At 71.5% G+C, this 115,343-nt stretch carries 105 protein-coding genes, 1 tRNA gene and 1 pseudogene (1 of these 107 running past the window's edge); 38 read left to right on the forward strand and 69 right to left on the reverse strand.

Annotated features, from left to right (window positions below):
- Positions 1–299: 299 nt before the first annotated feature.
- Positions 300–1,289, reverse strand: a complete 990-nt coding sequence (glpX, locus tag EDF51_RS17005) for a class II fructose-bisphosphatase (RefSeq protein ID WP_111084799.1) — start codon at positions 1,287–1,289, stop codon at positions 300–302.
- A gap of 159 nt (positions 1,290–1,448) precedes the next feature.
- On the opposite strand from glpX, the gene fbaA reads away from it, so the two are divergent.
- Together fbaA and EDF51_RS17015 are read left to right on the forward strand one after the other, a co-directional pair.
- Positions 1,449–2,477 (forward strand): class II fructose-bisphosphate aldolase, encoded by a 1,029-nt coding sequence (gene fbaA, locus EDF51_RS17010; protein ID WP_133936920.1) that lies wholly within the window; start codon positions 1,449–1,451, stop codon positions 2,475–2,477.
- A 93-nt stretch (positions 2,478–2,570) separates the two neighbouring features.
- Complete coding sequence (locus tag EDF51_RS17015) at positions 2,571–3,830, forward strand: M18 family aminopeptidase (RefSeq protein WP_134195734.1); 1,260 nt, start codon at positions 2,571–2,573, stop codon at positions 3,828–3,830.
- A 224-nt stretch (positions 3,831–4,054) separates the two neighbouring features.
- Here EDF51_RS17015 and EDF51_RS17020 read toward each other — a convergent pair whose 3' ends face one another.
- Both EDF51_RS17020 and EDF51_RS17025 read right to left on the reverse strand, forming a co-directional pair.
- Positions 4,055–4,819 carry a DUF6264 family protein gene (locus tag EDF51_RS17020; protein WP_123294163.1) on the reverse strand — a complete coding sequence of 255 codons (765 nt, stop codon included), beginning with the start codon at positions 4,817–4,819 and terminating at the stop codon, positions 4,055–4,057.
- Positions 4,816–5,874 carry a 4-hydroxy-3-methylbut-2-enyl diphosphate reductase gene (locus EDF51_RS17025; RefSeq protein ID WP_131845537.1) on the reverse strand — a complete coding sequence of 353 codons (1,059 nt, stop codon included), beginning with the start codon at positions 5,872–5,874 and terminating at the stop codon, positions 4,816–4,818. The genes EDF51_RS17020 and EDF51_RS17025 overlap by 4 nt, the downstream gene beginning before the upstream one ends.
- Before the next feature lie 131 nt (positions 5,875–6,005).
- On the opposite strand from EDF51_RS17025, the gene xseA reads away from it, so the two are divergent.
- Positions 6,006–7,283 (forward strand): exodeoxyribonuclease VII large subunit, encoded by a 1,278-nt coding sequence (gene xseA / locus EDF51_RS17030; protein ID WP_131878239.1) that lies wholly within the window; start codon positions 6,006–6,008, stop codon positions 7,281–7,283.
- Between the two features lie 25 nt (positions 7,284–7,308).
- Here the strand turns inward: xseA and EDF51_RS17035 are convergent, their stop codons facing one another.
- Positions 7,309–8,064, reverse strand: a complete 756-nt coding sequence (locus EDF51_RS17035; RefSeq protein ID WP_131878237.1) for an alpha/beta hydrolase — start codon at positions 8,062–8,064, stop codon at positions 7,309–7,311.
- An 81-nt stretch (positions 8,065–8,145) separates the two neighbouring features.
- Between EDF51_RS17035 and EDF51_RS17040 the strand changes: the two genes are divergently transcribed.
- From EDF51_RS17040 to EDF51_RS17055, 4 genes are all read left to right on the forward strand, one after another.
- The gene (locus tag EDF51_RS17040; RefSeq protein ID WP_111084805.1) at positions 8,146–8,391 is read left to right on the forward strand and encodes an exodeoxyribonuclease VII small subunit; all 246 of its coding nucleotides are present in this window, start codon (positions 8,146–8,148) and stop codon (positions 8,389–8,391) included.
- Entirely contained in the window at positions 8,388–9,023 is a 636-nt protein-coding gene (locus EDF51_RS17045) for a DUF4245 domain-containing protein (protein WP_123340653.1), read from the forward strand. The genes EDF51_RS17040 and EDF51_RS17045 overlap by 4 nt, the downstream gene beginning before the upstream one ends.
- 76 nt (positions 9,024–9,099) lie before the next feature.
- Positions 9,100–9,714: a carbonic anhydrase gene (locus EDF51_RS17050; protein WP_111084807.1), complete on the forward strand. Its 615-nt coding sequence runs from the start codon at positions 9,100–9,102 to the stop codon at positions 9,712–9,714.
- 161 nt (positions 9,715–9,875) lie between these two features.
- Positions 9,876–11,279 carry a class II fumarate hydratase gene (locus EDF51_RS17055; RefSeq protein WP_123294166.1) on the forward strand — a complete coding sequence of 468 codons (1,404 nt, stop codon included), beginning with the start codon at positions 9,876–9,878 and terminating at the stop codon, positions 11,277–11,279.
- Between the two features lie 107 nt (positions 11,280–11,386).
- Here the strand turns inward: EDF51_RS17055 and EDF51_RS17060 are convergent, their stop codons facing one another.
- The 3 genes from EDF51_RS17060 to EDF51_RS17070 all read right to left on the reverse strand — a co-directional run bounded on the left by EDF51_RS17060 (position 11,387) and on the right by EDF51_RS17070 (position 15,074).
- Positions 11,387–12,748: a PhoH family protein gene (locus tag EDF51_RS17060; RefSeq protein ID WP_185021053.1), complete on the reverse strand. Its 1,362-nt coding sequence runs from the start codon at positions 12,746–12,748 to the stop codon at positions 11,387–11,389.
- 335 nt (positions 12,749–13,083) lie between these two features.
- Positions 13,084–14,193, reverse strand: a complete 1,110-nt coding sequence (locus tag EDF51_RS17065; protein WP_111084809.1) for an aminotransferase class V-fold PLP-dependent enzyme — start codon at positions 14,191–14,193, stop codon at positions 13,084–13,086.
- Positions 14,194–14,288: 95 nt separating this feature from the next.
- On the reverse strand, positions 14,289–15,074 hold the full coding sequence (locus tag EDF51_RS17070) for an isoprenyl transferase (protein WP_173170760.1): 786 nt from the start codon (positions 15,072–15,074) through the stop codon (positions 14,289–14,291).
- Positions 15,075–15,169: 95 nt separating this feature from the next.
- Here EDF51_RS17070 and EDF51_RS17075 point away from each other — a divergent pair, with 95 nt between their 5' ends.
- Positions 15,170–15,877 carry a hemolysin III family protein gene (locus EDF51_RS17075; RefSeq protein ID WP_123294746.1) on the forward strand — a complete coding sequence of 236 codons (708 nt, stop codon included), beginning with the start codon at positions 15,170–15,172 and terminating at the stop codon, positions 15,875–15,877.
- 124 nt (positions 15,878–16,001) lie between these two features.
- On the opposite strand, the gene EDF51_RS17080 is transcribed toward EDF51_RS17075, so the two are convergent.
- Both EDF51_RS17080 and mca read right to left on the reverse strand, forming a co-directional pair.
- Positions 16,002–16,307, reverse strand: a complete 306-nt coding sequence (locus tag EDF51_RS17080) for a hypothetical protein (RefSeq protein WP_131878235.1) — start codon at positions 16,305–16,307, stop codon at positions 16,002–16,004.
- A complete protein-coding gene (mca, locus tag EDF51_RS17085; RefSeq protein ID WP_134195736.1) occupies positions 16,304–17,194 on the reverse strand; it encodes a mycothiol conjugate amidase Mca in 891 nt (296 codons plus the stop codon). Before mca ends, EDF51_RS17080 begins: the two co-directional genes overlap by 4 nt.
- Before the next feature lie 23 nt (positions 17,195–17,217).
- Here mca and EDF51_RS17090 point away from each other — a divergent pair, with 23 nt between their 5' ends.
- Together EDF51_RS17090 and greA are read left to right on the forward strand one after the other, a co-directional pair.
- Positions 17,218–17,718, forward strand: coding sequence for a DUF4307 domain-containing protein (locus EDF51_RS17090; RefSeq protein WP_165918729.1), 501 nt, complete (start codon positions 17,218–17,220; stop codon positions 17,716–17,718).
- A gap of 70 nt (positions 17,719–17,788) precedes the next feature.
- Entirely contained in the window at positions 17,789–18,277 is a 489-nt protein-coding gene (gene greA / locus EDF51_RS17095) for a transcription elongation factor GreA (RefSeq protein ID WP_111084815.1), read from the forward strand.
- A gap of 146 nt (positions 18,278–18,423) precedes the next feature.
- Here the strand turns inward: greA and ilvA are convergent, their stop codons facing one another.
- Positions 18,424–19,683, reverse strand: coding sequence for a threonine ammonia-lyase (gene ilvA, locus EDF51_RS17100; protein ID WP_123340649.1), 1,260 nt, complete (start codon positions 19,681–19,683; stop codon positions 18,424–18,426).
- A 62-nt stretch (positions 19,684–19,745) separates the two neighbouring features.
- Positions 19,746–20,996, reverse strand: a complete 1,251-nt coding sequence (locus EDF51_RS17105; protein WP_131878233.1) for an AI-2E family transporter — start codon at positions 20,994–20,996, stop codon at positions 19,746–19,748.
- A gap of 92 nt (positions 20,997–21,088) precedes the next feature.
- Here EDF51_RS17105 and EDF51_RS17110 point away from each other — a divergent pair, with 92 nt between their 5' ends.
- Positions 21,089–22,360, forward strand: a complete 1,272-nt coding sequence (locus tag EDF51_RS17110; protein WP_134195738.1) for a crosslink repair DNA glycosylase YcaQ family protein — start codon at positions 21,089–21,091, stop codon at positions 22,358–22,360.
- Positions 22,361–22,366: 6 nt separating this feature from the next.
- On the opposite strand, the gene EDF51_RS17115 is transcribed toward EDF51_RS17110, so the two are convergent.
- Together EDF51_RS17115 and EDF51_RS17120 are read right to left on the reverse strand one after the other, a co-directional pair.
- Positions 22,367–23,269, reverse strand: coding sequence for a M48 family metalloprotease (locus EDF51_RS17115; RefSeq protein ID WP_134195740.1), 903 nt, complete (start codon positions 23,267–23,269; stop codon positions 22,367–22,369).
- 19 nt (positions 23,270–23,288) lie between these two features.
- Positions 23,289–23,870: a LemA family protein gene (locus tag EDF51_RS17120; RefSeq protein WP_111084820.1), complete on the reverse strand. Its 582-nt coding sequence runs from the start codon at positions 23,868–23,870 to the stop codon at positions 23,289–23,291.
- 228 nt (positions 23,871–24,098) lie between these two features.
- Here EDF51_RS17120 and EDF51_RS17125 point away from each other — a divergent pair, with 228 nt between their 5' ends.
- Together EDF51_RS17125 and EDF51_RS17130 are read left to right on the forward strand one after the other, a co-directional pair.
- Positions 24,099–26,489 (forward strand): Ig-like domain-containing protein, encoded by a 2,391-nt coding sequence (locus tag EDF51_RS17125; RefSeq protein WP_134195741.1) that lies wholly within the window; start codon positions 24,099–24,101, stop codon positions 26,487–26,489.
- A 92-nt stretch (positions 26,490–26,581) separates the two neighbouring features.
- Positions 26,582–28,312, forward strand: a complete 1,731-nt coding sequence (locus tag EDF51_RS17130; RefSeq protein WP_134195743.1) for an AMP-binding protein — start codon at positions 26,582–26,584, stop codon at positions 28,310–28,312.
- 212 nt (positions 28,313–28,524) lie between these two features.
- Here EDF51_RS17130 and EDF51_RS17135 read toward each other — a convergent pair whose 3' ends face one another.
- The 11 genes and pseudogenes from EDF51_RS17135 to EDF51_RS20470 form a co-directional block, all read right to left on the reverse strand.
- Positions 28,525–29,850, reverse strand: coding sequence for a threonine/serine exporter family protein (locus EDF51_RS17135; RefSeq protein WP_134195745.1), 1,326 nt, complete (start codon positions 29,848–29,850; stop codon positions 28,525–28,527).
- A 10-nt stretch (positions 29,851–29,860) separates the two neighbouring features.
- Complete coding sequence (locus EDF51_RS17140; protein WP_134195747.1) at positions 29,861–30,520, reverse strand: class F sortase; 660 nt, start codon at positions 30,518–30,520, stop codon at positions 29,861–29,863.
- A gap of 112 nt (positions 30,521–30,632) precedes the next feature.
- Complete coding sequence (locus tag EDF51_RS17145; protein WP_134195749.1) at positions 30,633–32,201, reverse strand: hypothetical protein; 1,569 nt, start codon at positions 32,199–32,201, stop codon at positions 30,633–30,635.
- Between the two features lie 385 nt (positions 32,202–32,586).
- Positions 32,587–32,663, reverse strand: a tRNA-Leu gene (locus EDF51_RS17150).
- A 76-nt stretch (positions 32,664–32,739) separates the two neighbouring features.
- Entirely contained in the window at positions 32,740–34,215 is a 1,476-nt protein-coding gene (locus EDF51_RS17155) for an FAD-dependent oxidoreductase (RefSeq protein ID WP_123294735.1), read from the reverse strand.
- A gap of 38 nt (positions 34,216–34,253) precedes the next feature.
- Positions 34,254–34,802 carry a DUF501 domain-containing protein gene (locus tag EDF51_RS17160; protein WP_111084823.1) on the reverse strand — a complete coding sequence of 183 codons (549 nt, stop codon included), beginning with the start codon at positions 34,800–34,802 and terminating at the stop codon, positions 34,254–34,256.
- Positions 34,803–34,869: 67 nt separating this feature from the next.
- A complete protein-coding gene (locus EDF51_RS17165; protein WP_111084824.1) occupies positions 34,870–35,403 on the reverse strand; it encodes a septum formation initiator family protein in 534 nt (177 codons plus the stop codon).
- Between the two features lie 348 nt (positions 35,404–35,751).
- On the reverse strand, positions 35,752–37,035 hold the full coding sequence (gene eno, locus EDF51_RS17170; RefSeq protein WP_123294734.1) for a phosphopyruvate hydratase: 1,284 nt from the start codon (positions 37,033–37,035) through the stop codon (positions 35,752–35,754).
- 96 nt (positions 37,036–37,131) lie between these two features.
- The gene (hisS, locus tag EDF51_RS17175; RefSeq protein WP_133938495.1) at positions 37,132–38,376 is read right to left on the reverse strand and encodes a histidine--tRNA ligase; all 1,245 of its coding nucleotides are present in this window, start codon (positions 38,374–38,376) and stop codon (positions 37,132–37,134) included.
- Between the two features lie 250 nt (positions 38,377–38,626).
- Positions 38,627–39,277, reverse strand: a pseudogene (locus tag EDF51_RS17180) (MazG nucleotide pyrophosphohydrolase domain-containing protein); the annotation flags it as partial.
- Between the two features lie 12 nt (positions 39,278–39,289).
- Positions 39,290–39,412 (reverse strand): hypothetical protein, encoded by a 123-nt coding sequence (locus tag EDF51_RS20470; protein ID WP_279586158.1) that lies wholly within the window; start codon positions 39,410–39,412, stop codon positions 39,290–39,292.
- Between the two features lie 90 nt (positions 39,413–39,502).
- Between EDF51_RS20470 and nhaA the strand changes: the two genes are divergently transcribed.
- Positions 39,503–40,681 carry a Na+/H+ antiporter NhaA gene (gene nhaA, locus EDF51_RS17185; RefSeq protein WP_133938499.1) on the forward strand — a complete coding sequence of 393 codons (1,179 nt, stop codon included), beginning with the start codon at positions 39,503–39,505 and terminating at the stop codon, positions 40,679–40,681.
- A 181-nt stretch (positions 40,682–40,862) separates the two neighbouring features.
- On the opposite strand, the gene mfd is transcribed toward nhaA, so the two are convergent.
- The 13 genes from mfd to EDF51_RS17250 form a co-directional block, all read right to left on the reverse strand.
- Complete coding sequence (gene mfd, locus EDF51_RS17190; RefSeq protein WP_133938501.1) at positions 40,863–44,474, reverse strand: transcription-repair coupling factor; 3,612 nt, start codon at positions 44,472–44,474, stop codon at positions 40,863–40,865.
- Positions 44,475–44,554: 80 nt separating this feature from the next.
- A complete protein-coding gene (pth, locus tag EDF51_RS17195; RefSeq protein ID WP_133938503.1) occupies positions 44,555–45,139 on the reverse strand; it encodes an aminoacyl-tRNA hydrolase in 585 nt (194 codons plus the stop codon).
- Positions 45,140–45,168: 29 nt separating this feature from the next.
- A complete protein-coding gene (locus EDF51_RS17200; protein WP_133938505.1) occupies positions 45,169–45,801 on the reverse strand; it encodes a 50S ribosomal protein L25/general stress protein Ctc in 633 nt (210 codons plus the stop codon).
- Positions 45,802–46,000: 199 nt separating this feature from the next.
- The gene (locus tag EDF51_RS17205) at positions 46,001–47,368 is read right to left on the reverse strand and encodes an RbtT/DalT/CsbX family MFS transporter (protein ID WP_134195753.1); all 1,368 of its coding nucleotides are present in this window, start codon (positions 47,366–47,368) and stop codon (positions 46,001–46,003) included.
- A gap of 402 nt (positions 47,369–47,770) precedes the next feature.
- Positions 47,771–48,682: a hypothetical protein gene (locus EDF51_RS17210; RefSeq protein WP_133938509.1), complete on the reverse strand. Its 912-nt coding sequence runs from the start codon at positions 48,680–48,682 to the stop codon at positions 47,771–47,773.
- Positions 48,683–48,697: 15 nt separating this feature from the next.
- Positions 48,698–50,050, reverse strand: a complete 1,353-nt coding sequence (gene manD, locus EDF51_RS17215; protein WP_228504708.1) for a D-mannonate dehydratase ManD — start codon at positions 50,048–50,050, stop codon at positions 48,698–48,700.
- Positions 50,047–51,351: a mannitol dehydrogenase family protein gene (locus EDF51_RS17220; RefSeq protein WP_134195755.1), complete on the reverse strand. Its 1,305-nt coding sequence runs from the start codon at positions 51,349–51,351 to the stop codon at positions 50,047–50,049. The genes manD and EDF51_RS17220 overlap by 4 nt, the downstream gene beginning before the upstream one ends.
- On the reverse strand, positions 51,348–52,235 hold the full coding sequence (locus EDF51_RS17225) for a sugar phosphate isomerase/epimerase (RefSeq protein WP_134195756.1): 888 nt from the start codon (positions 52,233–52,235) through the stop codon (positions 51,348–51,350). Before EDF51_RS17225 ends, EDF51_RS17220 begins: the two co-directional genes overlap by 4 nt.
- A complete protein-coding gene (locus EDF51_RS17230; protein WP_134195758.1) occupies positions 52,232–53,449 on the reverse strand; it encodes a Gfo/Idh/MocA family oxidoreductase in 1,218 nt (405 codons plus the stop codon). The genes EDF51_RS17225 and EDF51_RS17230 overlap by 4 nt, the downstream gene beginning before the upstream one ends.
- Positions 53,446–54,285 carry a sugar phosphate isomerase/epimerase family protein gene (locus EDF51_RS17235; RefSeq protein ID WP_123294722.1) on the reverse strand — a complete coding sequence of 280 codons (840 nt, stop codon included), beginning with the start codon at positions 54,283–54,285 and terminating at the stop codon, positions 53,446–53,448. Before EDF51_RS17235 ends, EDF51_RS17230 begins: the two co-directional genes overlap by 4 nt.
- Positions 54,286–54,370: 85 nt before the next feature.
- A complete protein-coding gene (locus EDF51_RS17240) occupies positions 54,371–55,330 on the reverse strand; it encodes a carbohydrate ABC transporter permease (RefSeq protein ID WP_166673580.1) in 960 nt (319 codons plus the stop codon).
- Positions 55,327–56,343 carry a sugar ABC transporter permease gene (locus EDF51_RS17245; protein ID WP_123294721.1) on the reverse strand — a complete coding sequence of 339 codons (1,017 nt, stop codon included), beginning with the start codon at positions 56,341–56,343 and terminating at the stop codon, positions 55,327–55,329. Before EDF51_RS17245 ends, EDF51_RS17240 begins: the two co-directional genes overlap by 4 nt.
- Positions 56,343–57,698 (reverse strand): extracellular solute-binding protein, encoded by a 1,356-nt coding sequence (locus tag EDF51_RS17250; protein WP_131878202.1) that lies wholly within the window; start codon positions 57,696–57,698, stop codon positions 56,343–56,345. Before EDF51_RS17250 ends, EDF51_RS17245 begins: the two co-directional genes overlap by 1 nt.
- A gap of 230 nt (positions 57,699–57,928) precedes the next feature.
- On the opposite strand from EDF51_RS17250, the gene EDF51_RS17255 reads away from it, so the two are divergent.
- Both EDF51_RS17255 and uxaC read left to right on the forward strand, forming a co-directional pair.
- Complete coding sequence (locus EDF51_RS17255) at positions 57,929–58,927, forward strand: LacI family DNA-binding transcriptional regulator (protein ID WP_134195833.1); 999 nt, start codon at positions 57,929–57,931, stop codon at positions 58,925–58,927.
- A 74-nt stretch (positions 58,928–59,001) separates the two neighbouring features.
- Positions 59,002–60,441 carry a glucuronate isomerase gene (uxaC, locus tag EDF51_RS17260; RefSeq protein ID WP_134195760.1) on the forward strand — a complete coding sequence of 480 codons (1,440 nt, stop codon included), beginning with the start codon at positions 59,002–59,004 and terminating at the stop codon, positions 60,439–60,441.
- On the opposite strand, the gene EDF51_RS17265 is transcribed toward uxaC, so the two are convergent.
- Complete coding sequence (locus tag EDF51_RS17265; RefSeq protein WP_166673234.1) at positions 60,431–61,228, reverse strand: sugar phosphate isomerase/epimerase family protein; 798 nt, start codon at positions 61,226–61,228, stop codon at positions 60,431–60,433. The two genes, uxaC and EDF51_RS17265, sit on opposite strands and share 11 nt — an antisense overlap.
- 77 nt (positions 61,229–61,305) lie before the next feature.
- On the opposite strand from EDF51_RS17265, the gene EDF51_RS17270 reads away from it, so the two are divergent.
- Positions 61,306–61,902: a class I SAM-dependent methyltransferase gene (locus EDF51_RS17270; protein ID WP_131878196.1), complete on the forward strand. Its 597-nt coding sequence runs from the start codon at positions 61,306–61,308 to the stop codon at positions 61,900–61,902.
- Positions 61,903–61,941: 39 nt separating this feature from the next.
- On the opposite strand, the gene EDF51_RS17275 is transcribed toward EDF51_RS17270, so the two are convergent.
- From EDF51_RS17275 to EDF51_RS17285, 3 genes are all read right to left on the reverse strand, one after another.
- Positions 61,942–62,319, reverse strand: coding sequence for a type II toxin-antitoxin system death-on-curing family toxin (locus EDF51_RS17275; protein ID WP_123340626.1), 378 nt, complete (start codon positions 62,317–62,319; stop codon positions 61,942–61,944).
- A complete protein-coding gene (locus EDF51_RS17280) occupies positions 62,316–62,519 on the reverse strand; it encodes a ribbon-helix-helix protein, CopG family (RefSeq protein ID WP_185002705.1) in 204 nt (67 codons plus the stop codon). The genes EDF51_RS17275 and EDF51_RS17280 overlap by 4 nt, the downstream gene beginning before the upstream one ends.
- Positions 62,520–62,763: 244 nt before the next feature.
- A complete protein-coding gene (locus EDF51_RS17285; RefSeq protein ID WP_131878194.1) occupies positions 62,764–63,303 on the reverse strand; it encodes a gluconokinase in 540 nt (179 codons plus the stop codon).
- Between the two features lie 109 nt (positions 63,304–63,412).
- On the opposite strand from EDF51_RS17285, the gene gndA reads away from it, so the two are divergent.
- Entirely contained in the window at positions 63,413–64,870 is a 1,458-nt protein-coding gene (gene gndA, locus EDF51_RS17290; RefSeq protein ID WP_131878192.1) for an NADP-dependent phosphogluconate dehydrogenase, read from the forward strand.
- 96 nt (positions 64,871–64,966) lie between these two features.
- Here gndA and EDF51_RS17295 read toward each other — a convergent pair whose 3' ends face one another.
- Complete coding sequence (locus EDF51_RS17295) at positions 64,967–65,674, reverse strand: hypothetical protein (RefSeq protein WP_131878190.1); 708 nt, start codon at positions 65,672–65,674, stop codon at positions 64,967–64,969.
- A 107-nt stretch (positions 65,675–65,781) separates the two neighbouring features.
- On the opposite strand from EDF51_RS17295, the gene EDF51_RS17300 reads away from it, so the two are divergent.
- Positions 65,782–67,407 carry a molybdopterin-dependent oxidoreductase gene (locus tag EDF51_RS17300; protein ID WP_131878188.1) on the forward strand — a complete coding sequence of 542 codons (1,626 nt, stop codon included), beginning with the start codon at positions 65,782–65,784 and terminating at the stop codon, positions 67,405–67,407.
- A 254-nt stretch (positions 67,408–67,661) separates the two neighbouring features.
- Here the strand turns inward: EDF51_RS17300 and EDF51_RS17310 are convergent, their stop codons facing one another.
- The 10 genes from EDF51_RS17310 to EDF51_RS17355 form a co-directional block, all read right to left on the reverse strand.
- Positions 67,662–68,441: a putative protein N(5)-glutamine methyltransferase gene (locus EDF51_RS17310; protein ID WP_243698024.1), complete on the reverse strand. Its 780-nt coding sequence runs from the start codon at positions 68,439–68,441 to the stop codon at positions 67,662–67,664.
- A 74-nt stretch (positions 68,442–68,515) separates the two neighbouring features.
- The gene (locus tag EDF51_RS17315; RefSeq protein WP_123294708.1) at positions 68,516–69,493 is read right to left on the reverse strand and encodes a ribose-phosphate diphosphokinase; all 978 of its coding nucleotides are present in this window, start codon (positions 69,491–69,493) and stop codon (positions 68,516–68,518) included.
- A gap of 61 nt (positions 69,494–69,554) precedes the next feature.
- Positions 69,555–70,982: a bifunctional UDP-N-acetylglucosamine diphosphorylase/glucosamine-1-phosphate N-acetyltransferase GlmU gene (gene glmU, locus EDF51_RS17320; protein WP_134195761.1), complete on the reverse strand. Its 1,428-nt coding sequence runs from the start codon at positions 70,980–70,982 to the stop codon at positions 69,555–69,557.
- A gap of 183 nt (positions 70,983–71,165) precedes the next feature.
- Positions 71,166–72,548, reverse strand: a complete 1,383-nt coding sequence (locus EDF51_RS17325; protein ID WP_134195763.1) for an MFS transporter — start codon at positions 72,546–72,548, stop codon at positions 71,166–71,168.
- 145 nt (positions 72,549–72,693) lie between these two features.
- Positions 72,694–73,731 (reverse strand): NAD(P)-dependent alcohol dehydrogenase, encoded by a 1,038-nt coding sequence (locus tag EDF51_RS17330; RefSeq protein WP_123294705.1) that lies wholly within the window; start codon positions 73,729–73,731, stop codon positions 72,694–72,696.
- Positions 73,728–75,044 (reverse strand): ROK family transcriptional regulator, encoded by a 1,317-nt coding sequence (locus tag EDF51_RS17335; protein WP_134195765.1) that lies wholly within the window; start codon positions 75,042–75,044, stop codon positions 73,728–73,730. Before EDF51_RS17335 ends, EDF51_RS17330 begins: the two co-directional genes overlap by 4 nt.
- Positions 75,045–75,198: 154 nt before the next feature.
- Positions 75,199–76,248 carry a sugar phosphate isomerase/epimerase family protein gene (locus EDF51_RS17340; protein ID WP_134195766.1) on the reverse strand — a complete coding sequence of 350 codons (1,050 nt, stop codon included), beginning with the start codon at positions 76,246–76,248 and terminating at the stop codon, positions 75,199–75,201.
- A gap of 52 nt (positions 76,249–76,300) precedes the next feature.
- Entirely contained in the window at positions 76,301–77,401 is a 1,101-nt protein-coding gene (locus EDF51_RS17345; protein ID WP_134195768.1) for a Gfo/Idh/MocA family oxidoreductase, read from the reverse strand.
- Positions 77,398–78,105 (reverse strand): ThuA domain-containing protein, encoded by a 708-nt coding sequence (locus EDF51_RS17350; protein ID WP_134195770.1) that lies wholly within the window; start codon positions 78,103–78,105, stop codon positions 77,398–77,400. Before EDF51_RS17350 ends, EDF51_RS17345 begins: the two co-directional genes overlap by 4 nt.
- A complete protein-coding gene (locus EDF51_RS17355; RefSeq protein WP_243837153.1) occupies positions 78,102–79,298 on the reverse strand; it encodes a Gfo/Idh/MocA family oxidoreductase in 1,197 nt (398 codons plus the stop codon). Before EDF51_RS17355 ends, EDF51_RS17350 begins: the two co-directional genes overlap by 4 nt.
- A gap of 97 nt (positions 79,299–79,395) precedes the next feature.
- Here EDF51_RS17355 and xylA point away from each other — a divergent pair, with 97 nt between their 5' ends.
- Genes xylA through EDF51_RS17370 form a run of 3 tightly spaced genes read left to right on the forward strand, consistent with a single transcriptional unit; the run spans position 79,396 to position 83,085 of the window.
- Positions 79,396–80,586 (forward strand): xylose isomerase, encoded by a 1,191-nt coding sequence (gene xylA / locus EDF51_RS17360; RefSeq protein WP_111084913.1) that lies wholly within the window; start codon positions 79,396–79,398, stop codon positions 80,584–80,586.
- A gap of 12 nt (positions 80,587–80,598) precedes the next feature.
- Positions 80,599–82,068: an FGGY family carbohydrate kinase gene (locus tag EDF51_RS17365; RefSeq protein ID WP_134195771.1), complete on the forward strand. Its 1,470-nt coding sequence runs from the start codon at positions 80,599–80,601 to the stop codon at positions 82,066–82,068.
- A 12-nt stretch (positions 82,069–82,080) separates the two neighbouring features.
- Entirely contained in the window at positions 82,081–83,085 is a 1,005-nt protein-coding gene (locus EDF51_RS17370; protein WP_134195773.1) for an acetylxylan esterase, read from the forward strand.
- Between the two features lie 58 nt (positions 83,086–83,143).
- On the opposite strand, the gene EDF51_RS17375 is transcribed toward EDF51_RS17370, so the two are convergent.
- Positions 83,144–84,076: a phosphotransferase gene (locus EDF51_RS17375; RefSeq protein WP_134195775.1), complete on the reverse strand. Its 933-nt coding sequence runs from the start codon at positions 84,074–84,076 to the stop codon at positions 83,144–83,146.
- Between the two features lie 24 nt (positions 84,077–84,100).
- Positions 84,101–85,051 carry a helix-turn-helix domain-containing protein gene (locus EDF51_RS17380; RefSeq protein ID WP_134195777.1) on the reverse strand — a complete coding sequence of 317 codons (951 nt, stop codon included), beginning with the start codon at positions 85,049–85,051 and terminating at the stop codon, positions 84,101–84,103.
- A gap of 254 nt (positions 85,052–85,305) precedes the next feature.
- Between EDF51_RS17380 and EDF51_RS17385 the strand changes: the two genes are divergently transcribed.
- The 9 genes from EDF51_RS17385 (at position 85,306) to EDF51_RS17420 (ending at position 91,986) form a co-directional block, all read left to right on the forward strand.
- Positions 85,306–85,527 carry a hypothetical protein gene (locus tag EDF51_RS17385; protein ID WP_131845250.1) on the forward strand — a complete coding sequence of 74 codons (222 nt, stop codon included), beginning with the start codon at positions 85,306–85,308 and terminating at the stop codon, positions 85,525–85,527.
- 81 nt (positions 85,528–85,608) lie between these two features.
- The gene (locus EDF51_RS20030; RefSeq protein ID WP_165901319.1) at positions 85,609–85,770 is read left to right on the forward strand and encodes a hypothetical protein; all 162 of its coding nucleotides are present in this window, start codon (positions 85,609–85,611) and stop codon (positions 85,768–85,770) included.
- A gap of 19 nt (positions 85,771–85,789) precedes the next feature.
- A complete protein-coding gene (locus EDF51_RS17390) occupies positions 85,790–86,386 on the forward strand; it encodes a TetR family transcriptional regulator (protein ID WP_131845249.1) in 597 nt (198 codons plus the stop codon).
- 56 nt (positions 86,387–86,442) lie between these two features.
- Positions 86,443–88,083, forward strand: a complete 1,641-nt coding sequence (locus EDF51_RS17395) for a long-chain fatty acid--CoA ligase (protein ID WP_134195778.1) — start codon at positions 86,443–86,445, stop codon at positions 88,081–88,083.
- 12 nt (positions 88,084–88,095) lie between these two features.
- Positions 88,096–89,115, forward strand: coding sequence for a glycosyl hydrolase family 18 protein (locus EDF51_RS17400; RefSeq protein WP_134195780.1), 1,020 nt, complete (start codon positions 88,096–88,098; stop codon positions 89,113–89,115).
- Between the two features lie 136 nt (positions 89,116–89,251).
- Complete coding sequence (locus EDF51_RS17405) at positions 89,252–90,115, forward strand: alpha/beta hydrolase (protein ID WP_243837154.1); 864 nt, start codon at positions 89,252–89,254, stop codon at positions 90,113–90,115.
- The gene (locus EDF51_RS17410) at positions 90,108–90,716 is read left to right on the forward strand and encodes a TetR/AcrR family transcriptional regulator (protein ID WP_131878164.1); all 609 of its coding nucleotides are present in this window, start codon (positions 90,108–90,110) and stop codon (positions 90,714–90,716) included. Before EDF51_RS17405 ends, EDF51_RS17410 begins: the two co-directional genes overlap by 8 nt.
- A 38-nt stretch (positions 90,717–90,754) precedes the next feature.
- A complete protein-coding gene (locus EDF51_RS17415; protein ID WP_134195782.1) occupies positions 90,755–91,690 on the forward strand; it encodes a hypothetical protein in 936 nt (311 codons plus the stop codon).
- On the forward strand, positions 91,687–91,986 hold the full coding sequence (locus EDF51_RS17420; protein ID WP_123294686.1) for a Dabb family protein: 300 nt from the start codon (positions 91,687–91,689) through the stop codon (positions 91,984–91,986). Before EDF51_RS17415 ends, EDF51_RS17420 begins: the two co-directional genes overlap by 4 nt.
- Before the next feature lie 194 nt (positions 91,987–92,180).
- On the opposite strand, the gene EDF51_RS17425 is transcribed toward EDF51_RS17420, so the two are convergent.
- From EDF51_RS17425 to EDF51_RS17440, 4 genes are read right to left on the reverse strand one after another with little or no spacing between them, the layout of a single operon-like run.
- The gene (locus tag EDF51_RS17425; protein WP_132099517.1) at positions 92,181–93,194 is read right to left on the reverse strand and encodes a sugar phosphate isomerase/epimerase family protein; all 1,014 of its coding nucleotides are present in this window, start codon (positions 93,192–93,194) and stop codon (positions 92,181–92,183) included.
- Positions 93,191–94,381, reverse strand: coding sequence for a Gfo/Idh/MocA family oxidoreductase (locus tag EDF51_RS17430; protein ID WP_134195784.1), 1,191 nt, complete (start codon positions 94,379–94,381; stop codon positions 93,191–93,193). Before EDF51_RS17430 ends, EDF51_RS17425 begins: the two co-directional genes overlap by 4 nt.
- A complete protein-coding gene (locus EDF51_RS17435) occupies positions 94,378–94,842 on the reverse strand; it encodes a heme-degrading domain-containing protein (protein ID WP_123340601.1) in 465 nt (154 codons plus the stop codon). Before EDF51_RS17435 ends, EDF51_RS17430 begins: the two co-directional genes overlap by 4 nt.
- Positions 94,843–94,855: 13 nt before the next feature.
- Entirely contained in the window at positions 94,856–95,887 is a 1,032-nt protein-coding gene (locus tag EDF51_RS17440; RefSeq protein WP_134195785.1) for a Gfo/Idh/MocA family oxidoreductase, read from the reverse strand.
- Between the two features lie 164 nt (positions 95,888–96,051).
- On the opposite strand from EDF51_RS17440, the gene EDF51_RS17445 reads away from it, so the two are divergent.
- The gene (locus EDF51_RS17445; protein ID WP_134195787.1) at positions 96,052–97,314 is read left to right on the forward strand and encodes an MFS transporter; all 1,263 of its coding nucleotides are present in this window, start codon (positions 96,052–96,054) and stop codon (positions 97,312–97,314) included.
- 80 nt (positions 97,315–97,394) lie between these two features.
- Here EDF51_RS17445 and EDF51_RS17450 read toward each other — a convergent pair whose 3' ends face one another.
- Positions 97,395–98,435 (reverse strand): LacI family DNA-binding transcriptional regulator, encoded by a 1,041-nt coding sequence (locus tag EDF51_RS17450; RefSeq protein ID WP_207906634.1) that lies wholly within the window; start codon positions 98,433–98,435, stop codon positions 97,395–97,397.
- Positions 98,436–98,507: 72 nt separating this feature from the next.
- Here EDF51_RS17450 and EDF51_RS17455 point away from each other — a divergent pair, with 72 nt between their 5' ends.
- The gene (locus tag EDF51_RS17455; protein WP_131878154.1) at positions 98,508–99,539 is read left to right on the forward strand and encodes a Gfo/Idh/MocA family oxidoreductase; all 1,032 of its coding nucleotides are present in this window, start codon (positions 98,508–98,510) and stop codon (positions 99,537–99,539) included.
- A gap of 3 nt (positions 99,540–99,542) precedes the next feature.
- On the opposite strand, the gene EDF51_RS17460 is transcribed toward EDF51_RS17455, so the two are convergent.
- Both EDF51_RS17460 and EDF51_RS17465 read right to left on the reverse strand, forming a co-directional pair.
- Positions 99,543–100,088, reverse strand: a complete 546-nt coding sequence (locus EDF51_RS17460; RefSeq protein WP_243648959.1) for a flavodoxin — start codon at positions 100,086–100,088, stop codon at positions 99,543–99,545.
- Between the two features lie 137 nt (positions 100,089–100,225).
- Positions 100,226–101,083 carry an aldo/keto reductase gene (locus tag EDF51_RS17465; RefSeq protein ID WP_131878152.1) on the reverse strand — a complete coding sequence of 286 codons (858 nt, stop codon included), beginning with the start codon at positions 101,081–101,083 and terminating at the stop codon, positions 100,226–100,228.
- 102 nt (positions 101,084–101,185) lie between these two features.
- On the opposite strand from EDF51_RS17465, the gene EDF51_RS17470 reads away from it, so the two are divergent.
- Together EDF51_RS17470 and EDF51_RS17475 are read left to right on the forward strand one after the other, a co-directional pair.
- Complete coding sequence (locus EDF51_RS17470) at positions 101,186–102,040, forward strand: helix-turn-helix transcriptional regulator (protein ID WP_131878150.1); 855 nt, start codon at positions 101,186–101,188, stop codon at positions 102,038–102,040.
- Between the two features lie 19 nt (positions 102,041–102,059).
- A complete protein-coding gene (locus EDF51_RS17475) occupies positions 102,060–102,446 on the forward strand; it encodes a VOC family protein (protein WP_131878148.1) in 387 nt (128 codons plus the stop codon).
- Positions 102,447–102,473: 27 nt separating this feature from the next.
- Here EDF51_RS17475 and EDF51_RS17480 read toward each other — a convergent pair whose 3' ends face one another.
- Positions 102,474–102,965 (reverse strand): MarR family transcriptional regulator, encoded by a 492-nt coding sequence (locus EDF51_RS17480; RefSeq protein ID WP_131878146.1) that lies wholly within the window; start codon positions 102,963–102,965, stop codon positions 102,474–102,476.
- A gap of 38 nt (positions 102,966–103,003) precedes the next feature.
- Between EDF51_RS17480 and EDF51_RS17485 the strand changes: the two genes are divergently transcribed.
- On the forward strand, positions 103,004–104,218 hold the full coding sequence (locus EDF51_RS17485; RefSeq protein WP_123340593.1) for an FAD-dependent monooxygenase: 1,215 nt from the start codon (positions 103,004–103,006) through the stop codon (positions 104,216–104,218).
- 66 nt (positions 104,219–104,284) lie between these two features.
- On the opposite strand, the gene EDF51_RS17490 is transcribed toward EDF51_RS17485, so the two are convergent.
- The 4 genes from EDF51_RS17490 to EDF51_RS17505 form a co-directional block, all read right to left on the reverse strand.
- The gene (locus EDF51_RS17490; RefSeq protein ID WP_134195839.1) at positions 104,285–106,732 is read right to left on the reverse strand and encodes a glycoside hydrolase family 3 N-terminal domain-containing protein; all 2,448 of its coding nucleotides are present in this window, start codon (positions 106,730–106,732) and stop codon (positions 104,285–104,287) included.
- A gap of 107 nt (positions 106,733–106,839) precedes the next feature.
- The gene (locus EDF51_RS17495) at positions 106,840–107,721 is read right to left on the reverse strand and encodes a carbohydrate ABC transporter permease (protein WP_134195789.1); all 882 of its coding nucleotides are present in this window, start codon (positions 107,719–107,721) and stop codon (positions 106,840–106,842) included.
- Positions 107,721–108,743: a sugar ABC transporter permease gene (locus EDF51_RS17500; protein ID WP_111084878.1), complete on the reverse strand. Its 1,023-nt coding sequence runs from the start codon at positions 108,741–108,743 to the stop codon at positions 107,721–107,723. The genes EDF51_RS17495 and EDF51_RS17500 overlap by 1 nt, the downstream gene beginning before the upstream one ends.
- 2 nt (positions 108,744–108,745) lie before the next feature.
- Positions 108,746–110,044, reverse strand: coding sequence for an extracellular solute-binding protein (locus EDF51_RS17505; protein ID WP_134195791.1), 1,299 nt, complete (start codon positions 110,042–110,044; stop codon positions 108,746–108,748).
- 145 nt (positions 110,045–110,189) lie between these two features.
- Between EDF51_RS17505 and EDF51_RS17510 the strand changes: the two genes are divergently transcribed.
- A complete protein-coding gene (locus tag EDF51_RS17510) occupies positions 110,190–111,221 on the forward strand; it encodes a LacI family DNA-binding transcriptional regulator (protein ID WP_134195800.1) in 1,032 nt (343 codons plus the stop codon).
- A gap of 7 nt (positions 111,222–111,228) precedes the next feature.
- Here EDF51_RS17510 and EDF51_RS17515 read toward each other — a convergent pair whose 3' ends face one another.
- Positions 111,229–112,212, reverse strand: coding sequence for an AraC family transcriptional regulator (locus tag EDF51_RS17515; RefSeq protein WP_134195802.1), 984 nt, complete (start codon positions 112,210–112,212; stop codon positions 111,229–111,231).
- A 121-nt stretch (positions 112,213–112,333) separates the two neighbouring features.
- Here EDF51_RS17515 and EDF51_RS17520 point away from each other — a divergent pair, with 121 nt between their 5' ends.
- Positions 112,334–112,780, forward strand: a complete 447-nt coding sequence (locus tag EDF51_RS17520; RefSeq protein WP_123672938.1) for a MarR family transcriptional regulator — start codon at positions 112,334–112,336, stop codon at positions 112,778–112,780.
- 67 nt (positions 112,781–112,847) lie between these two features.
- On the opposite strand, the gene EDF51_RS17525 is transcribed toward EDF51_RS17520, so the two are convergent.
- Both EDF51_RS17525 and EDF51_RS17530 read right to left on the reverse strand, forming a co-directional pair.
- Positions 112,848–114,695 carry a choice-of-anchor G family protein gene (locus EDF51_RS17525; protein WP_134195804.1) on the reverse strand — a complete coding sequence of 616 codons (1,848 nt, stop codon included), beginning with the start codon at positions 114,693–114,695 and terminating at the stop codon, positions 112,848–112,850.
- On the reverse strand, positions 114,692–115,343 hold the 3' portion of the coding sequence (locus EDF51_RS17530) for a hypothetical protein (RefSeq protein WP_134195805.1). Its footprint extends 77 nt past the window's final position; 652 of the gene's 729 nt are visible here — the last part of the coding sequence; its start codon lies off the right edge, out of view; the stop codon is at positions 114,692–114,694. Before EDF51_RS17530 ends, EDF51_RS17525 begins: the two co-directional genes overlap by 4 nt.

Raw genomic sequence — 115,343 nt, forward strand, 5'->3', positions numbered from 1 at the left:
TGGTACTCCCGCGACATCATCCGCAACGTCGACGGATCCCCCTTGACCGGATCATCACCCTGATCGACGACATCCCACCCCGACGGCCGCCCCATCATTCCTCCCCAGGTCCGATCTCCGCACACTTCTTCACAGATGTGCGGTTGTGACCATATCAGGGGTCACAGATGCCGATGATTCGAATCATCGTGTGCTCTCGTCCCGTGCACGGGAAAACCCGTCCGCGCCACGCGACGACGTGGTGCGGACGGGTCTCAACGGTTCAGCGATGACTCGCGCCGATCAGGATCTCGCAGGGATCAGAACCACTTCTCCGCACGGTGGTCCGCCTGGATCCGGCGGATGGTGTTCGAGCGGGACCGCAGCACGAGCGAGTCGGTGTGGATGACGCCGCGCGAGCGACGGACACCGTCGACCAGGACACCGTCGGTGACGCCGGTGGCGACGAAGAACGTGTTGTCACCCGTGACCAGGTCGTCCTGGTCGAGGACCTTGTCCAGGTCGTGGCCGGCGGCGATGGCGCGCTCGCGCTCCTCGTCGTCCTTCGGCTGCAGCTTGCCGAGGATCACACCGCCGAGCGCCTTGATCGCGCACGCCGTGATGATGCCCTCGGGAGTGCCACCGACGCCGACGCACATGTCGATCGTCGAGCCCGGCAGCGCCGCGGCGATGCCACCGGCGACGTCACCGTCGAGCAGCAGACGCGTCCCGGCGCCCGTCGCACGGATCGCGCGGATCAACTCGTCGTGACGGGGACGGTCGAGCACGGCCACGACCATGTCCTCGAGGTCCTTGCCCTTGGCCTTCGCCAGCGCGCGGATGTTCTCACCGATCGGCTTCTCGAGGTCCAGGACCCCGCGGCCCTCGGGGCCGGCGGCGATCTTGTCCATGTAGAACACGGCGGAGGGGTCGTACATCGAACCGCGGTCCGAGACGGCCATGACGGAGATGGCGTTCTGACGGCCGGCTGCGGTGAGCGAGGTGCCGTCGATCGGGTCGACCGCGATGTCGCAGGCCGGGCCGTGGCCGTTGCCGACGTGCTCGCCGTTGTAGAGCATCGGGGCGTTGTCCTTCTCGCCCTCACCGATGACGACGACGCCGTCGAAGTTCACGGTGCCGAGGAACTTGCGCATCGCGTCGACCGCGGCGCCGTCGGCGAGGTTCTTCTCACCACGTCCGACCCACGGCTGCGCACGGATCGCGGCGGCCTCCGTCGCACGCACGAGCTCGAGGGCCAGGTTGCGGTCGGGCTGGAGGAACAGGGAGCCGGTTTCCGTAGAGGGAGTCACGACCCGAGCCTACCGACCGGCGGCCGACCGGCGGTCCGGACACCGGGCCCGTGCACGCATGTGCACGACGGACGTGGGTCGACCGCGTAACCCGCACCGTCCCTCCAGTCCGGCTGACTACGATCGGCGGGGACATCACCGAAGTCGAAGGAGATCCACGTGCCCATCGCAACGCCGGAACAGTACGCCGAGATGATCGAACGCGCGAAGGCGGGCAAGTTCGCGTACCCCGCGGTCAACGTGTCCTCGTCGCAGACCATCAACGCGGTCCTCCAGGGCCTGCAGGAGTCCGGCTCGGACGGCATCCTCCAGGTCACGACGGGCGGTGCCGACTACTTCGCCGGCCAGACGATCAAGAACCGCGCCGCCGGTGCCCTCGCGATGGCGAAGTTCGCCCACGAGGTCGCGAAGAACTACGACATCACGGTCGCGCTGCACACCGACCACTGCCCGAAGGACGCCCTCGACGGCTTCGTCCTGCCGCTCATCGCGGCGAGCGAGGAAGAGGTCCGTGCCGGCCGCAACCCGATCTTCCAGTCGCACATGTGGGATGGCTCGGCCGTGCCGCTCGACGAGAACATCGAGATCGCGAAGACGATGCTGTCGAAGACGCGGAACATCAACGCGATCCTCGAGGTCGAGATCGGCGTCGTCGGCGGCGAAGAGGACGGCGTCGAGCACGAGGGCACGAACGACGCCCTGTACACGACCCCGAACGACGTCGAGAAGGTCGTCGACGCACTCGGCCTGGGCGACAAGGGGCGCTGGATCGCCGCGCTCACCTTCGGCAACGTGCACGGCGTCTACAAGCCGGGCAACGTCAAGCTCCGCCCCGAGCTCCTCGGCGAGATCCAGGCCTCGGTCGCGGCCAAGCACGGCACGGGCGAGAACCCCCTTGACCTCGTCTTCCACGGCGGCTCCGGCTCGACCGACGACGAGATCCACGAGGCCGTCCGCAACGGCGTCATCAAGATGAACATCGACACGGACACGCAGTACGCGTTCACGCGCTCGATCGCCGACTCGATGTTCCGGAACTACGAGGGTGTCCTGAAGATCGACGGCGAGGTCGGCAACAAGAAGCAGTACGACCCCCGCGCCTGGGGCAAGGTCGCCGAGTCCGCCATGGCGGCTCGCGTGGGCGAGGCCGCGAAGGTGCTCGGCTCCGCCGGTCACACCAAGGGCTGACACCGGGAGCAACTGCCAGGAGGAACGGGGCGCGTCCGACGGACGTGCCCCGTTCTGCGTCCGGCCGCCTCCACCGCATGCCACGATGGGCAGGTGACCGTCGACGCCATCGCCTCCGAGTTCGCCCAGTTCGTCACCGAGTCGCCCACCGCGTTCCACGCGGCAGCGGCCGCCCGCGACCGCCTCGTCGCAGCCGGGTTCACCGAGCTGTCCGAGCTCGACGCCTGGCCGTCCGAACCCGGCGCGTACGTCGTGATCCGCGACGGTGCGGTCATCGCGTGGCGCCTGCCGGAGGGTGCAACGGCGACGACCCCGTTCCGGATCCTCGGCGCCCACACCGACTCCCCCGGGTTCCGGATCAAGCCGAACCCCGGAGTCCGCACCGGCGGGTGGGAGCAGCTGAACGTCGAGGTCTACGGCGGCGCGCTCCTGTCGACGTGGTTCGACCGCGACCTGCGCATCGCCGGCCGGGTCGTCGACGCCGACGGCAGCGTGCGGCTCGTCAGCACCGACGCGGTCGCCCGCATCCCGAACCTCGCGATCCACCTCGACCGCGGGGTGAACGACGGCAAGGAGATCGACCGCCAACGCCACACGCTGCCGATCGTCGGCGTGGACGGCGACGCCGGAGGGACCTCGGTCGTGGAGTGGCTGCGCGCTCGCCTCGGAGACGATGCAGTCTCGTGGGACCTCTTCCTCGCCGACACCCAGGCCCCCGCCCGCATCGGCATCGAGCGCGAGTTCCTGGCGTCGGGCCGGATGGACAACCTGACGAGCGTGCACGCCGGGCTCCGCGGCATCGTGGACGCCCCGGTCGACGGCGACCACATCCCCGTGTTCGCGGCGTTCGACCACGAAGAGATCGGTTCCTCGACCCCGTCCGGTGCCGGTGGCCCGTTCCTCGAGGACGTCCTCGGCCGCGTGCAGGAGGGTCTCGGCGCCACCCGCTCCGAGGCCGCTCGGGCGTTCCGCGCCTCGTGGCTGTTGTCGAGCGACGCCGGGCACCTGGTGCACCCGAACCAGCCGGAGAAGCACGACCCGACGAACCGTCCGCGCCCCGGTGCCGGTCCGCTGCTGAAGATCAGCGCGAACCAGCGCTACATGACCGAGGCCAAGGGCGAGGCCGTCTGGGCCGCCGCATGCGACACCGCCGGGGTGCCGTGGCAGCCGTTCGTCAACGTCAACACGATCCCCGGTGGCTCGACCATCGGCCCGATCGCGGCGACCCGGCTCGGGATCCCGACGATCGACATCGGCGTCGGGCTGCTGTCGATGCACTCGATCCGCGAGCTCGTGCACGTCGAGGACCTGGCGTCACTCCACGGCGCCGTCGCGGCGTTCCTGGCAGGCTGAGCCCTGGCCGGCTGGACCCGGCCGGCTGAGCCCCGCCCGGCGTCTGCGGGCCGGGGTGGTCGCGACTCCCCGCGCACGCAGGACCGAGTGGTCACGAACTGTCGGGGGCCCCGGCGCCGGACGACACTTCGTGACCGCTCGACGGCGGGCATGCGGCGTGTTGCGACCACTCGACGCGCGGATGCCAGCGCCGCGAGCAGCCTGGCGGTCAGGCGGTCCGAGGGTCAGGCGCCGGCCTGGCGCATCATGAACTCGACGAACTGCGGGTCCTGGAACACCACGACGACGAACGCGATGGTGCTCACGAAGGTGGCCACGACCGCGCCGACGATCGGCACCCAGAACGTGCGCTTGCGTGCCCGGAGCCGGCGGATCGACCACCACGCCACGAGCGCGAAGACCACGACGTTCGTGATCGCCCCGATGATCGCGGCACCGCTCAGTGCACTCGGGTCGTTCAGCGCCGTGTACTGCGTCTCGAGGGTCCGACGCACCGTCGACGCGACGTTGGTCACCGCGAGGGACTGCACCACGGAGATGAGTCCGAAGGCGAGCAGACCGACCGTCAGGACGAAGTCGGCGGGCGTGCGTCCGAACCGGCTCGTCGACGCGGACCGCTGCGACCCGCCCGTGGTCGGGTCGCCGGCTGCGCCGGGTCGTCCTGGAGGCACGGTGCCGGTCGGCGCACCGGCACCGGACCGGTACGCGGTCGCGCCGTCCTGCCCGGCCTGGCTCGCCGCCTGCTGGCGGCGGTCGCGCTCCTGCTGCTCGCGCTCCTGACGTTCCTGTTCGACCAGGACCGGGTTGACCCATCCCTCTGGCGCGTACTCGCCGTACGCGGGGGCGGGTCGGCCGTGGACCCGGCCGCTGACGGCACCGGCGGCCGTCGTCGGGGACGTGCCCCGGGCCTCCTGGCCGGCTGCCGCCGTGTCGTCGACGTGACCCGGCTCGCGCTGCGGCACCGAGCCCCAGCCGTCCGCGCCGCTCATGCCCGACGCCCGCCGAGCGCGCGCGTCGGGTTGCCCGACGCGTCGGTGCGGAGCTCCTTGGGGAGCGAGAACATCAGGTCTTCGTGTGCGGTCACGACTTCTTCCACGGCGCCGTACCCGGCGTCGGCGAGTTGTTCGAGGACTTCGGCGACGAGCTCTTCGGGGACGGACGCGCCGCTCGTGACGCCGACGGTGGCGACGCCGTCGAGCCACTCCTGGCGGATCTCCTCCGCGTAGTCGACACGGTGCGCGGCCTTCGCCCCGTGCTCCAGGGCGACCTCGACCAGACGGACGCTGTTCGACGAGTTCGCGGAGCCGACGACGATCACCAGGTCGGTGCCCGGGGCGACCTTCTTGATCGCGACCTGGCGGTTCTGGGTGGCGTAGCAGATGTCGTCGGACGGCGGATCCTGGATGGTCGGGTACTTCTCGCGCAGCAGGCGGACGGTCTCCATCGTCTCGTCGACGCTCAGCGTGGTCTGCGACAACCAGACGAGGTTGTCGGGATCGGGGACGTCGAGCGCGGCGACGTCGTCCGGGCCGTTGACCAGGATCGTGCGCTCGGGGGCGTGGCCCATCGTGCCCTCGACCTCTTCGTGGCCGGTGTGCCCGATCAGGATGATGGTCCGCTCGGCCTTGGCGAACCGGGTGGCCTCGCGGTGGACCTTGGTGACCAGGGGGCAGGTGGCGTCGATGGCGTGCAGGTCGCGGTCGGCGGCACCGGCCACGACGGCGGGTGAGACGCCGTGGGCGCTGAACACCACGTGCGAACCGCGCGGGACCTCGGCGACGTCGTCGACGAACACCGCACCGCGCTGCTCGAGGGTCGACACGACGTGGACGTTGTGGACGATCTGCTTGCGGACGTAGACGGGCTCGCCGTACTGCTCGAGCGCCTTCTCGACCGCCACCACCGCCCGGTCGACCCCGGCGCAGTAGCCGCGGGGTGCCGCGAGCAGCACCTTCTTCGGACCGGCGACCGGCTCGTCACGCAGTCGCCCACGCGCCGCGTGCACACGCGGAGGGGCGAGCGGGACCGTGTGGCCGTTGGTGATCGTCACGTCCCCGATGATAGGTGAGCGGGACGCACGCGACCTGGGCGCGGGGGCCGGCTGTGGAGAACCCGCCGCTCGCCCGCTGTCACCGGTGTCGGGCACGATGGACGTCCAGCACGAGAAGGAGCGACATGGCGATCGAACAGGGCCCGCCGACGGCCGACAACCCGTGGCCGGTCGCGCTCCTCGGCGCGAAGCTCCGCGACTGGATCGACCGGCTCGGCACCGCGTGGATCGAGGGCGAGATCACGCAGTGGAACGTCGCGGGCGGCAACGTCTACGGCAAGCTCAAGGACGTCGAGGTCGATGCGACGGTGTCGTTCTCGATCTGGTCGAGCGTGCGGTCCCGGGTGCCGGCGGACATCAAGCAGGGCGACCGGGTCGTCGCAGCGGTCAAGCCGAACTACTGGGTCAAGGGCGGCTCGCTGACCATGCAGGTCGTCGAGATGAAGCACGTCGGCCTCGGTGACCTGCTCGAACGACTCGAACGCCTGCGTCGGACCCTGGGCGAAGAGGGGCTGTTCGACCCCGCACGCAAGAAGCGTCTGCCGTTCCTGCCGCACCGGATCGGCCTGATCACCGGCAAGGACTCCGACGCCGAGAAGGACGTCAAGCGCAACGCGCAGCTCCGGTGGCCGCAGGTCGAGTTCCGCACCGTCCACACCGCCGTGCAGGGCGAGCGGACCGTGGGCGAGGTCACGGCGGCGATCCTCGAGCTCGACGCCGACCCGACGGTGGACGTCATCATCATCGCCCGTGGTGGCGGCGACTTCCAGAACCTGCTCGGCTTCAGCGACGAAGGACTCGTCCGCGCAGCAGCAGCGGCGAGCACACCGATCGTGTCGGCCATCGGGCACGAGGCCGACCGTCCCATCCTCGACGAGGTCGCGGACCTCCGCGCCTCGACCCCGACCGACGCCGCCAAGCGCGTCGTGCCCGACGTCGCGGAGGAGCTCGCGAACGTCCGGCAGGCCCGCGCCCGCATCGGCCTGCGGTTGTCGCAGACGCTCGCGGTCGAGGCCGACCGGATCGCCGCCCTCCGGTCACGCCCGGCGCTCGCGTCGACGGCGTGGCTCGTCGACACCCGTGCGGAGGAAGTGGCCCGTGACCTGTCCCGGTCGCGGGAGCTGCTCGACCGTCGGCTCGAGCGGGGCCACTCGGAGGTCGGGCACCTGACCGCCAGGCTCCGTGCGCTGTCGCCGCGCGACACCCTGCGCCGCGGCTACGCGATCGTGCAGCGGGCCGACGGCGGCGTGGTGCGGTCGTCCGACGACCTGACCGGGCAGACGCCGGTGCACGTCACGCTCGGCGCGGGGACGGCGACCGGAACGCTCGAGCCGGACGGGCCGGGTCCGGACGGGTCGGGTTCGGCCGGGCCGGGTCCGGACGGGTCGGGTCCGGCTGCCTGACGCGTCGGGGTCGCCGACGGCCTGGTCACCAGCCGCGGTCGCGCAGCCAGGTCGTCGCCAGCGTGCTCCACGCCTCGGCCGGCCCGAGGCCCTCGGCGAGCCCGATGCCGTGCACACCGCGCTCGAACACGTGCAGGTCGAACGGCACCCCGTGCCGCGCCAGCGCGTGTGCGTAGGACAGCGAGTGCGTCACCGGCACGTGCTCGTCCTCGGCCGTGTGCCACAGGAAGGTCGGCGGAGTCCGGTCGTCGACGAGCAGGTCCGCGTCCACCGCGGACCGCTCGCGGACGCTCGCGCCCGGTCCGAGCAGGTTGTCGGCGCTGCCGACGTGCGGGTGGTCCGTCATCGACGTCACCGGGTAGCAGAGCACCGTCAGGTCGGGCCGGTCGTCGACGTCCGACACGGCGCGCTCGGCCGGCGTCGGTGCGTTCGACACGAGGGCCGCCAGGTGCCCGCCTGCCGACGAACCGATCACGACGATCCGCGGATCGGACGGGAGGCCCGCCCAGCGTCCGGCACGCAGGTCACGGACGAGCGCTCGGGTCGCCACCACGGCGTCCGGGTGGCGGTGCGGGGCGAGCGGGTACGCGAACACGACCGCGTCGATGCCGATCCCGTTCAGCCAGCGGGCGTACCCCTCCCCCTCGTGCGGGGCGTGCATGCCGTACCCGCCGCCGGGCAGGACGACCGCGAGCGAGGGGCGGCCCGGCAGCCCGTCGCGCCCAGCGCTCGGTCCGTCCGGTGCCGGGTACCAGTCCACGCCCTCGGGGAGATCTGTCATGGCGCGACCCTACCGGCCGGTGTTCTCCCCAGGCGCAGCGGGCACGTCGGTCAGTCGGTGGACCCTCGGTAGGATCGAGTCGTGCCATCCCAGCAGGAACCCGAGCAGACCGACGTCCAGTCGCTGAGCTACGAAGCAGCCCGCGACGAACTCGTGCGTGTCGTGAGCGAGCTCGAACAGGGCTCCGCGACCCTCGAGCGCTCGCTGTCGCTCTGGGAGCGCGGCGAGGCCCTGGCCGCCCGCTGCGAAGAGTGGCTCGTCGGTGCTCGTGCCCGGCTCGACGCGGCCCGCGCGGCCAGCAGCGCCGAGGACGGCTCCGCCCGATGACCGACGCGAACGGTCGCCCGATCGTCGCCGAGCTCGGCCGACCCGAGACGGCAGAGGAGACCTGGGCCCGCAAGGACGCCGCACGGACCGCTCGCCGCCAGCACCAGACGGCCTTCAACCTCGTGATCGCGCTCATCGCGTCGCTCGGCATCGTGCTGTTCCTCGTCGCCGTGGTCGTGCGGCCGAACACCACGGTCGACCGCACCGTCGACTACCAGCAGATCGCGGCCGATGCCCACGTCGGCGACATCACCCTCGCCGCCCCCGACCTGCCGAGCGGCTTCACGTCGAACCGGGCCGACTTCTCCGACAAGACCTCGGACGACGTCGACGTCTGGACCGTCGGGTTCGTGACGCCGGACAAGCAGTACCTCAGCCTGCAGCAGGGCGTGGACGCGAACGGCTCGTGGGTCTCGAACCAGCTCGACCAGCGACCGTCGACCGGCACCCGCGTCATCGACGGCACCAAGTGGACCGTGTACGACCGACGGGCCGAGGGCTCGGATGCCGGCAACCACGCGTACTCGCTCGTGTCCACGTTCGGCACCAACACGATCGTGCTCTCCGGCACCGCCGACGACTCGTCGTACCGCACCGTGGCCACGGCCGTGACGAAGCAGTTCTCCCAGTAGCGACCGCCGGACGAATCCTGCCGGACACCCCGGCGCCCGACCACTCGACCTCATCCGACCCGATCCGAGGAGCCCCATGCCCGACCGCGCCGCCTCCACCCCGTCCGACGCCCTGCGCCTGCTCGTCGACGGCAACGCCCGCTTCGCCGCCGACAAGCGCCGCATGGGCCGCACGGACCCCGACCGCCGCACCGAGCTCCAGGGGTCGCAGGCGCCGTTCGCGACCGTCCTCGGCTGCTCCGACTCGCGCGTGCCGTTCGAGCACGTGTTCGACGCGGGCATCGGTGACCTCTTCGCCATCCGCAACGCCGGGCAGATCGTCGACGACGTCGTGCTCGGGTCGATCGAGTTCGCGGTCGTCGCGCTCGGCACCCCGCTCGTCGTCGTCCTGCGCCACACCCGGTGCGGTGCCGTCGCCGCGGCCCGCTCGGGTGAGCCGGTCCCCGCGCCGCACCTGCAGGCCCTGGTCGACGCCATCGCCCCGAGCGTCGAGAAGGTCCGTGCCACCGACGCCGAGCTCCCACAAGAAGCGATCGGCGCCGCCCACCTCGAGGCCACGCTCCGCCAGGTGCTCGAGCGCTCCGGTGCCGTCTCCGACGCGATCGCCGAGGGCCGGCTGGCCGTCGTCGGCGCGACCTACGACCTCGGCACGGGCGAGGTCACGATCGACACGGTGGTCGGCAACGCCTGACGGCCCCTCGGCGCCGCACCCGCACGTCCCACATCCGTCGCACCGGTACAGTCGAACGAGACGCCCGGCGCCGGTTCCGTGACCCACGGAGACCTCGTGCGCCGGCGCAGTCCCCCGACGCGACCGCGTCCGGCGAGCACCCCAGGAAGGACCACGACGACGTGACCGACACCACCGAGACCGAGTTCCGCATCGAGCACGACACCATGGGCGAGGTGCGGGTGCCGAAGTCGGCGTTGTACCGCGCCCAGACCCAGCGCGCGGTCGAGAACTTCCCCATCTCGGGCACCGGGCTCGAGTCGGCCCAGATCGTGGCGCTCGCCCGCATCAAGCGCGCTGCGGCCATCGTGAACGGCGAGCTCGGCATCGTCGAGCCCGCCGTCGCCGACGCCATCGCGGGCGCGGCGGACCTGATCATCGGTGGGCAGCACCACGACCAGTTCCCCGTCGACGTGTACCAGACCGGCAGCGGCACCTCGTCGAACATGAACATGAACGAGGTCCTGGCCACGCTGGCGTCGGACATCGGCGGCACCGCGGTGCACCCGAACGACCACGTCAACGCCTCGCAGTCGTCGAACGACGTGTTCCCGACCTCGGTGCACGTCGCCGTGACCGAAGCCCTGCTGCGCTCGCTCGTCCCGGCGCTCGAGCACCTCGCCGAGTCGCTCGAGGCCAAAGCCACGTTGTGGGCCGACGCCGTGAAGTCCGGCCGCACGCACCTGATGGACGCCACCCCGGTCACCCTCGGCCAGGAGTTCGGCGGCTACGCACGCCAGATCCGCCTGGGCATCGAGCGGGTCACCGCGACGCTCCCCCGCGTCGCCGAGGTCCCGCTCGGCGGCACCGCCGTCGGCACCGGCATCAACACCCCGAAGGGCTTCCCGCAGCGGGTGATCGCCCAGCTCGCGAGCGACACCGACCTGCCGATCACCGAGGCCGTCGACCACTTCGAGGCCCAGGGCGCGCGCGACGCCCTGGTCGAGGCCTCCGGGGCGCTCAAGGTGCTCGCGGTCAGCCTGACGAAGATCAACAACGACCTGCGCTGGATGGGGTCGGGCCCGAACACCGGGCTCGGCGAACTGCACATCCCCGACCTGCAGCCGGGCTCGTCGATCATGCCCGGCAAGGTCAACCCGGTGATCCCCGAGGCCACCCTGATGGTGGGCGCGCGGGTCATCGGCAACGACGCCACCATCGCCTGGGCGGGTGCGTCCGGTGCGTTCGAGCTCAACGTCGCGATCCCCGTGATGGGGACGGCGCTGCTCGAGTCGATCCGTCTGCTGGCGAACAGCTCGCGGGTGCTGGCCGACAAGACCATCGACGGGCTGCAGGCGAACCTCGAGCGGGCCCGGGCGTTCGCCGAGTCGTCGCCGTCGATCGTCACCCCGCTCAACCGGGTCATCGGCTACGAGGCCGCGGCGAAGGTCGCGAAGTACGCCGTCGCCGAGGGCATCACCGTCCGCCAGGCCGTCGTGGCGCTCGGCCACGTCGAGCGTGGCGAGGTCACCGAGGAGCAGCTCGACGCGGCACTGGACGTCCTGTCCATGACCCACCCGAACTGAGCTCCTGCCGCGCGACCCCTCCGCGCTGACCCCTCCGCCAAAGCGACAGATCTCCGCGAACTGTTCGCGGAGATCTGTCGCTTTCGTGTGTGGGGAACAGCCGGGCGCTACACCAGGTCGGGCGAGTCCAGCAGGTCCGTCACGAGGGCGGCGATCGCGGAGCGCTCCGACCGGGTCAGCGTGACGTGGGCGAACAGCGGGTGGCCCTTGAGCCGCTCGATGACGCTCGCGATGCCGTCGTGCCGTCCGACCCGCAGGTTGTCGCGCTGCGCGACGTCGTGGGTGAGCACCACGCGGGAGTTCTGCCCGATGCGGGAGAGCATGGTGAGCAGCACGTTCCGTTCGAGCGACTGCGCCTCGTCGACGATCACGAACGCGTCGTGCAGGGACCGACCGCGGATGTGCGTGAGCGGCAGGACCTCGATCAAGCCGCGCTCGATCACCTCGTCGAGGACGTTGTCGGACACCACCGACCCGAGGGTGTCGTAGACCGCCTGCGCCCACGGGTTCATCTTCTCGCCGGCGTCACCGGGCAGGAACCCGAGGTCCTGGCCACCCACGGCGTACAGCGGCCGGAACACCATGATCTTCTTGTGCTGCTGCCGCTCGAGCACTGCTTCGAGCCCGGCGCACAGGGCCAACGCTGACTTGCCCGTGCCGGCGCTGCCGCCCAGGGACACGATGCCGATCTCGGAGTCGAGCAGGGCGTCGATCGCGAGCCGCTGCTCGGCGGACCGGCCGCGCAGCCCGAAGACCTCGCGGTCGCCACGGACCAGGGCGACGGAACCGGCGGTGTGCACGCGACCGAGGGCCGAACCGCGCTCGGAGTGGATGACGACTCCGGTGTTGACCGGCACGCCGTCGAGCTGGACGGAGCGGATCTCCTCCTTCTCGTACAGGTCGGCCATCTGCTCGCCCGAGACCTGCAGGTCGGCGATGCCGGTGTAGCCGGAGTCGACCGCGAGCTCGGCGCGGTACTCCTCGGCCGCCATGCCGATCGACGACGCCTTGACGCGCAGGGGCAGGTCCTTCGACACGACGACCACGTCGAGCCCGTCGTTCTGCAGGTTCGAGGCGACGGCGAGGATGCGGGAGTCGTTGTCGCCGAGCTGCAGCCCGGACGGCAGGACGGACTGGTTGGAGTGGTTCAGCTCGACGCGGAAGGAACCGCCGTCACCGAGCGCGATCGGGAAGTCGAGCCGTTCGTGTTCGATGCGCATCTCGTCCAGCAGCCGCAGGGCCTGCCGCGCGAAGTACCCGATCTCCGGGTCGTTGCGCTTCGACTCGAGTTCGCTGACGACCACGACGGGCAGGACCACCGCGTGCTCGGCGAAGCGGAACAAGGCCCGCGGATCGCTGAGGAGCACCGATGTGTCGAGCACGTACGTGCGCTGGGCGACCGACGTGGACGAGTCCGCGGTGGGCTGGTGCTGGGTTCCGCGAGAGACGTTCTGAGAGGTCACGACCACTCCATCCCCGGGCCGCGAGCAGCCCGGTCCATGTCCTCGAACGCGGCCGTGGAGCGGGTCCCGAAGCACCGACTGTGGCCGCTTCGATCGGGCGCGGTGCCCGATGGGGACAACGTACGTCCGCCCTCCGACACCCCGCCAGCGACACGCGGTTTCCGGCGTTACGGTCACGTGAACAACGTGACACCGGCAGTCGACGTGGCCGTCCGCCGGACGGGAGGCCCGTGGCGGCGCCGCCCCGCGCCTCCCGTCCGCCCTTCCGCACGTCCAGATCCGCGAAAGCGACAGATCTCCGCGAACCGTTCCCGGAGATCTGTCGCTTTCGCGGAACCGCGCTACTGAAGCGTCGCGTACGAGACGCAGGCGTCGCGGAACATGTCGAGCGTCTCGTCCGTCGTCGAGGCGAACACCGACACCCGCGCGACGCCGAGCCGCGTCGTCGCGGTCACGCCGTGGTTGTGCAGCGCCGCGGACAGCGCGGTCAGGCGCCCCTCGGCCGGCCGCAGCACGACGATGCCGGCGCGCTCGCGCGGGTCGCGGCTGGACTCGACCTCGAGCCCGAACTCGTCCGCGATCGCGAACACGCGCTCGACGCGCTCGGTGACGCGCTCCTGCACGGCGGCGACACCGACGGCGGTCAGCCGGTCCAGCGACACCGCGAGGCGGGCCTGCGCGATGGGGTCGATGCGGGTCATCTGGTAGCCGGCGGCACCCGGGCGCACGGCGGGGACGTCCACGGGCCAGCCGGTGGTGCCGTGCGGGCCGGACAGCGCCGGACGCAGGCGGTTCAGGGCGCGGTCGCTGAAGGCGGTGAAGCCCGTGCCCCAGCCGGCGTGCAGCCACTTCTGGCCGCCGGTCGCGACGACGTCCGCGATCTCGTAGGGGGCGTCGACGACTCCGAAGCCCTGGATCGCGTCGAGGATCAGCAGGCGGTCGCCGATGACCTCGCGGATGCCGGCGAGGTCGGCCAGGTAGCCGGTGCGCCAGTCGACCAGCGACACCGCCACGGCCGTCACGTCGTCGGTCAGGCGCTCCTGGATGAGCGAGGGGGTCATCCACCCGGCACCGGACTCGATGACGACCGGCTGGACCCGGCCGCCGGTCGCCGAGGCGGCGCTCGCCAGCGCGAGCGGCAGCGAGGGGTACTCGTCGGCCGACACCAGCACGCCGCCGGTCAGGCCGAAGGCCGTGTGCAGCAGGCCGGGCGTCGTCGCGGTCTGCGAGACGACCTGGTCCTCGCGGCGACCGACCAAGCGGGCGGCGACCGTGCGGACGCGGGCGTCCTGCTCGTCGAGGGTCTCCATGGCGCCGAAGCGCATGTGCTCCTGGATCGTGCCGAGCACGCGCTGCTCTTCGAGCACGGCGGTCTGCACGGGGCCGAACGCAGCGTGGTCGAGGTAGCCGGGGTCCTCGGAGAAGCCCGCGGCGTACTCGTCGATGTTCACAGGGGTGCACCTTTCACAGTGTCGAACCCTGAGAGCCTACTGGGATCACTGAACGTCAGCGAACCCAGGCCGATCCGCGCAGTAGCGAGGAAGCGTCAGCCGCCGAAGCGTCGCGACCGCAGCCCGAAGTCGCGGACGGCGCGCAGGAAGTCGACCTCGCGCAGGTCGGGGTAGAGCGCCTCCACGAAGTAGAACTCGCTGTGCGCGCTCTGCCACAGCATGAAGTCGGACAGCCGCTGCTCACCCGAGGTCCGGATCACCAGGTCGGGGTCGGGCTGTCCCTGCGTGTACAGGTGGTCGCCGATGAGCTCCGGCGTAAGGACCTCGGCCAGGGTGTCGATCGTGCCGCCACCCGCGCCGTGCGACTCCACGATGCTGCGCATGGCGTCGGCGATCTCGCGGCGCCCGCCGTACCCGACGGCCAGGTTGATGTGGAGTCCGGTCCGGCCGGCGGTGCGCTCCTCGGCCTGCGCGAGCGCGGACACGAGCGAGTCGGGCAGGCCCTCGTTCGACCCGACGTGCTGCACGCGCCAGTCCGTGGTGTCGGCGAGCACCCCGGCCAGGTCGCCGATGATGCCGACGAGCTCGCTGAGTTCCGCTCCGGCACGTCCGGTCAGGTTGTCGGCGGAGAGCAGGTAGAGCGTCACGACCTCGATGCCGAGCTCGTCGCACCAGGTCAGGAACTCCGGGATCTTCGCGGCGCCGGCGCGGTGGCCGTGCGCGGCGGACTCGAGCCCGAGCTGCTTCGCCCACCGACGGTTGCCGTCGACGATCATGGCGACGTGCTTCGGCTTCGCGCTGCCCTCGATCTGGCGGCGGATGCGGCTCTGGTAGGCGCGGTAGAGGATCCCTCGTCCTGCCCATCCCACCCTGCCGGTCACGCACCGAGCGTAGTGCACCGTCGGTCGGAGCGTCCCGAGTGCGGCTCCCCCAGAACTCGTGGCATCCGTTCGGGCACGGGGCTTACAGTCGGCACATGCAGGACGAGCACGAGACCGCCACCCTCCCCCACGTCCCGTTCACCGAAGAGGCCGCGACGACCACGGAGGACACCCGCCCCGCCTGGCGCGGGTGGATCCACCTCGGCGCGTTCCCGTTCGCGATCGCGATGGGCATCGTCCTCATCGCCCTGGCCGACAGCACCGCGGCGAAGGTCGGCAGCGCGGTGTTCATGGCCACGTCGCTGGCCATGTTCGGGGTCTCCGCGACGTACCACCGGTTCCCGTGGGGGCCGACCGTCAAGGCGGTGCTCAAGCGCATCGACCACACGAACATCCTGCTGCTCATCGCCGGCACCTACACGCCGATCGCGATCTGCGCCCTGCCGCACACGCTGATGGTGGTCGTGCTCTGGGTGATGTGGTCCGGCGCCGCCCTCGGCATCGCCTTCCGGGTGCTGTGGATCAACGCGCCCCGGTGGCTGTACGTGCCGATCTACCTGGTGCTCGGCTGCGCGGCGCTCGGGCTGCTGCCGCAGTTCTTCGCGGCGAGCGTCCCGATGACCGTGCTCATCCTGTCCGGCGGTGTCGCCTACATCATCGGCGCGCTGGTCTACGGCTTCAAGCGGCCGAACCCGGTGCCCACCCAGTTCGGCTTCCACGAGGTGTTCCACGCCCTGACGGTCGTGGCCTTCGGCGCGCAGTGGGTCGGTGTGCTCATCGTCGCCCTGGACCCGGTGCGCTGACGGTCGCACGTTCCTTCCCGGAACGCGCGCGATGCCTGGTCGTTCCGGGCGTACTCACCCGGAACTTTCGACCAGGTACGCCCGATCCGCCCAGGTACGCCCGGTTCCGTCAGGCGCTAGCGCGTCAACCGCGCTCGGTGTCGTCCCCGACGTCGGCTCGGCCGTCCTCGGCCGCACGCCGCTCCGACTCGTCCGTCGCGGGACCGTCGAACGCGGTGCCGTTCGCTTCCGCCTCGAGACGCTCGCGGATCTCCGACCGGTAGCGCGTCCGGCGGATGCGCCGGGTCATGTCCACGACCAGGACGATCGTCGCGATCGCCACCAGCGCGATGGCGATGAACCCGACGACACCGGGGGTGACGTTCACGTCCGGCACGACGCTGGGGCTGGGACTGGGGGTGGCGGCGAGTGCCGCCGCGATGGAGCTCACGGGGTCGGTTCCTTGTCGGCAGGGATCCCGGCGAACAGATCGGTCTCCGGGAGCTCGGTCGGCACGCGGGCCTCCACGAGCTGGTAGTCCTCGGTCGGCCACACCGTGGCCAGGAGGTCGTTCGGCCAGTAGAAGAACGCACTGTCCGGCGCCACCTGGCTGGCGTGGGCACGGAGCGCGGCGTCGCGCTGGTCGAAGTACTCGTGCACGTCGACGTGCGTGGTCGCGAGGTCGGGCCGGTCGGCGAACCGCTCGACCCACTCGCGCAGCTGCTCGATCGCGGGGCTGTCCGGGTCGCGGTCCTGCAGCGCCTCGAAGATCGTCCGGAAGCGGCGCGGGTTCATCGTGCGCTCGTAGTAGAGCTTGGCGATCGACCACGGTTCGCCGGCCGCGGGGTACGCAGCGGGATCGGCCGCGGCTGCCCAGGCGGCGACGGACACCTCGTGCGTGCGGATGTGGTCGGGGTGCGGGTAGCCGCCGTTCTCGTCGTAGGTGACGAGCACGTGCGGACGGAACCGGCGGATCACCCGGACGAGCGCCTCGGTGCTGTACTCGAGCGGCACGGTCGAGAACGTGCCGGGTCGGACGGTCTCGCCCTTCGCGGCGTCGGGCAGTCCGGAGTCGTGGTAGCCGAGCCACAGGTGGTCGATGCCGAGGGCTGCCTGCGCGGCGGCCATCTCACCACGGCGGTACCCGGCCATGTCGCGGTGCGCGCGGCTCGTCGCGGGCTCGCCGAGCTGGTCGTTGAGGATGTCGCCGGCCTCGCCCCCGGTGCAGGAGACGACCAGTACCTCGTGCCCCTCGGCCACGTACTTCGCCGCGGTCGCCGCCCCCTTGCTCGACTCGTCGTCGGGGTGGGCGTGGACGGCCAGCAAGCGGTACGGCACGGGACTTCCTCACGGGGGTGAGCGTGGGCGAGCGGAGGACGAGCGGGGACGGGAAGTGCACAGCGACGCGTGAACTACCCTGGGATCAGGATAATCACCCCGGGAGCCCCGAACTGTCCGAACAGCACCACACCGCCACCCTCGACGACCGCTACGGCCGCACCCCGGCCCGAGCGCGCCGCAGCAAGGCCGTCGCGATCACCGCCGCCATCGCCGTGGTCGTGGTCTTCGCCGCCTGGGTGATCTGGGCGGGTCTCGACCAGTCCGACCGCGGCCTGACCGACGACGTCGTGGGGTACGAGGTCCTCTCCCAGCACAGCACGGTCGTGCACTCGCAGGTCTCCGTCGACCCGGGCGTCCGGGCGAAGTGCGCCGTCCAGGTCCTCGACAAGAGCTACTCGATCGTGGGCTGGAAGGAGATCACCCTCGCCCCGTCCGAGCAGCGCACCCGCAGTGTCAGCACCGAGGTGACGACCACGACCCGTGGCGTCACCGGCTTGATCCACGACTGCTGGATTCCCTAGACTGTCCTGATTCGCCTCTCGAGACCGACCACTCGGCCGGTCTCGTTTTTCATGGTCGAAGGGACAGAAGATGAGCAACGACACGCAGGTCACCTGGCTGACCCAGGAGGCGCACGACCGTCTCCAGGCGGAGCTCGACGAGCTGAGCGGCGAGGGCCGTGCCGAGATCGCGCGCCGCATCGAGGCCGCTCGCGAAGAGGGCGACCTCAAGGAGAACGGCGGCTACCACGCCGCCAAGGACGAGCAGGGCAAGATCGAGGCGCGCATCCGCGTCCTCACGAACCTCCTCAAGCACGCGACCGTCAGCGAAGCGGTCTTCGACGGCACGGTCGAGCCCGGCACCGTCGTCACCGCGGTCATCGCGGGCGACGAGTCGACGTTCCTGGTCGGCAGCCGCGAGATCGTCGCCGAGGGCTCCGACCTGACGGTCTACAGCCCGGTCAGCCCCGTCGGCGCGGCGATCGTCGGCCTCAAGGCCGGCGACAAGGCCACCTACACGGCGCCGAACGGCAAGGAGATCGCGGTCGAGGTCGTCAAGATCGAGCGCTACGAGCCGTAGGCAGCACCACAGACGGACAGGAGGCCCGGGGCGACACCGCCACGGGCCTCCCGTCTGTCCGCTGGTCGCGTCCACGGCCCCGCTCGCCGGGGCGCACCACGGATCCGACAGGACACGCGTCGAACGACTCGTGGATCGTCGCAGGACTAGTGCTCGAGGAGCTCCGGGCGGAAGCCGACCTCGTGCAGGCGCTGGATGACCTCCTGCGCGTGCTCGGGGCCGCGCGCCTCGATCGACAGGTCGAGGGCCACCTCGTTGATGACCAGGCCCTGTCCGTGGCGGGTGTGCAGGACCTCGACCACGTTCGCGCCGGCGTCCGAGATCACCTGGGCGACCCGGGCGAGCTGGCCCGGACGGTCCGGCAGCATGATGCGGATGCCGATGTAGCGCGACGCGGCGACGAGACCGCGGGTGATCACGCGCTCCATCATGAGCGGGTCGATGTTGCCGCCGCTCAACAGCACGACGGTGCGCCCGGTGTCGCGGACCGCGCCGGACATGATCGCGGCGACACCGACGGCTCCGGCGGCCTCGACCACGAGCTTCGCACGCTCGAGCAGCACGAGCAGGGCGCGGGCGGTGTCGTCGTCGGAGACCGTGACGATGTCGTCGACCAGGTCGCGGATGATCGGGAAGTTCAGGTCGCCGGGGCGGGCGACCGCGATGCCGTCGGCGATCGTCGGTGTCGTCGTGATGGTGACGGGCTCGCCGGCGCGGATCGACGACGGGTACGCAGCAGCGTTCTCGGCCTGCACCCCGATGACCTTGATCGGTCGTCCGAGCCGCTCGGCCATGCCCTTGACCGCGAGGGCGATGCCGGAGATGACCCCGCCGCCGCCGATCGGCACGACGACGGTGTCCACGTCGGGCACCTGGTCGATGATCTCGAGGCCGAGGGTTCCCTGGCCGGCGATGACGGCGGGGTGGTCGAACGGCGGGATGAAGACCGCGCCGGTGTGCGCGGCGAAGTCCTTGGCGGCGCTCAGGGCTTCCTCCACCGAGTGGCCGCGCAGCACGACCTCGGCGCCGTAGTGGCGGGTGGCCTGCAGCTTCGGCAGCGCGACACCGACCGGGGTGAAGATCGTCGCCGGGATGCCGAGCTCGCGGGCGGCGAGGGCGACTCCCTGGGCGTGGTTGCCGGCGCTGGCCGCGACGACGCCCTTGGCGCGCTGTTCCTCGGACAGGGTCGACAGGCGGTTGTACGCGCCGCGGACCTTGTACGCACCGGTGCGCTGCAGGTTCTCGCACTTCAGGTGCACCGGTGAACCGAGCACCTCGGCCAGGAACTGCGAGGTCTCCATCGGGGTGACGCGCGCGACGCCCGAGATGGTCTCCCGCGCCGTCTCGATGTCCGCGAGGGTGGGGATCGCGGCGAGCGTGTGCTGGGAGGCGCTGGTGTCGGTCACTCCCCCATCATCGTCGTTCCGGGCCCCCGCGGCGAACCCGTGACACGAGGGATCGTTCAGTGTCAGCCTGCCGTCCCCTTGACCGCGGTCGGCTGCTCGTCGGTGCCCGGCTTCGGCACGTCGCCACGGCGCTTCCGCAACTTGAGGATCTTGCGCCGGCGCTTGGTCCGGACGTTCTCGTCGTGCGCGTCCTGCTTGGCCTCGAGCACGTGGTCGGAGTCCATCGTCTTCCACCGGCCGCTCGAGATGGTCGTGACCATGGAGTTGACGGTGGCGATGAGCGGGACGGCGAAGAACGCGCCCGCGATGCCCGCGAGACCCGACGCCGCGGTGACCCCGAGGACGACGGCGAGCGGGTGCACCTTGACGGCGCTGCCCATGACGAGCGGCTGCAGGATGTGTCCCTCGACCTGCTGCACGACCAGGATCACGCCGAGCATGATGACCGCCGCCACCGGGCCGTTGAAGACCAGGGCGACGAACACCGCCAGGAACCCGGTGACGATCGCACCGACGACCGGGATGAACGACCCGAGGAACACGAAGACCGCGATCGGCACGACGAGCGGCAGCTGCAGGAAGAACGCACCGAGGCCGATGCCGACGGCGTCGACGAACGCGACGAAGATCTGCACCCGGATGAAGCTCGTCAACGTCGTCCAGCCGGCGACCCCGGCGCCGTCGATCGCGCTGCGGGCGTTCTTCGGGAAGAGCCGGACCGTCCAGCGCCAGACGTTCTTGCCGTCGATGAGCAGGAAGATCACCGTGAAGATGACGATGAACAGGCCGGTGAGGATGTGCGTCAGGGACGACCCCGCGCTGGCGACTCCGGACAGGATCGAGCCGGAGTTGCTCTGCAGCCAGTCGGTCGCCTGGTTGAGGTAGGAGTTCAGGTCCTTCTGGCTGATCCCGAGCCCGGAGCTGAGCACGAAGTCGCGGATGTTGTCGTACTGCGACAGGGTGCGGTCGCGGAGCGACGGGTAGGCGGCGGCGATCTGGTCGACGACGAGCCAGATGAGCGCCCCGACGGCGGCGAGCCCACCGACCAGGCTGACGATGACGGCGAGCCACTTCGGCACGTGGTGGCGCTGCATCCAGTTCGACAGCGGGACCAGGAGCGCGGCGACGACGATGCCGATGAGGAACGGGATGAGGATCTCGCTGAACAGCGTGACCAGGTAGATGACCACCGCGACGACGCCGACCACGACGAGGATCCGCCACGACCACGCACCGGCGATCCGCATGCCGGGCGGCACCGCGTCATCGACGACGACGGGATCCGTGTGCGGTGTCTTCTTTCCCCAGGCCATGGGCCGATCCTAGCGATCCGAACGTCCTCGCGTTCCAGATACGGCATACGTTCGGACGCCGCGCTGTCGGCGGGGTTCGGTAGCGTCGCCGCATGGTCAGGTCCTCGCTCTCCGCCGCCGAAGCCCGCCGCGTCGCCCTCGCCGCGCAGGGGTTCGGTCGGCCACCGGCGACGGGCGTCTCGACGCGTGCGGTGAACGCTGCGTTCGCTCGGCTCGGGCTGCTGCAGATCGACTCGGTGAACGTGTTCGAGCGCAGCCACTACCTGCCGCTCTTCGCACGGCTGGGGGCGTACGACCGGTCCACGCTCGACCGACTGACCCTCGGCCGGTCCGGGCCCTACACCGAGTACTGGGCGCACGAGGCCGCCCTCATCCCGCGCGACGACCTGCGGCTGTTCCGCTGGCGGATGGACGCCCTGCGGGAGCGCGACGCCGGTCCGACCCGGATCGACGGCGTCACCCGCACCGCCGGGGTCCGACGCGAGCTGCACGCGCTCCTGCGTGCCGAGGGGCCGATGCGAGCCAGCGCGGTCGAGCACGAGTCGAACGTCCGCCGTGGGCCGTGGTGGGGCTGGAGCGACGTGAAACTCGGGCTCGAGCAGATGTTCCGCTGGGGCGAGGCCGTGAGCGCCGGACGGTCGGGCTTCGAGCGCTTGTACGCCCTGCCCGAGCAGGTCCTGCCGGCCGGGTTCCTCGAGACGGCACCGCCGCGCGCTGCCGCCGTGCTCGAACTCGTCCGGCACGCCACCCGCGCCCTCGGCGTCGGCACCCGAGCGGACATCGCCGACTACTACCGACTGCGGTCGGACGACACCGCCGGCGCCATCGCGGAGCTCACCGCTGCCGGCGAGCTCCTGCCCGTGCGGGTCGAGGGCTGGGGTGAGCGGGCCTGGCTCCACCCCGATGCCCGGGTGCCTCGGCAGCTGACCGCCGACGCGGTGCTCAGCCCGTTCGACCCGGTCGTGTGGTTCCGCCGGCGGGCGGAGCGGATGTACGGGTTCCACTACCGGATCGAGATCTACACACCGGCGCCGAAGCGGGTGTTCGGGTACTACGTGTTGCCCGTGCTGCAGGACGACCGCCTCGTCGGCCGGGTCGACCTGAAGAGCGACCGGCAGCGTGGCGTGCTGCGGGTCCGGACCGCGTGGCAGGAGCCCGGCGAGCACCTCGATGCCGAGCGGCTGGCCGAGACCCTCCGACGCACCGCCGCCTGGCAGGGACTCGACGAGGTCGAGGTCACGGATCGGGGCACGGCTGCCGCCGCGGTCGCCGGGGCGCTCGGCCTCCCGCTGGTCCCGCACGAAGCCGTCGACGACGCCGATGCCCCCGAACCCACGGAGCATCTCGACGCCGTCGAGGCCTGACCGGGCTCAGAAGCGGTCGGCGTTCAAACGCAACCGCGCGATGCGGTCCGGCAGCGGCGGGTGCGTCGAGAACAGCCGGTCCATCACGCCGGGGCGCATCGGGTCGGCGATCCACAGGTGGGCCATCGACGAGTTCTGCGTCTGCATCGGTCGGCCGTACGCGCCGAGCTTCTCGAGCGCCCGGGCGAGGCCCTCGGGGTGACGGGTCGTCATCGCACCGGTGGCGTCGGCGAGGTACTCGCGCTGCCGGGACACCGCAGCCTGCACGCCCGCCGCGGCGATCGGCGCCACGACGACGGCCACGATGCCGGCGATGAGCAGCACCGGGTTCGCGCCGCCACCGTTGTCCGAGTTGCGGTTCCGGCCGCCGGACAGGCCGCTGAAGATCGAGATGCGCAGGAGCACGTCGGCGATCAGGCCGACGGCGACCACCAGCCCGAACACCATCGTCGAGACCCGGATGTCGTAGTTGCGGACGTGCCCGAGTTCGTGGGCCATCACACCCTGGAGCTCCTGGTCGTCCATGATCTGCAGCAGCCCGGTCGTCGCCGCGACCACGGCGTGCTCCGGGTCGCGCCCGGTCGCGAAGGCGTTCGGCGACGGGTCCTGGATGACGTAGACCCGGGGCATCGGCATGCCGGTCGAGATCGCGAGGTTCTCGACCGTCCGCCAGAGCCGCGGTTCGGAGGTGCGGTCGATCTCGATGCCGCCGGCGATGGCGGTCGCCTGCCGAGCGGCGAAGAAGTACTGCAGCACCGCGTAGCCCAGGGCGACGGCGAGCACGATGACGCCGATCGACACGTTCCCGGCCAGGTACCCGCCCAGGAACCCGAGCGCGCCGATGATCAGCAGGAAGACCAGGACGATGACGACGGTGTTGCGCTTGTTCCGCGCGATGGCGCTGTACACGGCAGCTGCGAGGCTGGGGTCAGAACTGGACGCGCGGCGGCTCGGCGATGGCTGCCGGCTCGGCGGTCTCGAAGAACGTCGCCTCGGCGAAGCCCCGTCGCTTGGCGAACGTGGAGTTCGGGAAGACCCGGATCTTCGTGTTCAGCTCGCGCACGCCGCCGTTGTAGAAGCGCCGGGCGGACTGGATCTTGTCCTCGGTGTCGACGAGCTCGGTCTGCAGCTGCAGGAAGTTCTGGCTCGACTGCAGCTGCGGGTACCCCTCGGCGACCGCGAACACGCTCTTCAGCGCCTTCTGCATGTGTCCCTCGGCCGCGGAGGCCGTGCCGGCGTCACCGGCCGTCAGGGTCTCGGAGCGCGCCTTGGTGACGTCGTCGAAGACGGCCTTCTCGTGGGTGGCGTACCCCTTGACCGTGTCGACGATGGTCGGGATGAGGTCGGCGCGCCGCTTCAGCTGCACCGAGATGTCGCTCCAGGCCTCGTCCACACGGACCTTGAGCGTGACGAGCGAGTTGTACGTCACCCAGAGGTAGATCCCGATGATGACCAGGATCACCACCACCACTCCGACGACGATCAGCGTCGTGACGAGTCCGGTGTCCATGCGTGGGTGCTCCTTCTCGCGTTCGGATCCGCGGTGCTGCGTGGCCTGAACGGCCGTCGTGAAGTCTACCGACGCGTCCGCAGTGCTCGCGTCGACCGCCAGGGTTCACGGGCGATTCCCGAGTCACGCACACCGGGCGTTCGGGCTGCGGGGCGAACACGACCGGATGCGGGACATCATCCGCGAGGTGTATTGACCCAGCGGCCCGGATCACGTGGGATGGAGCCGGTGAGCACGCGAGGGGACAACGTGGACGACCGGGCCGTCGGGGGCGACGGCCCTCGTCGTCGTACCCGGTTCGTCGCGCTCGCCTCGGCCACGGCCGTCCTCGCCGCGGCGCTGTTGGCGGCGGCAGCCACCCCCGCGTTCGCCGGCACGGCGCCCCACGAACAGGCGACCACCGAACGCGTCAGCGCCGCGAGCACCGCGACCCCCGCACCGGGCGAACTCGTGGGCCCGCCGAGCAGCGGTCGCCCCGGCACCCCCACGCCCCCGCCCGCGTCCACCGGACGACCGCCCGTCGCACCGACCATCGCCGACCCGGGGGACGTGACGAGCAGCACCGCACGGTTCCACGGCACCGGGACCCCGGCGCACGTCGTCCGCGTCGCGGGCCCCGCGTCGACCGGTTCGGCCGGTTGCTCGTCCCAGGTGCAGGCGAACGGTTCGTGGTCGTGCCTCGGTACGGTGCGGTCGGGTCCGCAGCAGGTCTTCACGGTGCGGGACGTCACCGCGCCGAGCCAGCCGCCCGCGAGTGCCCCGGCCTCCGACGTCATCGTGCCGCCGACCATCGCGTCCGACCACCCGACCAGCGGCGCGCTCTCCGGCACGGGCTTCCCCGGTTCCACCGTGGTGCTGTCGGTCTCCGGATCGTCGACGCAGCAGACCGCCCCGGTCGGCCCGGACGGTCGGTGGGTGACCTCGCTCGCGCTGCGGTCCGACGCGACCGTCACCGTGACCGCCTCGCAGACCGCCAGCACGGCCCGCGGTTACCGCTCCGACCTGCGCAGTGCGTCCTCGGCCCCGGTGCGGATCACGGTCGACCGCACAGCACCGGCAGCCCCGCGGATCACCGCACCCGACGACGGCGACCGCGTCGGTTCGCGCGCCACGGTCGTCCGCGGCACCGGCGAGCCCGGCGCCGACGTGACCGTCTACGTCGACCGCGCGCCCGTCTGCCGGGCCGAGGTCGCTGCGAACGGTTCCTGGTCCTGCTCCACCGCGGGGTCGCAGCTGCGGGCCGGCGGACACGACCTCACCGCGACGCAGCACGACGCCGCCGGCAACTACTCGCGGTCATCCACTGCCGTGCAGGTCACCGTGTGGTCGACCTCGGGTACCCCGAACGGCACCCCCGGCACCTCCGGCACCGGCGGGGACGCACCGACCAACGGCACCGGCACCGGCACCGGCAGCGGCAGCGGCAACGGAACCGACACCACCGGCACCACGACCGCACCGGGCGACGGCCAGACCCCCGGCGACGCGGGGACCCCGGCTGGCACCGGAACCGGGAACGCCGGCGGCACCGGCGACGACGGCCCCGGCTCGGCGGCAGCGCCCGGTGACGGCACCGACCCGACCGGCACGAGCACCCCCGGGGCCGCAGGCTCCGGCGGCCACACCGACTGGTCGGGCCCCGCGGGCGACTGGACCGCCGCCACCGCCTACGACCGCACCGTGCCGACGATCCAGGCCGCGTTCTCGTGGCGGACCGTCCTGATCGCCACGGCCGTCGCCGCTGGGTTCCTCCTGCTCATCGCCGCACCCCTCGCGCTCGTCGCCGCCGCTGCCCGCGGGCGCATCCGCTCGCCCTTCGCCGGACTGCTCGGGCGGAACCGCTCGCGCTCGGACCGCTCCGGGTCCGACGACGTGCTGCCGACCTGGGTGTCGATCACGGTCGCGGTGGCCGTCGCCGCCCTGTGCACGCTGCTCGGCGTGGGCGTCTCGCTCGAGGCCCGCTACGTCCGCCTCGCCATCGCCGTGCTGCTCGGCACCGCGGTGCTCACGGCAGCCGTGGTGCTCGTGACCCGGTGGGCGGCCGGGCCCGACCACCGTGCGGTGGGCTTCCGGGTGTCCCCGTGGCTGGTGCTCGCGGCGCTCGTGGCGTGCGGGATCACGCGGGCCGCGGACCTCTCCCCCGCCCTGATCGTCGGGATGGTGCTCGTGCCGTCGGGACGCCCCGACCTGGACACCGCCGCTCTGCGCCTGGGCTCCGGGATCGCCGCCGGTGCCCGGAGCGCGACCTGGCGGACGGTCGCGCTGCTCGGGCTCGCGACCGCGGGGTGGGTGCTCCACAGCCTGACCGCGGGCGGGGGCTTCTGGTCCGCGTTGACGTCGGAGTTCGCCATCACCCTGTGCGTCGGCGGGGTCGGAGCCGTCGTCGCCACGCTGCTGCCGTTCGCGGGTTCCGCCGGCAGTGCGGTCCTGATGGCCTCGCGTGCCCGGTACGTGGCACTCGCGGTCGTCGCGGTCGCGCTCACCGCCGCGGTCTACTCGGGTCCCGCGGGGACCCACGCGTCGCCGGTGCTGCTCGGCGCGGTCGGCGCGACCTGCGTGGCGGGCGCGATCGGGGCCTGGTTCTGGGCGCGCACCGCGCGACCGGACGCGGCCGCCTGACCCGCACCGGGCCTCCCGTCCGCCGTCCCCGCGCGGCGGATACAGTGACGATCGGTGCGTGACGCGCCGTTCGACCGCCCCAGGGAGCGATGATGACCGAGACCCGATCCGACTACGACCCGACGCGGTTCCGCGAGGTGTTCGAGGGCAGCTACACGTACGCGAACGGCTTCGCGCGGAACACCCACCGCTTCGCGGACCGGCCCGCGCTGCGCGACCCGGACACGGGTCGGTCGTGGACCTACGCGGAACTCGGGGACGTCGTCGACCACATCGGCGGGTGGCTCGTCCGGCACGGTGCCGGTCGCGGTTCGGTCGTGATGGTCGAGCTGTTCAACTCACCCGAGTTCGCGATGCTCTACCTGGCGTGCCACCGCATCGGCGCGGTGTTCTCGCCGACGAACTTCCGGCTCGCCCCCGACGAGGTCGCCTTCATCATCGAGGACTCCGCGCCCGTGGTGCTGGTGCACGACGCGGTGCGCGGCGACGACATCGCCCGAGCGCTCGAGACCGCGCCGCACAGTCCGGACCACGTGGTCGTCGTCGGTGGCGACGACCACGCTGCACGCGACGACCACGACGACCACGCAGCGCACCACGACGACGACCCCGCACACGACGCGCGCGTCGCGTTCACCGCGCTCCTCGCCGCCGACCCCGTCACGCCCGCCGAACTCGCCGCGACCGAGCCCCGCAGCACCTACGACGAGACCACCCGCCTCTACACCTCCGGCACCACCGGGCGACCGAAGCCGGTGCCCCTGCCGAGCCTGGTCGAGGTGCTCAGCGCCCACGACGTCGTGATGCACTTCCCGCTCAGCCCCTTCGACAAGACGCTCAACATGTCGCCGCTGTTCCACCGTGGCGGCCTGTACTCGGGCGGCCCGAACCCGGTGTTCTACGTCGGCGCCGAGCTCACCACCCTGCGGCACTTCGACGCCGAGCGGGTGCTCGACCTGGTCGAGTCCGAGCGGCTGACGTTCCTGATCGGTGCGCCGCCGAACCTGGTGCAGCTCGCGAACGCGCAAGAGGCCCGGCCCCGCGACCTGTCGTCCCTGCACGGCATCGTCACGATGGGTGCACCGCTCGACCGCGCCGCCGCACTCCGCTACCAGGAGCTCCTGTCCCCGCGGATCTTCAACGGCTACGGGACGACCGAGACCTTCTGGAACACGTTCCTGCGTCCTGAGGACTTCCCCGACGGCGCCGGCTCCACCGGACGAGCATCGACGGACGACGACGTCGCCGTGGTGCGCGTCTACGAGGACCGCCTGGCCGACCCGAGCGACACCGTGCCGAAGGACGGCTCCGAGATCGGCGAGTTCGCGGTCCGGACCGTGAAGTCCGGCTACTCGTACCGCAACCCGGGGCTCGAGGCGGAGAAGTTCGCGAACGGCTGGTTCTACCCCGGCGACCTCGCCACGTGGGACGAGCACGAGCGGGTGACGATCGTCGGCCGCAAGGACGACATGATCATCTCCGGCGGCGAGAACGTGCACCCCGTCCAGGTCGAGGCCGCACTGCAGGAGCACCCGGGCGTCGCCGACTCGATCGTCGTCGGGATCCCGGACGAGCGCTGGGGCGAGGTCGTCACGGCGTACGTGGTCCGTGCAGCGGGACGGCTACCGGACGACGACGTCGCGGCCGCCGCCGAGCTCGAGGAGTGGACGGGCTCGCACCCCGGGCTCGCCCGCTACAAGCGGCCGCGGCGGTACCGCTTCGTCGACGAGCTGCCCTACAACGCGACGGGCAAGAAGGTGCACTACCTCGCCAAGGCGACGGCAGCGGAGGACCAGGCGGCGGGCCGACTGCTCGAGCCGTAGCAGGCTCTGCACGTGCGCGGCGTCGGACGGGAGGCCCGTGGCGGCCCCGCCCCGCGCCTCCCGTCCGTCAGCCGGTCGCGTCCACGGCCGTGCCTGCGTGCGTTCCTTCCCATGCCGCGTGCGGTGCTCCGCGGGATCGGGCGTACCTGGTCGAAACTTCCGACCAGGTACGCCCGATCCGGCCCGGAACGCCCAGGTACCCCCGGGCCGGTCTACGCGTGGCTCGGCGCGTTCCGGGCGAACAGACCCGGCAGCAGCCCACCGATCTTCGTCCCGATGCACAGGCTGACGAAGGTCGCCAGAGGTGTCGCGAGGGACTCGGGGTCGAACGTGGCCACCGCCACCAGCCCGACGGTCCCGGGGACGAGCAGCAGGAACGCCGGGAAGAACGACACCGTCGCCGGGATCGCCGGCACGAGCCGCTCGAGCAACCGCGTCGCGACGAACAACAGCGCCGCCGTCGCCCCGGTCGCGACGACGCTCCCCCACACCGGCGTCGTCCCGCTCACCAGCGCGTAGGCGGTGACCATGACCGCCACCGACACGAGCGTCAGCCGCCAGCCCGAGCGGAACACCAGGCCGAGGCCGACCGCCAGGACCACCACTGCGACCCACGACACCCAGTAGGACGGCACGGACTCCCACCCGGCCAGGTCCGTGCCGACGCCGGCGACCTCGCCGACGAGCGCCGCCGAGGACGGGTCGACGTGCAACCCGGTCAGCGCACTGCCCGAGGCGATGCCGGCCGCCATGAAGCCGAGCATGATGAGCCCCTGGACCAGCCGCGAGGACCCGGTCACGATGTCCGCGGCGGTCAGTTCGAGCAGGGCGTTGGTGATGAGGGCACCGGGGACGAACACCGCCACCGGGGCGCACACGGCGAACAGCGGGACCTGCTCGAACCCGGCACCCGCGGCGACGAGTCCGACGATGGCCGTCGACACGAAGGCCGCCAGGAACGGGATGATCGCGACGGCCTCGCGGAAGCGCCGGAGCAGCAGTCCGATGACCCCGACGAGCGCACCGACCAGGAGCGCGAGCAGGATCGCCCACCACGGGCACCGGAACACGACGGCGAGCCCGGCGGAGGTCAGCGCGTTGCCGAGGATCCACGGCAGTGCGGGCGGCGGGACGGTGCCGGCACGGATGGCCCGGACCCGCGCGGGGATCTCGGCGAGGGCGATCGACCCGCTCTCCAACCCGAGCACGACCCGGTTCGCCCGTGCAGCCTGTCGGGACGACAGCTCGACGCCCTCGGCGTTCACGATCGTCGCCGCACCGGTCGAGACCTCGCTCACCATCACGAGCGCCGGCAGCACCCCGATCGCCAGGGTCGGACCGACCCCGGCGGCGTCGCGGGCCTTCTCGAGCGCCGAGCGGACGTCGGTGACGGAGCTGCCCGCGTCGAGCAGCAGTGCACCGAGCGTGCCGAGGAGCATGCCGACGGGGACGGTCTCGCCGTCGACGACCTCGACGTGGGCCTCGGGCCGACGGAGGGCGTTCTGCAGGTTCGCGAGTGCGCTTCCGAGTCCGACCACGCAGGCGATGTTAGCGATCGAGCGTGGCCTCGATGACCACGTTGTCGACCGACGGGGAGCCGTCCGGCCGCTGCAGGCACGTGATGAGCAGGAGCCGGCCGGGCTCGTCCGCCCAGACGTCGGCATCGGCGGCCACGGTCGCCTTCGTGATCCGCTCGGAACCGGTCACCGTCCACCGCGCGTCGCCGATCCGGACGCTGCTGCCGACCACGACCTCGGAGCGTTGCCCGTCGACGTCGATGAGCAGGTTGCCCGGGCCGATCGCACCGTTCCGCAGCGAGTGCATGACGACGAACACGGTGCCGTCGGCGCGGTCCGCCAGCGGGACCCCAAGGTTGCGGACCCGGTAGGCCTCACTGAACCCCGGCGGCGTGATCTGCCCGTCGACGGCGTCCAGTTCGCCGAGCGGCACCTCGAGCCCGACCGACGGCACCACGAGCTGCGCACCGGTGTCGGCGACCGCGTTCGACGCAGACGCCGCCGTCCCCGACTCGCCCGGGTCGAGCGTGACCTGCTTGCCGTCGAGCGACGTGCCGGTGATCGCCGTCGGCGAGGCCGCTCCGGTGGTCGCGGTGACCACACCGACCACGCCGACGACGAGGGTCGCCGCGGCGAGCACGGCGATCGTCCAGAGCAGCGCGGTGCGCGGTCGGGTGCGTGGGGCGGTCATCTTCCGTTCCGGGGTGGTGACGGACGTGTCGGCCGGGAGGCGCGCCTCCCGTCCGACACCTGGGTGCCGGGATCCGCGTGGCGGGGTCGACCGCCCCGCGGATCCCGGTGCGTCAGTCCTGCTGGGTGACGCGGCGGCGGTACGCGATGAACGCGACCGAGCCGAGGGCGACGACGCCGAAGGCCGACAGCCCGATCCACGGCAGGGCCGAGGTGCCGGAGACGGTGCCTCCGGTGTTCACGGCTGCGCCGGTGGTGACGGCCGTGGTGGTGTCGATCGGGTCGACGACGACGGTGCCGTCCGCGGTGACCGTGATGGCGAGCGAGACCACGGCGGTGCCGTCCGAGGACTCCACCGCGATGGTGTGCGCTCCGGCCGGGGTTCCCGTGGGGATCACGACCGAGGTCGCGAAGGCCCCGTCGGCGTCCGTGGTCACGGTGCCGAGGACGACGGGGTCGCTGTGCATGACGATTGAGTACTCCGACGCTGCCGGCAGGCCCTCGGCGCGCAGCGGCACCGAGTCGCCGACAGTGAAGGTGGTGGTGCCACCGGTGCTGATCGACGGGGCCGGGGTCGTCGGCGCGGTGGTGGGCTCCGTGGTCGGCCCGGTGGTCGGGCCGGTCGTCGGCTCCGGGGTGCCCGGCTCGCTCGGCTCGGTCGTCGGCTCCGGGGTGCCCGGCTCGCTCGGCTCGGTCGTCGGCTCCGGGGTGCCCGGCTCGCTCGGCTCGGTCGTCGGCTCCGGGGTGCCGGGCTCGCTCGGCTCGGTCGGCTCGGGCGTGGGTGCCTCGGCTGCCGTGTAGGCGATCGAGATCGGCTGCGGCTTCTTGGCCGCGGCGTCGTTCGCGCCGGACGTGTACCAGTACGAGCTCTGACCGGTCTCGTTCTGGAAGTCGACGAAGTCCGCCGGCCACGAACCCCAGTCGGCGTTCGTCTTGTTCAGGCTCGTCGCCGACGCGGGCTCGACACCCTGCCAGTCCGGGCTCACGGTGATGCCCGAGCTCGTGACGTCGACGTCGGTGAGGGTCGCGAGGTGCACGGTGCGCGGCGTCAGCGGCGCCCAGCTGCCCCCGTCGCGCGAGGCCGCGTAGCCCGAGACCGTCGCCGTGAGCTCACCCGTGCCGTCCGCTGCGACGTGCAGTTCCGGGTCCTCGGCGGACCAGTAGGTCAGGCCGCCGTAGAACGCGACCGTGAAGCCGCCGTCCCACGCGATGTCCGCGGTGCCGGCTGCGGCGTCCACGGTGCCCGTACCCGCGGCGAGCGTCAGGACGCCGGCGGTCGTGGTGCCCGGGCGGACCGTGGTCCCGTCGCCGGTCTGGCACTTCGTGGCGAAGGTCGGGGTCGAGGTGCCGCCCGCGGCCTTCGGGTAGGCGATCGAGACGTTGCCAGCCGACGCGGCGTAGCCGGGCGACGGGTTGGTCGCGGTCCACGGAGCCGAGGCTCCCGAGTTGCCGGCGACCCCGGCGGACAGGAAGTTGCAGCCGCCGAAGTAGGCGCCGGCGTTGGCCTCGTTGCTGAGGCTCCAGGACAGCGACGCATCGGTGACGTCGGCGGAGGCGGCGTTCGCGGGGGCGGCGCCGAGCGCGGCGGCAGCGGCGATCGTCGCGCCGAGGGCGACGGCGGTCGCGCCGGCGGCCAGACGCCGGGCGCGAGGAGAGGACAGGTGCATTCGGGTGGTCTCCAAGTTTGGGTAGCCTTACCTAACTCCCTGAGCATAGGGACAGGGTTTAGGTTAGGCAAGCCTAAGTTGGATTCGGCCGGACGAGTTCGTGCGCGGACCTGGTTCGCGCACGTCAAAGCGACAGTTGTCCGCACGGACGCGCCGTCCTGCCCGCGAAAGCGACAGTGTGCCGCGAACGGTTGGCGGCACGACGTCGCTTTCGCGGGACGCACGCGTGTGACGGACGGGAGGCGCGGTGCGGGCGCACCACGGGCCTCCCGGCCGGGCTGGGGCCGGTTCACACCCGCCGAAGCGACAGATGCACCCGCGGTCGCGCCGTCTTGCCCGCCAGGGCGACAGTGTGCCGCGAACGGTTGGCGGCACGACGTCGCTTTCGCGGGACGCGCACTGGTACCCCCGGTGGGACTCGAACCCACAACTCGGCGATTTTAAGTCGCATGCCTCTACCGATTGGGCCACGGGGGCGGGCCGCAACAGCCTACCGATGCGCGAGAGGCGGCCACCCCGAAGGGTGACCGCCTCTCGTGGACTGCTGCTGGGACTACTTGGCGTCGGCCGGGGCCTTCACGGGCTCGGCCTCGTTCGAGACGTCCTTGGCGGGCTCGCCGTACGCCGGGCCGGCGGCGCCAGCGGGCTTGCCCTCTTCGGGAGCCGGAGCGGCGGCCGGAGCTGCCGGGGCCTCGGCCGCGGGCTTCGGACGGGACGCGAAGGCCTCGAACGCAGCGCGCGGAGTCTCACGGTCGTCGAGCGACGCGATGTCGCGGCCCAGGAAGAAGCCACCGACCCAGTCGCCGATGACGCGCCACTTGCGCTCCCACGACGGCATCGCCATGCCGTGGTAGCCGCGGTGCGCGCCCCACGCCAGGAAGCCCTTCATGGCGAACTTGCCAGACTGGAACACGCCGATGCCGAGACCGAGGCCCGCGACGGCGCCGAGGTTCTCGTGCTTGTAGTCGGTCGTCGCCTCGCCACGGATGGTCGCGACCAGGTTCTTCGCGAGCTGCTTCGCCTGACGGACGGCGTGCTGGGCGTTCGGCACGCAGAAGCCGCCGACGCCACCACCGGTGAGGTCCGGCACGGCTGCGACGTCGCCACAGGCCCATGCGTCCGCGATCACGCCGTTGTCGTCGACGACGCGCAGGTCGGGCTGCACGCGGATGCGACCGCGCTGCTCGAGCGGGAAGTCGGTGCCCTTGACCATCGGGTTCGCCATGACACCGGCGGTCCAGATGATGAGGTCGGACTCGATCTTCTCGATCGCGCCGTCGCTCGTCTTGAGCTCGCAGACGCCACCGACGGCCGAGGCCAGCTGGGTCTCGAGGTGCACGTTCGCACCGCGCTGCGCGAGGTTCTTGAGCACCCAGTGCGAGGTCTCGAGCGAGACCTCGGGCATGATGCGGCCCATCGCCTCGACCAGGTGGAAGCGCGTCTCGTCGAAGGAGAGCTGCGGGTAGCTCTTCAGCAGGTCGGTGACGAAGGAGCGGAGCTCGGCGAAGACCTCGATGCCGGCGAAGCCACCACCGACGACGACGACGGTCAGCAGGCGGTCACGCTCGGGACCGGCCGGCAGGTTCGCCGCCTTGTGGAAGTTCGTGAGGATCTTGTCGCGGATCGCCGCGGCTTCCTCGATCGTCTTGAGGCCGATGGCCTCGTCCGCGACACCCGGGATCGGGAACGTGCGAGACACCGCGCCGGCGGTCATGACGATCTGGTCGTAGGACTCCTCCCACGCCTCGCCCTCGGTCGGCGTGATCGTGGCGGTCTTCGTCGCGTGGTCGACCTTGGTGACCTTCGCGGTGACGACGCGGGTGTTCTTGAGGTGGCGGCGGTGCGAGACGACCGCGTGACGCGGCTCGATCGAACCGGCAGCGACCTCGGGCAGGAACGGCTGGTACGTCATGTACGGCAGCGGGTCCACCATGACGACCTCGGCTTCGCCCTGGCGAAGGTGCTTCTCGAGCTTCCATGCGGTGTAGAAACCGGCGTAACCGCCGCCGACGACGAGGATCTTGGGCACGGGGGATGATCTCCTTGGATGGGGGTTTCGGAGTCGAGTCAGACTTCGCCGCCACCCGCCCCGACTCCAGCGTCTGCACCGTCATCATACGCCCGGCACTCACACCGGGAGGGCGACCAGTCCGCGCGCTCGAGCGCGAGGTCACCGATGGGGTTGACGCCGGGTCCGGCGGCGAGGGCGTGACCGACGAGGGCGTGCAGGCACTTCACACGGGTGGGCATGCCACCGGCGCTGATGCCGACGATCTCGTCGACGTGCTCGATCGACTCGCGATCGGCCAGGTAGGACTCGTGGGCCGCGAGGTACGCGGCCGCGGTGGTGTCGTCCTCGAGCAGTGCTGCCAGCTCCGGCATCACCTGGTTGGCCTCGAGGGTGCTGACCGCGGCGGTGGCCGCGGGGTGGCACAGGTAGTAGAACGTCGGGAACGGGGTGCCGTTCGACAGTCGGGGCTTCGTGGAGACGACCGTGGGGTTGCCACAGACGCACCGTGCCGCGATCCCGATGACGTCGCGTGCCGGTCGGCCGAGCTGCGCCGACACGACCTGGACGTCGCGGTCGGAGGGCGGGTCGAAGGGAGGGGTCGTCACGGGAACGTGAGCCTACCGGAGACCCGGTACCCCGCGCACCGTCGCGCCGGACGGGTCCGGTTCGGTGCTACTTGCTCTCGCCGGTGCCCGAGACGTCCGGGGCCACGAGGTCGGCAGCGGTCTCGTCGGTGAGCCCGGACTGCAGCACCGAGGACAGCATCGCCTGCACCCAGTCCACCTTCGGCGTCTGGACCTTCGTGCTGACGGGCGTGCCGGAGTCCGTCGTCGGCGTGGTCTCGGCCTTGCGGTCCTCGGCCCCCATCACGAGGTAGCTCTCCTCGCCCGGGTACACGTAGAGCAGGCGGTCGCGCGCCTGCGCCTCGATGTACGCGGGGTCGTCCCAGCGGGCGACGTCCTTCTTCTTCTGCGTGACGTCGGCCTTCTGGCTCGCGACCTCACGCTGCTGCTGGGCGATCTGCTCCTGCTGCTGGATGAGCGTGCGGAGCGACGGGGCGAGCACCACGACGAAGAGCACGATGATCGCGAGCATCAGCAGGCTGAACCCGGAGAAGTGGATCGAGCGGTACCAGGGCTGCGCCGACGTGCTGCCGTCGGGCATCGCCACGGGGACGCGGCGGACGCGGGGCTTCTGGCTGGGCACGTCCCGACGATAACCCGACCGACGCGGTGGGAGCGCCCGGCACGCGGCCGTTCGGTGGCCTCTCAGCGACTCGCGTCGTCCGATCGCTCCGCCGGGAGGCGCGGGTCCGGCCCGCCAACCCGTCCCGCGCAGGGAGCGGTCACGACCCATCGCCCGGCGCGCGTCCGGCGGTCACGTCCCGTCGGAGGAGTCCGAGCTGGCCGACGTCTCCCGACCGCTCGACGCAGCGCGCGCGGCAGGTACTGACCCCGGCACGGAGGGACGCGATCGAGGTCCGCACACGACGAGACGCCGCCCTCTCGGAAGAGGACGGCGTCTCGGTGGTGCCGGTGCTGCTGGCCGAGCTGCTTACAGTGACTTGGCGCGCGGGAAGGCCGAGCGACCGGCGTACACCGCGGCGTCGCCGAGCTCTTCCTCGATGCGGAGCAGCTGGTTGTACTTCGCGACGCGGTCCGAACGAGCCGGTGCACCGGTCTTGATCTGACCACCGTCGACCGCGACCGCGATGTCCGCGATCGTGGTGTCCTCGGTCTCGCCGGAGCGGTGCGACAGGATCGAGGTGAGGCCGTGACGGTGCGCGAGCGAGACCGCGTCGAGGGTCTCGGTGAGCGTGCCGATCTGGTTGACCTTCACCAGGATCGAGTTCGCGGCCTTCTCGTCGATGCCCCGCTGCAGACGCTTCGGGTTGGTGACGAACAGGTCGTCGCCGACGATCTGGACCTTGTCGCCGAGCTCGGCGGTCAGGTGCGACCAGCCTTCCCAGTCGTCCTCGGCCAGCGGGTCCTCGATCGTGACGAGCGGGTAGTTCGCGACGAGGTCGGCGAAGTACGCGGTGAACTCCTGGCTCGAGAGCTGCTTGCCCTCGAACGAGTACTTGCCGTCGTGGAAGAACTCGGTGGACGCGACGTCGAGGCCGACGGCGATGTCCTTGCCCGGGGTGAAGCCGGCCTTCTCGATCGCGGTCAGCAGGAAGTCGAGCGCCGCACGGTTCGACGCGAGCTCCGGCGCGAAGCCGCCCTCGTCGCCGAGGCCGGTCGCGAGGCCCTGCTTCTTCAGCTCGCCCTTGAGGGCGTGGTAGGTCTCGACGCCCCAACGGAGCGCCTCGGAGAACGACTCGGCGCCGTACGGCACGAGGAAGAACTCCTGGATGTCGACGTTGGTGTCCGCGTGGGCACCGCCGTTGACGACGTTCATCAGCGGAACGGGCAGCGTGTGCGCGTTCGGGCCGCCGAGGTAGCGGAACAGCGGCAGGTCAGCCGAGTCGGCAGCGGCACGGGCCACGGCGAGCGAGGCACCGAGGATCGAGTTCGCGCCGAGGCGGGACTTGTTCTCGGTTCCGTCGAGCTCGATGAGCGCGGCGTCGACGAGGCGCTGGTCGGTGGCGTCGAAGCCCTCGAGCGCCGGGCCGATCTCGTCGAGGACGGCGTCGACGGCCTTGAGCACGCCCTTGCCGCCGTAGCGCGAGGCATCGCCGTCGCGGAGTTCGTACGCCTCGAACGCGCCGGTGGAGGCACCGGAGGGGACGAGCGCGCGGGACACGACGCCGTCGTCGAGGAGGACCTCGACCTCGACCGTCGGGTTGCCTCGGGAATCGAGGACTTCGCGTGCGCCTACGGCATCGATCAGGGCCACGGGGTACTCCCTACACATTGGTTGTGGTGTTTGCGGGACCGATCCTAGCGAGCCGAGGTGAACACGACGTCGACCGTGACGCCCGGTGTGGACAACTCAGTCGAGCGGGCGGAACTCCACACCCTCGAGCGACGTCGTGTCGGCGCCGACGGTCGCGAAGGCGGAGAACCCCTGCGCGGCCAGACCGGCGAGCAGGTTCTTCGTGTTCTTGGTGCGCCGTTCGAGCCGCACGCGCCGGTGCGATGCGAGCGCCTCGGTCTTGAGGGCCGCGAGCCGGACCGGGTCGACGTCCTTGTCGTAGACGAGCACCACGGCGTCCGACTCGGCGGACTCCGGGAGTGTCACGAGGTCGACCAGGCGCTCGAAGCCCAGCGAGAAGCCGACCGCGGGGACGTCCTGCCCGAGGAACCGACCGATCATGCCGTCGTACCGACCGCCGCCGCCCAGGCTGTAGCCGAAGTCGGGGTGCGCGACCTCGAAGATCGTGCCGGTGTAGTAGCCCATGCCGCGCACGAGCGTCGGGTCGAAGCGCAGGTCGACGCCGGGCAGCGCTTCCCGCAGGCGCAGCAGGTCGGCGAACGCCTCGGCGTCGAGCCACGCAGCCCCCTCGACCGAGGTCCAGTCCGCGGCCTCGAGCGCACGGATGGTGTCCTCGAGCCCCGGCAGCTCCTGTCCGACGGTGCTGCGGAGCTCGGCAGCGACGCCGTCCGGGCCGATCTTGTCGAGCTTGTCGACCGTGATGAGTGCGCGGTCGGCGGCAGCGGGGTCCGCGATGCCCCACGACGCCAGCAGGGTCAGCAGGATCCGCCGGTCGTTGATGCGGATCGTGGTGCCGGTCACCCCGAGCTCGTCGAGCGCGGCGGTCGTGGCGCGGATGAGCTCGATCTCGGCCAGCTGCCCGGGCTCCCCCAGGATGTCGATGTCGCACTGCACGAACTGGCGGTAGCGCCCCTTCTGTGGACGCTCGGCGCGCCAGACCGGCGCGATCTGCACCGATCGGAACACCGAGGGCAGCTCGGCGCGGTGCGAGGCGTAGAACCGGGCGAGCGGCACGGTCAGGTCGAACCGGAGCCCGAGGTCAGCGAGGTCGAGCGGCGCCTGGGCAGCCTGCAGGTCCTCGGTGCTGAGCCCGCGCTTCATGACCGCGAACGCCAGCTTCTCGTTGTCTCCGCCGAGCCCGGAGTGCAGCCGCGCGGCGTCCTCGACCACGGGGGTCTCGATCTCGTCGAACCCGTGCCGCGAGTAGACGTCGCGGACGACACCGAGCACGTGCTCGCGTCGGGCCTTGTCCGCCGGGAGGAAGTCTCGCATGCCACGGGGTGCCGTCACGGTCGTCGCCATGGCGTCAAGTCTGGCAGATGCGCATCGACGAGTTGCGCGGCATGCGTCCTACTGGCATACTGCATTCAGTACCTCGGTTCGGAGCGTGCCTGATCCACTCTCCGGACCGATCGCGTGGGCACCGTGCTGCAGTGTGCCCCGCGACCCGAGCGGGTTCTGCGTGCACACCTCTCCCTGGGGGTGTGCCCACCCGCTCACGGGCGCCCTCCTTTTTCGGGTTAGGAGGGCGCCCTTCTCTTTCCCCGCGCACTCACTCCGCGGCGCGGCCGGCTTCCTCGAGCGCAGCGACCGCCACGCGGAGACTCGCGACCGGGTCGATCCCGTCCCGCACCGCTCCGGCGACCTCTTCCAGCATCGCGATCCCCCACGCCGGGTCCACCGCCCCTGCACCGTCGGCCGGTGCCGGCGACCCGGCCAATGCCCGAGCGGTCCCCGTTCCGGGTGCCGCAGTTGACGTGGCGGACGCGCCGCGGGCCTCCCGGTCAGCGACCGAGCCGAACGCGGCGGACGCGGCGGACGCGACGGACTCGGCGGGCGCGGCGGCCACGACCGACGCGACGGCCGTGTCGGCAGCACCGTGCTCCTCCAGGCGCTCCAGCAGCTTGACGGCCCGCTCCAGTGGCGGCATCGCGCGCGGGACGCCGTCGAGCGCGCTCGTCCGGGCCGACTTCTCCGCCGCCCTCGCCGCACGCCACACCCGGACCACGTCGTCGACGGTGTCCGCGGTCTCGTCGCCGAACACGTGCGGGTGTCGACGGACCATCTTGTCGCGGACCCCGGCGGCGACGTCCTCCAGGGTGAACTCCCCCGCGCGTTCGGCGATCCCGGCGTGCAGGACGACTTGGTACAGGACGTCGCCGAGCTCCTCGCGGACGTCGTCCGGGTCGCCGTCGTCGATGGCGTCGACGAGTTCTCAGGACTCCTCGACCGCGTAGCGCGCGAGCGTGACGTGGGTCTGCGCCCGGTTCCAGACGCAGCCCCCGTCCTCGGCGAGCAGGCGGTCGACGACGGTCACGAGGTCCGGTACGGCGGTCATCGCGCCATCGTCTCACCCACGTATGCTGGTCGTGGTGTGTCGGGAAGTCTGGTCGACGGACTACCACCCGACCCCTCGAGACGGAGATCCATGTCGTCCCTCGTCCGCTCCCCCCGCTTCAGCGCCATCGCGCTCCTGACCGCCGCCGTGCTCGGCCTGGTCGTCGCGAACTCTCCGGTCGGCCCTGGCCTCGAACGGCTGCTCGACGCGCACCTGCCGCTCGGTGCCGTCGGCCTCGACCTGTCGATCGCGCACTGGATCAGCGACGGCCTGCTGGCGGTGTTCTTCCTGCTCGTCGCGATCGAGCTGAAGCAGGAGCTCGTCGACGGTGAGCTGTCGAACCCCAAGACCGCGATCATCCCCGCCATCGCGGCGGTCGGCGGCGTGCTCGTGCCGGCGGGCATCTTCCTGCTCGTCACCGCTGGCACGCAGTACACGCACGGCTGGCCGATCCCGACGGCGACCGACATCGCGTTCGCCCTCGGTGTCCTGGCGATGTTCGGTCGCGGGCTACCGAGCGGCATCCGGGTGTTCCTGCTCGCACTCGCGGTGCTCGACGACCTCATCGCGATCATCATCATCGCCGTCGTGTTCGCGCACGACACCGACTTCCTGGCCCTCGCCGGTGCCGTCGTCACGCTCGCGGTGTTCTGGCTGCTCGGCCGGATGCTCCGTCCGGGGCGCAACGGGCAGACGCTGCTCATCGTGGCGATGGTCGTGGTCGGGCTCCTGACGTGGTGGCTCGTCTACCACTCCGGCGTGCACGCCACGATCGCCGGCGTCGCGCTCGGGCTCGTGCTCCCCCGCCGTCCGGGCCACACCCTGCACGAGAACGTCGAGCCGTGGTCCAACGCGATCGTGCTGCCGGTGTTCGCGTTCGCGTCGGCCGCGGTGGTCATCCCCGCCGTCGGCATCAGTGAGCTCTCGCCCACGTTCTGGGCCGTCGTCATCGCGCTGCCGGTCGGCAAGGTCATCGGGATCACGCTGTTCGGCGCGGTCGCCACGCGGATCTTCCGCTCGCCAGGGCGGTCGTCGTTGTCGTTCTTCTCGATCATCACCGTCGGGGTGCTCGGCGGGATCGGCTTCACGGTCTCGCTGCTCATGAACGAGCTCGCGTTCGCCCGGAACGAGGAGATCCTCGACGAGGGCGTGCTCGCCGTGCTCGTCGGCTCGGGCATCGCCATCGTCGCGTCGGCGGTCGTGGTCACGCTGCGGGCGCGGGCGTACCGCGGGCGGCGCGAGCTGTCCGAGGCCGAGGCGACCGAGTAGCGGGGCGCGGTTCCGGGCCCGCGCGGGCTTGCACCACGCTTGCGACGATCCACGCGTCGATCGACGCGTGGATCGTCGCGAACTGCGTGTGCGCGGTGGACGCGCCCACGAGCGGACGGGAGGCACGGTGCCAGCCCGCACCGTGCCTCCCGTCCGTCGCCGCTCGCGACCACTGCACCCCTTACGCGGCCGGCGCCTCCGCCGGCGTCGTCGCGCCGTACACGGCGGTGAGGATGCTCTCGACCCACTGGATCAGGGCGTCGTCCGGCAGCGCCTGGTCGTGCGGACGCGGCATCGGGATGCTCGCCGCGTTCTGCTGCGGGAACCACTTCGCGCCCGGGAACATCCGCTTGAGCCGCACCTGCGACGAGTCGGCGAGCTCCTTGCCCGCCACGCGCAGGTTCGAGCCCATGACCACGACGTCGGACAGGCCGACCTGCTGCGCCATGCGACGCAGGCGGGAGACCTCGACCAGCGTCTGCACGGCCTGCGGCGGCTGCCCGTAGCGGTCGGTGAGCTCGTCGAGCACCATGTCGATGGCGTCTTGCTGCGCCGTCGGGGCCGAGGCCGCTGACAGCTTCTGGTACGCCTCGAGCCGGAGTCGCTCGGACTCGACGTAGTCCTCGGGGATGTGCGCGTCCACCGGGATCTCGAGCCGCAGCTCGGTCTGCCCCTCGGCCACGTCACCGCGGAACTGCGAGACGGCCTCGCCGATCATCCGGAGGTACAGGTCGAACCCCACGCCCGCGATGTGCCCGGACTGCTCGCCGCCGAGCAGGTTGCCGGCGCCGCGGATCTCGAGGTCCTTCATCGCGACCTGCATGCCCGCGCCGAGCTCGTTGTTCGCCGCGATGGTCTCGAGGCGGTCCTGTGCGGTCTCGGACAGGGGCTTCTCGGAGTCGTACAGGAAGTACGCGTACCCGCGCTCGCGCCCTCGGCCGACACGACCGCGCAGCTGGTGGAGCTGCGACAGCCCGTACTTGTCGGCCTTGTCGATGATCAGCGTGTTCGCGTTCGCGATGTCGAGGCCGGTCTCGATGATCGTCGTCGACACGAGGACGTCGAACCGGCGCTCCCAGAAGTCGACCATGACCTGCTCGAGGGTGCTCTCGGACATCTGCCCGTGTGCCACGGCGATGCGGGCGTCCGGCACGATCTCGGCCAGGTGCGCGGCGACGCCCTGGATGTCCCGCACGCGGTTGTGCACGTAGAACACCTGGCCCTCGCGCAGCAGCTCGCGGCGGATCGCGGCGGCCACCTGCAGGTCGGACTGCGGCCCCACGAAGGTCAGGATGGGGTGGCGGTCCTCGGGCGGGGTCGCGAGGGTCGACATCTCGCGGATCCCGGTGACCGCCATCTCGAGTGACCGCGGGATCGGGGTCGCCGACATCGCCAGGACGTCGACGTTCGTCTTGAACTTCTTCAGCTGGTCCTTGTGCTCGACACCGAACCGCTGTTCCTCGTCGATGATGACGAGCCCGACGTCCTTGAAGGTGATGCCCTGCGACAGGATGCGGTGGGTCGCGATGACGATGTCGACGGTGCCGTCGGCGAGCCCGGCGATGGTCTCCTTCGACTCCTTCTCGGACTGGAACCGGCTCAGGGCGCGCAGGTGCACGGGGAAGCCGGCGAAGCGCTCCTGGAACGTCTCCATGTGCTGGCGGACGAGCAGCGTCGTCGGCACGAGCATGACGACCTGCTTGCCGTCCTGCACCGCCTTGAACGCGGCGCGGATCGCGACCTCGGTCTTGCCGTAGCCGACGTCGCCCGAGAGCAGGCGGTCCATCGGGATGGGCCGCTCCATGTCCCGCTTGATCTCGTCGATCGTGGTGAGCTGGTCGGCCGTCTCGGCGAACGGGAACGCCTCTTCCAACTCGCGCTGCCACGGGGTGTCCGGGCCGAACGCGTGCCCCTTCGACGCCATCCGCGCCGAGTACAGCTTCACGAGGTCGACGGCGATGTCGCGGACGGCCTTGCGGGCCTTCGACTTGGCGGCGGACCAGTCCGAGCCGCCCATCTTCGACAGGGTCGGGGACTCGCCACCGACGTACCGCGAGAGCTGGTCGAGCTGGTCGGTCGGCACGAAGAGCTTGTCGCCGGGGTAGTTCCGCTTCGACGGCGCGTACTCGAGCACGAGGTACTCGCGCTGCGTCTTCACCGCGTTGCGGCCGCCGGAGCTGACCTCGCGGCTCACCAGTTCCACGAACTTGCCGATGCCGTGCGTCGCGTGCACGACGACGTCGCCCGGCTTGAGCTGCAGCGGGTCGACCACGTTCTTGCGACGGCTCGCGAGCTTCTTCACGGTGCGCGCGCCCTGCTGGACGCTCCGACCGTAGAACTCCGCTTCGCTGAGCACGACGATGCGCGGATCCGGGATGGCGAAGCCGTGCTCGACGGTGGCCGTCGTGACGATGGCGACACCCGGTTCGGGAGGCGCGGGCAGGGCTTCGGCACGGGCTGCGACCCCGGCGTCGGCGAGGACCTGCACCGCCCGCTCGACCAGACCCTGGCCCTGGGCGGTCACCACGACCGCCCACCCGTCATCGGTGAGCGCCTTGACGTGCGCGATCGCGCCGTCGGCGCTGCCCGCGAAGCTCGGTACCGCCTCGGCACGGACGCGGATGTACTCCCCCGCCTCGGCTGCTGCCTCGGCGTCGGTGAGCACGCGCGCGGTGTCACCTTCGTCGAGACCGGAGTCGAACGGCGACACCGTCCACCAGGTGCGCTGGCCGCGGGTGTTCTTGAGCTGCTGCACCGTCAGGAAGTTGCCGGCGTCGAGGTCGATCGGCGCCTGGGCCCCGGCGACCGCGGCGCTCCACGCGGCCTGCAGGAACTCGGTGTTCGTCTCGGCCAGGCTGTTCGCGCGACCGTTCACCCGCTCGGGCGAGAACACCGCGATGGTGGCGTCCTCTGGCAGGTACGAGGTCATCGGGACGAGGTCCTGCACGAGCGCGGGGGCGAGGGACTCCATGCCCTCGACCGGGATCCCCTCGGCGATCTTCGCGAGCATCTGGGACAGGTTCGGGAACTCGTGGAGCATCTCGCGCGCCCGCTGCCGGACGTCGTCGCTGAGCAGGAGTTCGCGTGAGGCCGTGAGTTCGACCGAGCCGAGGTCCTCCTCGGTCGTGCGCTGGTCGGCGACCGAGAACGCCTTGACGGCCTCGATCTCGTCGCCGAAGAAGTCCACGCGGACGGGGTGGTCCGCGGTGGGCGGGAAGACGTCGAGGATGCCGCCGCGCACCGCGAACTCACCGCGCCGCGTGACGAGGTCGACGCGGGCGTAGGCCATGTCGACGAGCTTCGCGGCGATGGCGGCCAGGTCGTTGCCGCGCGAGTCGGTGCGCAGCACGACGGGCGCGAGCGAGGTCAGGTTGGCGGCGATCGGCTGCAGCGCTGCGCGGACGCTCGCCACGACGATGGTGGTGCGGCGGTCGGCGGCGTCGGCGGCGGCGGACCAGGACGCGAGCCTGCGGAGCGTCGCGATGCGGGTGCCGACGGTCTGGGCACTCGGGCTGAGCCGTTCGTGCGGCAGGGTCTCCCACGCCGGGAACTCGAGGACGTCGGCGTCGGGGACGTAGCTGCCGAGGGCGTCGCGGACCGCTTCGGCTTCACGCCCCGTCGCCGTGATGACGAGCACGCACTGCGGCCCGTTCCGCTCGGCGAGCAGCGCCCCGAGCAGCGGGACCCGCAGGCCGTCGACGACCGAGAAGTCGGCGTCACGAGGCGCGGCGCGGAGCACGCGATCGAACGCGGAGGCGCGCGAGAGCGCAGGGATGATGCCCGAGATCGTCACTCACGAGATGGTACCGGCCCCCACCGACACCGCCCGCGTGGTGCGCGACGGGCGAACACGGCCGGGATCGACCAGCGCGGTCAGGACGGTGCGTGCACCCGCTGCTGCGCGGCGACGAGTCCGACCTCGGCGATCGCCTCGACCGCGTCCGCGGCGTCGGCCAGCAGGATGGGCAGCGACTTCTTCTCGGCTGCGGAGAAGTCACGCAGCACGTAGTCGGCGGGGTCCTGACGACCGGGCGGACGACCGATGCCGACGCGCACGCGCGAGAACTCGTTCGTGCCGGTGGCCTTGATGATGTCGCGCAGCCCGTTGTGCCCGCCGTGACCCCCGCTGCCCTTGAGGCGGACGGTGTCGAACGGCAGGTCGAGCTCGTCGTGCACGACGACGAGGTCGGCCGGGGTGGCGCTGTAGAACCCGAGGACCGACGAGACCGGTCCACCCGAGGTGTTCATGAACGAGCCGGGCTTCGCGAGCACCAGGCGCGGTCCGCCGGGCACCAGGCGCCCCTCGGCGACCTGGTTCGGCGTCTTGTGCTTCTTGAACCGCGCTCCCATGCGGGCGGCGAGTTCGTCGAGGACCATCTGGCCGACGTTGTGACGGTTGCCGGCGTAGTCGGGCCCGGGGTTCCCGAGTCCGACCACGACCAACGTTCGATCCGCCACAGCGTCGACCAGATGCCTTCGAAGGGGTGTTACTCGGAGTCGACCGGCTCGGAGCCGCCCTCGGCACCGGCTTCGGCACCGGCCTCGGCCGAGGCCTCGTCCGCAGCGTCGTCGTCAGCGGTGCCACGCGGGGTGACGATCTGCACGACGAGCGCCTCGCCGTCGGTCTCGAGCTCGGCACCCTCGGGGAGCTCGAGCTCGGCGGCGGTGATCTGCACGCCGTCCTCGAGGCCCTCGACGTCGACGACGACGTGCTCCGGGATGTCGGTCGCGAGGACCAGCAGGGAGACGGTGTTCAGGTCCTGCACGTGGATCGTGCCGGAGAAGGACTCGCCCTCGATGACGACGGGCACGTCGACCGTGACCTTCTCGCCGCGGCGCAGGACCACGAGGTCGATGTGCTCGATGATCTGGCGCACCGGGTCACGCTGGACGTCCTTGACGAGGGCGAGCTGGGCCGCACCCTCGATGTCGAGGTCGACGACCGCGTTGGCGGTACGGACGAGCAGCATGGTCTCGTGACCGGGCAGCGAGATGTGCTTCGGCTCGGTGCCGTGGCCGTAGACCACTGCCGGGATCTTGTCGGCGGCGCGGAGCTTGCGCGCTGCACCCTTGCCGAACTTGGTGCGGACGTCCGCTGCGAGCTTCGTGTAGTCGGCCATGGTGCCTCCTGGTCTCGGGGGTCGACACCGGCGGTCCGGCATCGTGGGGGTCTGTGGTGTTGCAACTCGAACGCGTGCACGCGTGAGGAACGTTCCCTGGGCTGGGCCGGGTCTCCCACCGCGTCGATCACGGCCGCTGTCGCGGCCCTCGCCGAAGTCAATCACCGACTCTACCAGCACCCGCCGGGCGTGTCGTGCCTCAGTGCCCCGCAGCCACCGACTCCTTCGGCACCTTGAGGAAGGACAGCACCACGAAGGCGAGGACGTAGAGGCCGACGAACGTCCAGACCACGCCACCGGGGCCACCCCACGGCAGGACGGCGCTGACCACGGCGTTGCCGAGGAAGGTCGCACCACCGGCCGCCGTGGCGTACATCGCCATCGCGGCACCGCGACGCTCCTCGCCGGCGAAGGCGGGGACGATCGCGCCCATGGGTGTGAACCCGGCGAGCATGATGCCGAACACCGTCCCCGCGGCGGTGGCGAGCCAGAAGCCCCACTCGGAACCGGCCGGCACCAGGTGCGGGACGTACCACCAGGCCAGCAGCCCGATCGCCGAGGCGCCGATGCCGAACCACTTGACGGTGCGGATCCAGCCGATGCGGTCACCGAGGGCACCGAAGAAGGCGTTGAACAGGATGTTGCCGGCGTAGACGATCACCGTCATCGTGAGCCACTTCGACTGGCCCCACCCGAGCACGGTACCGATGATCGCCGGCATGATCACGAACATGCCGAACTCGGGCGCCGTGTTGACGAGCCGGATCAGGACGGCGAGCAGGACCTTGGGGCGCGTGATGCAGACCTCGATGCCGCTGGCGATGACCCGTGCGGCGGAGTGCGAGCGCGGGGCGATGCGGCCGAGCCCGGTCCGCTCGTGCACGCCGAACCGGACGATCACCCAGCCGGCCACGACCAGGACGAGCGACAGGGCCATCGACCACGTCTCACCCGTGTGGCCGCCACCGAACGCGGGGATGCTGCCGATCGCGATGAGCGAGCCGAGCGTCGGCAGGCCGCCGGTGAAGACGACGTAGAACCAGCCGACGGCCGTGGCGTTCCGGTCGCGCGCCACGGTGTGGTTCACCCAGCAGAGGAACGAGAAGGCGAACAGCGGGAAGCCGAGTCCGCGCAGGAAGTACGTCAGGGCGATCAGCCCGACCGACCCGGTGGGCAGTGCCGCGAGGAACGCGACCTGGAACACCACCCACAGGACGGCGCCGATCGTCATGACGCGGCGCGGGCCCCACAGCTCGGAGAGCACGCCGGCGAAGTAGGACGCCACCAGGACGGCGACGCCGTAGATGCCGATCACCATCGCGGCGCTGTCCGTACCGCCCGAGCCGAGGGCCGCGGCGATGTGCGGAGCGATGAAGTTCGACTCGATGCCGTCGCCCGTCATGAAGACGAGGACACCGAGGAAGCCCCAGCGCAGCGGGTGCGGGATGCCGAGGCGGGCGATGAAGCCCTCGCGCCCGGCAGCCGGTGGTGCGGTGGCAGGTGGGGCGGTCGTCACGCCGTTCGGCGGGGTCAGGGTCGTGGTGCGGTTGGTGCGGGGTTCCGACATGTGTCGTCTCTCCTGGAGGGGCCCCGGAGTGCTCGACCCGGCATCGCGGCATGTCTCCGGGGTGCGCCGCGCGCCACGCACCCGACCGCCCGCGCAGTGGCTGCGGGCGGTCGGGGCGTCGGCGATGATGCGAGTCCTGTACCCGGGGCGCCCCGTGCTGATGCGGAGACGGATCCCGGCGGACCATCGCCGGCCCGAAGCATGGTGTCCGACGTTAGACCGCTCCAACGCCGCTCGTCAAGAACGACAACTGTTGTGTAACGATCGGCGGTCGTGCCGCGCGTGGTGGGTCGTTCCGGGCGTAGTGGGTCGTTCCGGGCGTAGGTGGTCGTTCCTTTTGACCGAGTACGCCCGATTCGACCTTCCATCGCGCGCGTGATGGGAAGGAACGCTCCGCGAGGCTCAGCGGCCGAGGCTGCGCCGGTGCTCCTGCGCGGCCGCCAGCAGCTCGCGGGCGTCGTTGCTCGTGGCCTCGGCGGCGTCGCGAGCACGTTCGAGGGCCTCGATCTCCGCGGTCGCCCGATCGAGCTCGCGCTGCAGGTCGGCCCGGCGCTCCTCGGCCTGCTCGAGGTCCGCCTCCGCGGCGTCGACTGCGGCATCGGCGTCGCGCGACTCGCTCCGGGCGGCGGTCTCCGCCTGGCGTGCGGCCTTCCGCTCAGCGGCCGGGTCACGCTTGGGCTCGGGCTGGGCGTCCGGCTCCGGTCCGTCCTGGGGTTCCGTCTCCGTCGACCGGGAGGCACGGCTCGCCTTCCGCGCGCCCCTCGCCTGGGTGATCGGGATGGGTGGGGCATCGCTGCCGGACCAGGCGTCCGGCACCGCGTCCGGGTCCGCGAGCGCCCCGTCCAGGTCGACCGCGTCGAACCCCACGCTCTCCAAGGGCGTCACGAGCAGCCCCGAACGCACAGCGGCGCCTGCGTGCGGATCGGCCATCGCCGCTTCGATCGTCGCCCGCACCTGTGCCAGCACCGCCGCCGTCACCGGGTGTCCGGCGTCCGAGGCGAGGTCGGCCCCGGCCTGCGCCAGCGCCTCGATCACCTCGGAGCGTTGCTGTCGGAGTGTCCGGATCGCTCCGGGGTCGGCGTCGGCCTGGGCCTTGCGGAGGGCTGGCCCGAGGTCGACCGCGTCGTCGAGGGCGCCGTCGTGCGCGAGCAGGTCCACGACCCACGCTGCCGGTGCCGGCTTCCGGAGCTTCCCGATCGCCGCGGCCAGGGCCCGGTCGTCCTTCCGCACCGCGCGCTGGCGAGCGGTGCGCTCGGCGACGAAGTCCCCCGGCGGGACGAGCAGCAGCTCCCGGGCGACCTCTGCGAACTCCACACCCACAGCTTGCCGCTACCAGTCGTGCACCGTTCCGTCGGCCAGGCGGTTGAACGGCAGGTAGGCCTGCTCGTACGGGTACTTGCCGGCCTCGTCGACGTCGAGGCTGACCCCGAGGCCGGGCTCGTCACCGGGGTGCAGGTAGCCGTCCGTGAAGGTGAAGGTCTGCTGGAACACCTGGTTCGTCTGCGGCCCGTGCTGCATGTACTCCTGGATGCCGAAGTTGTGGATCGCCATCCCGAGGTGCATCTGGGCAGCCAGGCCGACGGGCGAGATGTCGGTCGGCCCGTGGAACCCGGACTTGATCTGGTACATCGCGGCGTAGTCCATCGTCTTCTTGAGCGGGGAGATGCCGCCCATGTGCGTGACGGCTCCGCGGACGTAGTCGATGAGCTGGTCGCGGATGATGTCCTTGAAGTCCCAGATCGTGTTGAAGACCTCACCGATCGCGAGCGGTGTGGTGGTGTGCTGCCGGACGAGCTTGAGTGCCTCTTGGTTCTCGGCCGGGGTGCAGTCCTCGAGCCAGAACAGGTCGTACGGCTCGAGGGACTTGCCGAGCTTCGCGGCCTGCAGCGGGGTCATCCGGTGGTGCCCGTCGTGCAGGAGCGGCAGTTCGGGTCCGAACTCGTTCCGGACGGCCTCGAACACGGTGGGCACGTGGCGCAGGTAGGCGCGGGTGTCCCAGTCCTCCATGGCGGGGAAGGCTCCGCGCTGTGCCGGCTCGAAGTCGTACCGGACACCCTCGTTGCCCTCGGTGGTCTTGTTCGACGCGATGCCGTAGATGCTCTCGAGGCCGGGGACGCCGGTCTGCACGCGGATCGAGCGGTAGCCCTCCTCCTGGTGCTCGCGGATCGAGTCGAACAGCTCGGGGAGCTCCTTGCCCGAGGCGTGTCCGTAGGCCATCAGCCCGGTGCGGGATGCGCCACCGAGGAGCTGGTACAGCGGCATGCCGGCGACCTTGGCCTTGATGTCCCAGAGCGCCATGTCGACGGACGCGATCGCCGCCATCGTGACCGGGCCGCGACGCCAGTACGACGAGCGGTACAGGAACTGCCAGGCGTCCTCGATGCGGCTGGCGTCGCGGCCGATCAGCAGCGGCACGACGTGCTCGGACAGGTACGCGGCGACACCGAGCTCGCGGCCGTTCAGCGTCGCGTCACCGAGGCCCGTGACGCCGTCGGCGGTCGTGATCTTCAGCGTGACGAAGTTCCGGTTCGGGCTGGTGACGATGACCTCGGCACGCTCGATGAGCTGGCCGCGGTCGGCCGACGCCCACGTGTCCGGACGCCCGGAGGTGTGCCCGGTCGCCGCGCCGGTGTCGGCGGCGCCCGGCACCGGGGCCGCGGGGTTCGTGGTGGTGTCGGTCATGCGTGGACTCCTTCGTCGGTGCTCGTTCGGGCGGTGCTGGTGGTGGTGCGTGCGGCGGTGCTCGCCGCCCGGATGTCGTCGGCCGCCGCGGTGATCGCGTCGACCACGTCGGTGGTGTCGAGGTCGGGGGCGATGACGCGCAGCACGTCGCGCACGTCCGAGTCTGCCCCGGGGGCTCCGTCGTCGTCCACGAGGTCGGGCTGCGCCGTGACGTGGAGCCACCACGCGGCGATCGCGGTCGCGGCTCCGGGCCCGATGCCGCCCGACGGCTCGCGCTCGAGTCGGTGCCGCACGACGTCGACGACCCGGACGGGCAGCTTCTGCGACCCGCCGGACGCGATCTGCCGCAGGGTGTGACGGATGCGCGGGTTCTGGAACCGGTCCACCAGGGCGGCACGGGCGTCGGTGACCTCGTCGGCAGGCAGGGGCAGTTCGCGGGCGGCCTCGTCCCACAGCTGCTCGACGGCGGCACGGCACACCGGGTCGTCCATGGCCGCGGCGACGGTCTCGTGCCCACGCTGGAGCCCGAGGTAAGCGAGCAGCGAGTGCGAGCCGTTCAGCAGCCAGAGCTTCCGCTGCTCGTACGGGGTGACGTCGTCGACGATGCGCACGCCGGCGGTCTCCCACGCGGGGCGGTCGATCCCGTCGAAGGCGTCCTCGAGCACCCACTCCGCGAACGGCTCGGTGACGACGGGAACCCGGTCCGCGGCGAGCGCTCCCGGCAGGGCGGCGAGGCCTTCGACGTCGGCGTCGGTGGTCGCGGGGGTGATCCGGTCGACCATCGACGACGGGAACGAGACGTTCGCCTCGATCCACGCGCGCAGTCCGGGGTCGGTGGTGGCGCCCAGCACGGCCTCGCGCAGCACCGCGCCGTTGTGCGTGAGGTTGTCGAGGCTGACCAGCGCGATGCGCCCGCCGCCGGCCGTGCGCCGGGCGTCGAGCCCCGTGACCAACCGGGCGGGGACGTCGGAACCGGACCGGTAGCCCTGCTCGGTGACCGTCAGCGTGACGATGGTGGTCTCCGGGGACGCGACCACGTGCCTCCAGGCCGTTTCGTCGCTGCCCGGGTGGGCGGCCACGATCGTGTCGACCACCTCGGCGTCGTCGCCGGTCGCAGCACGCGTGACCAGCGTGTACCGGCAGTCCTGCGCGGTGAGGGCGTCCGCCGCCGCGGGCGAGCGGCCGGTGAAGGCGGTGATGCCCCACGGCTCCCCCGTGGTGTGGGCCGTGTACCAGGCGAGGTGGGCGCGCGCGAACGCCCCGACCCCGACGTGCACGATGCCCGGTCGGCGATCGGTCATGCCGACACCGGGACGAGGGACCGCAGGTACGCCAGGTTGTCGGCGGTCCGGGCCTCGAGGGGCAGGTCGGTGGAGAAGTCCTCGATGGTGACCCAGCCGTCGTAGCCGACCTGGCGGAGGGCGTCGAGGTACTCGGAGACGGACGCCTGCCCGGTGCGCAGCGGCGCCCACTCGTTCTGCCAGATCGTGCTGCCGTCGGCGCGGGTGTCGCCGGTGTCGACCCAGCGGGCGTTCTTCACGTGGGCGTGCGCGAGGTACGGGCCGAGGAGTTCGAACGCGGCGAGGTGGTCCTCCTGCCCCTCGATGACCAGGTTGCCGAGGTCGTGGATGACACCGATGTGCTCCGGGTCGAGGCCGTCGACGAGCCGCAGCGCCGCCGAGGCCGAGGGCGTGATCGTCATGTGGTGCAGCTCGACGAGCACCTTGACGCCGAGCTCGGTCGCCCGGGTCACCGCCCACTCGAGGTCGGCGCGGGTGCGGTCGAAGATCTGCCCGTACGTCTCGCCGGTGCGTTCCTTCTCCTGCCGGTACATCGGCATCGAGACCCGCACCTGGCGGGCGCCGAGCTCGCTCGTGACGCGGAGCATGGTCTCGACGCCCTCGTGGTCCGACGCCTGCTGGTAGCCGCCGATGCCGGAGTACTCGAGCCCGGCGGCGTCGGTGATCCGGGCGATCTCGCCGACGTGGTCCTGGATGCCGGTGAACTGCCACGTGGAGTTGTTGCCGGCCCAGAACGAGCGACCGGCGGGCACGACGGCGCCGTCCGCCGGGCGGTCGTCGACGATGCGCCACTCGACGCCGTCCCAGCCCTGCTCGGCCAGCGTCGAGGCGGCCTGCGACGGGGTCCAGTCGGGGGTTGAGGCGGTGAACACGGAGAACTTCATCGGGTGGCTCCTTCGGTCGCGGTGGCACTGGCGGTGTCCGAGGTCGCGTGGGCGCCGACGACCGGCACCACGTCGTCGTACTTGCCCTCGATCACGTCGTCGATCCGGACGGGCTGCCCGAGCGTCGCGCTGACGTACAGCCCGCGGACGGTGGCGAGCGACACGAGGGCCGCGTCGACGGTCACGCCGGGCTCACGGCCCTCGCGGATCGCGGCCACGATGTCGGTGTACTGCCGACCGTGCCCTGCGGCGAAGTGGTCGGGCTCGGCAGGGCCGCCGACGACGTGCTCCGGCGGGACGACGTCGTCCTTCTGGTCGACCGCGCCCGCGACCGCCGAGGCGTTCGAGGTGGTCGACGCGGACTCGAGGGTGGCGGCGTCGGGTGCGATGTGGAAGTAGGCCAGGCGGTCGTCGTCGACGATCGCCGACCCGTGCGTGCCGTACACGGCGTAGCGGGCGGAGAGGCCCGGGTACGCGGCGGTCGTGCAGTGGATGACACCGAGCGCGCCGCCGGCGAACCGGACGGTGGCGACGGCGGTGTCCTCGACCTCGATGCGGTCGTGCGCGAGCAGCCCGGTCTGGGCCGAGATCTCGACCGGACGGCCGAGCGCCCAGACGAGCAGGTCGACGGTGTGCACGCCCTGGTTCATCACGGCGCCACCACCGTCGAGCGCCCAGGTGCCACGCCAGTCACCGGAGTCGTAGTAGCCCTGCGACCGGTACCAGGCGACGCTCGCCAGGCCGGAGGTCACGGTGCCGAACCCGCCGTCGTGGGCGGCTGCGGCGACGGCGGCCGAGGCCGGGTCGAAGCGGTGCTGGCTGATGACGCTCGTGACGAGTCCTCGGTCGCGTGCCGCTGCGGCGAGCGCGGCGATCTGCCGGGCCCGGGGCATCGTCGTGTCGAGGGGCTTCTCGATGACGACGTGCTTGCCGGCGGCCAGGGCCGCCTCGGCGAGCTGCACGTGCATGCCGGAGGGCGAGCAGATCGCGACGACGTCGATGTCGGTCTGCGCGATCGCTTCCTCGATGGTGGACGTCGTGACGGGGCGGGTGACGCCCATCGCCTCGATCTCGTCGGCGGCGCTCGTGGCGGCGGCGGGGATCGCGTCGACGAGGGCGACGACCTGCAGGTCCGGGTGGTGGACGGCGACCGTGGCGTGGTGGCGTCCGATGACGCCGGCGCCGACGACTGCCAACTTCAGTGGGGTGGTCATCGCAGGGTGACTCCGATCTGGTCGGTGAGGGTGCGGAGGGCACGACCGGCGCGACCGAAGGCCGCGGGGCCGGAGAACCCGCCGAGGGAGGTGAAGTCGCTGAGGTGCGGCTCGAGCGAGGCGTAGCCGGAGTACCCGGCGTCGCGCAGCGCGGTGAGGGTCTGCAGCAGTTCGCCGTCGCCCTCGCCCGCGGGGACCACCGACGAGTCGGCGGCCAGGGCGTCCTTGACCTGCAGGTAGTCGACGTAGGGCGCGAGCTGCGCCCACCCGTCGGTGAACGGCTTGACGCCGCACTGCACGTAGTTCGCGTTGTCCCAGGCCAGTCGGAGCGCCGGCGACCCGACGCTCTCGACGATGTCGAGCACGCGCGAGGGGACGTCGCCGTAGATGTCCTTCTCGTTCTCGTGCAGCAGGGTCACGCCCTCGCGTGCGGCGAGGTCGGCCAGGGCGCGCATCCGGACGAGGACGTCGTCGCGGACGTCCTCCGGCTGCCGGCCCTCGAAGTAGAACGAGAAGATCCGGATGTTCGTGGTGCCGAGGGCGTGCGCGGCGGCGATCGCGCGACCGAGCCGCCCGACCTCGTGCTCGACGGGCTCGTCGACGGAGACCTTGCCGATCGGCGAGGCGATGGCGGACACGGTCTGTCCGCGCTCCTCGAGCAGGCGGTGGAGTCCGGCGAGCTGGTCCTCGTCGAGGTCGACGACGTTCACGCCCCAGGCGCTGCGGACCTCGATGGCGCTCGCGCCGAGCGCCTGCAGGACCGCGACCTGGACGACGGGGTCTGAGTCGATCTCGTCGCCGAAGCCGGAGAGTTCCCACGTGGGCTGGTCGGTCATGGTGTCCTTTCGTGTCGGACGGGAGGCGCGTGGCGGGGCCGCCACGGACCTCCAGTCCGGTTCTGGGTTGCGGTGACTGCCGCGCTCACTTGACGGAGCCGGCCGTCAGACCGCCCACCAGGTAGCGCTGGAAGATGAGGTACAGGGCGACGACCGGCACGGCGCAGACGATCGAGGCGGCCATCATCTGGCCGTAGATCGGGACAGCACCGCCCTCTTGCGTGGTGCCGAGCACCTGCAGGACCACGGCCACCGTCCGGGTGTTCGGGGTCGTCATGATCGTGGAGAACAGGACGTCGTTCCAGCCGAGCAGGAAGGCGAAGATCGCCGAGACGACGATGCCGGGCCACGACAGCGGCAGGACGATCTTCGTGAGGATCTTCGTGCTCGAGGCGCCGTCGATGCGGGCGGCCTCCTCGAGTTCCTTGGGCAGACCACGCAGGTAGGTGACCATGACCCAGGTCGAGAACGGCAGGGCGAACGTCAGGTAGGTGACGAACAGACCCCAGCGGGTGCCGATGATCTGCACGCCCGTGGCACTGGCGATGTTCGAGAACACCACGAACACGGGCAGCAGCAGGAGCGTGCCGGGGATCGACTGCAGCGCGAGGAGCCCACGCAGGATGGTCAGGCGACCGAGGAACCGGAACCGGACCAGCACGTACGCGGTGGACACGGCGAGCGCCGCACTCGCGATGGCGACCGCGCCGGCGGTGAGCATCGAGTTGACCAGCCCCTCGCCGAGGGCGACCGTGGACCAGATCTCGACGTAGTTCGACAGTGTAAACTCGGACGGGAAGTACTCGCCGCGGGCGACCGCGACGTCCGAGTTCACCGAGCCGAACAGGATGTACAGGACCGGGACGGCGATGAACGCGATGATGATCGCGATCACCACGATGAGCAGCCAGCGGGGCAGGAGCCGGGTGACGTCGGTGTCGTAGGGGCGTTTGTGGCGTCGACCGGGCGCGGTGATGCTCTCGGTCAAGGTCGACGTCGGGCGGGTCCGGGTGGTGCCGGCGAAGGATGTGCTCTGGGCGCTCATGCGCGTGCTCCGTCGATGTCGGCGGCGGTCGGGGCGGCGGCGAGCGTGGCGCGGTCGGCGCGGCGCTGCTTCCGGTTGGGGCCCGCGTCGTCACCGGTGTCGAGCTTGACGGCTCGCAGGTAGACGAACAGCGGGATGGCGACGATCACGAGCGAGCAGATCGCCATGGCCGCGGACAGACCGAAGCGGAACGACTGGAAGCTCGCGATGTACGTCAGGACGGGCATGACCTCGACGCTCGACGGCAGCGGGATGCCGAACAGCACGAACGGCAGGGTGAAGTTGTTGATGTTGTGCAGGATCGCGATGATCACCGCCAGGCTGAGCGGGCCGCGCAGGTACGGGAAGATGATGTAGCGCAGCTTCGCCCACCAGGTCACCCCGTCGAGCGCAGCGGCCTCGTGCACCTCGTTGTCCACGGCCTGCAGCCCGGCCAGCGACAGCAGGTAGACGAACGGCCAGCTCGTCCAGATCATCACGCCGGCCAGCGCCCAGTACGACGCGGAGCCGTTCAGCCAGAGCACGTCGGTGTGCAGGATCGAGTTCACGACGCCCTGCGGCTGCAGCATCGTGCGGAAGAACGTGCCGACGACGAACGCGGGCAGCACGTAGGGGATCAGGTAGATCGACCGGACGAGGCCGCGCCCCGGGAACCGGTTCTGCGTCGAGATCGCGGCCGCGACGCCGATCGGCACGGTGACCGCGGTGACCAGGACGGACAGCGACACCGAGATCCAGATCGAGTGGAGCAGGGGCGAGTTCGTGAAGGCCTCGGTGAAGTTCGCGAAGCCGATGAAGGGGGCGCTGAACCACTGCCGCAGCGTGTACTGGTCCAGGTCGAGCATCGCGATGTAGAAGCCCACCAGGAGCGGCACCACGATGACGGCGAGCATGAGGACCCCGCCGGGGATGAGCATCCAGAGCGGACGCTCCTTCTTGTACAGCGGCGTCGTGCCGTGCGGGCGGACCGTCTGCTCCGTGCGCTGCGGCGGTCTGGTCTGGGTGCTGGTCATCACAGACCTCCGTTCTTCTGACGGTCGAGGGTGGACTGGGCGTCCTTCTGGGCGTCCTGCAGACGCTTGCGGAGCTGGTCGTCGGTGACCTCGCCGCTCTTGAGCGACGGGATCGACTGCACGACCACGTCGACCAGGGCGAGCTGGATGTCGGACCAGGCGCCGGTGAAGGCGGTGGGCTTCGACAGGCGGCCCGCGTCGATGATCGGCTTGAGCTGCGGGTTGTCGGCGGCCAGGTCAGCGGCAGCGGACGCGTTGGTCGGCAGGTTGCCGAACAGGTCGTAGTACTCGAGCTGCGCCTTCGGTGCGCTGAGCTGCTTGACGAAGTCGAAGGACAGCTGCTGCTTCGTGCCGTAGTCGGCCACCACCCAGTTGTCGCCGGACAGGATGCTCGCGGCCTCGATGCCGTCGGCCGGGCGCTCGCTGGCCCCCGGCGGGACGGTGGGGAGCAGGGCGAACTCGTACTTGCCGTCCACCTTGGTGTCCTTGAAGGAGTTGATCGCGGTGGTGGTCGTCATCGGGAAGAACGCGGCCTTGCCCTCGGTGAACTGGGCCAGGGCCTGCGCGTTGTTCCAGCCGATCGCGGCCTTGTCGACGACGCCGTCCTTCGTGACCCAGTCGAAGTAGGTCCGGTACGCGTTCTCGACGGCGTCGCTGTCGATCTCGGCCTTCGAGCCGTCGACGATGGTGTTGCCGGCGTTCTGCGCCATGCCCCACACGAACTTCCACGGGTCGAAGCCGTCGGCGTAGGCGATCGCCAGGCCGTGCCGACCGTCACCGGTGGTGGCCTTCGCGTCCTCGGTCAGCTCGTCCCACGTGGTCGGCATGTCGGTGATGCCGGCCTTCGCGAGCAGGTCCTTGTTGACGGCCATCACGAACGGACGGCTGGCGAACGGGATCCCGATCTGCTTCGAGTCGCTCGGACCCGAGATGCCGAACGAGGCCGGGTCGAACTGGTCCTTGCCGCCGATGGCCTGCCACTCCTTCGATCCCATCTCGACGAAGGCACCGGTGGCGTAGGCGGTCGGGGTGAACGTGGTGCCGATGGCGTAGACGTCGGGGCCCTGGCCGGAGATGACGCTGGTCTGGATCGCGGTCAACTCCTCCTGCGCGGACGAGTAGGTCTCCCACTGGATGTCCGCACCGGTGGTGCGCTTGAACTCGGCAGCGGTGTCCTGCTGCCACTGCTTGCGCTCCTTGGGGTACGTGGTGTCCGCGCCCATCATCACGCGGAGGGTGTTCGGGTCGTCGCCGCTGCCGTTCACGACGGCGCAGCCCTGCAGGGAGAGAGCGGCGAGGGCGATCACCGCGACGGCACCGACGAGGGTGCGGGGCTTCAGCCGTGTTCTGTTCATCCGGGGGCTTCCTCCTCGAGACCTCCTCCGGGCGGCGCTGCCCGGTGGCACCACTGTTCCGCCGTTGGCAACATCCGGCAACCGGTTGCCACTTGTTGCCAGACGCGAATACGTTCGGCCTCGTGAGCGACACAGACATCGACGTCTCCGGCGCCGGCAGCGGCTTCGGCACGCGATCCGACGCGAGCGCCGACACGAGCGCCGGCGCCGGCTTCAGCGCCGCCCGGCGCGTGACCATCCGGGACATCGCCGACGCGACCGGTGTGGCCCCGTCGACCGTGTCCCGCGCACTCTCGCTGCCCGACCGCGTGAACCACACCACGCAGGAGCGCATCCAACGCGCGGCCCGCGAACTCGGCTACGTCGCCAACTCGCAGGCACGCGCCCTGACGTCCGGCCGCACCCGGGCCGTCGCCGTGCTCGTCTCCGACATCACGAACCCGTTCTACTTCGACGTCATCCGCGGCACGCAGCACCAGCTCGCCGGCGCCGGGTGGACGCAGTTGCTCGTCGACACCGAGGAGTCCGCCGACGCCGAACTCGCCACCCTGAGCTCGATCAGCGCGAAGGCCGACGGCGTCGTCCTCACCGCCTCACGCCTGTCCGACGCGCAGATCGCCCGGTTCGCCGAGCGGATCCCCCTCGTCGTCGTCAACCGTCGCCCCGCCGGGGTGCCCTCGGTGCTCATCGACACCCCCGGCGGCGTCGAGCAGGCCGTGCAGCACCTCGTCTCCCTGGGCCACCGCGACGTGCTCTACGTCGCCGGTCCGGACAGCTCGTGGTCGAACGAACGCCGGTGGAAGGCGCTCGTGCGCGTCGCGAAGCGCCTCGGCGTCCGCGTCGCCCGCATCGGGCCGCACGCGCCGTTCGTCGACTCCGGAGCCGCAGCCGCCGACGCCGCCGTGCACGCCGGGGCCACGGCCTGCATCGCCTTCAACGACCTGATCGCGATCGGCATGCTCGCGCGGCTGCGGGAACGGGGCGTCCGCGTCCCCGAAGACATGAGCATCGTCGGCTGCGACGACATCTTCGGTGCCGACTTCTGCAACCCGCCGCTCACCACCATGACCTCGCCGATCGAACGCGCCGGCCGTGTCGCGATCCGGATGCTGCTCGGCCGGCTCGGTGCGATCCCCGCCGACGAGCTGCCCGGTGAGCACATGACCGGCGCCGTCGCACTGCCCACCCACCTGACCGTCCGGGAGTCGACGGGTCCCGCGCCCGCCTGACGCCGGCGCACGCCCGCTGCACCCGCCGGCCCTGCCGCGCCCCGCCGTCCGTACCGTTCTCGAAGGAGTCGATGATGACCCAGACCAGCACCGCCACCCGTCTCGCCCCGCACCCCGACCGGCTGCTCCCCGCCGACCCCGGTGCGCGTCAGGTGACACGGACCGTCTACGACGCGGTCAAGGACGCACCGATCATCTCCCCGCACGGCCACGTCGACGCGGCGCTCATCGCCGCCGACCAGCCGTTCAGCGACCCCGCGTCGCTGCTCATCACGCCCGACCACTACGTGCTCCGCCTGCTGCACGCGAACGGGGTGGACCTGGCCGCGCTGGGACGCGCGGACCTGTCGGGGACCCACGCCGCGCCTCCCGGTCGCGCCATCTGGCGGAACCTGGCGGACCACTGGGACGACTTCCTCGGCACCCCCGTCCGCTACTGGTTCGAGACCGAGCTGCACGACGTCTTCGGACTGACGGAGCAGCCGTCGGCGGCGAACGCCGACGCCCAGTACGACCACATCGCAGGCCTGCTGGCCTCCCCCGCCTTCCGCCCGCGCGCGCTGTTCGACACCTTCGGCATCGAGGTCCTCGCCACCACCGACGGCCCCGCCGACGACCTCGCCGCGCACGCGCAGCTCGCCGCCGACCCCACGTTCACCGGCCGGGTGGTCCCCACCTTCCGCGCGGACGCCGTGTTCGACCCGTCGCGGCCGGACTGGAGGCCCGTGGTCGCGTCCGTCGGAGAAGCCGCCGGCATCGACACGGGCACCCACGCAGGGCTGTTGGCAGCACTCCGCGCACGTCGCCAGTACTTCATCGAGCACGGCGCGACGGCCACGGACACCGGGGTGCTCGACGCCGGATCGTCGCCGTTGTCCGCCACGTCGCGCGAGCGAATCCACGCCGAGGCGCTCCGCGACCCGTCGTCCGTCTCCGAGGCGGACGCCACCGCGTACCGGCACGACATGCTCTACCGCTGGGCCGAGATGAGCGTCGAGGACGGCCTCGTCATGCAGCTGCACCCCGGCGTCATCCGGAACCACCACGCACCGACGCTCGAACGCTTCGGCCCGGACACCGGCCACGACCTGCCCGCCGTCGGCTCCTTCACCACGCCGCTGCGACCGCTCCTGGAGTCCTTCGGCACCGCTCCGGGCTTCCACCTCGTGCTGTTCACCGTCGACGAGACCGTCTTCTCGCGCGAGATCGGCCCGCTCGCCGGCTTCTACCCCGCCGTGTACGCCGGAGCGCCGTGGTGGTTCATCGACACCCCGGCGGCGATCGGCCGCTACCGCTCCGCGATCACCGACTCGGCGTCGTTCACGAAGACCTCCGGGTTCATCGACGACACCCGGGCGTACTGCTCCATCCCCGCGCGGCACGACATGGCGCGGCGAGCGGACGCGGCGTACCTGGCGTCGCTCGTCGTCACGCACGAGATCTCGGAGGAGGACGCCGTCCGCACCGCGGGGCGGATCGTGTCCGACATCCCGCGGGCGACGTTCAAGCTGTAGCGGTGCGGGCCGGGGCCGTGACGCTGCGGACGCGTACCAGCGCGGAACGGATCTCGGCTTCGGCGGTCTCGGCGTCGAGCGCCCACCGGCACTCGAGCGAGACGGCGCCCCGGTACCCGCCGTCGTGCACGGCGGCGAGGAACTCGCGCCAGACGTCGTCGACCGTGCCGGGCGGCCGACGGTTCGGATCGCTGAGGTGGACGTGCCCGATCCGGTCGCCGTGGCGCCGCAGGACCTCGAACGACTCGCCCTCGTTCCGGATGTGGAACAGGTCGGCGACGACGCCGACGCCGTCGAGGGCGGCACCGTCGAGGAACGACACCGTCGCATCGACTGTGTGCAGGATGTTCGTCTCCGCGCGGCTCAGCGGCTCCACCACGATGCGCAGGTCGTTCGCGGCGGCCACATCGCGTGCGGTCCGGACCACCTCGCCGAACCGGCGCAGGGCGTCGTCGCCCGCCATGCCGTCGGGAGCGTTCCGAGCGGTCCCCGACCCGAAGACGATCGTCGCGCCCGGTTCCGCGACCGACCGCACGATCGGCAGGACCGACTCGAAGTAGGACCGGACCGTCCCGGGCTCCGTGGTCAGCAGCGGGAGGTCGCCGGGCACCAGGATGGCGAAGGACGGGAACCGCTGGCCGGCGTAGACCTCGTTCCGCCGCCACCCCGTTCCGTCTTGGACCGCGAGGTTGCCGGCGATCGTCGGCTCCACGTGGTCGGCGCCCGCGCGGCGGACCACCTCGGTCAGTTCTGCCCCGGCCACGACGCCGAGTCCGCTGGACGACATGCGGTCCATGCAACTCGTCCGAGGTCCCGACGGCGACTGTTGCCGTCCGTTGCCACCGGCGCCGGTACGGTCGGACGATGGACCTCGACGTCACCGCTGCGTACGGCGACCGTGCGGGCGAGTACGCGGAGGTCCTCGGATCGATGTCGGCCGTCCACGACGAGGACCGGACTCAGGTCGAGGCCTGGGCGTCGGGATCCGGGGCTCGCATCCTCGACGCAGGGTGCGGGCCGGGGCACTGGGCCGCACACCTGGCGGATCGTGGGCACGCGGTGATCGGCATCGACGCGGTCGCACCCTTCGTCGAGCACGCACGACGCGCGCACGACGGCGTCGACTTCCGCCTGGGCGCGATCGAGTCCACCGGTCTCGACGACGGCAGCGTCGACGGGGTGCTCGCCTGGTACTCCGTGATCCACCACGATCCGTCCTGCGTCGGCGAGGTCTTCGCCGAGTTCCGCAGGGTGCTCCGGCCGGGCGGCGGCCTGCTGGTCGGGTTCTTCGAAGGGCCCTGGATCGAGTCCTTCGACCACGCGGTCGTCACGGCGTACCGGTGGCCGACGAGCGCGCTGGCGGAGGTCCTCGACGACCACGGGTTCGACGTGGTGGACGTCCGGGCCCGGGTCGATCAGGGACAGCGGCCGCACGCTGCCATCCGCGCGAAGCGGCGGTGAGGTGCCTCAGCCGGCGGTGCCATCCGCTGAAGCCGTCGTTCAGGCTTCAGCAACCAGCGATTGCAGCACCGCGGAGATGTCCGCAACCGCGTCCAACTCCCCCTCGGCGATGGCGATGATCAGTTCGTACGCCTCGTCGTTCGTCGCGCGCAACCGAAGCCCGTTGACCCCGAGGAACACCACCAGCAGCATCAACCCCAGGCGCTTGTTGCCGTCGACGAGTGCATGGTTCCGAACCGCGGAGTGCACGAGCGCTGCCGCCTTCTCGAGCAACGACGGATAGGCGTCGCGTCCACCGACCGAGGTCGCTGGTCGGGCCACCGCGGCCTCGAGGAGTCCAGCATCTCGGATGACGAAGTCCGGCCCCAACGTCCGCCGAGCGATGTGCAGCGCTTCGTCGATCGTCAGGTGGATCATCGTCCGAGTCGCTCGAGCGCCTCGGCGAAGTTCGGCAACTCGCGGTCGAGGACCCCGTCGATGAGGTCACGTCGGCTGTGGTGCTCGATGTACTCGCGGATCGCTTCCCGCGCGATGTCCTGCATCGATCGGGCTTCGAGGTCGGCCCGGGTTCGGAGCGCAGCCGCCTCGGCATCGTCCAGTCGAAGGGTCATGGCCATGCGCAGGACGGTATCACAGTTGATACCACGGTCATCGATCAGCAGCACCGACCGGCGTCCCTTCGCTCGAGGCGTCGACGTCGATCTCGATGGTGGGGTCGACGCGTGGCGGCTTGATGCGACCTGTCACTGGATTGTTCACTGTCATGATCCGAGTGTTGCGCGGTCGCTTCTCCGCCGGGGGAAGGCCTGGGAGAGGTTGTGGACGATCCCTTGCGAGGACTTCACTGTGGAGAAGTGAGGCTCAGCCGGAAGTGACCGACAGCGCCGCGAGGATCGTCGTCACCGTGTCGTCGACCGGCCCGTCGATGGAGACGTCGACGGCGGCCTCGTCGGCCTGCGGCCGTTCGAGCGTCGCGAACTGGGAGTCGAGCAGCGACGACGGCATGTACTCGTGGTGCCGGTGCGCCTGCCGCTCGGCGATGAGGTCGTGCGAGCCGTCCAGGAACGCGATGACGAGGCCCGGCGCCGACTGCCGGAGCCGATCGCGGTAGACGCGCTTGAGGGCGGAGTTGGCCATCACGCAGCGGCTCCCGGACGTCTCGACGGCGGCGATCCGCGCGGCGCAGGCGTCGAGCCACGGCCAGCGGTCGTCGTCGGTGAGGGGGATGCCCTGCCGCATCTTCTCCTTGTTCGCGGCCGGGTGCAGGTCGTCGGCGTCGACGAACACGGTCGGTTGGCCCTGCTCGGCGAGCGCGTCGGCGAGCGCCTGCCCGATGGTGGACTTGCCGGAACCGGAGACGCCCATGACGAGGACGGGTGGGAGGACAGCGGTGTCGGTCATCCCTCCACAGTATTGACGGGGTGAACAGTGGTCCCCAGTTGCCGTAACACCCGTGCGGTCCCAGGGCGCCGACCGTAGGTTGGTCTCACGTCCGGACAAAGGAGACGACGTGGCAGACAGCACTGGTCAGGCGAACATCGGGGTCATCGGCCTCGCCGTCATGGGGTCGAACCTCGCACGCAACCTCGCGTCGCGTGAAGGCAACACGGTCGCGGTGTACAACCGCACCTACGCCCGCACCGAAGAACTCATCAAGGAGCACGGCGACGCCGGCTTCATCGCGTCCGAGGACATCGACGGCTTCGTCGCCTCGCTCTCGAAGCCGCGCACGGCGATCATCATGGTGCAGGCCGGCAAGGGCACCGACGCCGTGATCTCGCAGCTCGCCGAGAAGTTCGAGGAAGGCGACATCATCGTCGACGGCGGCAACGCCAACTTCCACGACACGATCCGGCGTGAGCACGACCTGCGCGAGAAGGGTCTCAACTTCGTGGGCACGGGCATCTCCGGTGGTGAAGAGGGCGCGCTCAAGGGGCCGTCGATCATGCCCGGCGGCTCGAAGGAAGCCTGGGAGACCCTGGGCCCCATCCTCAAGTCGATCGCGGCGGTCGCCGAGGGCGAGCCCTGCGTGACCCACATCGGCACCGACGGCGCCGGCCACTTCGTCAAGATGGTGCACAACGGCATCGAGTACGCCGACATGCAGCTCATCGCCGAGTCCTACGACCTGCTCCGCCGCGTCGGCGGGCTCTCCGTCGAGGACCTGGTCAAGGTGTTCCAGGAGTGGAACGGCGGCGACCTCGAGTCCTACCTGATCGAGATCACGGTCGAGGTCCTGAAGCAGCGCGACGCCGACTCCGGCAAGCCCCTCGTCGACGTCATCCGCGACGAAGCGGGTTCCAAGGGCACCGGCGTGTGGACCGTGCAGAACGCGGTCGGACTCGGCATCCCGGTCTCCGGCATCGGCGAAGCGGTGTTCGCCCGCGCGGTGTCGTCGAAGCCGTCGCAGCGGGCTTCGGTGCAGCAGGCGTTCCCGGACCGGCCCGACATCGCCGAGGTCCCCGACGGCTTCGAGGACGACGTCCGCGCGGCGCTCTACGCCTCGAAGGTCGTCGCCTACGCGCAGGGCTTCGACCTGATCATCGCCGGGGCCAAGGAGTACGGCTGGGACATCAACCTCGGCAACGTGGCGAAGATCTGGCGGGGTGGCTGCATCATCCGTGCCCAGTTCCTCAACCGCATCGTCGAGGCGTACGACAAGAACCCCTCGCTCGAGAGCCTGCTGGTCGACCCGTACTTCGCGAACGCCGTGCAGGAGGGCGAAGCCGCCTGGCGCCGCATCGTCGGGATCGCCGCCGCGTCGGGGATCCCCGCGCCGGGCTTCTCGTCGGCGCTGTCCTACTTCGACTCGCTCGCCTCCGAGCGGCTGCCCGCCTCGCTCATCCAGGGGCAGCGCGACTTCTTCGGCGCGCACACCTACCAGCGCATCGACAAGGACGGCACCTTCCACACGCTGTGGTCCGACGACGACCGCCGCGAGGTCGACCAGGAACCGTCCACCCACTAGACCGCGGCACGACCGCACCCTCGAAGGGCCCTGCCGATCGGCGGGGCCCTTCCCACGTCCGACAGCAGTGCGCTCGGTCACGACGATGTGCTCGGTTCAGGCGACGATGCGCTCGCGCGCGAGGTCGGCGACGAGCCGGTCCAGCCGCTGTCCGCGGCCGAGCAGCCGACGAGAGCCGGGAGCCGTCCGCACGAAGAAGGTCGCGACCGCCGGGGTGTCGTCCGGCCGGACGTAGTGGATCGCGACCGCGCACGCCCGACGGGCATCGGCGCGGTCACCGTCGCCGTGGACGTCCTCGATCCCGACGTGCACCACCCGGCTCCACCGGACCACGAGCAACCGTGTGGCCTTGCGGTCGTCGAGTTCCCACAGGGAGGCCTCGGTCGCCCCGAACGCCCACGTCACACGGGCACCGAGGCTCACCTCCGGCCGGACCTCGGCGATCGCGTCGCGCAGTTCGGTCGTCGGAGCCGCCGGCACGAGCCAGACCGTGGGGTCGATGCGGCGGATGGCGAGCGCGAGGGCCTCGTCAGCGTGCCGGCGACGTACCGCAGCGGCACGGAAGACCGCGACCACGATGACCGTGACGCCCAGCGCGATCGCACCGAACTCGACGATCCCGAACCAGGACAGGTCCACGTCGGGCGCCGTCGCGACGACGATGATCCGCGCGGTGAGGAGCGCTGCCCAGATGCCCACGATCACCCACCGCAACGTGGACAGGCGCTGCGCCGCCGACATCGGCGTGCGGTCGGAGCGGCGGGCGCGGCCGGGGCGCGGAACTGGATCTGGACGCCTCGGCACACCCCGATCCTCGCACGGCCCGATCGGCAGGTGCTGGCCGGGGTCGGTGAACGCCCGGGGAACCGCACGCACAGCGGACGAGCGGCCGGGCGACCTACGCTCGGGCGGTGACCACCGAACGCACCACGGACGTCCCGACGCCGGACGACCCATCGACGGACGAACGCCCCGCCGGAGCCCCGCTCCGCCGGCCCGCGGTCCTCGCTGCGGCCGTCGGTCTCGTGGCCGCCGCCGCCTTCCTCGGGATCGCCGAGTTCGGGGCGCTGCTCCTCGGTGGTGCCGGCAGTCCGTTGGTGGCCGTCGGGTCCGCCGTGATCGACCTCGCACCGGCGGGGGCAAAGAACCTGATGGTCGCCCTGTTCGGCACCGGCGACAAGGTCGCACTCTTCGCGCTCATGACCGTCATCGTCGCGGCGATCAGCGCCGGGGCCGGGGTCCTCGAGCGCGCTCGGCCGCCCTTCGGGGCGCTCGTCTTCGCCGTCGGCGGCGTGCTCGCGCTCATCGCGGTGAGCACCCGTTCCGGCAGCGGCACGTTCGACGGCGCTCCCACCGTGTTCGGCGTGGCGGCCGCCGTGATCACCCTGCGGCTGCTGCTCCGCCGGCTCCGGCGCTGGGAGGCCGCAGCGGCCGTCCCGTCGGCGTCACCGCGACCGGCCTCGACCGAGCGCCGCGCGTTCCTGGTCTGGGGTGTCACGACCGCAGCGGTCGCGGTCGTGGTGGGCACGGCCTCCCGGGTGGGGTCGTCCGCGATGCAGGCGGTCGCCGCTGCCCGACGAGCCGTGCGCCTGCCCGCGGCGGCGACGCCCGCACCGGCCGTGCCGGGCGGCGCCTCGCTCGACGTCGACGGGATCACGCCGTACGTCACACCGAACGCCGACTTCTACCGGATCGACACCGCGCTGCGCGTCCCCTCCATCGATCCGGGTGACTGGAGCCTGCGCATCCACGGCGCCGTCGAGAACGAGATCACGCTGACGTGGGACGAGCTGCTGGCCCTGCCGCTGGAAGAGCACATGGCCACCCTGAGCTGCGTGTCCAACGAGGTCGGCGGCGACCTGATCGGCAACGCGCTCTGGCTCGGGTACCCGATCCGGGAGCTGCTGGCCCGCGCGAAGCCGACCGGGGACGCCGACATGGTGCTGTCCCGCAGCATCGACGGGTTCACCGCCGGGACGCCGTTGGACGTCCTGCAGGACGAGGGCACCGACGCGCTCCTCGCCATCGGCATGAACGGCGAACCGCTGCCGACCGAGCACGGATTCCCGGCGCGGATGGTCGTGCCCGGGCTGTTCGGGTACGTGTCGGCGACGAAGTGGGTGACCGAGATGGAGGTCACGCGCTTCGCCGATGCGCAGGGCTACTGGACGCCGCGAGGATGGTCGGAACGCGGGCCTGTGAAGCTCGAGTCGCGCATCGACACCCCACGGAACGGGACGACCGTGACCGTCGGCGAGCAGGTCGCCATCGCCGGGGTCGCCTGGCAGCCGCACACCGGGGTGAAGGCCGTGCAGGTCCGAGTCGGCTCGGGTGCGTGGCAGCAGGCAGAACTCGCGGACTCGGTGTCGGCGGACACCTGGCGCCAGTGGGTGCTGCGCTGGACGCCGACCGCGGGGTCGCACCGGATCGAGGTCCGCGCGGTGAGCGCCGACGGCGAGGTGCAGACGAGCGTCGAGCGGCCACCCGCGCCGAACGGGGCCTCGGGCTGGGCGTCGGTGACGGTCGACGCGAAGTAGCGCGGGCCGGCGCGGTTCGGGGGCGTCGGGTGGGGCCGTGCGGCGCGCCGTCCGCTGGTCGTCGAGGTTCCGAGATCTCGGCATGTCGAGCGTTCGAAGGGCCGTCTGTGCGACCTCGGCGGAAGTGAGCGGCGTGTCGCGACCGGCCGGCGAACCAGGCGCCGGCCGAACCCGCGCGGGTCGAGCCCGTGCGGGTCGAACTCGTGCGGGTCGAGCCCGTGCGGGTCGAACTCGTGCGGGTCGAACTCGTCGGGTCAGACGGGGAGCGTCGCGACGACGCAGGTGCCGTCGACATCGTCGTCCTGCTCGACCACGGCCGTGAACCCGGCGGACACGAACGCCGCGACCGACGCATCTGCCTGCGCCACCGACACCTCGATCACGACCGAACCACCGGGGCGCAGCCACTCCCCCGCTCCTGCGGCGATCCGCCGGTGCAGGTCGAGGCCGTCCGCGCCACCGTCGAGGGCCACGCGGTGCTCGTGCTCACGCGCTTCGACCGGCATCATCGCGATCGACGCCGTCGGGACGTACGGGGCGTTCACCGCGATGACGTCGACGGCGCCGCGGAACCGGTCCGGCAGCGGCGCGAACAGGTCGCCGGCGACGACGATCCCGCGGTCGCCGATGTTCTCGGCCGCGACGTCGACGGCATCCGGGTCGATGTCCGTCGCCACGAGGTCGAGCGCGCCGACCCGGCCGAACAACGCCACCGAGATCGCACCGGCGCCACAGCACAGGTCGACCACGCGGTCGTAGCGCTGCAACCGACGGGCAGCCTGCTCGACGACGACGGTCGTCCGGGCACGGGGGACGAACACCCCAGTGGTCACCCGGATGCGGTGTCCGTCGAAGGCGGCCCAGCCGAGGACGTACTCGAGCGGCTCACCGGCGAGGCGACGCTGGACCAGGGAACGCAGCCGGACTGGTTCACCGTCGCCTGCTTCGAGGAGCAGGTCGGCTTCGTCCTCGGCGAAGACGCTCCCCGCGGCCCGGAGCCGGGCCGCGAGGGCGTCACGCGCGGGATGGGTCACCAACGGTCCGCAGACACGTCACGTCGACGAGACGGTGAGGCGCCGCCGGCTGTGCCCATGGTTCGACGGCTCCGCTACGCTGCGCCGTCGAACATCGACGTGACGGACCCGTCGTCGAAGACCTCGTGGATGGCGCGGGCCAGGAGCGGGGCGATCGGCAGGATCTCGAGACGGTCCCAGCGCTTCTCGACGGGCACCGGCAGGGTGTCGGTGACGACGACACGGTCGATGAACTCGCTCTGCAGCAGCTCGGTGGCGGGGTCGGAGAACACGGCGTGGGTCGCGGCGACGACGACGCCGATCGCGCCGGCCGCCTTCAACGCCTCAGCTGCCTTGGCGATCGTGCGCCCGGTGTCGATCAGGTCGTCGACGAGCAGGCACCAGCGGCCGGAGACGTCGCCGACGATCTCGTGGACCGTGACCTGGTTCGGGACCAGCGGATCGCGACGCTTGTGGATGATGGCGAGGGGTGCACCGAGCTTCTCGGACCAGATGTCGGCGACGCGGACGCGCCCCATGTCGGGAGACACGACCGTCAGCATCGACGGGTCGAGGATCTCGCGGAAGTGCTCGAGCAGCACCGGCATGGCGAAGAGGTGGTCGACCGGGCCGTCGAAGAAGCCCTGGATCTGGGCGGCGTGCAGGTCGACGCTCATGATGCGGTGCGCGCCCGCGGCCTTGAACAGGTCGGCGACCAGGCGGGCCGAGATCGGCTCGCGGCCGCGGCCCTTCTTGTCCTGACGGGCGTACGGGTAGAACGGCGCGACGACGGTGATGCGCTTGGCCGAGGCCCGCTTCAGCGCGTCGACGATGATGAGCTGCTCCATGAGCCACTCGTTGATCGGCGCCGTGTGCGACTGGATGACGAACGCGTCGCACCCGCGGACCGACTCGTCGAACCGGACGTACAGCTCACCGTTCGCGAAGGTCCGGGCATCGGTGGGGACCAGGTCGACACCGAGTTCCTCTGCGATCTCGGCGGAGAGCGCCGGGTGTGCTCGCCCCGAGACGAGGACGAGTCGTTTCTGGCCGGTTGTCTTGATTCCGGACAAGTGCGGTGCTCACTCCCTGACCCGTGTGGGGTCGATGTCGACGACCGGTGGTCGCCAGGATCTATTCGCCGTTCGCGTGCCGAGCAGCCTCGGCCGCCGGTGTGCCGGGTCGGTGTTCCTCGACCCATCCGTCGGTGTTGCGCTGTGGGGCGTAGCTGATCGCGAGCGATCCGGCCGGGACGTCCTTGCGGACCGTCGTTCCGGCACCCGTGTACGCACCGTCACCAATCCTAACCGGGGCGACGAACACGTTGTGCGAGCCTGTACGAACGTGCGAGCCGACCTCGGTGCGGTGCTTGTGCACGCCGTCGTAGTTCGCGGTGATCGTGTTCGCGCCGATGTTCGAGTCCTCGCCCACCTCGGCGTCGCCGATGTACGACAGGTGCGGGACCTTGCTGCCGCGCCCGATCTTCGCGTTCTTCGTCTCGACGAAGGTGCCGATCTTGCCCTGGTCGCCCAGGATCGTGCCCGGACGCAGGTACGCGAACGGCCCCACCGAGGCACCGTCACCGATGACCGCGAGGGTGGCGTCGACCCGGTTCACCGTCGCGCCGGCGCCCACCTCGGTGTCGCGCAGCGTGGTGTCCGGCCCGACGACGGCACCGGCGGCGATGGCGGTCGCGCCGAGGAGCTGGGTGCCGGGCAGGACCTCGGCATCCGCTTCGATCGAGACGTCGAGGTCGATCCAGGTGGTGGCCGGGTCCTGCACGGTGACGCCGGCGAGCTGGTGTCGGCGGACGATGCGGGCGTTGAGCTCGCGGGCGGCGTCGGACAGCTGCGCGCGGTCGTTGATGCCGGCGACGAGCCACGGGTCCGTCAGGGTGACCACGTCGATGCGCCCGCCTCGCGCACTGATCAGCGCGGGGGCGTCGGTGATGTACTTCTCGCCCTGCGCGTTCGCCGTGGTGAGCGACGGCAGGACCGCCCGGAGACGCGTCACGTCGAACGCGTAGATGCCCGCGTTCGCCTCGACGATGGCCAGCTGTTCGGCGGTCGCGTCCTTGTGCTCGACGACCCCGACGAACGCGCCGTCAGCATCCCGCACGATCCGTCCGAGGCCGGTCGGGTCCGGGGCGATCGCACTGACGAAGGTCGCACCGTTTCCCCCTCCGGCGTGGGCGTCGACGAGCAGGCGGAGCGACGCCGCGTCGAGCAACGGGACGTCGCCGGAGAGCACCACGACGGCACCGTCGAAGTCGGTGGGGAGCGCCTGGACCGCGACCTCGACCGCACGGCCGGTGCCGGGGACGTCGTCCTGGTCGACGATGATGGCGTCGGGCGCGCGCTCGGTGATCTCCGCTGCGACCAGGTCACGCTCGTGCCGCACGACCACGGCCACGTGCTCCGGCCCCAGGGACGACGCCGTCCGCAGGACGTGCGCGATGAGCGGCAGCCCGGCGAGCCGGTGCAGCACCTTGGGGGTGGACGACTTCATGCGCGTGCCCTGCCCGGCGGCGAGGACGACGACGGCGATGCGCTGGTCGGTCATGGGTCCATCCTGGCGCACCCGCGCCGCGGAGTCCGGTGGAACCGCGGCCCTGTGCAGAACCGTGCGCACAACCGCACCGGTGACGTTCCTTCCCATCGACCTCGGGATGGAAAGCGGGATCGGGCGTACCTGGCCGGAACAAACGACCAGCTACGCCCGAAACGACCAGCTACACCCGAACACCTACGCGCGCAGCACCCGCGGCTCGGCCTTCACGAACGCCATGAGCACCAGCCCCACGACGAGCACCACCACGATCCCGAGGATCCCGAAGCGCGTCGAGCCGCCGACCGTCACTGCGACACCGAACAGCGCCGGCGCCAGGAACGACGCCGCCCGGCCGGTGGTGGCGTAGAGGCCGAAGAGCTCGCCCTCGCGGCCGGGGGTGGCCAACCGCGCCAGGTACGCCCGCGACGACGACTGCACCGGTCCGACGAACAGCGCCAGGGTCAGCCCCAGCACCCAGAACCACTCCGTCCGACTGCCGACCGCCAGGACGCCGAGCCCGCAGGCAGCGAGGCCGATCAGTGACACCATGATGAGCGCGCGCGAGCCGAAGCGGTCGTCGAGCCGTCCGGACACGAAGGTGGCGATGCCGGCGACGACGTTCGCGGCGATGGCGAACAGGATGACCTGCGAGGCGCTGAACCCGAACACCTGCGCCGCGATGATCCCGCCGAAGGTGAACACCGCGCCGACGCCGTCGCGGAACACTGCGCTGGCGACCAGGAACGCGAGTACGTTCCGCCGTTCGCGCCAGAGCCGGGCGATGTCCCGACCCAGGTCGCGGTAGGCACCGAGCACGCCGCCGGTGCGCCGGTGGTCGGGCGCGGCCTCGGGCACGACGACGAAGAGCGGGATCGAGCTGACCGCGAGCCACACGGCGGCGATGCCGATGGCGACGCGGACGTCCCACTGCCCGGTCGCGACGGTGGCCGGCAGCTGCAGCAGTCCGCCGACGACGCCGTCGCCGCGGAAGTCCTGGATGCAGAGCACGAGCAGCAGTACGAGCAGCACGATGCCGCCGAAGTACCCGGCGGCCCACCCGATCGCGGACACCCGTCCGGTGCGCTCCCCTGACGCGACCTGCCCGATCATGGCGTTGTAGCCCACGCTCGCGATCTCGTACGCGACCGTGCCGATGCCGAGCAGCGCCGCCCCGAGCACCAGGTACGGCTGGCTCGGTGCGACGAAGACCATGCCGCCGATGGACAGCACGATGCCGATCGTGGCGATGAGCACGGACCGGCGGCGGTGCCCGGACGAGTCAGCGAGGCGCCCGATCGCCGGGGCCACGAGCGCGACGACGATGCCGGCGATCGTCAGGGCCGTGGAGACCACCGCGGCGTTGTGGGCGAGTTCGCGTTCCACCAACGCCGTGCCCGCGGCGGACGTGTCGGCCACCTTCGCCGGGTCGACGAACGCCCGGCTGGCCAGGTACGTGCTGAACACGAACGTGGTGACGACGGCGTTGAACGCCGCGGACCCCCAGTCCCACAGCGCCCAGGACACGAGCGCGCGCCGGTCGGTGCGCTGCGGCACGACGGCGGCCGGTGAAGCGGTCATGCGCGAACCGTAGCGCGTCCCGGTGACGCACCGGTGGCCCCGTTCCGGGTCACGTGGCGGTCGGGAGGCGCGTGGCGGCCTGGCCACGGGCCTCCCGTCCGCCCTGTGCGGTGTCCAGCACCCGGCGCGCGTCGCGCACGCCGGCTCAGGCGGGCACGCCGCCGGGGTAGACGACCGACTTGAGGGACTCCGGGTCGGTGTCGCTCTCGAGTGCCTCGCGGACCTCGTCGAGACCGAACCGACCCGTCACGAGCGAGTCGAGGTCGATCTGTCCGGACGCGACCAGGCCGATCGCGACGGGCCAGGTGCCGGTGTAGCGGAAGATGCCGGTGACCGTGACCTCGAGGTTCTGGATGTGCTCGACGGGCAGGGTCATCTCGGAGTTGCCGAGCCCGACGAGCACCGCGGCACCGGCCGGTCCGACGGCCTTGATGCCGTCGGAGACGGCTCGGGGAGCACCACTGGCGTCGATGAACGCGTCGACCGGTGCGATGTCCGAGGCGACGGACACCACGGTCGGGTCGACGACCTCGGTGGCGCCGTACTGCAACGCACGCTCCCGGCGCTCGGGGACCAGGTCACTGATGACGATCCGGGTGGCGCCGAAGGCCCGCGCGGCCTGGGCGCAGATGATCCCGATCGGACCGGCACCGGCGATGAGCACCGAGGAGCCGGGGACGATGCCGGCCTTGCGGACCGCGGCGATCCCGACGGACAGCGGTTCGAGCAGGGCACCGGCCTCGAACGAGACGGAGTCGGGCAGGACGTGGGCGAACTCGGCCTCGATCGTGACGAACTCGGCGAAGGCACCGTCGACCGGCGGGGTCGCGTAGAAGCGCATGTGCGGGCAGAGGTTGTAGCGGCCGGCCAGGCACTGCGCACAGCGGTGGCACGGGCGCTGCGGTTCGACGGCGACGCGCTCCCCGACGCGGGCGGGGTCGACGCCCGCGCCGACGGCGGTGATCGTGCCGGACAGCTCGTGACCGAGGACGAGGGGCTCCTCGACGACGAAGTCCCCGATGCGGCCGTGGCGGTAGTAGTGCACGTCGGAGCCGCACACCCCGACGGCGGCGACCCGGACGAGCACGTCGCCCGGTTCGACCTCGGGGACGGGGCGGTCCTCGACGGTCAGGTCCTGGGTCCCGAGCAACACGCTGGTGCGCTGGCGCTGGATGGAGGTCATGGGGTTCTCGCTTCCTCGGCCGCGGCGTCGCGGTCGGACGTGGGGGTGGTGGAGCGGTCGGGCGTGTGGGTGGTCGTGGTGCCGGGTGGAGCTGGCCTCGGGACGAGCCGGGCTGCCGTCGGGTCGCGCAGCAGGTCGCGGAACCCGAGTTCGGCGGCACCGCGGAGCAGCACGTCGCCACCGAGCGCCGCCGGAGCGATCCGCAGCCGTTCGGTCACGGCGGCCATCGACTGGGCGCGGACCTCGACCTCGATGCGGTCGCCGACGTGCTCGAGCAGCACCCCGAGGAACCCGCCGAGGACGACCACCTCGGGGTTGACGGTGTGGATCGCGTTGCGGAGTGCGGTCGCGAGAGCGGTGACCTGGCGGTCGACCACCCGCTCGACCTCGGGTCGGCGTTGCGCGAGCACCGCGGCGAGCGCGGACGGGTCGTCCGGAGCGACACCGGCCGCCGCGACGAGGGCGTCGCGCGAGGCCTCGGTCTCGAGGCACCCGACGGCCCCGCAGTGGCAGCGGACACCGTTCGCCGCGACGAACGTGTGGCCGAGCTCGCCGGCGTAGCCGTCCGCGCCGCTGAGGGGCCGGGCGGCGCTGATGACACCGCCGCCGATACCGCTCGCGCCGCCGTTGAGGTAGATCAGGTCGTCGACTCCGCGGCCGCTGCCGTACAGGCGCTCCGCCCAGGCACCGGAGTTCGCGTCGTTCGTCGCACGGACCGGCAGGCCGGTGCGCTCGGCGAGGGGACGGGCGATCGGTTCGTCGTGCCAGCCCAGGTGGGGCGCGGAGCGGACCACGCCGTCCTCGACCCGTACGGTCCCGGGCACGGCGACGCCGATGCCGGCGATCCGGGCGGGTGCGGCGTCCCCGGCGACCAGCTCGTCCAGGAGTCCGGCGATGGTCTCGACTGCCTGGGCAGCGGTCGGGGCCGAGCGACTCGACGCCACCGCACGGTCGCGCACGCTGCCGTCGAGCCCGACCAACGCGACGGTGACGGCGTCCACCTCGACCGTGACGGCGACGGCGACCACCTCGGCGGCAGCACGAACGACGGGGCTCGGACGGCCGACGCCAGGGCTCGGACTGCCCGCGACACCGGCGCTCGTGCTGCCCGTCGCGGGGACGTCCTCGTGCACGAGTCCGCGCTCCACCAGTTCACCGACGAGCGTGAGCGTGGTCGACCGGTTGAGTCCGGTGCGTCGGGTGATCTCGGCGCGGGTGATGGGACCGTCCTCGTGCACCAGGCGGAGGACGCGCGCAGCGTTGCCGCGTGTCGGGGTCTGCGCGACGACGGGTGCCGCTGTCAGGCGAGCCATCGGGTCCTCTCGGTCGTGCTCCGTGTGTGCTGGCCCATCCTCGCGTGTTCGGTCCTTCCCAGAACGCCCGCGATGGGAAGCGGGATCGGGCACACCTTGTCGAAACGAACGACCAGGTACACCCGGATCCGGCAGGTACGCCCGGAACCGCCGGTCACCGCGAACGCGAGAACGCGGCGTCGAACGAGGCCTCCGGCGGCGCGATCGTGCCGAGCTGCCGCACGAACGCCAGCGCTTCGGGTCCTCCGACGAGTCGGTCCATGCCGGCGTCCTCCCACTCGACGCTGGTCGGGCCGGTGTACCCGATGTGGTTCAGCACGCGGAACACGCGCTCCCACGGCACGTCACCGTGTCCGGCGGTCACGAAGTCCCAGCCGCGGCGCGGGTCACCCCACGGCAGGTGCGAGCCGAGCCGGCCGTTGCGCCCGTCGAGCTGCTTCACCGACTCCTTGCAGTGCACGTGGTACACCCGGTCGGCGAAGTCGAGCAGGAACGCGGCGGGGTCGAGGTCCTGCCAGACGAAGTGGGAGGGGTCGAAGTTGAACCCGAACGCCGGCCGGTCCGCGAAGAGCTCGAGCGTGCGCTTGGCGGTCCAGTAGTCGTAGGCGATCTCGGACGGGTGCACCTCGAGCGCGAAGCGGACCCCGACCTCCTCGAACACGTCGATGATCGGCGACCACCGGTCGTGGAAGTCCTGGTACCCGGCGTCGATCATGCTCGGCGGGACCGGCGGGAAGCCCGCGACGGTCTTCCAGATCGACGACCCGGAGAACCCGGTGACGGTGTCGACCCCGAGTGCCGCTGCGGCGCGTGCGGTCCACTGCAGTTCCTCGGCGGCACGCTGTCGGACACCTCCGGCCTCGCCGTCGCCCCAGACGTGCGGCGGCAGGATGTCCTCGTGCCGCTGGTCGATGGGGTCGTCGCACACGGCCTGGCCGACCAGGTGGTTCGCGATGGTCCAGACCTGCAGCCCGTTGCGTTCCAGGATCGCCTGCCGCTCGGCGACGTACGCCGGGTCCGTCGCGGCGCGCCGGACGTCCAGGTGGTCGCCCCAGCAGGCGATCTCGAGTCCGTCGTACCCCCAGTCGCCGGCGAGCCGGGCGACCTCCTCGAAGGGCAGGTCGGCCCACTGTCCGGTGAACAGCGTGACCGGCCGGGAGGCCCGGGTCGGCTCCGCCTGGTCGCTCGTGTCCGTCGTCGTCATCGTCGTCGTCCTTCCGTGCGGTGGTCGAGGTGCGTGCTGTGTTCGAGGGCTGTCACCACGACCCGGGGTCGGACCCGGCGGGGACGGTGGCGGGGCGGTCGACGCGCGAGTGCACGTCGACGACCGCGTGGTCGCGGGCCGCGGCCGAGACGGCCTCCATGACCTCGAGCACGTGGAACGCGAGGTCGCCCGACGCCCGGTGCGGACGGTCCGTGTCGATCGCGTGCGCCAGGTCGGCGAGCCCGTACCCACGGCCGGCGTCGGCGTACCCGGCGGAAACCGGCAGCTCGCGCCACTCACGGTCGTCCGACGTGGCGATCGACACCGGGTCCGAGAACCGGTTCGGGTCCGGCACACCGAGGGTGCCGGCCGTGCCGTACACCTCGAAGAGCGGTGCGCGGGTCGCCCACACCTCGAACGAGACCGTGACGGTCGAGACGACACCGTTCTCGTGTTCGAGGATCGCGACCACGTGGGTGTCGATGTCGACCGGGATCGACGTGCCGGCGTTCGGTCCGGTCGCGATGGTCCGCTCGCGGGTGGAGCGGGTGGCACTGCCGCTCACCCGGACGACCGGTCCGAAGAACGTGACGAGGCTGGTCAGGTAGTAGGGGCCCATGTCGAGCAGCGGGCCACCACCGGGCTGGTAGTAGAACGCGGGTGCCGGGTGCCAGAGCTCGTGGCCGGGGGCGCTCCAGGCGACGGCGGCACCGACCGGGGTGCCGATCAGGCCGTCGTCGAGGGCGGCCCGCGCGGTCTGGATGCCGGTGCCGAGAACGGTGTCCGGGGCGCTGCCGACCCGCAGGCCCGCGGCCCGGGCGGCCTCGAGCACCGGTTCGGCCTCGGCCGTGGACATCGCCAGGGGCTTCTCGCCGTAGACGTGCTTGCCCGCGGCGAGCGCCCGGGTCGCGACGTCGGCGTGGGCGGCGGGGATCGTCAGGTTGAGCACCACGTCGACGTCGTCGGCCGCGAGCAGCTCGTCGACGCTCGTGCCGCGCACGCCCTGCGCGGCACCGACCGCCTGCGCCCGGTCGACGTCGAGGTCGGCGACCGCGACGAGCGACAGTCCGGGCAGGGACGGGAAGTGTTCGAAGTACTGCTGGCTGATCACGCCGACGCCCACCACCCCGACGCGGAGGACGGGTTCGTTCACCGTGCTGCCCACAGGAGGCCCCTCTCGATGATGGTGCGGAGTGGCTGCGATTCGACGACCTCGAGGCGGTGCCCGGGTGCGGAGACGAACACGCGGCCAGCACCCCACTGCCGAGTCCAGATCGCCGGGGCGGTGACCGGACGGTTCCAGGCGTCGAAGTCGCGCGCTTCCTGCGTGGTGGTCGCGAGGACGTCGTTGTACTCGTCGGACAGCACCCAGTACTGCTCGGTGACGAGGTCGAAGTCCTCGATGCCCTGCGTGATCGGGTGCGATCGTCCGAGGTCGGTGAGGTGCACCGTGTACGGGATGTAGTTGTCGGACTGCTCCCCGACGCGCTCGTCGGGGTGCTTGCCGGCGTGGTGGGCGAACTGGCCGCCGACCATGTGCAGGTAGTCGGCGGTGTTCCGGAACGCGTCCGCGATCCCGCCGTGCCAGCCAGCCAGTCCGGCGCCGTCCAGCACCGCGCGCTGCAGCCCGGCGAACTCGTCGTCGGCGATGGTCGACATGGTGACGACCTGCACGATCAGGTCGACCTCGGCCATGACGGACCCGTCGGCGTAGACGGCCGTCGAGTCCGACACCCGGACCGCGAATCCGTTGTCGCGCAGGAACGGGACGAACAGGTCGGTGGTCTCGACGGGCTGGTGGCCGTCCCACCCCCCGCGGACGACGAGCGCCTGGCGTGTGCCGTCGGCGGCGGTCACGCGGTCGCCGTCCAGCTGCTGCCGTCGGCGGCACTGCGTTCGACGGCGTCGAGCACGCGTTGCACGTGCAGGCCGTCCTCGAACGAGGGCGACAGGTCGGTGCCGGCCACGACCGCCTCGACGAAGTCCTTCACCTGGTGGCTGAAGGTGTGCTCGTACCCGATGAGGTGTCCGGTCGGCCACCACGCCGCCATGTAGGGGTGCTCGGGTTCGGTGACCAGGATGCGGCGGAAGCCCTGCTCTCCCGCGGGTGCCGACGACTCGTACAGCCGCAGTTCGTTCATGGACTCGAGGTCGAACTGGATCGCGCCCTCGGACCCGCTGATCTCGAGCGTCAGGCCGTTCTTCCGGCCGGTGGCGTAGCGCGTGGCCTCGAACGTGCCGATCGCGCCGTCGGCCGCACCGCCGCCGAGTCGGGCGGTGAAGAACGCGGCGTCGTCGACGGTGACCTGCCCGCGCTCGCTCGACGCCGTGCCGGAGAGTCCGACGCCGTCGGCGAGCAGGGGGCGCTCGGTCACGAAGGTCTCGAGCAGACCCGACACCCGGGTGAGCTCGGCGCCGGTGACGTGCTCGACGAGGTCGATCGCGTGCGCGCCGATGTCTCCGAGCGCCCCCGAACCGGCGAGCTCCTTGTCGAGGCGCCAGGTCATCGGGCCGTCCTCGTCGGCGAGCCAGTCCTGCAGGTAGAGCGCGCGGACCTGGCGCACGGTGCCGATCCGGCCGTCCTGCACGAGCTGTCGGGCGAAGGCGATGGCCGGCACCCGGCGGTAGCTGAACCCGACCATGGCGCGGACCCCGTGCGCCCGGGCGGCTGCGGCAGCGGCGGTCATCGCCTCGGCCTGTTCGACGGTGTTGGCGAGCGGCTTCTCGCACAGGACGTGCTTGCCGGCCTCGAGCGCGGCGATCGCGATCTCGACGTGCGACGACCCGGGCGACACGATGTCGACGACGTCGATGTCCGGGTCGGCCACGACGGCGCGCCAGTCGGTCGACGCAGCCTGCCAGCCGTACTGCACGCGAGCCGCCTCGGTGCGTTCCGGGTCGCGCCCGACGATCATCGCCATCTCGGGTTCGACCCCGAGATCGAAGAACCTGGGGGCGGTCCGCCACGCCTGTGAGTGCGCGGCTCCCATGAAGCCGTGCCCCACCATGGCGATCCGCAGTCGTTGCTGCGCCCTCGAAACACTTGCCATCCGCTCGCTCCTTTGCGATCACGTCCTTGCCACAGCCAACACTACCGCTTATGTTGGGCGCGGCAACATTTTGTTTCGACGACGAACGGTGACCACCATGGCAACGACGCCCACCCGTGCAGACAAGTTCTCCTTCGGTCTCTGGACCATCGGCTACAACGGCTCCGACCCCTTCGGCGGGCCGACCCGTCCGGCCCTCGACGTGGTCGAGGCGGTCGAGAAGCTCGACGAGCTCGGCGCCTACGGCCTGACCTTCCACGACGACGACCTGTTCGCGTTCGGCTCGACCGACGCCGAGCGGCAGACGCAGATCGACCGCCTCAAGGGTGCGCTCGACTCCACCGGCCTCATCGTGCCGATGGTGACGACGAACCTGTTCTCCGCACCCGTGTTCAAGGACGGCGGCTTCACCTCGAACGACCGGCAGGTCCGCCGCTTCGCGCTCCGCAAGGTCCTGCGCAACATCGACCTCGCCGCCGAGCTCGGTGCGTCGACGTTCGTGATGTGGGGCGGCCGCGAAGGCTCCGAGTACGACAGCGCGAAGGACGTGCAGGCCGCACTCGAGCGCTACCGCGAGGCCGTCAACCTGCTCGCCGACTACGTCACCGACAAGGGCTACGGCATCCGCTTCGCCATCGAGCCGAAGCCGAACGAGCCCCGCGGCGACATCCTGCTGCCGACCCTCGGCCACGCGATCGCCTTCACCGAGACCCTCGAGCGCCCCGAGCTGTTCGGCATCAACCCCGAGGTCGGCCACGAGCAGATGGCGGGCCTGAACTTCACGGCCGGCATCGCCCAGGCGCTCTACCAGGGCAAGCTCTTCCACATCGACCTCAACGGTCAGCGTGGCATCAAGTACGACCAAGACCTGGTGTTCGGTCACGGCGACCTGCAGAACGCGTTCTCGCTCGTCGACCTGCTCGAGCACGGTTCGCCGCAGGGCGGCCAGGCCTACGACGGCCCGCGCCACTTCGACTACAAGCCGAGCCGCACCGAGGACATCACGGGCGTCTGGGACTCGGCGGCCGCGAACATGCGCATGTACCTACTCCTCAAGGAGCGCGCGCAGGCCTTCCGCGCCGACCCCGAGGTGCAGGCCGCGCTCGAGGCCTCGAAGGTCGGGGAGCTCAGCACGCCGACCCTGAACGACGGCGAGTCCTACGACGCCTTCCTGTCCGACCGCTCGGCCTACGAGGACTTCGACGCCGACGCGTACTTCGGCGGCAAGGGCTTCGGCTTCGTCCGGTTGCAGCAGCTCGCCATCGAGCACCTGCTCGGCGCGCGCTGACAGGCTGCGGGGATGACACAGCTCGTCGCCGGCGTCGACTCGTCGACCCAGTCCTGCAAGGTCACGATCCGCGACGCGGCGACGGGTGCCGTCGTCCGTGAGGGACGTGCCGCCCACCCGGACGGCACGTCCGTCGATCCCCGCCACTGGTGGGACGCCCTCGGCACCGCGGTCGCGGACGCCGGCGGGCTCACCGACGTCGGCGCCGTCGCGATCGCCGGGCAGCAGCACGGCATGGTCGCGCTCGACGCCGACGGTCACGTGGTCCGCGACGCCCTGCTCTGGAACGACGTGCGCAGTGCGGATGCGGCCGCGCAGATGGTCGAGGAGATCGGACGGGAATCCTGGGTCGCCCGGACGGGACTGGTCCCGGTGGCATCGTTCACGGGTACCAAGCTGCGGTGGCTCCGCGACGCCGAGCCGGACAACGCCGGCCGCGTCGCAGCCGTCGCGCTCCCCCACGACTGGTTGTCGTGGCGGCTGCGCGGGTACGGCCCGGCCGACGAGAGTCCGCTCGGCCCCGACCTCGACGCACTCGCGACCGACGCCTCGGACGCCAGCGGCACGGCCTATTGGGACCCGGTGCGCCGGGAGTACGACCCGGAGCTGTTCGAACTCGCGCTCGGTCGCCCGATGCGCGTCGCCGGCTCCGAGCCGACCGCGGACACGGTCGTCGTGCCACGCGTGGTCGCCCACGACGAGGCGATGGGGACGCTCGACGTCGACGTCACGCTGCCCAACGGCGCGGTCGCGCCAGCCGGACTGGTCGTGGCGGCCGGACTCGGCGACAACGCCGGTGCGGCGCTCGGACTCGGGCTCGCTCCCGGGGACATCGCGGTGTCCCTGGGGACCAGCGGGACCGTCTTCGGCGTCACCGCGACCGAGGTCCTGGACCCGAGCGGGACCGTGGCGGGCTTCGCCGACGGGACCGGGTCGCGCCTCCCGATCGTCACGACGCTCAACGCAGCCCGCGTGCTCGAGGTGATCGGCGGCCTGCTCGGCGTGGACCACGACGCGCTCGGCGAGCTGGCGCTGCAGGCGCCGGCCGGGGCCGACGGCCTCGTGCTGGTGCCGTACTTCGTCGGCGAGCGCACGCCCAACCGGCCGGACGCGACCGCGTCACTGCTCGGGATGACCCCGGGCACGACCGACCGACCGCACCTGGCGCGCGCCGCGGTGGAGGGCATGCTCTGTGCCCTGGCCGACGGACTCGCCGCGGTCGAGGGGACCGGCGTGACCGTGTCGCGACTGCTGCTCATCGGCGGGGCCGCGCGGAACGAGGCCGTCCGGACCGTCGCCGCACAGGTGTTCGGGCGCGACGTGCTCATCCCGGAACCCGGCGAGTACGTGGCGTCCGGGGCCGCGCGTCAGGCAGCCTGGGCGTTGACCGGCGCGCTGCCGTCGTGGGACATCGCGACGACGACCGTGCCGGCGGACCCGCACCCCGAGGTGCTGGAGCAGTACCGCGCCGCGGCGCGCTGACCGAGGAGACCCATGGCACGCACCGACCTCCCGCTCGACGAACTCCGTCGACACCGACCCGAGGTCCGGCGACCGGCCGACTTCGACGCGTTCTGGGCGGACACGATCACCGCGGCCCGGGCGGCCGGAGCGGAGACGGCTCCCGTCCTCGCTTCGGCCGACACCCCCGTGACCGGACTCGTCGTCGAGGACCTGACGTTCCCGGGGTTCGCCGGCGATCCGGTGCGCGCCTGGGTCTCGCGACCGCTGGCCGGTCGTGACACGGCGCTGCCCGTCGTGGTCGAGTTCCTCGGCTACGGCGGCGGCCGCGGGCGCCCCGGCGAACGCGTGCACTGGGCCCTCGCCGGGTACGTGCACGTCGTCATGGACACCCGTGGCCAGGGCAGCGGGTGGGCCGGCGGCGACACCCCCGACCCGCACGGCTCCGGACCGCACGCGAGCGGGTGGATGACGAGCGGCATCGGCTCCCCCGCGGACCACTACTACCGCCGGGTGTACACCGACGCCGTCCGCCTGGTGGATGCCGTGCGGACGCTGCCCGGTGTCGACCCGTCACGCATCGCCCTGACCGGCGGCAGCCAGGGCGGGGGCATCGCCATCGCCGCAGCTGCCTTGGTGGAGGCCCACGTCGGACCGATCACCGCGGTGCTGCCCGACGTCGCGTTCCTGTGCGACTGGGAGGGCGGCACCGACATCGCCGTCGGGGGCCCGTACCTGGAGCTCGCGACCTACCTGTCCGTGCACCGCGACGCAGCCGACACGGTGTGGGACACCGCGGCGTACTTCGACGGGGTGAACCACGCCGCCGGCATCACCGCCCCGGCGCTGTTCTCCGTGGCCCTGATGGACGACGTCGTGCCGCCGCGCACGACCTTCGCCGCCTTCAACGCACTCGGGTCGGACGACACGCACGCGTCGGCCGACCGTGAGATCGAGGTCTACCCGTACAACGGGCACGAGGGTGGCGGCTTCCGGCACTGGGAACGGCAGGTGGCGTTCCTGCGCGCACGGGGGTGACGGCGACGGCCGCGTAGCGTGACCGACGACCACCCGGGCCGCCGCGGTCGCTCGCCGCTCACTCCCCCGAAGCGCGCTCGATCCGCTCGAGATGCTCGACGCGCTCGAGACCGCCCCGGCACCGGTCGACGTACTCGGCGTACAGGTCCGGCCGCTGCTCCCGCGCCCACCGGGTCACGTCGACGAGGTGCAGCGCGGTGAGCGACGCCAGGGTCGCGTGGTCAGCCGGGCTGGCCAGCCCTGCGGCGGCGGTGAACTCGTCGTACTCGGCCCGCGAGATCGTCGCGTCGACGAACGCCCACTCGAACACCCGACGAGCGTCGGTCCACGGTGACGGACCGGTCTCGGCAGCACCCCAGTCGATGAGCACGGGCGCACGACCCGGTCCCCGTGCGATCAGGTTCCGCGGTGCCAGGTCACCGTGCGCGAGTCCGAACGCGAAGTGCTCCGCGGCCAGCCGCTCGAAGTGCCTCAGGAGCGCGCAGGCCGAGGTGTAGGCACCGTCGTGGCGGAGTGGGTCGTGCGCGACGAGCGCTGCGCTGTTGTACGCCAGGTGCGCCGACCACGCCCGAGACAGGTCGGTGCCGAAGCGGGTGTACAACGACGGCGGCGCCTCCGCCAGGCTGATCGAGGCAACGGTGCGAGCGGACGACCCGAGCCACGTCCAGGGGTGCTCGATCGGCCGCGGGTCGGGTTCGACGTACTCGGACACGATGAACGGGACGCCGTCCTGGACACCGTGGCCGAGGGGCCGAGCGACGGCGATGCCCGCTGCGGCAGCCGCTCGCGCTGCCCACGCCTCGACGGGGAACTCGTCCGAGCGCAAGGGGTCGACGGGGAACCGCACGACGACGTCGGCACCGGCCGCTCGCCGCACCCGGTACGTGTGGTTCACGGATCCGCCCAGCAGCCGTTCGGCCTGGTCGTCCGAGCTCCCGACGGCACGGAGGACCGCGTCCAGTCGGTGGCGGTGGGTGTCGTCGTCGAGCACGCACCCATCATGGCCGTCGGGGTGTCACGCCCGCCGCATCGTGTCCCGGGGGTACTCGCCGTGGCGCTCGAGGTAGGCGGCAGAGAACCGACCAGCGTGGGCGAACCCCCACTGCCGGGCGACGTCGGCGATGCTCGTCCCCGCCGGGTCAGCGTGCACGAGCTCGTCGCGCACCCGGTCGAGACGGACCCCGCGCAGGTAGCCGTTCGGGCTCACCCCGAGCTGCCGCTGGAACGCCTGCTGCAGTGCACGCAGGCTCAGGGAAGCCACCTCGGCCAGGTCGGTGCTCGTGATCGGCAGGTGGGCGTGCTCGTGCACGTACTCGACGGCCCGGCGGATGTGCGCGTTGCGCGGGAGCAGGAGTTCGTCCGGCAACGTGGCCGAGACGACCGGGTACAGCTCGAGCAGCGCCAGCGCCCCCAGCCGGCTCATCTCGGCCTGCAGCAGCGGTGAGACCTGCCGGTCGAGCACCGTGTGCGAGATGAGCTTGACGGTGTTCCGCCACATCGTCACGGCCCGGTCGTCGGGTTGCACGGTGTGGTCGAGCTGCACGCCGCCCGACGCCGCACCGCGCTCGCCGGCGACCTCCTCGAGCGATGCCCGGTTGATCTGCACGAGACGCTGGTCGTAGTCCTGGTACGTGAACGCGGCGCCGTCCTGCGGCCACAGCTGCGGCCGGCCCACGGCGCTCACGAGGCGGTCGTCACCCTCGCCGATGAAGCCGGTACCCCGGGTGATCCACTGCACGACGAAGTCGTCCGACGGCGTCATGACGCCGTCGAGGTGCCCGTCGAACCGGATCGCGCGCAACGTCATCGTCGAGTCGCCGACAGCTGAGTACCGGAAGGTGAAGGGCTGCGCGGTCGTCTCGGCGCGCCACTCGGAGGCGTCGTACGCACCGACCAGGAAGTCGCGTGCTTCGTCGACGTCGGCGGACCGGACGTCGTCCTGCACGCGAGCTCGTTCGTCTGTCATCGGTTCACCGAGAGCAGTGTGACCGAACGGACGCGCGTCGTCCGTGTCGCTGTCCGAGAAGCGCTACCGACGATCGTCGGCGCGTGGACCGGATGCTCGTGGCGACGGAACGATGTCCGGATTTCGACCGCCGGGCCGCTCACGACATCCGCGATCCGTCGAGTCGTCGGTACTGGTGCACACCGACGACCCCGCTGATCGTACGGTCGTCTCATCCGGCGGCAACGGGCCGCTCAGGAGAACACGAGGACGACATGACCGCCGCGACCGCAACCCCGGTCCACCCGATCAGCGCACCCAAGCTGGCCTTCGAAGCGACGGCGGTCACCAGCCGGCGCAACCGCCACCGGGGCTTCTTCAGCGAGCTGCGGGACGCTCAGCGACAGCGCACGCTGCAGATCGCCGCGGTGAGCACCGGCATCGTCTCGGTGAGCGTCCTCGCGTCGGCCGCCGCCGTGCTCGGACTCTCCGCGTGATCCGCGAGGGATCAGCGGTCGAGGACGTCCGCACCCAGGCCATCGACATGACCGCCCTCTTCGCAGAACAGGAACGCCACGATGCCTGAACAGCGCACGCTCGAACAGCTCCGCCGCAACCCGGTCGAATGGCGCCGACGCGGCCTGACGCCGCCCGCCGATCTCGACGAGATGGTGCAGGCCCGCCTCACCGCCCACATGGGCCACGCCGACCCGTCCTACGCCGACTTCTTCGCAGCCTGAACCCCGACCCCACTTCCCCATGACGCTCCTCACACTCACGCCCCCGGCCGTCGAGACGACCGCGCAGCGCACCGCATCCAAGGCCGCCGATGACCTCTTCACGGCGCACGGCGTGATCCCGGTGCGTTTCGAGGACGTCGCCGCGCACGCGGGCATGAGCGTGGACGAGCTGACGGCGGCCTACCCGTCCAAGCAGGCGCTCGTGGTGGCGGTCCTGCGACGCTGGCACGGCGCGTGGCGTCGGGCCCTGGACCACATCGCCACCACCTCGGCGGATCCCCGCGATGAGATCCTCGGCATCTTCAGCTACCTCGAGGAGTGCTTCGCGGACGAGGGGTGGCGCGGCTGCGCGTTCATCAACGGGCACGCCGAGCTCGGACGGCAGGACGTGGAGATCGCCGCGCTCGCAGCCGAGCACTTCCGCGACGTCGAGAGCCACCTCACGTTGCTCTGCACCCGTGCGGACATGCCGGCGCACATCGCCGAGACCCTGTCGCTGCTGGTCGAGGGTGCCCGGGTGGAGTCAGCCGTGCAGGGGTCGGCCAAGCCGGCCCGGAGCGCACGGCTCGGTGCGGCCATGATCATGTCGGTGTTCGAGGAGCGCACGACGTTCTGACCGGCGGCCGGACGTATGATCCGGGGAACCACTCGTCACCGAAGACGGAGACCGGAATGACGCGCACCGAGCCCACCACCGCCGCTCACCACGGCACCCCCAGACCGACCCGAGCCACCGCCTCGGTCGCCGCGATCCTGGCCGAGTCCGCCGCGCGGTACCCGGACGACGTCGCCGTGATCGTCGGCGACCACCGCACCACCTACGCCGAGCTGTGGTCCGAGACCCTGGCGTACGCCGGAGCGCTCCGGGCCCGCGGCGTCACCGAGGGATCGCGCGTGGCGATGCTCGTGCCGAACGTCGCGGACTTCGCCCGCGTCTACTACGCCACCCTCGCGCTCGGCGCCGTCGTCGTGCCCGTGCACGCGCTGCTCAAGCGGCGCGAGATCGAGTACCTGCTGCAGGACAGCGGCGCCATGCTGCTCGTCTGCGCCGCTCCGCTGCTCGCCGAGGGCGCGGCCGGCGCCGAGCTCGCCGGCGTCGACGTCATCACCGTGCTCGCACCGGCCGACCGCGACGACCACGACGACCACGACGGCCACGACGGCCCGGACCGCCTCGAGGCCCTGGCCGCGGCAGCCGAACCCCTCGACACCTACGTCGCCCGCGACCCCTTCGACACCGCGACGATCCTGTACACGAGCGGGACCACCGGCAAGCCGAAGGGTGCAGAGGGCTCGCACTTCGCCCTGCTCGAACAGGTCAACACGAACCTGATGAGCACCTTCGACATGCACCGCGGCGACGTCCTGCTCGGGGCACTCCCGCTGTTCCACACGTTCGGTCAGACCTGCACGATGAACACCGGGTTCCGCGCCGGCGCCACCATCGTGATGCTCCCGAAGTTCGACGGCGACGCAGCACTGTCGGCGATGGTCGAGCACGGCTGCGAGATCTTCATGGGGGTGCCGACGATGTACATGGCTCTGCTCGACGCCGCGACCCGCAACGACGCCCGCCCGGACCTGCGCTACGCGATCTCGGGCGGCGCGTCGTTGCCGTTGGCCGTCCTCGAGCGGTTCCAGACCGTGTTCGACGCGCCGATCCACGAGGGCTACGGCCTGACCGAGACGTCACCCGTGGCCACCTTCAACCACGTCGGCCGCGCGCCGCGACCCGGAACGATCGGGACGCCCGTGTGGGGTGTCGACGTCGAGATCGCCGACCCGGCCACCCCGGACGCGATCGTGCTGCTGCCGCACGGCGAGATCGGCGAGCTCGTCATCCGCGGGCACAACCTGATGAACGGGTACCTGGACCGGCCGGAGGACACCGACGCGGCGATCGTCGACGGGTGGTTCCGCACCGGCGACCTCGGCACGAAGGACGACGACGGGTTCCTGACGATCGTCGACCGCACGAAGGACATGATCATCCGCAACGGCTACAACGTGTACCCGCGGCAGGTCGAAGAGGTGCTGGCGACGCACCCGGACGTCACCATGGCGGCGGTCTTCGGCGTCCCGCACGAGCTGCACGGCCAGGAGATCGAGGCCGCCGTGGTGCTCCGCGCCGGTGCGACCGTCAGCCCGGACGAGCTCGTCCACTTCGTGTCCGACGAGATCGCGGCGTACAAGTTCCCGCGGGTCGTGCACGTGGTCGATGCCCTGCCCCTCGGACCGAGCGGCAAGGTCCTGAAGCGGACGCTGGTCGAGCAGTTCAGCACACCGGTCGACGCGGCGACTGCTCCGGCCTGACACCCTCGGAGCGTGATCACCAGGCCGCGTTCCGTCCTCCTCGCCGTCGCCCTGACCGCGGGCCTCGTCCTGACCGGCTGCACCGGCCCCGCGAACGCCGAGTCCGGCACCCCCGAATGGTTCGACGTCACGGGCTTCCAGCCCGAGGGGGCGGACCCCGCGCTGATCGACGCCAACGCATCGGCGATGGACGTCGTCGGCGTCGACGGGCTGCTGCTGAGCCGGACCAGCACGCGCGTCAGCACCCCCTCCCGCGAGGCGAGGACGCAACGCAACCGGGCGCACGCCCGCGGGCTCGAGGCGCAGCTGCTCGTCAGCAACTACGCCGACGGCGACTTCAGCGAGCCGATCGCCCGGAGGATGCTCCGGTCCCCCGCCAACCGGTCCCACGTCGTCCGCGCGCTCGCGACCGACGTGCGATCCGGCGGGTGGGACTCGGTCATGATCGACCTCGAGGCGTTGACCGCGGCCGACACGGCGGGGTTGACGGCCTTCGCGCGGGAGCTCCGTGCGGCGGTCGGCGACGACGTCCGGCTCGACATCGCCCTGTCGGCGTCGACGACCGCAGCCGGGTACGCGCGCATGGGGTACGACGTCCGGGCACTCCGCGCTCCGCTGGACCACCTCACACTGATGGCCTACGACCAGCACGGCCCGTGGGAGCCGGACGCACCGGGGCCGGTCGGGTCGTTGCCCTGGGCGTCGAAGTCCGCCAGGGCGCTCGCCACCCTCGCGCCCGCCGACCAGATCGTGCTCGGCGTCGCCGGGTACGGCTACCACTGGAAGGGGCCGCGACCGGCGGGGCAGCTGTCCGACGACCAGGCCCGTCGTCGCGTCCGGAAGGCCGGCGTCACCCCGACCTGGAACGCGACAGAAGGCGAGTGGACGGCGGCCCTGCCCAGCGGCGAGGTGCTCTGGTGGTCCGACGCGCGGTCGCTGCGCGAGCGCGTGGCCCTCGCCGAGCGGCTCGGCCTGACCGGGGTCGCCGTCTGGTCCCTGGACCTGTCCGACACGCTGGACACGGTGCACTGACGGCGACCGACGAGCGGACGGGAGGCCCGGTGCGGGCCCGCCACGGGCCTCCCGTCCGCCGCCGCACGACGCGACTGCCGTGGCGGGCTTGACAGCGTCGGCTAATGGTCTTAGCTTTTAGCTAACACACTTAGCCATGGAGGCAGTCATGCTCGAACACCTGCGCACCGACGAAGGCACCATCGCGTACGACGTCAGCGGCGACGGACCGCTCGTCGTCCTCGCACACGGCATGGGCGACAGCCGGCACGCCTACCGGTTCCTGGTCCCCGAGCTCGTCGCCGCCGGCTACCGGGTGGCGAACGTCGACATCCGTGGGTGCGGCGACTCGAGCACGGGATGGGCGTCGTACCAGCGCGCCGACATCGCTCGCGACCTGGTCGCCGTCGTCCGGCACCTCGGCGGCCCCGCGGTCATCGTCGGGCAGTCGATCAGCGGTGGGGCGGCCACCATCGCCGCCGCCGATGCCCCCGACGTCGTCGCCGGCATCGTCGAGCTCGCGCCGTTCACGCGGAAGCAGTCGTTCGACCTCGGCGGCCTGCTCCGGAACCGCCACCACCGCGCCGGCACGTTCCAGCTCGCCAAGGTGATGACGACGGGGAGCCTGGCCGGCTGGCTGGCCTACCTGGACCTCGCCGTGCCGACGAAGCCGACCGACTGGACCGAGGAACTGGGCCGCATCGAGTCGACGCTGCAGCAGCCGGAGCGGATGGCGGTGCTGCGCGCGATGACCAAGACCTCGCCCGCAGACGCCGGTGCACGGCTGGCGGACGTGCGGTGCCCCGTCCTGGTGATCGAGGGCAGCGCCGACCCCGACTGGGCCGTCCCGCGGGCCGAGGGCGAGCGGGTCCTGGCCGACCTGCCCGACGGGCTCGGCGAGCTGGCCGTCATCGACGGTGCCGGCCACTACCCGCACACCGAGACCCCGACCGAGGTCCTCGCACTCGTGCTCCCCTTCCTCGGCCGCACGCTCGCGCCGGTCGGCGGCCACCGTGGCTAGGGCAGGACTCGACCCCGCCGCCGTCACCACCGCCGCGGCGGGGCTGGCCGACGAGATCGGGCTCGCACGGCTGAGCATGAGCGTCGTCGCCGAACGGCTCGGCGTGAAGTCGCCGTCGCTGTACAAGCACGTCGACGGACTCACCGACCTGACCCGCCGGATCGCGATCCTCGCCGCGAACGAACTCGGCGACGACCTGCGCGACGCGATGCAGGGGCTCGCCGGCCGCGATGCCGTCGAGGCGGCCGCGCAGACCGTCCGCCGGTACGTGCAGCGGCACCCCGGTCGGTACGAGGCGACGGTCGGGATCCGTCCCACCGGGCCGGACGACCCGTTGGCCGTCGCCCTGGAGCGCACCCTCGCCTCGTTCGCAGCGGCGCTGCGCGGCTACGGGCTCGACCCCGCCGACGAGGTGCACGCGCTCCGTCTGCTGCGCAGTGTCCTGCACGGCTTCGCGACCATCGAGACGTCCGGTGGGTTCCAGATGCGCACCGACGTCGATGCGAGCTTCGAGTGGATCATCGCGTTCCTCGACCGGGGGTTCCGCGCGACGACCGCCGCCCCCAGTCATGGTCACGATCCGGACTCCCTGAACCGGTAGGGTTGTCACGAGCCAACATTCACTGCGGAAGGTGTGCCATGCCCCTCGACGATGAAGCCCCGGGTCGCGTGCTCGCACCGGGCCAGACCTGCCGGATCCGGATCTGGCACCGAGCCGACCGCAGCGTGACGACCGTGCACGAGTCCGCCGAGCGGCTCTACGAAGCGCCGAACTGGACCGCCGACGGCCGTCTCGTGCTGAACGGCGACGGGGTCCTCTGGACGATGCCGTCCGACGGTGCCGCAGCTCCGGAGCACGTCGCGATCGAGGGCGTCCCGCCCCTGAACAACGACCACGTGCTCGATCCCGACGGCGTCACCGTGCACGTCAGCGCGAACGACTTCCAGATCTGGAGCGCCCCGCTCGCCGGCGGCGCAGCGACCCGGGTCACCGCGGACGACGGCGGTCTGCACTTCCTGCACGGCGTCAGCCCCGACGGCTCCGAGCTCGCCTACGTCCGGCTCGACCCGTCCGGTGACGCCGTCTGGTCCTCGGGCACGATCCGGGTGATGGGCGTCGACGGCAGCTCGGACCGCGCCGTGACGACGGACCCCTCCGCGGCCGACGGCCCGGAGTGGACGCCGGACGGCGCGTGGATCCTGTTCAACACCGAGCAGTTCGAGTCCGCACCGGGGCACGCGCAGATCGCCCGGGTCCGACCGGACGGCACCGGGATCGAGCAGCTCACGGTCGACGAGCACGTCAACTGGTTCCCGCACCCCGCCCCGACCGACGACGCCGCCGTCTACCTGTCGTTCCCGCCCGGCACCGAGGGGCACCCGGCCGACGAGCGCGTGCGGTTGCGCCTCGTCACCGGTGACGGATCCGTCAGCGCCTGGGGACCCGAGGTCTGGCAGGCAGCCGAGACCATCGTCGAGCTCGACGGCGGGCAGGGCACCCTCAACGTCAACGGGTGGGCTCCCGACGGGTCCGCCTTCGCCTTCGTCGACTACCCCACCGGAGACCCCGCATGATCGTCCACACCGTCTGCTTCACGCTCGTCCACGCCGCCGGCTCCCCGCACGAGGCAGCGTTCCTCGAGACCGCCCGCGACACCCTGCCGGCGATCCCCGGCGTGCAGGACTTCACGGTGTCCCGCCAGGTGTCCACGCAGAGCGACTTCCGGTTCCAGTTCTCGATGGCGTTCGCCGACCAGGACACCTACTCGGCGTACGACGCACACCCCGCGCACCAGCGCTTCGTCGCCACCCGCTGGGCGGACGAGGTCGCATCGTTCCAGGAGTTCGACTTCGTGCCGCTGCCCGCCTGAGCGGGCGTCCGCTGGGCGCCCCAGGTTCCGAAATCCTCGCATCTCGGGGCACCCAGGGGCCGTCCACGGAACCTCGGGGAACGTGAGCGGCAAGTCGTGGAACCTCACGCCCGCGAACGCGACCGGTTGAGAGCCGGGAGGCCCGGTGCCAGCTGGAACCGGGCCTCCCGTCCGTCACGCGGTGACGACCACCGCTACTGGTTGCTGAAGGCGGCGTCGAACGCAGCCTGCGGCTGCGGCCAGAGCAGGGAGCGGACGAACGCGGCCGCCTCGGCGGCGCCGTGCAGGCGGTCCATGCCAGCGTCCTCCCACTCCACGGAGATCGGGCCGGCGTAGCCGATGTGCCGGAGCGCGCGGAACGCGTCCTCCCAGGGGATGTCCCCGTGCCCGGTCGAGACGAAGTCCCATCCGCGGCGTGGATCGCCCCACGGCAGGTGGGATCCGAGGATGCCCTGCCGGCCCGACGCGGAACGGATGCGGGTGTCCTTGCAGTCGACGTGGTGGATGCGGTCCGCGAAGTCGGTGATGAAGCCGACGGTGTCGATGCCCTGCCATGCCATGTGCGACGGGTCCCAGTTGAACCCGAAGGCCGAGCGGTGGTCGATCGCCTCGAGGGCACGCACGCTCGTCCAGTGGTCGTACGCGATCTCGGACGGGTGGACCTCGTGGGCGAACCGGACACCCTCGGCCTCGAACACGTCGAGGATCGGGTTCCACCGGTCCGCGAAGTCCTGGTAGCCGGCGTCGATGACGTCCTGCCCGACGGGCGGGAACATCGCGACGTACTGCCAGATGCTCGATCCGGTGAACCCGACGACGGTGTCGACACCCATCTTCCGGGCCACGCGGGCCGCACGCTGCATGTCGGCGGCGGCGCGCTGCCGGACGCCCTCGCCGTCACCGTCGCCCCACACGGTGTCGCGCAGGATCGCGCGGTGGCGGAAGTCGATCGGGTCGTCGCAGACGGCTTGCCCTGCGAGGTGGTTCGAGATCGCCCACACCCCGAGGCCGTGGCGGTCGAGGACCTCGAGCCGGCTCCGCAGGTAGGCGTCGTCCTCGTCCGCGCGGGCGAGGTCGAGGTGGTCGCCGGACGCTGCGATCTCGAGACCGTCGTAGCCCCACTCCGCGGCCAGGCGGGCGACCTCCTCGAAGGGCAGGTCGGCCCACTGCCCGGTGAACAGGGTGACGGGGTTGGTGGTGGTGCTCATCGTTCCTCCGTGCTGGTGCTCGTCCACCGTCCGGTCGCGGCTCCGCGCAGGACGGCGTCGACGACCTCGAGGGAGCGGACACCGTCCTCGACGGTGGGGAGTCCCTCGGGTGTCTCGCCACGGACCGCGGCGTAGGTGTCGGCGCAGAACGCCGCGAAGGCGTCCGTCCAGCCCTGCGGGTGCCCGGCCGGTGTCCGGTTGAGCCGCGCCTGGCCGGCGGAGACGGATCCTTCGGCACGGTGCACCGTCGTGGAGCCGTGCTCGCCGCCGAACCACACGGACTCGGGGTGCTCCTGGTCGAACACGGCAGACCCCTGCGAGCCGTCGACCTCGATCCACAGGCGGTTCTTCCGGCCGGCGGCGACCTGCGAGACGACGGTGTTGGCCAGGGTGCCGTCGGCGGTGGCGAAGGTCACGACGGCGGTGTCCTCGGTGCGGACCGGGACGGTGCCGGTGCCGGTTTCGGCGCTGGTGCCGGTTCCGGTTCCGGTTCCGGTTCCGGTTCCGGGTCCGGGTCCGGGTCCGCCGAACGATGCGCCGGCGGAGGTGGGGTCGGGGCGCTCGGCGTAGGCGATCGACGTCCGGGCGGTCAACTCCGTGAACCTCGTTCCGGTGATGAACTCGGCCAGGTCGGTCCAGTGCGTCCCGATGTCCGCGAACGCCCGCGACGGACCGCCCCGCTCCGGGTCGACCCGCCACGTCGAGGCGTCCGGCGACACCATCCAGTCCTGCAGGTACGAGCCGTGCACGGTCAGCACCCGGCCGAGCGTGCCCGCGGCGACCCGGGCACGGAGCTCCCGGACCATCGGGTGGTACCGGTACACGTACGGGACCGTGCTCACCGTGCCGGCGGCGCGCACGGCATCGGCGAGCCGTCGGCCCTCCGAGAGCGTCATCGCGACCGGCTTCTCGACGACGGTGTGCAGCCCGGCCGCCGTGGCGGCCAGGGCGTAGTCGACGTGGGTGTCGTTCGGCGTGCAGACGTGCACGACGTCCGGCCGGTCCGCGACCAGTTCGTCGACGGACGCGTACCCGGTCGGCACGCCCCACCGTTCGGCGGCCTGCCGGGATCGCGACGCCGACGAGCCGAGCACCCCGCCGACGACCGCGCCGGCGTCACGGGCCGCCCGGACGTGCGCGTCCGCGATCATGCCCGTCCCGATCACGGCGACGCGGAGTGCGGTCACCGGCGTCCCTCGAGGAACGCACGGAGCCCGGCGACGACGAGGTCGTGGTCCTCCGTCGAGGACAGGCCGGAGGCCGTCGCGGCCGCGACCACACCGGCACCGCGGACCCGGATCGGGAACGACCCTCCGGTCACGGCGTACTCGGCGCCGAGCCACCCGATCGCCGCGGGATCGACCCCGGCGGCGGACAGCCGGGCGTCGACGAGGGCACTCGACTGCTCCATCCGGAGCACGACCGCGGCCTTGCGGTCGATCCAGACGTGCTGGTCCGGGGTGATGCCCGGTGTCGCCGCGCGGAACAGGCCGAGGCCGGGACGACGGATGTCGATGCCGACGGCGTGGCCGGCCTCGTGGGCGATGCCGCGGATCAGGGAGCCCAGCTCCCAGGCGTCGTCGTGGGTGAAGGCGTCGAGCACGAGGTCGCGCTCCTGCTGTTCGAGGGTGGTGATGAGGTCGGACATCGTCGTCTCCTGCTCAGCCCGCGGCGATCTGCGCGCGGGCGGTGTCGACGGTCTCGAGGATCGAGATCGTCTCGTCGAGGGTGTGCAGCGGGGACTCCGTCCGCCCCTCGCCGACGAAGCGTGCCAGGGCGGTGGCTTCCCAGGCCAGGGCGGCGAAGCCCCGCAGCGGTGTCGGGTCCTGCCAGTGCAGGACGGGCGAACCGTGTGCTGCTGCCGAGATCGTGAAGGTCGTCGGGTTGTAGAAGGGTCCGGCGAAGTCGATCGTGCCCTCGGTGCCGGCGATCGACGCAGTCGTGGGCGTGCGGGCGGCGATGGTCGTGTGCAGGACGGCCTGGGCGGCGCCGTGTTCGAGGACGAGCGAGCCGGAGGCGTCGACGCCGGACTCGGTCATCCGGCCTCGTGCCGTGACGCGGTCCGGGGTCCCGAGCACCATCGACGCGAACTGCACGGCGTAGATGCCGAGGTCGAGCAGCGCTCCCCCGCCGAGCTCCGGACGGAACAGCCGGTGGTCCGGGCCGAACGGGATCGCCTGGCCGTGGTCGGCGAGCACGCTGCGCACCGCACCGAGCGCACCGTCCGCCAGCAGGGTCCGGAGCACCGAGGCCTGCGGCAGGTACCGGCTCCACATGCCCTCCATCGCGAGCACCCCGGCGGCGCGTGCGGCATCGGCGACGGTGCGGGCCTCGGCAGCCGTGACGGTGAAGGGCTTCTCGATGAGCACGTGCTTGCCGGCGGCGATCGCTGCCAGGGCCACCGCGGCGTGCTCACTCTGCGGTGTCGCGATGTAGACCACGTCGACGTCGGGCCGGGCGACGAGGGCGTCGACACCCTCCACGGCTGCCTCGATCCCGTGCTCGGCGGCGAACGCGGATGCGCGGGGCAGTGACCGGGACGCGACGGCGACGATGCGCTGGGCGGTCGAAGCGCGCACCGCGGTGGCGAACTCGCCGGCGATCCAGCCGGGGCCGACGATCCCCCAGCCGAGGGACCGCTCACCGGACGCCGTCGTGAAGAGCTCGGGTTCGGGCAGGGCGGTGGGGATCATCGTGCTCCAGTGCTCTCGGTTCCGTGGTTCGTCGTCGGGCGGTGGCATTTGCGCTTGGCACGAGATAACATCGCCGACGTCGTCAGGTTAGCACGAGCCAAACGCGCGTCACCGATGACCGGGTTTCCGACCGGACGACGTGCACACGACCCGAGGAGGAGTCGATGTCGACAAGGCTGCCGGCGCACCCGTTCACCACCGCCACCCCGACCAACCACGTCAGCAACTGGTACCTGACCGCCCTCGGACTGGCACAGTTCGGCATCTACGTGGCGATCTTGTCGCCGGTCTACGTCAGCATGCAACTGAAGGCCCAGGCGCTGAACCCCGACGACCCCGCCTCGGTGATCGCCGTCGCGCTGCCGCTCGGATCGCTCGGCGCGATCTTCGGCAACCCGCTGTTCGGCGCCCTGAGTGATCGAACCCGGACGCGGTGGGGGCGCCGCCGCCCGTGGCTACTCGGCGGCATCCTGGTGCTGCTCGGCGGACTCGCCATGGTGGCGTACTCGCCGAACGTCGGCATGCTCACCGTGGCGTGGATCATCTGCCAGCTCGGGTCGAACGCCGCCTGCTCGGCCATGATGGCCAGCTGGGCGGACAACGTGCCCGAGCTGCAACGCGGCCGCGCCTCGAGCGTGATCGGGCTGGCGCAGAACCTGGCCGTGCTCGCCGGCACGTACGCCGCCGTCCTGCTGGTCGAGAACCTGCCGCTGCTGTTCATCTTGCCCGGCATCCTCGGCGTGCTCTGCGTGCTGGTGTACGCGTTCGTCACCCCCGACCGCATCCCCGAGGTCCGACCGAAGCCGTTCTCGTGGCTCACGATCGTGCAGACCTTCTGGACGAACCCGATCACGCACCGCGACTACGGACTGGCGTGGTGGTCGCGGTTCCTGATCATCCTCGCCACGTTCCTGTTCACGACGTTCCGGCTGTTCTACATGCAGGACCACCTCGGCATGACCGCGCAACGCGCCACCTCGGCAGTGGCGTTCGGTGTCCTCCTCTACACGATCGCACTCATGATCGGCACGGCGTTCTCGGGCTGGCTGTCCGACCGGCTGCGGCGCCGCAAGGTGTTCGTCGGCGGCTCGACCCTGCTCTTCGGCGTGGGCCTCGTCGTGCTCGTCTACGCGCAGGACGTCACCGTGTTCTACGTCGCCGAGGTGATCATGGGCTTCGCCTACGGCATCTACGTGGCCGTCGACAACGCCCTGGTGGTCGACGTCCTGCCCGACAAGGACAAGCCCGGCAAGGACCTCGGCGTCATGAACATCGCGAACTCCCTGCCGCAGTCGTTCGCGCCGGCACTCGGTGCCTTGCTGCTCGGGGTCGGCGCTGGTGACAACTACCCGGTGCTGCTCTGGGGCGCCGGCATCGTGGCACTCGTCGGCGCACTCGTCGTGATCCCGATCCGCAGCGTGCGCTGAGCGGCAGCCACCCCGACCCGGAACGACATGGTCGACGTCGCACGACGTCCACCACGTCGTTCCGGGTCAACGCTCGACGCTCAGCGCTCGGCAGGACCCGTCGACGCGCGCACCACGAACCCGGTCGGTGTCGCGACACGACGTCGCTCCCCACCGTTCCCCGAGGTCCGGTCGAGGACGGCAGCCAGCGCCGCGTCGACCGTCGCCTCGACGTCCTGGTGCACCGACGTCAAGCGGTGGTAGCTGAGCGACGCGAGGTAGCTGTCGTCGAAGCCGACCACCGACACCCGTCCCGGCACGTCGACACCGTGCTGCGCGAAGACGGCGAGCAGGCCGGTGGCGCACTGGTCACCGCAGCAGACCACGGCGGTGGGCAGGGTGTCGCGGGCGACGAGCGTGCGGGCGGCCGCGGCGCCATCCTCTTCGCTGAAGCCGCTGGGGACGACGTCGGTCTCGGCTGCGAGTCCGGCGCCCTGCATCGCGGCACGGTACGCGGTCGCACGATCGAGGCCGACCAGCCCGTCCTCGCCACCGACGTAGGCGATGCGGCGGTGACCGAGACCGATCAGGTGCTCGACCGCGGCGCGGAGCCCACCGGTCTCGTCCACGTGCACGTTGTCGGCGTAGGGGGCGTCCGTCCACTCGCCGAGGAGCACGACCGGCACGAGGCGACTCGCCTCCTCGAGCGCGGTCGCGTCGGGGTCGGGGTTGAACACGACGAGGGCCTCGACGCGTTCGCCGAGCAGGTCGGCCACCACCTGGTCCGTCGAGCGCTCGGCACCGGCGGGGCCGAGGGCGACGCCGAAGCCCTGCTCGGCGGCACGGGCGAAGAGCCGTTCGACGAACCGGACCTGGAACGGGTTGCGCATGCTGAAGACCGCACCGATGAGCCGCGTGCGGCCCTCGCGGAGCAGCCGGGCCGAGGTGTGCGGGCGGTAGCCTAGCTCGGCCGCCGCCGCGAGGATCCGGTCGCGGGACTCCGCGCTGGGTCCGGGCGCGCCGCGGAGCACGAGCGAGACGAGCTGCCGGGACATCCCGACGTGCTCGGCGACGTCGCGCATCGTCGGCAGGCGGCCGCCGGTGGGGCGCCGCTCCGGCAGGTCGTCGGTCCCCGTCGTCACCCGGCCAGTCTGGCACGTGCGAAGGACGCGTAGGCTGCGATGGCACGAGCCAATCCCTGCGAGAGGACGACGATGACCCTGACGCTGCCCACCCCGGTGCTGCCCGACCCCGACGCCGTTCCGGCCCTGCGGTGGGGCGTGATCGGCACTGGCATCGCCGGCAAGTTCGTCACCGCGATCCACCGGCACACGCCGCAGCGGGTGATCGCCGTGACCGCCCGTGATGCTGCGAAGACCGCACGGTTCGCGAAGGAGCACGGTATCGACCGGACCGTGCCGAGTGTCGAGGCGCTCGTGACCGACCCCGAGGTCAACGTCGTCTACGTCGCCACCCCGCACCCGCTGCACCGCGAGCAGGCCCTCGCTGCGATCGCCGCCGGCAAGCACGTCCTGATCGAGAAGCCGATCGCGATGTCCGCTGCCGAGGCGCAGGAGATCACCGGTGCGGGACGGGCCGCCGGCGTGGTCGTCATGGAGGCGATGTGGACGCGGTACCTGCCGCAGTCGGACATCATGCGGCGACTGCTCACCGACGGCACGATCGGCACCGTCCGGCTCGTGACCGCCGACTTCGGGTTCGTGATGCCGTACGACCCGGGGCACCGCCTGTGGGCGCCGGAGCTCGGCGGCGGCGCGCTGCTGGACGCCGGCGTCTACCCGATCTCGTTCGCCGCCTCGGTGCTCGGCTCCCCGGACCGCGTGCTGGTCGAAGGGGCGAGCGGTCCGGGCGGCGTCGACGTGCGCGCCGACCTGCTGCTCTCGTACGCGGGCGGAGCCCGGTCGATGTTGTCGACGTCGCTCGAGACCGCGCTGCCCGTGCGAGCCTCGGTCGTCGGCACCGAGGGACGCATCGACGTCGGCAGCCCGTTCTTCGGGCCCTCGTCGATCACCGCGGTTCGTGGGAACTTCGCGGCGTCGGAGTCCGCGACCTGGACGGACCAGCGACTCGAGGTGCTGCATGACGGGCTCGCCTACCAGGCCACCGCACTCGCGTCCTTCGCAGCCGAGGGGCGGATCGAGTCGCCGGTGCACACGCACGACGATGTCGTCGGCGTGATGCGGGTCATCGACACGGCCCGGGCAGCGATCGCTGCGGCCCTGTGACGGTCAGGTGAGCCCGACGTTCCGCAGCCACCGGTCGACGTCGTCTCCGGCAGCGCGCTCGCGGACGTCTTCGCCGCGCACTGCGAGCCCCTCGCCGAGCGTCGCCCCGGTGTCGAGGTCGCGGTAGAAGGACTCGGTGGAGCCCAGACCGCTCACCGCGTACGTGACGACCGGCAGCAGCCGCTTGCCGGACAGGTCGACGGCCTCGACGAAGGTCGCCATGATCATCGGCGGCTGGACGTTCCAGATCGGGCTCCCGAGCAGCACCGTGTCGTAGGCGCGCAGATCGGGCAGTTCGCTCGCGATCTCCGGACGGGCGTCGTCGTCCTGCTCCGTGCTGTTGCGCGCCACGGTGGCGTCGTAGCGGTCGGAGTAGGGGTCGGCGGCCTCGATGCGGACGACGTCGCAGTCGATCCGGTCACCGATCAGACCGGCGAGGACCTCGGTGTTGCCCGTGTCGATGGTGCGCCGACCGCCGTTCCAGTAGTTCTCGCCGGGTCGGGAGAAGTACGCCAGCAGGACGCGGTCGTCGCGCGCGGTCGGGGACACGGTGCTCCTCGGGGTGGTGGACGGAGTGGGCGCGGTGGTGCACGCGGCCAACAGCCCACCCACGGCGACACTGAGCGTGCTCGCTGTGGCGGTCCGCAGCACCTGACGGCGGGTGGGCTGCCGGCCGGGCACGCAGATCAGGCTTCGGCGCGGCCGGTGAGCCAGCGGACCATGTCGGGGTCGACGTGGGAGAAGAACTGCGACTCACCGGCCTCGAGCTCGGCGATCGTCGCCATCTGCTCGTCGGTGAGCTCGAAGTCGACGACGTCGAGGTTCTGCTGCATGCGCTCGGGCTTGACGGACTTCGACACGACCACGACGCCGCGCTGCACGAGCCACCGGAGCACGACCTGCGCGACCGATTTGCCGTGCGCCGCACCGATCTCGGACAGGACCGGGTTGGTGAACAGATCGTTCTTGCCCTCGGCGAACGGCGCCCATGCCTCGAGCTGCACGCCCTCCGTCTGCATCAGCTCCTGGTAGTCGGCCTGCTGGTGGAACGGGTTCGTCTCCATCTGGTTCACCGCGGGCACGACGTCGGCGAACGCGATGAGGTCCACGAGTCGGTCGGCGGCGAAGTTGGACACGCCGATCGCGCGGAGCCGGCCGTCTCGGTGCGCCGTTTCGAGAGCACGCCACTCGCCGTAGTAGTCACCGAACGGCTGGTGGATCAGGTACAGGTCGAGGTAGTCCAGGCCGAGCTTCTGCAACGACGTGGTGATCGCGTCACGGGCGCCGTCCTCGCCGCGGCGCTGGATCCACAGCTTCGAGGTGATGAACAGCTCCTCGCGGGGCACACCGCTGGCGGCGATGCCCCGGCCGACGGCTTCCTCGTTGCCGTACGAGGCGGCGGTGTCGATCAGTCGGTAGCCGGACGTGATCGCATCGGTGACGGCCCGCTCGGTCTCGTCGGCGGGGATCTGGTAGACGCCGAAGCCGAGCTGCGGCATCGTCGTACCGGTGTTGAGGGTCACTGTGGGAGTCGTCTTCGCCATGACTCCCATGAGACTCCCGCGACGGCGTCCGTGGGAGGGCGGGCTCTTCCGTGTACCAGCAGTCACTCCTTCGCGACAGCGCGTCGTCGTACGGTGAGGGGCATGGACAACCAGGCCGAGGTCAGTGACTTCCTCCGCACCCGGCGTGCTCGCATCACGCCCGAGCAGGCCGGCCTCATCAGCGGCGGTCGGCGACGCGTCCCCGGGCTCCGTCGCGAGGAGGTCGCGATGCTCGCGGGGACGAGCATCGACTACTACGCAAAGATCGAGCGCGGGAACCTCTCCGGGGTGTCGACCGAGATCCTCGAGGCGATCGCCAGTGCGCTGCAACTGGACGACGCCGAGACCGAGCACCTGCACGACCTCGCCCGCGGCGCGGCTCCGGCCCCGATCCGTCGGCGGACCACCACGCCGGAGCCAGTCGTGCGTCCGAGTCTGCAACGCTTCCTCGACACGGTCACCGGGACACCGACGTGGGTGCGGAACCGGCAGATGGACATCGTCGCGACGAACCCGCTCGGCCGGGCGCTCCTGGCACCGGTCCTCGACGCCCCGGGTGCGCAGGGCAACAACGCACGCTTCACGTTCCTCGACCCCGCGGCCCGGACCTTCTACCCGGACTGGGTGGCGGGCGCGAACAGCATCGTCGCGACGCTCCGACAGACTGCCGGACAACACCCGCACGACAAGGACCTCACCGGACTCATCGGGGAGCTCGTGACCCGGTCCGACGAGTTCCGGGCCCGCTGGGCTGCCCACGACGTGCGGTTCCACCGCACCGGTGCGAAGCGGATCCACCACCCCGACGTCGGCGACCTCGAGTTCACGTACGAGGCGTTCGACCTGCCCGACAGTCCCGGGTGGACCATGTACGCCTGCACGGCGACAGCCGGGTCGCCCACCGGAGAACGCCTCACCCTGCTCGGCAGCCTGTCGGCGACCTCGGCAACGAGCTGACGTGGGTACCGTCACTCCCGTGCCCGGTCCTCGCCTCATCCACCACCTCGGGGTCTTCGCCAGCGACTTCGCCGCGAGCGAGGCGTTCTACACGGCGGCACTCGCGCCACTGGGGGTCGAGGCGGGCTACCGCACCGAGTCCGTCGCCGAGTACTGGACCACCGGCCAGGACACCCCGAGCGTCTCGCTCGAGACCGCACCCACGACGGCGGCGGTGACCCGTGGTCTGCACCTGGCGTTCGAGGCGGCGAGCCGCACCGAGGTCGATGCGTTCCACTGGGCGGCCGTCGCGTCCGGCGGGCTCTCGCGCCACGAGCCTCGGTACTGGCCCGAGTACCGCGCCTACACGGCGTTCGTGAGCGACCCCGACGGCAACAACGTCGAGGCGCTCGTCAAGGAGCACTGAGCGCGGCGACGCCGCCCGTCGGTTCCCTCAGCATGCCTGCAGGCGACCGTTCGCCGACGCGGCGGCGTCGGTCATGCGTCGCAGGAACGCCAGGACGACCCGCGTCTCCTCAGGATCGGTGTCCCGCACCGTGGCGGCGATCTCGGCACCGGAGAACGCGAGGAACCGCCCGCTCTCGGCGCGCGCGGACTCGGTCGGCCGCAGGGTGACCCGCCGTCGGTCGGCGCTCTCGCGGTGCCGGGTGACGTGCCCGGCCCCTTCGAGGCGGTCGAGCAGTACCGACGTGGCGCCCGACGTCATGCCGATCCGCCGGGCCAACTGCGCCGGGGAGAGTGGCTCGCCGGCCTGGTCCGCCCACACGATCTGCCCGAGGGCGTTCGCGTCGGAACCGGGCAGACCGATCCACGACGACAGGTGGCGCTGGAGTTCGTCGAAGGTGACGGCCCAGTCGCGCAGCGCGTGCATGACGGCCACCTCGTCGTCGGACCACACCGTGGTGAGGGGGTCGATGTCGGGCATCCAGGTTCCTTTACTGTGCAGTTGCTTTACTGTAAAGCATGACCTCACAGCACGCAGTGATCTCCGGAGCCAGCATCGCAGGCCTGTCCGCCGCCTGGTGGTTGCGCCACGTCGGGTGGCAGGTGACGGTGATCGAACGTGCGCCGTCCTTCCGCGACGGCGGGCAGAACGTCGACGTCCGCGGGGTCGCTCGCGAGGTGCTCGAGCGCATGGGCCTGGTCGACGCCGTCCGCGCACGCAACACGACCGAGACCGGGACGGTGATCGTCGATCGTGACGGCAAGGTCCGGTCCGAGCTGCCCTCCGACGGCCCGGACGGTGCCACCGCAGAACTCGAGGTCCTGCGCGGCGACTTCGCCCGGGTGATCCTCGACGACCTGCCCGACGGCGTCAGCATCGTCTACGGCGAGACGATCCAGGACGTCGACGACCAGGCCGGCGGACGCCGGGCGACCGTGACCACCGACGCCGGACGGGTGCTCGACGCCGACCTCGTGGTCATCGCCGAGGGCGTCCGCTCCCGGACCCGCGACCGGCTCTTCGCCGCGGAGGGCGAGGTCGACGAGCGGGACCTCGGGGTGACCATGGTCTTCGGGACGATCCCGCGCACGCCGTCCGACGACGACCGCTGGCGCTGGTACAACGCTGTCGGCGGGCGTCAGGTCCACCTGCGCCCGGACCCGTACGGCACGACGCGGGCGATCCTGGCCTACGCCGGCGGCGACGACCTGGTCGGCCGCTCGCGGTCGGAGGCCCTGGCGACACTGCGGACCCGCTACGCCGACGCCGGCTGGCAGACCGAGCGCGTGCTCGACGGGTTCGACGGCTCGGACGACGTCTACCTGGACGAGCTGACCCAGATCCGGATGCCGCGCTGGCACCGCGGCCGCGTGTGCGTGATCGGCGATGCGGCCTGGTGCGTGACACCGATGGGTGGCGGTGGCGCTTCGCTCGCCCTGACGAGCGGGTACGTGCTGGCGGCATCGGTCACGGCGGACGAGGACCTCGACCGCGCGCTCGACGCCTTCGACACGTGGATGCGCCCCCTGGTCGACAAGATCCAGGGCATCCCGAAGGGCATCGTGCACTTCGCGTACCCGCAGACCCGGCTCGGGCTCGCCGCCCGGGGTGTGGCGGACAAGGTGCTGCTGTCGGCGCTCTTCCGACCACTGGCAGCACGGCTGACCCGGGTCGCCGACAGCGATCGCCCCCTGCCGCCACTGCCCGAGACCCTGCAGCAGGGTTCGCGGTAGCGCTGCCGGGGCGGGCCGTGCGTCCTGATCCGTCCGCACGGCCCGCCCCGTCGGCGCAGCCCCGGTTCAGGCCACCGTCCACTCGACGACCCGCGGGTCGTCCAGCGTCACCTCGTGCACCGGCCCCGTCACGTCGACCGTGGCGCGCTCCGTCGCGGAGCCGGGGACGGGGTGTCGGACCGGCCCGTCGCCGGACGCGACGATCCCGCCTGCCGGCACCGGGCCTCCCGGTCGTGACGCCGCCGCGTGGGACGCGACCCAGACCTGCACGGCACCGGGTTCGACGACCCGGCGCATGCGACGGTCGGTGAACGCGAACCGCTGGACGGGGACGCGGAAGCGGACCCGGGTGGACTCCCCCGCGGCGAGCGCGACGCGCGCGTAGCCGAGCAGCTGGACCTCGGGTCGGGTGACGCTGCCGTGCACGTCGTGGCCGTAGAGCTGGACGACGTCCTCGCCCGCGTGTGCGCCCGTGTTGCGGACGGTCACGGATGCCTCGAACACGGCGTCGGAGCGGACGGACGCGTCGACGACCAGGTCGTCGTACGTGAACGTCGTGTAGCCGAGGCCGAAGCCGAACGGGCGGACCGGCGTCGAGTCGGCGGCGGTGACGTCCGAGGGCCCCCCGAGCCGCGGGTGCAGGTACGTGTACGGCTGGGCGCCGGCGGCACGGGGCAGCGAGACGGGCAGGCGACCGGACGGCGATGCGGCGCCGGTGAGCAGGTCGGCGATGGCGGTGCCGCCCTCCTCGCCGGGGAAGAAGGCCTGCACGACGGCGGCCGGACGTCCCGCGCCGGCCGGGCCGGCGGCGACGACGCCGTCGCCGCCGCCGTCGAGCGCCCACCCGATGGCGTACGGCCGCCCTGTGAGCAGCACCACCACGGTCGGCGTGCCGGTGGCGACGACCGCCTCGACGAGCGAGCGTTGCACACCCGGCAGGTCGAGCGACTCGGTGTCGTTCCCCTCGCCGACGGTGCCGCGGCCGAACAGGCCGGCCTGGTCGCCGACGACGACGACCGCGACGTCGGAGGCAGCGGCCACGGCGACGGCGTCTGCGAAACCGGCACGGTCGGAGCCGGTGACGGCGCACCCCGCGGCGAAGCGCACGGCGTCGTCGCCGAGGGCGTCGACCATCGCCTCGCGCACGGTCGGGATGGCGAAGCCGAGCGGCAGGTCGGGGTGCGACGCGAGCACGTGGTTGGCGAACGAGTAGCAGCCCTGCAGGGCCTCGGCGCGGTCGGCGTTCGGGCCGATGACGGCGACGGACGCCCCGGCGCGCAGCGGCAGCACGGGCGCGGCGGCCGGCACGCCAACGCCAACGCCAACGCCCGCACCAGCACCAGCGCCAGCGCCAGCGCCAGCGCCAGCGCCAGCGCCAGCGACCACATCGTCGTTCGACAGCAGCACCAGCGACCGCGCCGCCAACTGCTTCGCCAACGAGCGGTGCAGCGGGGTGTCCAGGTCGATCCCGGTCGGCGGTTCGTCCTCGAACGCCTGCGGGTCGAGCAGCCCCAGTCGCTCCTTCTGCCGCAGCACCCGCAGGACGGCGCGGTCGACGAGGGCCTCGTCGAGCAGACCGGCCCGCACCCGCTCGACGAGCGGCGCGAGGTACGCGTCCCCGGTGGGCAGCTCGACGTCGATGCCCGCCTCGAGCGCGAGCGCCGCGGCTTCGCCACGATCCGCGGCGATGCCGTGCATGACCTCGAGGAACGCGACCGAGAAGTAGTCCGCGACGACGGTGCCGTCGAAGTCGAGCTCGTCACGCAGCAGTCCGGTCAGCAGTTCACCGTTCGCCGCGACGGGCACGCCGTCGATCTCGGCGTACGAGTTCATGACGCTCCGGGCGCCACCGTCGCGCAGGGCCATCACGAACGGCGGCAGGTACACGTCGGCGACCTCGCGCGGTCCGGCGTGCACGGGTGCGTGGTTCCGCCCCGCCTGCGAGGCCGAGTACCCGAGGAAGTGCTTGAGCGTCGCGTCGACGCCGGCCGCCTGCAGGCCGCGCACGTAGGCGGTCCCCACGGTGCCGACCAGGTACGGGTCCTCGCCGATGCACTCGTCGACCCGCCCCCATCGCGGGTCGCGGATCACGTCGAGGACCGGTGCCAGGCCCTGGTGCACGCCGAGCTGCCGCATCGACGCACCGATGGCGGCGCCGACCTGCTCGACCAGCTCCGGGTCGAAGGCCGCACCCCACGCCAGCGGGGTGGGGAACGTCGCGGCCTTCCACGCTGCGAGCCCGGTCAGGCACTCCTCGTGCACGAGCGCAGGGATCCCGAGCCGGGTCTCGCGCTTGAGTCGCCGCTGTTCCGCCCACAGCCACGCCGCGCGGTCGTCGGGTTCGACCGGTCGGGTGCCGTAGACGCGGGTGAACTGGCCGATGCCGTCGCGGGTGATGTCCGCCAGGGTGCGGCCGTCGGCGGCCGCCGCCATCTCACCCTGCATGGGCGCGACGACGCCGGTCTGGTCGAGCCAGTAGCCGACGAGCTGCGCCGCCTTCTCGTCGAGCGTCATGGCGGCGAGCAGGGCGGTGGCGCGGTCGGGTCCGGTCGCGTCGGGTGCGTCGTGGTCGTCCTGGAGGCGCGGCTGGCGTCCGGTGTCCCGGGTCGCGTCCGTCGTCGTCACCCCTTCACCGCCCCGGTCAGGCCGCCGACGATGCGGCGCTGGAAGATGGTGAAGAACACCAGTGCCGGGATCATCGACATCGACGTGAACGCCAGGACCTTGGCCGTGTCGACCGAGTACTGCGACGAGAACGCCTGCACGCCGAGCGGCAGTGTGTAGCTGCCCTCGTTGTTCAGGATGAACAGCGGCAGGATGTAGCTGTTCCAGCTCGCGATGAACGCCAGGATGCCGACCGTGACGACGCCCGGCAGCGACAGCGGCACGACCATGCGGAAGAAGAACCCGAGGCGGCTGGCGCCGTCGATCGACGCTGCCTCTTCGAGCTCGTCCGGGATCGCCCGCAGGAACGGCACCAGGATGATGACCGTGGTCGGCAGGGCGAAGGCGATCTGCGGCAGGATCACGCCCGCCAGGCTGTTCGTCAGCCCGAGGTCCTTCACGAGCAGGTACAGCGGCGTGATGGCGACGGTGATCGGGAACATCAGACCGGCGGCGAACAGCGCGTACAGCGCACCGCGGCCGGCGAACCGGTAGCGGGCGAGCACGAAGCTCACCATCAGGCCGAGCATGACGACGCCCGCGGTGGTGGTCACGGCGCTGATCGTCGAGTTCGCGAGCTGCTGCCAGAAGATGCCGCTGGACAGCACGGATCCGTAGTTGCCGAGTTCGAACGGCGCTGGCAGCCCGGCCGGGCTCGTGGTGATCTGCGAGTTCGTCCGGAAGCCGCCCAGCACGATGTACAGCACCGGGGCGAGGTTCGCGGCGACGAACAGGATCGCCACCAGGTAGGTGAGCGGGTTCGCGCGACCGATGGCCGCGCTGGACCGCCGCTCCCGCGTGGCCCGCCGCCCGGGGGCGACGATGCTCGTGGTGGCCATCAGTTCTTCCTCTCGGTGAGTGCACCCGCGGTGTCGCGGCGGAGCACGAAGCGCTGGTAGATCAGGGCGACGGCGAGCGAGATCACGAACATGACCACGGCGACGGCGCTGCCGAAACCGAAGTTGCCGGACGTGCGACCGTTGGCGACCATGTACGTCGCCATCGTCGAGGTGCCGGCGGTCGACGAGATGTACTGCCCCCAGATGATGTAGACGAGGTCGAACAGCTGCAGTGAGCCGATGATCGACAGGAACGCCCAGATCCGGATGGTGGGGCCGAGCAGCGGCAGGGTGATCCGCCGCTGGATCTGCCAGTAACCGGCGCCGTCGATGGCCGCCGCCTCGAACAGCTCCTCGGGGATGCTCTGCAGGCCGGCCAGGAACAGGATCACCGCGAAGCCGATGTACTTCCACGAGATGATCACGAGCAGGGTCCAGATCGCGATGTCCGGGTTGGACAGCCAGTCGGCCCGCAGCCCGCCGAGGCCCATGCCCTGGAGCAGGTCGTTCACCGCGCCGTTCGACTGGAGCATCAGGCTCCAGCCGGTGCCGACGATCACCTCGGAGATGACGTACGGCACGAACACGAGCACGCGGACGAGCCCGCGGCCGTGCATCTTCTGGTTGAGCAGCAGCGCGAGCACGATGGCGATCGGCCCCTGCAGCACGAGCGACAGCACGACGATGAAGCCGTTGTGCATCAGGACCGCGTGGAACGCCTTGTCCTGGAAGATGATCAGGTAGTTCTGCAGCCCCACGAAGTCGGTGGGCGGCCCGTAGCCCTGCCACTTGAAGAACCCGTAGTAGGCGGCCAGCACCACGGGCAGGATCACGAAGGTGACGAAGACGATGACCGCGGGGCCGGCGAGCACCGCGATCTCGACGCGCTTCCGCCAGTCCGCGATGCGGCGCGTGGACCGCCGTCCGGCGGGGAGCGGCGTACCGCTCCCCGCCGGGGACGTCCCCGCGGCCGTGTCCGACCCGGTGGCCGGGGTCGTGCCGAGCGAGGTGTCGAGGGTCATCGTCAGCCCTTGGCCGCAGCCTGGTTGGTGGTGTCCACGATGTCCTTCGCGCTGCCCTTGCCGGCGAGCAGGTCGACGACGCTGGTGTTCAGCGCGTTGCCGACGTTCTGGCCGTACAGGGTGTCCAGGTACTGCGAGACGAACGGCGCGTCCTGGTAGGCGGCGAGCGCCGACTTCAGGTAGTCCGCGTCGACGACCGACTGGGCCTCCTGGTTGACCGGGATGGCCTGGAACGCCGTGTAGTAGGCCTCCTGGTTGTCCTTCTGCACGATGAAGTTGAGGAAGTCCGTGCAGGCCTTCTTCGGGGCCTTCGCCGAGCAGGAGTTGCCGTCGACGCCGCCCATCATCGACTTCGGGTCACCCTTGCCACCGTCGATGGTCGGGAACGGGAACCAGCCGAGGTCGGCCAGCGGCTTGCCGTCCGGGGTGAGCGAGCTGATCACGCCCGGGTCCCACGCCCCCATGAGCTCCATGGCGGCCTTGTGGTTGGCCAGGAGTCCGGCGGAGCTGCCGGCACCCTGCTGGGCAGCGGTCGTCAGGAACCCGTCGTTGAACGGCTTCGTCGCGGTGAAGTCCTCGAGCTGCTCGCCGGCCTTCGTCCAGCAGGCGTTGTCGAACTTCAGCGACTTCGCCGCGCCCTCGAGCGTCTTCTGGCTGCACTCGCGCAGCGCGAAGTTGTAGTACCAGTGGGCGGCGGGCCAGGCGTCCTTCGCACCGACGGCGACGGGGTCGATGTCGGCGGCCGTGAGCTTCGCGATGTCGTCGTTCAGCTCGTCCATCGTCGTCGGGGTGCCGTCGATGCCGGCCTTCTGGAACAGGTCCTTCGAGTACCAGATGCCCTCGGGGAGCACGGCGCCCGGCATGGCGTAGGTGGCACCGTCCTTCTCGTAGCCCGCGAACGTCCCGGCGCTGATCGACTTCTTCGCGTCGGCGCTGATGGAGTCGGAGATGTCCATGAGCTGCCCGGCGGCGATCATCGCGTCCATCTTGCCGCCGCCGCGCTGCAGGAAGACGTCCGGTCCGTCGCCCGAGTTGAGCGCGGTCTGCAGCTTGCCGTCCAGGTCCTCGTTCTGGATCGCCTGGGTCTTGATGGTGACGTTCGGGTACTTCGCCTCGAACGCCTTGACCGTCGAGGCCCAGTAGGCCTTGCCCGGTCCGGTGGTGGAGTTGTGCCAGAAGGTCATCGTGACCTTCCCGTTGCCGTCGTCGGCCGCGTTGCCGCCTGCCGAGCAGCCCGTGGCCACCAGTGCTGTCGCCCCGATCAGCGCGATGGCTGCCGCGGCACGGATCTTCCTCGTCATCGTGGAACTCCTCGTGTCGTCGTTGACATGCAGCGACATCCACTGCCGCTGCGGAGAGCGTGCCAGGTGCTCCTGCCGCTTGTCAATCGATATCGATAACGTTTTCTACGCCGTTTCGACATGCCATCAGCGGTACGGTGAGCACATGGACTCGGCACTCGGCGCGCGTCCCGGTGCCGGCCGGGTGACGATCGGCGACGTCGCACGGGTCGCGGGGGTCTCGATCCCCACCGTGTCGAAGGTCATCAACCAGCGCGACGGCGTCGCCGCGGCCACGATGATCCGCGTGCAGCAGGTCGTCGCCGACCTCGGCTACGAGACGTCCCTGGTCGCCCGCAGTCTGCGGAGCTCCCGCACCGGGGTCGTCGGGATCCTGGTGCCCGAGTTCGAGCCCTTCTCGACCGAGCTCCTGCGCGGCATCTCGAGCGCGACGACCGGCACCGGCTACGAGCTGCTCGCCTACGCCGGCCTGATGACCGGCGCCGACCGCCCGGGCTGGGAACGCCGGTCGCTGTCCCGCCTGTCCGGCACCCTCATCGACGGCGCCATCGTCGTCACCCCGACCACGGCCCTGTCGAGCTCGTCGATCCCGGTCGTCGCGATCGACCCGCACACCGGGCCCGAGGGCCACGCGACGGTCGACGCCGACAACGAGGACGGGGCGGTCCAGGCCGTCGAGCACCTGCTCGCGCTCGGGCACACCCGGATCGCGCACCTGCGCGGCCGCGTCGATCTGGCGTCCGCCCAGCTGCGCGAGGCCGGGTACCGCTCCGCACTGACCGCCGCCGGACTCCCGATCGACGAGCGGCTCGTCCGCGACGGCGACTACCAAGAGGAGCAGTCCGCGGCTGTCGCGCGCGACCTGCTCACGATGGACGAGCGACCGACCGCGGTGTTCGCCGCGAACGACTCGTCGGCCGTCGGTGTGCTGCGAGCCGCGGCGGAGCTCGGCCTGCGGGTGCCGGAGGACCTGTCCGTCGTCGGGTTCGACGACGTCCCCCAGGCGTCGATCACCACCCCGCCGCTCACCACCGTGTCGCAGCCGCTGGCCGAACTCGGGTCCCGTGCGGTCGAGATGCTGCTGACGATGCTCCGTGGCGAGGCCGCGTCGGACCACGTCCGTCTGTCGACCACGCTGCGGGTGCGTTCCAGCACCGGCCCCGCACCGCGGGCCTGACCCCCGGCTAGCGGCGCAGGGTCTGCTTCGGGTACTCGCCGAACCTGGCTGCGTACGACGCCGAGAACCGGCCGAGGTGCGCGAACCCCCAGCGTCGGGCGACGTCGCCGATCGCTCCGACCTGCGGGTCGAGTGCGAGGAGTTCGCTGCGCACGCGGTCCAGACGGACGTCCCGCAGGTAGGTGAGCGGCGACACGTCGAACACCCGACGGAACGACTCCTGCACCGACCGCACGCTCAGGCCGGCCACCGCGGCGAGGTCGGCGATGGTCACGGTCTCGGACGCGTGCGCGTGGACGTACTCGACGGCGGCGCGCAGCCGGGCGTTCCGCGGCAGGGCCAGTTCGGCCGGCAGGTCGTCGAGCTGCGGCGGGAAGGTCTCGAGGAACGCGGCGATCGCGAGCGACTTCGCCGCGACCCAGGTGTCGGAGTCCGGACCGCCGACACGGAGCGCGCGGGACAGCGCGGCGAGGGCACCCTGCCACCGGCCGTACATCGCGTTGTCCGGTTCGCGCGTGTGGTCGAAGCGCAGCGGGCGGTCGCCCAGGTCGAGCTGTTCGCTGGCGACGCGGTGCACGAGCTCCCGGTCGAGGTGCACCAGGCGCTGGTCGTGGTCCTCGGCCGCGAAGACGAACGCGGTGTCGCAGGGCAGCAGCGTCGGCACGTTCCGGTGCAGGTCCACCCGCTGCCCGCCGACGTCGAGGTGGGCGCTGCCGCTCGTCATCCACGCGACGATGTAGTCGGTGCTGATCGGCATCGCACCGCGCAGGACGCCGCGCATCTGGGACCGACGGATGCTGATCTCGGTGTCGCCGACCGCGGTGTAGCGGTAGAGGAACTCGCTGCCGTTCTGCTGGGCGGACCACTGCTCGGCGCCGTGCACCGTGGCCAGGTCACGCGCCGCCGACTCCGGATCGATGCCGGACACCTCGAAGCGCACCGACTCGCTCGCGCGTCCGCCGGCACGTGGGGCATCGTACGTGTCAGTCACGGTGCATCGCCCCCGTGCCGGACACCCGAACCTGACCGTGCAACTCGTTATGTGGATACGCTGACCCGGTGAGCACGGCGTACGGTGGCGCGGACCCGATCGGTTCGAAGGGGGCGCGCTCGTGAGCGATCTCGACCTCGTGGCGGCGCTGACCCGACTCGAAGCAGCAGTGTCCGCGCTGCGGGCGCGGTTGCGCGACCAGCTCGACGTCTCGGGCAGCGACCTGACCGTGCTGCAGTTCGTGTCCCGCGCCGAAGCGGCCGACCGGACCGTCCGCGTGAAGGACCTCGCGCAGCACCTCGGCCTGACCGGACCGGCGGTGACCGGCATGGTGGACCGACTCGAGCAGAGCGGACACCTCAGCCGTGTGCCGAACCCGGCCGACGGGCGGAGTCGGCACATCGAGCTGACCGAGACCGCCAGGCGTGACTACTCGATCGCCATGGACGGCACGAACAAGCACCTGCACGAGCTGTTGGCCTCCTTCTCGGAACGGGACAGGGTCCGGTTCGTCCGGATCGTCGACCGCATCATCGCGGCCGTCGACCTCGGCGCCCCGAGCCCCTGAGGGCAGGGTACGGGCGGTCAGCGTGCGGCTCCGGCGATTGTCCGCCATGCGCAGCTAGGTAACGATGCTACCTATCTCGGGCACGGGCGGCGTCGAGGAGCGACACGGAGTTCGGCCCCACCACGGCGCTGGCCAGGTCGACGCGGGCCAGTCCCCCGGGCACCAGGGCGTCCGCGATCGACAGGCGGAGTGCGGTCTGCGTGTACTGCCCGGTCGTCGCACGGCCGGCCGGGGTCGGGGCGGCGGCGAGGTCCTGCTGCACGTTCACCCGGAGCGAGAGCACCCCGGGCAGCCGCGCGAGGACCGTCCCGAGCGCGCGGACGACCGGGCCGCCGATCGTCGTCGTCAGCGTCGTGCCGAGCGTCCCGACGAGTGCGAACAACCGGGTCGTGAGCGTCCCCACCACCGCCTGGGTCAACGGGTTCACGAGCGACGTGGCGAGGCCGGTCACGACGCCGAGCAGACCACCCAGGTCGAGCCCGAGCAGCGCGACCCCGACCGACAGCTTCGTCTGCCCCGCCATGAGCGCTGCCACCCCGGTGTCGACGCCGATCGACAGCGTGGCGATCTTCACGCGGATGCCGAGCACCAGGGGTGCGCTGAGGTCGGCGGCGAGCGCGATCCGGACGTGCAGGGACCCGAGCGCGGTCGTCAGGGCGGTCGTGATCTTCCCCGCCCAGGCGTCCACCACCTGCCCGAGCCGGTCGGCCAGCGCACCGAGGGTGACGGCGTCAAGCACCACCTCGTGGTTCGGCGGCAGGTCGTTGAGCCCGTGCGCGTCGTCGCCGAGCAGGTGCGCGAGGTCGACCCGGACGGATCCGGCCGACAAGTCGAGCGACAACGTTCCGCCGGCGTCCTGCACGGGTTCGGCGAGCAGCGGCGCGACCGCGCCCGCCAGGTCCGGCCCGGTGATCTCGACGGTGCCCCCGATGGTGCCGAGCCCGAGGCTGCCGGTGAGCCCGCCGAGCACCCCGAGCACGCCCTGGTTGATCGTCCGTGCGAGCACCCCGTCCGTGCCACCGAGCGCGTCGACCGTGGCGTCGAGCTGCACCACGGTGTCGTTCACGGCCGTGACGAGCGCACCGACGAGCGGGCTGTCCACACGGAGGTCGAGGCTCGCGATCCCGTAGTCGCGCTCGAGCCCGGCGGGCCCGCTGTCGGCAGCGACCTGCTGCACCGCGGCCCGCAGGTTCGTTGCGAGCGTGCGCTGGACGACCCCGCCCCACACGTCGTCGCTGATCGCGTCGCACCCGGCGAGCTGCGCACTCACACCGACGGCTCCGACGTCGAGCCCCACGTCGGTGACGTCCGCGATCCCCGGCAGTGCGCGGCCGAGCGTGATCGACGCCGGGTCGGGCAGGTCGCCGGACGGGGTCGTCGGTGTGACGAGCACGCCACCGGAGTCCGCGACGAGCCCGGATGCCGCCACCGCGTCACCGGTGCCCGACGCCGTCGCGACCTGGTTCACCGCGCCCGCCGAACCGGCCGGCAGTCCGAGGCCGAGACCGGTGAGGTCGATGCCCGCCACGTCGCCGAGCAGCCCGACGTCGAGCGGGTTGCCGAACGCCTGCGTGAACGGGCGGCCGCCGGTGCCGAGCTCGGGCGCGGTGGCCGGCTCGACCGATGCCGGTGCGGCTCCGGTCTTCGCGACGTCGACCCCGCGCACCGTGGCGACGTCGTCGAGGTCGATGCCGGCGATGCTCCCGCCCAGGAACCGGCTCGACGCCGTCGACGTGTAGTCCGCGTCGGTGCCGCAGTCGAACGACGACGTCCCCACGGCCCCGTGCGCCCACTCGCGGTCCGACCACGACGCGGTGCTCGGGACGGCGGTGGGCGTGACCAGGGCTGCTGCGACGACGATGCCGGTGACGACCGCGATCCGGCCACGGCGCAGGTGCAGCGGACGCCGGCTCACGACCGGCTCCCGGGGCGTCGGAATCGGAGGGCGACGCCGGCGAGCACGGCCGCGACCGCGACGAGCACCGGCCCCGCGAACCCGCCACCCGTCATCGCGAGGACGACCGGACCGCCGTCGTCGAAACCGCCGTCGCCACTGCCGTCGCCGTGCGTCGGGCGTCCGGGCACGACGGGGTCCCCGCCGCGGGCGGTCACGCCGACGCCGACCTCGGCGGTCCTGGGCACCGTGGTCGCGGCGTCACCGAGGGACAACCGGACGAGCAGGTACGCCGAGCCGTCGCCGTCCGGGTCGGGCACACGGACCGACGGCGCGGTGGTCGCCCAGTCGACGAGGAGGACGGCGTCGACGAGGGCGGCGGTCTGTCCGCCGCACGTGGGGGCTCCCGACGGGTCCTCCCACGGCTGGTCGCACGTCGCGACCGTCACGAGCACGCCGTCGGTCCCGCCCGGCAGGCCGCCCCGCCCCGTGAGCTGCAGGTCGAGGGTGACCGGGCCGGGCGCGTCGACGCTCGTCCGCACCTGCCACGTGACGTCCGCGTCGTTCCCCGCCCCGGGCAGCACGAGGGGCTCCGGACCGGTGTGCAGTACCAGCCGGCCGGGCGTGCCGGTCTCGGCCACGGGCCTCCAGTCCGTCGCGGCGACCGCC

The sequence above is a fragment of the Curtobacterium sp. PhB25 genome (assembly GCF_004365375.1).
Classification (GTDB): domain Bacteria; phylum Actinomycetota; class Actinomycetes; order Actinomycetales; family Microbacteriaceae; genus Curtobacterium.

Bases quoted from the DNA above. Each gene is read 5' to 3' on its own strand.
- EDF51_RS17020 (WP_123294163.1), bottom strand. From the start codon at position 4,819: ATGAGCGGCGCGGACGGCTGGGGCTCGGTGCCGCAGCGCGAGCCGGGT.
- xseA (WP_131878239.1), top strand. From the start codon at position 6,006: ATGGCGATCGAACAGGGCCCGCCGACGGCCGACAACCCGTGGCCGGTC.
- EDF51_RS17035 (WP_131878237.1), bottom strand. From the start codon at position 8,064: ATGACAGATCTCCCCGAGGGCGTGGACTGGTACCCGGCACCGGACGGA.
- EDF51_RS17045 (WP_123340653.1), top strand. From the start codon at position 8,388: ATGACCGACGCGAACGGTCGCCCGATCGTCGCCGAGCTCGGCCGACCC.
- EDF51_RS17050 (WP_111084807.1), top strand. From the start codon at position 9,100: ATGCCCGACCGCGCCGCCTCCACCCCGTCCGACGCCCTGCGCCTGCTC.
- EDF51_RS17075 (WP_123294746.1), top strand. From the start codon at position 15,170: ATGCAGGACGAGCACGAGACCGCCACCCTCCCCCACGTCCCGTTCACC.
- greA (WP_111084815.1), top strand. From the start codon at position 17,789: ATGAGCAACGACACGCAGGTCACCTGGCTGACCCAGGAGGCGCACGAC.
- EDF51_RS17105 (WP_131878233.1), bottom strand. From the start codon at position 20,996: ATGGCCTGGGGAAAGAAGACACCGCACACGGATCCCGTCGTCGTCGAT.
- EDF51_RS17110 (WP_134195738.1), top strand. From the start codon at position 21,089: ATGGTCAGGTCCTCGCTCTCCGCCGCCGAAGCCCGCCGCGTCGCCCTC.
- EDF51_RS17120 (WP_111084820.1), bottom strand. From the start codon at position 23,870: ATGGACACCGGACTCGTCACGACGCTGATCGTCGTCGGAGTGGTGGTG.
- EDF51_RS17130 (WP_134195743.1), top strand. From the start codon at position 26,582: ATGACCGAGACCCGATCCGACTACGACCCGACGCGGTTCCGCGAGGTG.
- EDF51_RS17140 (WP_134195747.1), bottom strand. From the start codon at position 30,520: ATGACCGCCCCACGCACCCGACCGCGCACCGCGCTGCTCTGGACGATC.
- hisS (WP_133938495.1), bottom strand. From the start codon at position 38,376: ATGGCGACGACCGTGACGGCACCCCGTGGCATGCGAGACTTCCTCCCG.
- EDF51_RS20470 (WP_279586158.1), bottom strand. From the start codon at position 39,412: ATGACCGCCGTACCGGACCTCGTGACCGTCGTCGACCGCCTGCTCGCC.
- nhaA (WP_133938499.1), top strand. From the start codon at position 39,503: ATGTCGTCCCTCGTCCGCTCCCCCCGCTTCAGCGCCATCGCGCTCCTG.
- EDF51_RS17200 (WP_133938505.1), bottom strand. From the start codon at position 45,801: ATGGCCGACTACACGAAGCTCGCAGCGGACGTCCGCACCAAGTTCGGC.
- EDF51_RS17205 (WP_134195753.1), bottom strand. From the start codon at position 47,368: ATGTCGGAACCCCGCACCAACCGCACCACGACCCTGACCCCGCCGAAC.
- manD (WP_228504708.1), bottom strand. From the start codon at position 50,050: ATGACCGACACCACCACGAACCCCGCGGCCCCGGTGCCGGGCGCCGCC.
- EDF51_RS17220 (WP_134195755.1), bottom strand. From the start codon at position 51,351: ATGACCGATCGCCGACCGGGCATCGTGCACGTCGGGGTCGGGGCGTTC.
- EDF51_RS17225 (WP_134195756.1), bottom strand. From the start codon at position 52,235: ATGAAGTTCTCCGTGTTCACCGCCTCAACCCCCGACTGGACCCCGTCG.
- EDF51_RS17230 (WP_134195758.1), bottom strand. From the start codon at position 53,449: ATGACCACCCCACTGAAGTTGGCAGTCGTCGGCGCCGGCGTCATCGGA.
- EDF51_RS17235 (WP_123294722.1), bottom strand. From the start codon at position 54,285: ATGACCGACCAGCCCACGTGGGAACTCTCCGGCTTCGGCGACGAGATC.
- EDF51_RS17240 (WP_166673580.1), bottom strand. From the start codon at position 55,330: ATGAGCGCCCAGAGCACATCCTTCGCCGGCACCACCCGGACCCGCCCG.
- EDF51_RS17245 (WP_123294721.1), bottom strand. From the start codon at position 56,343: ATGACCAGCACCCAGACCAGACCGCCGCAGCGCACGGAGCAGACGGTC.
- EDF51_RS17250 (WP_131878202.1), bottom strand. From the start codon at position 57,698: ATGAACAGAACACGGCTGAAGCCCCGCACCCTCGTCGGTGCCGTCGCG.
- uxaC (WP_134195760.1), top strand. From the start codon at position 59,002: ATGACCCAGACCAGCACCGCCACCCGTCTCGCCCCGCACCCCGACCGG.
- EDF51_RS17265 (WP_166673234.1), bottom strand. From the start codon at position 61,228: ATGTCGTCCAGCGGACTCGGCGTCGTGGCCGGGGCAGAACTGACCGAG.
- EDF51_RS17270 (WP_131878196.1), top strand. From the start codon at position 61,306: ATGGACCTCGACGTCACCGCTGCGTACGGCGACCGTGCGGGCGAGTAC.
- EDF51_RS17275 (WP_123340626.1), bottom strand. From the start codon at position 62,319: ATGATCCACCTGACGATCGACGAAGCGCTGCACATCGCTCGGCGGACG.
- EDF51_RS17280 (WP_185002705.1), bottom strand. From the start codon at position 62,519: ATGGCCATGACCCTTCGACTGGACGATGCCGAGGCGGCTGCGCTCCGA.
- EDF51_RS17285 (WP_131878194.1), bottom strand. From the start codon at position 63,303: ATGACCGACACCGCTGTCCTCCCACCCGTCCTCGTCATGGGCGTCTCC.
- glmU (WP_134195761.1), bottom strand. From the start codon at position 70,982: ATGACCGACCAGCGCATCGCCGTCGTCGTCCTCGCCGCCGGGCAGGGC.
- EDF51_RS17325 (WP_134195763.1), bottom strand. From the start codon at position 72,548: ATGACCGCTTCACCGGCCGCCGTCGTGCCGCAGCGCACCGACCGGCGC.
- EDF51_RS17330 (WP_123294705.1), bottom strand. From the start codon at position 73,731: ATGACCTCCATCCAGCGCCAGCGCACCAGCGTGTTGCTCGGGACCCAG.
- EDF51_RS17335 (WP_134195765.1), bottom strand. From the start codon at position 75,044: ATGGCTCGCCTGACAGCGGCACCCGTCGTCGCGCAGACCCCGACACGC.
- EDF51_RS17340 (WP_134195766.1), bottom strand. From the start codon at position 76,248: ATGACGACGACGGACACGAGCGACCAGGCGGAGCCGACCCGGGCCTCC.
- EDF51_RS17355 (WP_243837153.1), bottom strand. From the start codon at position 79,298: ATGGCAAGTGTTTCGAGGGCGCAGCAACGACTGCGGATCGCCATGGTG.
- xylA (WP_111084913.1), top strand. From the start codon at position 79,396: ATGGCAACGACGCCCACCCGTGCAGACAAGTTCTCCTTCGGTCTCTGG.
- EDF51_RS17365 (WP_134195771.1), top strand. From the start codon at position 80,599: ATGACACAGCTCGTCGCCGGCGTCGACTCGTCGACCCAGTCCTGCAAG.
- EDF51_RS17370 (WP_134195773.1), top strand. From the start codon at position 82,081: ATGGCACGCACCGACCTCCCGCTCGACGAACTCCGTCGACACCGACCC.
- EDF51_RS17380 (WP_134195777.1), bottom strand. From the start codon at position 85,051: ATGACAGACGAACGAGCTCGCGTGCAGGACGACGTCCGGTCCGCCGAC.
- EDF51_RS17385 (WP_131845250.1), top strand. From the start codon at position 85,306: ATGACCGCCGCGACCGCAACCCCGGTCCACCCGATCAGCGCACCCAAG.
- EDF51_RS20030 (WP_165901319.1), top strand. From the start codon at position 85,609: ATGCCTGAACAGCGCACGCTCGAACAGCTCCGCCGCAACCCGGTCGAA.
- EDF51_RS17390 (WP_131845249.1), top strand. From the start codon at position 85,790: ATGACGCTCCTCACACTCACGCCCCCGGCCGTCGAGACGACCGCGCAG.
- EDF51_RS17395 (WP_134195778.1), top strand. From the start codon at position 86,443: ATGACGCGCACCGAGCCCACCACCGCCGCTCACCACGGCACCCCCAGA.
- EDF51_RS17405 (WP_243837154.1), top strand. From the start codon at position 89,252: ATGGAGGCAGTCATGCTCGAACACCTGCGCACCGACGAAGGCACCATC.
- EDF51_RS17415 (WP_134195782.1), top strand. From the start codon at position 90,755: ATGCCCCTCGACGATGAAGCCCCGGGTCGCGTGCTCGCACCGGGCCAG.
- EDF51_RS17420 (WP_123294686.1), top strand. From the start codon at position 91,687: ATGATCGTCCACACCGTCTGCTTCACGCTCGTCCACGCCGCCGGCTCC.
- EDF51_RS17425 (WP_132099517.1), bottom strand. From the start codon at position 93,194: ATGAGCACCACCACCAACCCCGTCACCCTGTTCACCGGGCAGTGGGCC.
- EDF51_RS17435 (WP_123340601.1), bottom strand. From the start codon at position 94,842: ATGTCCGACCTCATCACCACCCTCGAACAGCAGGAGCGCGACCTCGTG.
- EDF51_RS17440 (WP_134195785.1), bottom strand. From the start codon at position 95,887: ATGATCCCCACCGCCCTGCCCGAACCCGAGCTCTTCACGACGGCGTCC.
- EDF51_RS17445 (WP_134195787.1), top strand. From the start codon at position 96,052: ATGTCGACAAGGCTGCCGGCGCACCCGTTCACCACCGCCACCCCGACC.
- EDF51_RS17455 (WP_131878154.1), top strand. From the start codon at position 98,508: ATGACCCTGACGCTGCCCACCCCGGTGCTGCCCGACCCCGACGCCGTT.
- EDF51_RS17465 (WP_131878152.1), bottom strand. From the start codon at position 101,083: ATGGCGAAGACGACTCCCACAGTGACCCTCAACACCGGTACGACGATG.
- EDF51_RS17470 (WP_131878150.1), top strand. From the start codon at position 101,186: ATGGACAACCAGGCCGAGGTCAGTGACTTCCTCCGCACCCGGCGTGCT.
- EDF51_RS17480 (WP_131878146.1), bottom strand. From the start codon at position 102,965: ATGCCCGACATCGACCCCCTCACCACGGTGTGGTCCGACGACGAGGTG.
- EDF51_RS17485 (WP_123340593.1), top strand. From the start codon at position 103,004: ATGACCTCACAGCACGCAGTGATCTCCGGAGCCAGCATCGCAGGCCTG.
- EDF51_RS17490 (WP_134195839.1), bottom strand. From the start codon at position 106,732: ATGACGCTCGACGAGAAGGCGGCGCAGCTCGTCGGCTACTGGCTCGAC.
- EDF51_RS17495 (WP_134195789.1), bottom strand. From the start codon at position 107,721: ATGGCCACCACGAGCATCGTCGCCCCCGGGCGGCGGGCCACGCGGGAG.
- EDF51_RS17500 (WP_111084878.1), bottom strand. From the start codon at position 108,743: ATGACCCTCGACACCTCGCTCGGCACGACCCCGGCCACCGGGTCGGAC.
- EDF51_RS17505 (WP_134195791.1), bottom strand. From the start codon at position 110,044: ATGACGAGGAAGATCCGTGCCGCGGCAGCCATCGCGCTGATCGGGGCG.
- EDF51_RS17510 (WP_134195800.1), top strand. From the start codon at position 110,190: ATGGACTCGGCACTCGGCGCGCGTCCCGGTGCCGGCCGGGTGACGATC.